Below are 115,343 nucleotides of genomic sequence, written 5' to 3' on the forward strand. Positions count from 1 at the left end.
ACGATCAAGAGGCTGAACGACAAGGCGGGCTATGCCGCCCTGGTCGCACAGGCGGACTGCAACGGCGTGGGAATCCCCTTTGCCAGCGGCGTCGGCCAGGATGCGCGCCAGTCCGACGTCTATAGCGTCGGCGTCCGCCAGTCGGGCCTGGGAATGCCCGACCGCGACTATTATCTGTCGGCGGACCCCAAGCTGGTCGAGGCGCGCACCGCCTATCAGGCGCATCTGGCGAAGATGCTAACGCTGGCGGGCGAGGCGGATGCGGAGGCGCGCGCCAAGGCGGTGCTCGATTTCGAAACACGGATCGCGCAGGTCAGCTGGACGCGGATCGACAATCGCGACCGCGACAAGACTTATAATAAAATGAGCGTCGCTGATCTGGCGCGCACGGCCCCCGGCTTCGACTTCGCCACCTATCTGAAGGCGGTCGGCACGCCGGTCGACAGCGTCGTCGTCGCACAGCCGAGCGCGGTGACGGGAATCGCGGGCCTGATCGCCGCCACGCCCTTGCCGGTGCTGAAGGACCAGCTGCTGCTGCGGTCGCTCGACGAATTCGCCGACGTGCTGCCCCAGGCCTTCGACCGGGAGCAGTTCGCCTTCTACGGCACGGTCTTGTCGGGCACGCCGCAGCAGGAGGATCGCTGGAAGCGGGCGGTGTCCTTCACCTCGGCCGCGCTGTCGGACGATGTGTCCAAGGTCTATGTCGCGCGCTATTTCCCGCCCGAGACCAAGGCGGCGGCGGACATGCTGGTCCGCAACGTGCTGGCGGCGATGGGCCAGCGGATCGACAAGCTCGACTGGATGGCCCCGGCCACCAAGAAGGCGGCCCATGCCAAGCTGGCCGCCTTCACGCCGAAGATCGGCTATCCCGAGCGTTGGCGCGACTTGTCGGGCCTGCGCATCGAAAAGGGGGATGCGTTCGGCAATTCCCTGCGGGCGGCGCAGTGGCTGCACGACTATAATATCGGTCATCTCGGCAAGCCGATCCAGCGCTGGGAATGGGGCATGACGCCGATGACGGTCAACGCCTATGCCAATTTCGGTATGGTCGAGATCGTGTTTCCGGCGGCGATCCTGCAACCGCCCTTCTTCGACCCCAAGGCGGACCCGGCGGTCAATTATGGCGGCATCGGCGCGGTGATCGGCCATGAGCTGAGCCATCATTTCGATGACCAGGGATCGAAGTTCGACGCCAAGGGCCGGCTGATCGACTGGTGGACGCCAGCCGATGTCGCCGCCTTCAAGCAGCGCACGGGCGCGCTGGTGCGCCAGTATGACGCCTATGAACCGCTGCCCGGCCTGCATGTGAAGGGGGCGCTGACGCTGGGCGAGAACGTCGCCGATCTGGCCGGCCTGTCAGTCGCGCATGATGCCTATAAGGCGTCGCTCAAGGGTCGTGCGGCACCGGTGATCGACGGCTTCACCGGCGACCAGCGCTTCTATCTGGGTTGGGCGCAGGTGTGGCGGCGCAATTATCGCGATGCCAATCTGCGCAATCGCTTGCTGACCGATCCGCACAGCCCGTCGCAGCAGCGGGCCTGGGTCGTCCGCAATCTCGATCCCTGGTATGCCGCCTATCAGCCCAAGCCGGGCGAAACGCTGTACCTGGCGCCGGAGCAGCGCGTCCGCATCTGGTGATCGGACACCGGCATCGGCGGCGCGGTGCTTGACGCCGCGCCATTGCCCGTGAACACGGATAACCCGATGCCGTCCTTCACGCCCAGCTCTTCGTCGATCCGTGCCGCCGCCCTCGCCATCGGCGCGGCGGCGCTGGCGGCGGCGCTGCTCATCCTGGTCACGATCGGCAGCATCGCGATGGCGGGCGGCTTCCTGGCGGCGGGCTTCGTCGCGGGTGGTGCGATGGCGGCATGGCGATTGTTGCGCCCGCTGGCCGAGACGGGGATGGCGCGGATCGATTGGACGATCACCCGCACCATCGCCGCGACCACCGATGCGGCCGTGGCCGTCACCGACCGCGCCGGCCGGCTGGTCTGCGCCAATGATGCCTATGAGGCGCTGTTCGAGGGACTGCCGACGCCGCCCGTGCTGCCGCTCGACACGGCGGGCGTCGCGGCCCTGGGGCAGGCGGGGCGGACGGCGTGGCGGGACGGTCGTGCCGAGGTGAAGGGCCTGATCGGCGCGGAAATGGGATTGGATGCGACGGTCATCCGCGCCGGCGAGGATGCCGATGTCCTGGTCTGGCGCTTCGTCGCCACCGGCGAGCATGACCTGGCCGCGCGGATCGAGTTAATGCTGGGCGGGACGATCGGCGACCGGCTGGGGCAGGGCGGCGTGATGGTCGCGCTGCTCACCCCGAACGGCCGGGTGCGGGCGGCGACTCCGGTTCTGTCGCAGCGGGCGAGCGGCGGCAGCGGATCGATCATCGGGCGCGACTTCGCCCATTGCCTGATCACCGACAGCCTGGGCCTGGTCCGGTTCGAGCGCGAGGGGCTGGAAGGATCGCCACTGCGGCTGATCCAGCTTCCCTTCGCGGAGGGCGACGAGATGCCGATCCTGCTCGCGATCCTGGACGACCGCCACGACGCGCCGGCGATCGGCGCTTCCGCCTCCGCCCATGTGCGCAGCCTGGTGTCGCTGATGCCGTTCGGCATGGCGCTGGTCGACCGCGATGGCCGGTTCCTCCAGATGAACAACGCCTTCGTCCGCGCCGCCGGCGTCGATGCGGCGGCCCCGCCGCTCTACCCGGGCGACCTGGTGGTGCGCGAGGACAAGTCGGCGGTGGCGGACGCGATCCGCCGCTTCGCCAGCGGCGCGACCCATTCCGCCGACATGGCGGTGCGGCTGAAGGACCATCCGGACGAGCCGGTGGCGCTGACCATCGCGGGCGCGCGGGGGCCTGGGCGATGCGGCGGTTCTGCTCAGCCTGAAGGACAATAGCGAGGAAAGCCGGCTGAAGCGCGAGGTGGCGCAGGCCACCAAGATGCAGGCGGTCGGCCAGCTGGCGGGTGGCGTCGCGCACGACTTCAACAATATCCTGACCGCGATCCTGGGGCATTGCGACCTGATGCTGATGCGCCATTCGCCGGGCGACAGCGATTATGACGACATCCAGCAGATCCGCACCAATTCGAACCGCGCCGCCAGCCTGACGCGCCAGCTGCTCGCCTTCTCGCGCCAGCAGACCTTGCGCCCGCAGGTGCTGCAGCTGCCCGATGTGGTGTCCGAAGTGTCCAACCTGCTCAAGCGACTGATGGGCGAGACGGTCCGGCTGGAGGTCACGCATGGCCGCAACCTGGGGCCCGTCCGTGCCGATCCCGGGCAGCTGGAGCAGGTGGTCGTCAACCTGGCGGTCAATGCGCGCGACGCCATCCTCAGCGCCAATTCGCAGGGCGGCGGCACGCTGACCATCCAGACCCGCGCGGTCACCGCCGCCGAGGTCCGCGCCATGGGGTCGGATATCCTGCCGCCCGCCGACTATACCGCCCTGTCGGTCAGCGACACCGGCGCTGGCATTCCGCCCGACATCATCGGCAAGATCTTCGAACCCTTCTTCACCACCAAGGAACTGGGCAAGGGTACGGGGCTCGGCCTGTCGACCGTCTATGGCATCGTCAAGCAATCGGGCGGCTGGATCTTCGCCGATTCGAAGCCCGGGCAGGGCGCGACCTTCACCATCTATCTGCCGGTGCACAGCGCCGTCGCCGATCCCCTGCGCGCGCCGCCCAAGCCCCTGCCGCGCCAGGGCGACACCTGGGGTTCGGGCGTGGTGCTGCTGGTCGAGGACGAGGATATGGTCCGCGCGGTGGCCGAGCGCGCCCTGGTGCGGCAGGGCTATACCGTGCTGACCGCCGACAATGGCGAGACGGCGCTGGAGGTGCTGCGCACCAGCGGGCAGCCCGACCTGCTGATCTCCGACGTGGTGATGCCGACGATGGACGGCCCCACCATGGTGCGGGAGGTGCGCAAGCGCTATCCGGCGCTGCCGGTGCTGTTCATGTCTGGCTATGCCGAGGAGCAGTTGCGCAAGTCGATCGACATTGACAAGGTCGCCTTCCTGCCCAAGCCGTTTTCCGTGCAGCAACTGGGTGAAGCCGCCCGCGACCTGCTGCGTCCAGCTTGATACTGATCAAATCGGATGCGGCCATCATTGCGTCGCTTGTCCGAACATGGCTAAGAGACATGCGATGACCGTTGCGAAGCAAATCCTTATCGTCGAGGACGAGCCCCTGATCGCCATGATGCTCGAGGATTTCCTCGACGTCCTCGAACAGGGGGTGGCCGGAAGCGTCGATACCGTGGCCGGAGCGCTTGAACGCGTCGGGCAGGGCGGCATCGATGCCGCGATCCTCGACGTCAACCTGCGCGGCGGCGAAAAGAGTACGCCGATCGCGGAGGCGCTGGCCGATGCGGGGGTTCCCTTCGTCTTCGCCACCGGCGGCAGCGACGAGAGCGTCGACGAGCGGTTCCGCGACCGGCCCGTGCTGCAGAAGCCGTTCACGATGGACGGCGTCCGCAAGGCACTCGACCTGCTCTGATCGCGCGAGGGCGCGCAATCTACTTGCGTTGAAGGGGGCTCTCGCGACATAGGCGTGCGCCATGAGCCAGTTCGACAAATCCCGCCTGCCGTCGCGTCACGTGTCCGTTGGTCCGGAGCGTGCACCGCACCGCTCCTATTATTACGCGATGGGCATTTCCGAAGAGGATATCGCCAAGCCGTTCGTTGCCCTGGCCTCCGCCGGCAACAACAGCGCGCCGTGCAACACCACGCTCGACGGCCAGGCCGATGCCGCCCAGGCCGGCGTGATCCAGGGCGGCGGAATGCCGCGCCGCTTCAACACCATCACCGTCACCGACGGTATCGCCATGGGCCATCAGGGCATGAAGGCCTCGCTGGTCAGCCGTGAGGTCATCGCCGACTCGGTCGAACTCTCGGTGCGCGGCCATTGCTACGACGCGCTGGTCGGCTTTGCCGGCTGCGACAAGTCGCTGCCCGGCATGATGATGGCCATGCTGCGGCTCAATATCCCGTCGATCTTCGTCTATGGCGGCTCGATCCTGCCCGGTCGCTACAATGACCGCGACGTGACGGTGGTCGATGTGTTCGAGGTTGTCGGCAAATATGCCGCCGGCGCCTGTCCGATCTCCGAAGTGCACGAGCTGGAAAAGGTCGCCTGCCCCGGTCACGGCGCGTGCGGCGGCCAGTTCACCGCCAACACCATGGCGTGCGTGGGCGAGGCGATCGGCCTGTCGCTGCCGAACAGCAACATGGTGCCCGCCCCCTATACCACGCGTGAGCAGATCGCGGTCGCGGCGGGCGCGCAGGTGATGGAGCTGGTGGCGAAGAATATCCGTCCGCGCGACATCTGCACCCGCGAAGCCTTCGTCAACGCCGCGCGGATCGTCGCGGCGACCGGCGGCTCGACCAATGCGGCGCTGCACCTGCCGGCGATGGCGAACGAGGCCGGTATCGACTTCGACCTGTTCGACGTGGCCGAAGCGTTCAAGTCCACCCCCTATATCGCCGACCTGAAGCCGGGCGGCCGCTATGTCGCCAAGGACATGTACGAGGCGGGCGGCGTCTATATGCTGATGAAGACGATGCTGGCGGGTGGCCTGCTCGACGGCAATTGCCTGACCGTCACCGGTCGCACCCTGGGCGAGAATATCGACCAGGTGACGTGGAACCCCGACCAGAAGGTCATCTACGACGTGCAGACGCCAATCAGCCCGACCGGCGGCGTCGTCGGGCTGCGGGGTTCGCTCGCCCCCGATGGTGCGATCGTCAAGGTGGCGGGGATGCAGCGCCTCCAGTTCGAGGGGCCGGCGCGCGTCTTCGATTGCGAGGAGGATGCGTTCGCCGCGGTCGAGGCGCGGTCGATCGAGGAGGGCGAGGTCGTCGTCATCCGCTACGAGGGGCCCAAGGGCGGGCCCGGGATGCGCGAGATGCTGTCCACCACCGCCGCGCTCTATGGTCTGGGCATGGGCGAGAAGGTCGCGCTGATCACCGATGGTCGCTTTTCGGGCGCGACGCGCGGCTTCTGCATCGGCCATGTCGGCCCGGAAGCGGCCGAGGGCGGCCCGATCGGGCTGGTCGAGCAGGGTGATCGCATCCGCATCGACGCCGAGGCAGGAACGATCGACCTGCTGGTCGACGACGAGGTGCTCGCCGCGCGCCGCGCCGCCTGGACCCCGCGCGTCAACGGCTATGGCTCAGGCGCCTTGTGGCGCTATGCGCAGAATGTCGGCCCGGCGCATCAAGGCGCGGTGACGCATCCCGGCGCGGCGGCCGAGCGTCACGTCTATGCGGATATCTGACCGGCGGGGCTGGATCGAACATTCGGCGGAACTGCGCTAGACCAACCGGATGATATCGATCGAAGGATGCCCCGTCGTCACCGCCGACGCCATGCGCGCGGCCGAACAGGCGCATGGCGATCTCGCCGGACTGATGGACCGTGCGGGACGCGGCGTGGGGGAGGCGGTTCGCCGTCTCGCCGGCGGGGCGGAGGTGCTGGTGCTGTGCGGGCCCGGCAATAACGGCGGCGACGGCTATGTCGCGGCCGCCTATCTGCGCGCCATGGGCCATAGGGTGCGGGTCGCGCACAGCGGTGCGCCGCGAAGCGACTTGGCGAAGGCGGCCGCGTCGCAGTGGAGCGGTCCGATCGAGGATCTGGCGGAGGCCGCGGCGGCGCCGGTGGTCGTCGACGCCCTGTTCGGGACGGGCCTGTCACGGCCGCTGGAGCCGGCGATCGCCGATCCGCTGCGCCGGCTGGTCGAGGCGGCGGCGCTGGCCGTCGCGGTCGACTTGCCCTCGGGCGTCGGCAGCGATGACGGTGCCTTGCTGGTGGAGGACGCACCCGGCTTCACGCTCACCCTGGCGCTCGGCGCCCTCAAGCCTGCGCATGTCTTGCAGCCGGCGATGCGGACGATGGGCGCGGTCCGGCTGGTGCCGATCGGATTGCCGGCCTCCGCGCTGGCCGGCCGGGTGGCGATGATCGCGCCGCCGCGTATCGCCGCGCCCGATCCCGACTCGCACAAATACACGCGCGGCATGGTCGCGATCGTCGCCGGCACGATGGCCGGGGCGGCACGCCTGTCGGCCGAGGCGGCGTTGCGATCGGGCGCCGGCTATGCCGCGATCTATGGCGATCGGTCGGGGCTTGGGCCGGCGGCGATCGTCCACCGCCCGCTCGACGACACGGCGGCGCTCGACGATCCGCGCATCGGTGCGATCGTGATCGGCCCCGGGCTGGGGCGCGACGATGCGGCGCGCGCGCAACTGGAACGGCTGGTCGCGGCGGATCGGCATCCGCTGGTCATCGATGGCGACGCGCTGTACCTGCTCGACCCCTCGACCTTGCCGGATCGCGATTGCCCGGTGATCCTCACCCCCCATCAAGGCGAGTTCGAGGCGCTGTTCGGCAAGGGCGGCGGCAGCGTGATCGACCGGGCGCGCGACGCCGCCCGCGCGACGGGGGCGGTCATCGTGTTCAAGGGCGCGACCACGGTCATCGCCAATCGCCACCGCGCCATCGTCCATCCAGGCGGCAATGCCTGGCTGTCGACCGCCGGCACCGGCGACGTGCTGACCGGCGCGATCGCCGCGATGCTGGCGGGCGGCCATGGTACGCCGATCGAGGCGGCGGCCGCCGGCGTCTGGCTGCACGCGGAGGCTGGACGGCGCTGTGGTGCAAGCTTTATCGCGGACGACCTGGCCACGGCCCTGACCCTGACACGAGCATCCCTATGACCCCGATCCTGCGCGTCGCCGCCCTTGGCGATGGCGTGACCGCCGATGGCCGCCACGCTGCCCTTGCCGCACCCGGCGACCTGCTGAACGACGATGGCAGCGTGACCCCCGGTCCGCATCACCAGACGCCGCCCTGCCGCCATTTCCCGCAATGCGGCGGATGCCAGCTCCAGCATCTGGACGATGAAAGCTATGCGGGCTTCGTCGCCGACCGGGTGGCGAGCGCCCTGGACGGGCAGGGGCTCAGCGCCCCCTTGCGCGCGCCGCTGGTATCGCCGCCCGATACGCGGCGGCGGGCGACGCTGCACGCCGACAAGGGGCTGCTGGGTTTCACCGCCGCGCAGAGCCATGCGATCGTCGACCTGCGCGAATGCCATATCCTGACGCCGGAGCTGTTCGCGCTGGTCGCACCGCTGCGGTCGCTGCTCCAGCGGCTGGGGTTGAAGCGGCGGGCGGATGTGCACCTGACCCTGTCGGACCAGGGGGCGGACATATTGGTGACCGGCTTCGCGCCCGAGGGATTGAAGGCGGCGGAGACGCTCAACGACTTCTGCGCGAAGCACGGCGTCGCACGTTTCGCGGTCGATGGCGGTGACGGCCCGGAGACGCGCTGGGAACCGCAGCCGGTGACGATCGCGCTGGGTGGCATCCCGGTCGGACTGCCGCATGCCAGCTTCCTTCAGGCGACGCGCGAGGGCGAGGCGGCGCTGGTCGCCGCCGTGGGCGAGGCGACCGAGGGCGCGAAGACGGTGGCGGACCTGTTCGCCGGCCTGGGCACCTTCGCCCTGGCGCTGCCGGCCAAGGTCTATGCCGCCGAGGGCGCGCGCGATGCCCTGATGGCGTTGAAGCTGGCGGCGAATGCGCGACAGCGGCCGGTCTTCGCTGAGCATCGCGACCTGTATCGCCGGCCGCTGACCGTGGCCGAGCTGAACCGGTTCGACGCGGTGGTGATCGATCCGCCACGCTCCGGCGCGCGCGAGCAGGCGGCGGCGCTGGCGGAATGCACGGTGAAGCGGATCGCCTATGTCTCCTGCAATCCGTCCAGCTTCGCCCGCGACGCCAAGCTGATGGTCGAGGCGGGCTGGCGGATCGACTGGGTGCAGCCGGTCGGACAATTCCGCTGGTCGACCCATGTCGAGCTGGCCGCCTGCTTCAGTAGATAGCGCCCGTGAAGAACAGTCCGTCCGGCGGGGCGTTGAGCCCCAGCCGTGCGCGATCGCGCGCCGCCAGTGCTTCGCCGACCTGATCGGGCGTCCAGCGGCCCATGCCGACCATCGCCAGGCAGCCGACCATCGAGCGGACCTGATGATGCAGGAACGACCGCGCGGCGGCGCGGATCGCGATGCGGTCGCCGGTCCGGGTGACGGTCAGCGTGTCGAGGGTGCGGACCGGACTGTCCGCCTGACAATGGGCGGAGCGGAAGGTGGTGAAGTCGTGCCGGCCGAGCAGATGCGCCGCGCCCGCCGCCATCGCATCCTCGTCCAGCGGCTGCGGCACCTGCCACGCCAGCCCCGCCTCCCAGGTCAGCGGCGCACGGCGGTTGACGATGCGATATTCGTAGGACCGGCCGAGGCAGGAGAAGCGCGCATGCCAGTCGTCGGGCACCATTTCGCAGGCCAGCACCGCGACCGGATGGGGGCGGAGCCGGGCGTTGAGTGCTTCCATCAGGCGGAACGGGGCGATCGGCTTGGCGATGTCGCAATGCGCGCGCATCGCCAGTCCATGCACGCCCGCATCGGTGCGTCCGGCGGCATGGACGGCGACCGTCTCGCCGGTAATTGCATGAGCCGCCGCCTCCAGCGCCTGCTGCACCGAGGGGCCGTGCGACTGGCGTTGCCAGCCCATGAAGGGCCGGCCGTCGAACTCGATGGTCAGCGCGAAGCGGGTCAAAGCCGGCTGCCCGCCGGGATCGGGAAGCCGCGGAGCAGGTCCGCCGCATTGGTCACGCCGCGTCCGGCGCGTTGGACCAGCGTCGGGCGGATCGCGTCGGTGCCACAGGCGATGGTCAGCCGGTCGTCCAGCACGGTGCCGGCCGGTCCGCCATCGGTCGAGATGATGTCGGCGGCGAGCAGCTTGATCCGCTCGCCCTGCCATTCGAACCAGGCACCGGGGGCGGGGTTCATCGCGCGGATGCGCCGTTCGACGGCAACGGCCGGCTCGGCAAAGTCCAGCCGCGCCTCCGCCTTGTCGATCTTGGCGGCATAGGTGATGCCGTCCTCGGGCTGCGGGACGGGCGGATGGCCCGGCAGGTCGGCGAGCACCTCCACCATCAACCGCGCGCCGAGCTGCGACAACTCGGCGGATAGATCACCCGCCGTCTTGCCGTCGATGCTCGTCCGTCCCTCCAGCCGGACGGGGCCGGTATCGAGCCCCGCTTCCATCTGCATGATGCCGACGCCCGTCTCTGCGTCACCGGCCAGGATCGCACGCTGCACCGGCGCGGCCCCGCGCCAGCGCGGCAGCAGCGAGCCATGGACGTTGAGGCAGCCATGGAGCGGCGCGTCCAGCACCGCGCGTGGCAGGATCAGGCCATAGGCCGCGACCACCGCCATGTCCGCGCCGTGCCCTGCGAAGGTCGCCTGCGCCTGTGCGTCGCGCAACGATGCCGGCACATGCACCGCGATGCCCAGCCGTTCGGCTGCCTGTTGCACCGGGGAGGCGACGAGCGCCCGCCCGCGGCGCCCGGCGGGGCGGGGGGGTTGGCTGTAGACGGCGACGACGTCGTGGCCGGCGGCGACCAGCGCCTCCAGCGTCGGCACGGCGAAGTCGGGGGTTCCCATGAAGACGATCCGCATGATGCGCCTTCAACGCGCTGGCGGGCGGCGGCGCAACCCCCTATCTGTTCCGCATGGCCTCTCCCGAAATCGAAGCGCTGACCCAGGCGCTGGCGCGCCTTCCCGGCCTGGGACCGCGTTCGGCGCGTCGCGCGGTGCTGCACCTGCTCAAGAAGCGCGAGGCGGCGCTCGGCCCGTTGCGCCATGCGCTGGAGCAGGTCGACGAACGGCTGGAGACCTGCGCCATCTGCGGCAATGTCGATACCGCCAATCCCTGCGCGATCTGTGCCGACCCGCGTCGCGATGCGCGCTCGCTCTGCGTGGTCGAGGAGGTCGCCGATCTCTGGGCATTGGAACGGTCGCGGCTGTTTCCCGGGCGGTTTCATGTCCTGGGCGGCCGGTTGTCGGCGCTGGAAGGCATACGGCCCGAGGATCTTGCGATCGATTCGCTGGTCCGCCGGATCGAGGCGGGCGGTATCGACGAGGTGGTGCTGGCGATGAACGCCACGCTGGAGGGGCAGACCACCGCCCATTATCTGGCGGACCGGATCGAGCGTTTTCCGGTCCGCGTCACCCAACTCGCCCATGGCCTGCCGGTGGGGGGCGAGCTGGATTATCTCGACGAAGGCACGCTGGCGCAGGCCCTACGCGCCCGTCGACCGATCGGCTGATCGGTCAGGCGATCGGCCGGCCCTCATCGGCAAAGGCCGCCGCCACCGCCGCCGCCGCCATCAGCGCCGGCTCGACCCGGCGGGTGCCGAGCAGGTCGCTCATCAGGAAGCGCGCCGAGTCTGGCTGGGTTTCGATCCGCGCCAGTGTCGTGAGCAGCGCCGCCTCCGCCGTGGTCATCCGGGCGCAGCAGCAGGGCGCGATGGCGATGGTGCCGGCCGCGCCACTGGCCAGTTCGATCATCAGCGTCCGCATGAGCGTCAGCGGCCGGCGAAACGCCTGGCCGAAACTGGAGAAAAACAAATGGCCTACGCGGGCATCGCCGACACCGTGCGCCCCCATCCGTCGCATCGCGAAGAGGATGATGCGGGCATTCGGGCATGTCGGCAGCGCATGGGGGATCAGCGTGGCGGTTTCGGTGGTCGTCATCGCACGGGCCTCTCTGGCGGGGTAGGAGGCCATGTTCGCTGGTTCGTTATTGCAAGTCAATAGCAACTAAGTGGGGTCTTCATCATTCAGGCGAAGTGCCTCGCCCGCGAGGTAGAGCGAGCCGGCGATCAGAACGACTCCAGGCTCGGTGACTGCCGCCATGGCGGATGGGAGGTCCGGGGCGGCCATCCCCTCGACACCAAAGTGTCCGGCAACCTCGACCAGATGCGCAGGGGCGTGATGGTCGTGCCCCGGTACCGGCACGGCGAGGATGCGGCCTATGCCGGGTGTCAAAAGCCTGAGCACGTCGCCGGCATCCTTGTTCGCCAACATGCCCATCACCAATGTAGCCGGCCTGCCCTTGGCGATGGTGCGTAGCGCCCGGGCGACCGGTGCTGCGGCGGACGGGTTGTGCGCTCCGTCCAGCCAGAGGTCGGACCCGGCCGGCAGCAGGGCGGTGAGCGGGCCATCGCCCAGGTGCTGCATCCGGGCCGGCCATTGCGCCCAGTCCGCCGCCGCGCGAAGGCTGGCCTCCGGAATGTGCAGGGCGCCCTGATGACGGAGCATGGCGATGGCGAGGGCCAGATTGCGCGACTGGTGCGGGCCGACCAGCCGGGGCCGGCGCGTCACCACCGAAAAGCCGGGATCGCTGTAGCGCATCGTCGTGCGCGCGGTTTCGCTCTGCCAGTCGCGTCGGCGTGCGAAGACGGGCGCGCCGGCGGCGGCCGCGACGCTCGCGATCCGCTCGGCGGAAGCGCGGGGATAGTCCATGGTCACCAGCGGCACGCCAGGCTTGGCGATGCCGGCCTTTTCGCCCGCGATGGTCACCGCGTCGCGTCCCAGAAAGGCCTGATGGTCGATGCCGAGCGCGGCGATGCCGGTGACGACGGGGGCGGGGATGATATTGGTCGCATCCAGGCGACCGCCCAGGCCGACCTCGACGATCGTCGCGGCCGCCGGTGTCCGGGCAAAGGCGAGAAAGGCCGCCGCCGTGGTCGCCTCGAAGAAGCTGGGACCGATATCGCCCGCCGCGTCCAGCACCTCGGCGAGTAGCGCGGCGAGCGCGTCGTCCTCGATCAGCGTGCCGGCGACGCGTATCCGCTCGTTGAAGCGGACCAGATGCGGGCTGGAATAGACATGGACGCTGTGGCCGCTCGCCTCGATCGCGGCACGCAGGAACGCGCAGGTCGATCCCTTGCCGTTGGTGCCGGCGACGTGGAAGACGGGTGGCATCGCATGATGCGGATCGCCGAGCCGCGCGAGCAGCCGGGTGATGCGATCCAGGCCCAGGATATCGGCACCCGGCGACAGCGAGGCCAGGCGATCGAGTTGCGCCTGGACAGCGGGGTGGGCGGAGACTGCGTGGTCGGCCATGATGGCCGCGTCCCTAGCGTGGTTCGGGACAGGTGGAAACCGAGCGATCCGGTGTTGGCCATCCCGGTCGGCGCGTTCTACAGCGCGACCGTGTCTTCCTTCTTCCCCCAAATGCTTGCATGACGAACCGAATCTCGGCCCTGCTGCTTGCCGGCGCGAACTGGCCCGAACGGTTGATCGCGTGCGTCGGCGCGGTGCTGGGCATCGGCCTGACCATGGTCGTGTGCGCGGGCGTGCCGATGGCCGCTGCCGACCTGCCGATCATCGTCGCGCCGCTCGGCGCATCGGCGGTGCTGGTCTTTGCCGTACCGTCGAGCCCACTGGCCCAGCCCTGGCCGGTGGTCGGCGGCAACATCCTGTCGACGCTGGTAGGCGTGACGGTGTTCAAGCTGATCCCGCATCCCACCGTCGCCGCCGGGGTGGCGGTGGGCTGTGCGATCCTGGTCATGTCGCTGCTGCGTTGCCTGCACCCGCCGGGCGGGGCGGCGGCTTTGACGGCCGTTATCGGCAGCCAGGGCATCCACGCGGCGGGCTATGATTTCGCCTTCGCGCCCGTGGGGATCAACTCGATCGCGCTGGTCGCGCTGGCGATGATGTTCCACCGCGCGACGGCGCGATCCTATCCGCACCAGCCGGCACCCACGCCGGTGCCGGGCCTCCACGCCGCCGATATCGACGCGGCGCTCGGCGAGATGCACGAGTCGTTCGACATCGCGCGCGAGGATCTGGAGGCGCTGCTGACCCGCGCGGAGGCGCATGCCACCGCGCGGGTTCGCGGACGGAGGCGTTAAGCGGCGGCCGCCGTCCGGTTGCCGCAGAGATAACCGATCACCTGCGCCAGCCGCTCGCGCAGATCCTTGCGATGCACGACCATGTCGAGCATCCCATGGTCGAGCAGATATTCGGCGCGTTGGAACCCCTCGGGCAGCTTTTCGCGGATCGTGCTTTCAATGACGCGCTGGCCGGCGAACCCGATCAACGCGCCGGGTTCGGCGATCTGCACGTCGCCGAGCATCGCATAGGAGGCGGTGACGCCGCCTGTCGTCGGATCCGTCAGCACGACGATATAGGGCAGGCCCGCGTCGTGCAGCATCTGGATGGCGACGGTGCTGCGCGGCATCTGCATCAGGCTGAGAATACCCTCCTGCATCCGTGCGCCGCCGGCGGCGGTGAAGATCAGGTACGGGCTGCGATCGGCGATCGCCGCCTCGACGCCGCGCACGAATGCCTCGCCGACCGCCAGGCCCATCGACCCGCCCATGAAGGCGAAGTCCTGCACGCCCATCACGACGCGCTGGCCCAGGATCGTGCCACGCGCGTTGATCAACGCGTCCGGTTCGGCGGTGGCGGCGCGGGCGGCGCGGATGCGATCGCCATATTTCTTCGAGTCGCGGAATTTCAGCGGATCTTCCGGCACCTTGGGCGCGGGCAGTTCGTCGCAGCTGCCGGGATCGAGGATCTGGGCGAAGCGGATATTAGGTCCGATCCGCTCATGATGCTCGCATCGCGGGCAGACATAGAGGTTCTCGGCCAGCTCCTTGGTGAAGATCATCTGCCCGCATCCCTTGCACTTGTGCCAGAGATGATCGGGCGTCTCCTTCTTCGCGACGAAGGGGAGGGCGTTGCGGACGCTGTTCAGCCAGCTCATGCGGATACCTTGCGGGCCGATGCCACGGCATCGGCGAGACTGCGGACATAGGCGGTCACGGCGGCGGGCGCATCGGCCCCGTCGCGCGCGACCAGTTCGACGATCGCCGAGCCGACGACGACGCCATCGGCGACGCGTGCGATGGCGGCCGCCTGTTCGGGGGTGCGGACGCCGAAGCCGACCGCGATGGGCAGGTCGCTATGCTGCTTGAGCCGCGCGACGGCCGTCTCGATCGAGGATTGCGCCGCCTGTTGCAGGCCGGTGATGCCCGCGACCGAGACATAATAGACGAAGCCCGACGCGCCGCCCAGCACCTGGGGCAGGCGCGCCGCATCGGTGGTCGGCGTGGCGAGGCGGACCAGATCGATCCCGGCGGCGCGGAGCTGCGGCCCGAGCGAGTCGTCCTCCTCCGGCGGAATGTCGACGCAGATCACGCCGTCGACCCCGGCTTCGGCCGCAGCGGCGGCGAACCAGTCCGCCCCGCGCCGCAGCATTGGATTGGCATAGCCCATCAGCACCAGCGGCACCTGCGGATGGCGCGCGCGGAAGTCGGCGGCGATGCGCAGGATGTCGGCGGTGGTGGTGCCGGCGGCCAGGCTGCGGATGTTCGCCGCCTGGATCGCGGGGCCATCGGCCATCGGATCGGTGAAGGGCATGCCTAGTTCGATCACGTCGGCCCCGCCCGCGACCAGCGCGTCGAGGATCGCGGGCGTCGCCGCCGGGGTCGGATCGCCGGCGGTGACGAAGGCGACCAGCGCGGGCTCGGCGGCGGCGAATGCGGTCGCGAGGCGGCTCATATCGTCACCCCCAGCGCCTCGGCGACGGTGAAGATGTCCTTGTCGCCGCGCCCGCACAGATTGGCCAGGATGACCTGGTCGCGTCGCATCGTCCGAGCCCGCCGCGCGACGGCGGCGATGGCGTGGCTGGGCTCCAGCGCGGGGATGATGCCCTCGGTCCGGCAAAGCAGCTGGAAGGCGTCGAGCGCCTCTTTGTCGGTTGCGCTGTCATATTCGACGCGGCCGATATCGCGCAGCCAGGCATGTTCGGGGCCGATGCCGGGATAGTCGAGCCCGGCCGAGATCGAATGCCCCTCGGTGATCTGCCCGTCCTCGTCCTGGAGCAGATAGGTCTTGTTGCCGTGGAGCACGCCGGGAAAGCCGCCGGCCAGGCTGGCGGCATGTTCCTTGTCCAGGCCGTGGCCGGCCGCCTCGACGCCGAGCATCGCGACCTCGGGATCGTCGAGGAAGGGATGGAACAGGCCGATCGCGTTCGACCCGCCGCCGATCGCCGCGACCAGCAGATCGGGCAGGCGGCCGGTGCGTGCCAGCATCTGCGCCCGCGCCTCGCGCCCGATCACGCTCTGGAAGTCGCGGACCAGTTCTGGATAGGGGTGCGGGCCGGCCGAGGTGCCGATGATATAGAAGGTGTCGTGGACGTTCGCGACCCAGTCGCGCAGGCCCTCGTTCATCGCATCCTTCAGCGTCTGCGCGCCCGAGGTGACGGCGCGCACTTCTGCGCCGAGCAGCTTCATGCGGAAGACGTTGGGCTGCTGCCGTTCGACATCCTTGGCGCCCATATAGATGACGCATGGCAGGCCGAAGCGTGCGCAGACGGTCGCGGTGGCGACGCCGTGCTGCCCGGCCCCGGTTTCCGCGATGATCCGCGTCTTGCCCATCCGTATCGCCAGAAGGATCTGGCCGATCGTGTTGTTGATCTTGTGCGCGCCGGTATGGTTGAGCTCGTCGCGCTTGAACCAGACCTCCGCCCCCATGCCCTCGGGCGCGCCGACGCGCAGCGTGTCGGTTAGCCGTTCGGCGTAATAGAGCGGGCTCGGCCGGCCGACATAATGTTCGAGCAGGTCGTCGAACTGGGCCTGGAACGCCGGATCGGCCTTGGCGGCGCGATATTCGCGTTCGAGATCGAGGACCAGCGGCATCAGCGTCTCGGCGACATAACGGCCGCCGAAGGCCCCGAAATGCCCGCGGTCGTCGGGCTGCGTCGTATAGGAGTTTGGCGCGTTCATCGTTGCGTCGCCTGAAGGAAGGCGGCGATCTTGTCCATATCCTTGACGCCTGATTGCCGTTCGACACCCGACGAAACGTCGACCAGTGACGCGCCGGTGCGGGTGATCGCCTCGCCGACATTGACCGGATCGAGCCCGCCGGACAGTGCCCAGGGCAGGGGATGGCGGAAGCCGTCGAGCAGGCTCCAGTCGAACCGCAGGCCCATGCCGCCGGGCAGGGCCGCACCGGGCGGGGTCTTGGCATCGTAGAGGATGCGGCCGGCCGCGCCGACATAGCCCCGCGCCTCGTCCAGGTCGGTCCGCGTGCGGACTGCGACCGCGGCCCAGCATTCCAGCCCGGTGCGCGTGGCGATGGCGGCGATGCGGGCGGGGGCGGTCTTGTGCAGTTGGAGAATGTCCAGCCGCCCCGCCGCGATTGCCCGGTCGAGCATCGCGTCATCGGGATCGACGAACACGCCGACGCGTGCCACCGAGTCGGGCAACGGCGCGGCAAGCCCGGCGGCCCGGTCGAATTCGAGATGGCGGGGGCTGGGCGGGAAGAAGACCAGGCCGATATGGCTGGCGCCGCCACGAATGGCGGCCCCGATCGTCTCAGGCGTGGTCAGCCCGCAGATTTTGGCAGTGGTGGGCATGATAGCCCTATAGCCTTCATGCGGATCGGCGAAAGGGTCAGAGCGTCGCCTCGATCGCACGGGCGGCCTGATCCGGGTCCTCGGCCTGGGTGATCGGGGCGACCGACGACCAGGATCGATGCGCCCGCGTCCACCGCCGCGCGCGGCGTCACCACGCGCTTCTGGTCGCCGACCGCCGCGTCGGCGGGCCGGACGCCCGGAACCACGAAGAAGCCGTGCGGCCACAATGTTTTGGCGGCGGCGACCTCCGCGCCGGAGCAGACGATGCCGTCGATCCCGGCCTCCTGAGCCAGCCCGGCGAGCCGCACGACATGATCATGCGCGCTGCCCTGCACGCCGGTGGCCGACAGGTCGCTGGCGTCGAGGCTGGTCAGCATCGTCACCGCCACCACCTTGGTACCGGTCGGGGCGGCGGCCTTGGCATCCTCCAGCATCGCGCGGCCGCCGCTGGCATGGACGGTCAGGATCGCGGGATGCAGCCGATGGAGCGCCTGCACCGCCTTGGCGACGGTGTTCGGGATGTCGTGGAGCTTGAGGTCGAGGAAGATAGGCAGGCCGAGCGCCGCCATCTCGCGCACGCCGGACTGGCCATGCGCGCAGAAGAATTCCAGCCCCAGCTTAATCCCGCCGACATGATGCCGGACGCGCGTGGCCAGCGCCTTGGCGCGGGCGAGATCGGGGGTGTCGATCGCGACATAGACGCGGTTGCTCACAGCGTGGCTCCCGTCGATGGCGAGAGGGGGGTGACGGCAGGCTCGGCGATCGTCGCGGGCAGGGTGACGGGTTCGATCGCGGCATGGAGCGCGCGCGCCTCCGCCAATTGCCGCTCGCAGGTGGTCAGCCGCTGCCGCAACCGCCAGCGCCGCGCCGCCTGCCAGCCTAGCGTCGGCAGCAGGCCGAGCAGGAAGGTGACTAGTAGCAGGAAGGGCAGGTTGATGTCGGCGACCAGGTCGCCGGGCAGGTGAACCGGGATCGACGTCCAGTTCGCGATCGTGAACAGCGCGGCCAGAAAGGCCAACAGGCACCAGAACAGGATCTTCAGGAACTGCAATGCGCGTCTCCACGGATGGGGAGGGAGAGGCTAGCCGGACTCGGCCGATTTGACCAGAGCAGGCGGTCGTCGGCGACCCGATCAGCCGATCTCGCGGCGGATTTGTGCGATCAGCGCGGCGGCGGTGGCGAGGCGCGGTTCCTCCTCGTCGAGGATCGCGAGGAAGGCGGCGCGCTTGATCGCGGACAGCCGTCCCGCGCGCAACCTGGCCCCCATGGGCAGGGTGGAGACGATGATGTCGATCATTCGCTCCGCCCCGTGCAGCCGGCCCCAGAGATAGTCGTTCTCGCGATAGGCGCGACTGAAGAAGGCGCCGAAGCTGTTGAACTGGATGCCCTTCAACGTCGCCTCCGCTCCGCCGGCCCGGATCGTGGCGGCGTCTTCGGGAGCGATGCGGTCGACCTTGATCGCGTCGAACTCGTCCATCCCCTCGCCGCCGAGCAGCGGCAGCGTCGCCGTGTCGTAGAAGGGGAAGCCCAGATAGGCGAGCAGCAGGGGGCGTCTTAGGGGGCGTGGCAGCGCGGCGAGCGCCGTACTCAGTCGTTGGTCGGCCTGCGCATCCAGACCGGCCAGGTCATAGGCGGTGGCGATCGAGTCGAGCAGCGGCGTCGCATCGCCGCCCATGCTGCGGGCGAGCGGCCGGAGGGTCAGCAGAGGTTCCAGCCGCTGGCAATGGAGATAGCCGGCGAGCGATTCGAAGATCGCGTCGTGCATCGGGCCCAGCGCCGCATCTTCATTGACCGCCTCCATGTCCGCCAATCGGCGGGCGAGCAGGCGCAGGCGGCGGATGCGGAAGCCGATATCATAGGCGCGGAGCAGCGGGATGCCGCCCCGGCCGGGCTGGGCGGCCAGCGCCGCCTGGATCAGCGCGCGCGCGGTGCCCCGTCGACGCGCGCTCGACTCACCGATCAACCCGGCGACGGTCGTCGCCAGTCGCTCGACCACGCCGTCGCGCTTCACCGCCTCATAGGGGGCGAAGGCATAGCCGGCCTGGTTCACCGCCGCCTGTTGCGCCCGGTGTCGCCATGCTGCCAGCCGCTTGGGCGTGGGGCGATCGAGGAACAGGGTGTGGCCGAACACCGCCTCGACCTGCTCCTCCACCGCCGGGCGCATGGCGGCGACCACGCCTGCCATGCGCTCGACCCGGCGGCTATGCTCGGCGATCGCCTCTAGATTGTCGCGGATCGGTTGTTGGCGCGGCAATTCGCTGACCGCGCCGATGATCGTCTGGAAGAAGCCGGGCTGCGCACTCCCGCTAGCCAGCCGGAATTTGGGACCGGGCGAGGGATCGATGTAGACGAAGCGCCGGTCGATCTGCCGCCGGGCCGGGCGTTCGCGCAGCGCATCGATCGCCGGGCCGAACGGCGCGTTGGCGAGGACCGAGCCGTCGATCAGTACCGCCGTATCGAGCGCGTTCGCCGCCGCCTGCCGTGGCAGGATACGGCGTAGGAAAGCGCGCCGGCTGGGCCAGGCGAGCCGCCGCTCCTTCAGCACCCCGTCCAGCTCGCCGACCATGAAGGGTGGGAAGGCACCCGGAAAACTGGACGTCGATCGCGCCGCGAAGGCGAGTTCCGGCAGGGCCGCCAGGGTGGGAAGCGACCGGCCATGGTCCGAAAAGCCGACGACCAGGCGATGCTCGGTCTCCACCACCTCGGGCGGGGAGTTGAGGGGCAGGCGTTCGGGATGGCCGGTGAAGTCGGTGACGGTGACGAACAGGTCGAGCGGTTGACCATCCGGCAGCAGGCGCGGGCCGCGCTCGGATGCGGCCATCGCGTCGAGCGCGTCGAGCAGCAGGCGGGTGAAGGTCGCGCCGCCAAAGGGCGGTTCGAACCAGCGCGAGCGGACGAAATGCGACAGCTTGGCGCGCACCTCCTCGCGTGTCCGGGCATCGGGTAGCTGGTCGACATCGGCGGCGCTGCGCCCGGCGGCCATCCAGGCCAGCGGCAGCGCCCATAATTTGGAGAAGCGGCTGGCGGGGGCGGCCTGGGGATCGATCAGCGCCTCGACATCGGCGGAGGTGAGCCAAAGGTCGGTCAGCGGGTCGAGCGACTGTCCGGTGGCGATCGCCTGGCCCAGGAAGATCCCATTGATGCCGCCGGCCGAGGCACCGGCGACGATGTCGGCCAGGACACGGAGGCGCAGGCCACTCTCCGCCTCGATCTCGGTGAGCAGCGCGTGATAGACGTGATCGGCACCCGGAGAGGGCTGCGTACCGTCGTGGCGGGCGCGGCTGGCACGGGCGACGTGCCAGATCTCCTTGGTGATGCCGTGCATGTAGACGGCTAGGCTGATCCCGCCATAGCAGATTAGCGCCAAGCGCAGTTCTTTCTCGCGCACGATCAGGCGCGCGGGGCCGTGGTCCCGCCCCCCTGTGATCCTCTCTCCATTTCTCTCTTATAGCGGCAGATCATGCCGGTGCGAGCGTCGCCCAGATCGGCAGGTGATCGGACGCTATCCGCGCCGCCGGGCTGGTGTGGACGCCGCAGTCGACCGTACGCATCTGGCGCGACACCATGATCCGGTCGAGCCGCCCGATCGGTCGGCGAGCGTGGAAGCTGGGGCCGGTCGCGGCCATGGCGAAATCGCGGCCGAAGTCGCGCAGGCAACCGGAGGCGGCGGTCCATTCGTTCAGGTCGCCCATCATCACCGTCGGCATGATATCCGGGGCGGCATCGACATGCGACAGGATCGCCGCGGCCTGCCGCCGTCGCCACAGGCCGGACAGGTCGAGATGCATGCCGACCACGCGGATCGGCTGATCGTCGATCAGGATGTCGGCCACCACGGCGCCGCGCGGCTCCAGCGCGGGAAGGTGGATCGTGCCGCAGCTGCGGATTTCAGCGCGCTTGCGAACGAGCAGGGCATTGCCGTGCCAGCCCATCGAAGTCGCCCGGCGCGCCACCGCGACCGGCTTCCAGTCGCTATGTTCCTCGATCAGGTGCGGCGACAGCACCGCCGCCCGCGTGCCGAAGCGCCGATCCGCTTCCTGCAATGCGATGATATCCGCATCGATCTCGCGGAGCACCTCCAGGATGCGTTCGGGGTTGCGCCGACGGTCGGTGCCGATGGCCTTGCGCATGTTGTAGCTGGCGACCTTGATCATTTCGGCGGTGGAACGCACCGGGTCGGGGACCGGTTGCCTCCCCGCGCGTTCACCACGCGAAGGAGTTCATCATGGTTGACAAGCGTGACATCACACCGCCCCAAACCGACGACACGCAGGAGATGCGCGGCAACCCCTTGGGTGACAAGGGCCATTATTCCGGCGAGGAATATGACAGCCATGCGGCGATGAGCCCGGGTCAGGTCGCGGTCGGCGCGGGAGAGGGTGGTACGGCGCGCACGCCGATCGACGCCACCCACCGTCCGGGAGAAGCCATCCCCGATGAGGCTGGACGCCGCGCCCATATCGATCAGCAGACCGGCGAGGTCCATGGCAGCGGCATGGGGGCCGGCAGTGGTTCCGAAGGCGAGAATTACGACGACGACTGATCATCGAGCCGTCCGGATGTCCGTTTCACCACAGAGTGATCATCCATCGGTTTGACGGACACCGATAATAGGCGCAGCGGAGCCGCAGGTGTTTCTGATGGCGGTACGACGAAGCATCGCTTCACGGGCGAGTTCAAGCGCGAGGCGGTGCTACCGTGGGAAACGAGCGGTCGATCGCACCCGCTAGAATTGGTGTGACGTCAGTGCGTGGACGCGGAGGCGTGGGAATACATCTTCCAGCGGCTTGCTGTCCGGCAGTATGTAGACATAGCCGCCCTTCTTCTGGAAAAGCGGTCGCAGTGCCGAGCCGTAAAAGGCCCGTGGCACGTTGATGCAGCCGAAGGTAATGCGGTTGTCGTCGGGCTCCGGCGAAAGCAGCCGCTCGCGACGCATCTCGCGCTTGGCGGCGTCTCCGGGAATAGGATGGATCGCGACGCTGTTGGTATAGTCGACCCATAGCACCTTCTGCCGTCCGGCGGCATAGCCGAACTTCGCCAGGAAGCGGCCCGCAGGCGTCGTCTTCTCGGCTGGCCCGATCTCACCAAGCGTCTTGCTGCCGACACCCGGGGTGGCATCATCACCCGGGGCGATGCCGATCAGCACGGGCGCCTGCGTGATCGGCTTTCCCCGTCCGTCATAGAGAAGCAAAGACGCGCTGTTCTTGTCGATCACGGCATAAGGCAGGGCATGATTGTCGCCGGACGCGGCGATCCAGGCGGCGACCCGCTCCGCATCGGGTGATGCCATTATCGTCGGTGCGGCGCGACGGGATAGCTCTGATGGCCCCGATCGGGCGTCCGTTTTCGGCGGCGGGGCGGCTTGGACACCGGTGGCGCACAAGGCCAGGCCGGCAAGTGGGACGGAGATCTTGATCATCGGCTCCTGTACCGAGGGGCGTCCCGCCTGTGGAGTGGGACGCCCCGGACTTCATCGTGCAATGACGGTGGCGCGGATGCGCGCCAGCGGGATCAGTGGCGCGGACGCTTCCCGCGACGCTCCTGTTCCTGCAGTCGCTGTTCGACGCCGTCGACGCGACCGTTGATCTGATCGACGCGCTGGCCCTGTTGCTGCGCCTGAGCCGAGGCCGCCTGCGCTTCGGTCAGGGCCTGCTTGGCGGTGCCGTCCGTCGCCTGCAATTGGGTCTCGAGCGTGTCGACGCGAGCGCTGACCGGTGCGATCTGCTCACGGACGTAGGATTTGGTCGCGCACCCGCCCAGCACCGGGCCGGCGAGCAATATCAGGGCCAGGGGAGAAAGCTTCGTCAAAGATGGCAGCATCGCTGTCTTCCTAATAGTTTAGAGGTCCGCGAAGGAGCCCTGAACGGCGTCGCGCGGCAATAGAGCAGGCGACAGTCCGGGTTTCGCGCACGGCCAGTCGAGTTGCAAGTGTAGCCTGTTCATCTTGTAGAAATACTTGGGCTTCACCAGATGAAGAGCAATGAACCCATGATGAACCCAAGACTATTTCGATCTCAATTCCGCGAATCACGATCGGGCGAGTTGGAGAAGGGATCGGTCGGGATTCGCGCCTCGGCCCTTGGTGCCGGCTGGTTCTTGCCTGGCGCCGTGCGGTAATGCGCAACGCATGTCCGCAGTTCTGCAATCGCCGCACCGCTTCCGTCGAGATCGAGTTCCTCGACCGGCACGTCACCCCGCCGAACATGGAGGAAGCGGGACGCCGCGAAACTGGCGGGGAAGCTCCGGCCGAAACTGCTGACGAACCCCCTCTTGTCCTGGCTCGCAATGCCGATCGCGAGGTGCCGGGGGAAAGCGACATTGGAAAGCCGAAAATCCAGCGTCAGTTTCTGGCGGGGGCGGATCGACCAATGCGGGTTGAGGATCGACACTCGGTTGCTGCCATCGGTATCGAGGCCCAATTGCAGCGTCGTCTGCCGCGGCGCAGGATAGGTCCTGCTCAGGAAGCAGCCTTTCTGATCGCTGCTCGCGGATAGGACCCAGTCACCGATCGAACGCGTCGGGTAGGTGGCGGCAGAGGCCGTCACGCTCGTGACCAGCGAAACGACAAGCAGGGGCAAGCGGACCATCCAGCCAATGCGACCGCCCGACTGGGCCGTGCATGGGCCTTCGGTCCGGCTGGGGAGGGGGATAAACCGGGCTGCGCGCAGTTCGAAGCTCATGTCGGATCGATAGCAAAAGGGCGACGATCTGTCGCGGGTCGCCGCCGCTCGGGTTCTGCCGTCTCGGCACGTCATGATGACCAACGTCGGGCCTGCCAGGTAATCGACTTGCGGAAGACGCGGGAAAGCTGTTCGATCGAGTAGGGCTTGTGCAGCAGTTCGAAACCATGCCGCCCATTCTGGGCCAGCACATGGCTATAGCCGCTGGTCAGGATGACCGGCAGCCGGGGATGGCGACGCCGCACTTCCTGCGCTAGATCCAGCCCGGACATGCCCGGCATCACCACGTCCGAGAAGACGATGTGGAAGCGGTCGCAATCCTTGTCCAGTTCGGCCAGGGCCTCGTCGGCATTGAGGGCCAGGATCGTGTCGTACCCCAATTCCCGTAGCGCCTGGACCGCGAATTCGCCGACGCTGCTATTATCCTCCACGACCAGTACGCACACGCCGTCCCCGGTGATCGTCAGCGGATGCGCTTCCTCGACTTCGGCGTGGCTGCCGTCCATCGCCACCCGGGGCAGATAGAGCGTAAAGGTCGTGCCGCCCTCCTCCCGGCGTTCCACCCGGATGTCGCCATCCGACTGTTTGGCGAAGCCGATCACCTGCGACAGGCCCAGACCGGTGCCATGGCCCAGTCCCTTTGTGGTGAAGAAGGGCTCGAAGATGCGGACCACATTCTCGGGCGAGATGCCACTGCCCGTGTCGCTGATCGTCACGGCCACGAAGTCGCCGGCGACGGGAGGATGCAGGCGGATCTCGGGGATGCCCGATACGGGGCCGACGACGATCGTCAGCTCGCCCTCGCCGTCCATCGCATCGCGCGCGTTGATGCTCATGTTGACGATGGCGGTGTCGAACTGGCCCTTGTCCGCAAGCACGAAACATGGATCGTCGGGCACGATCGTCTCGATGCCGATCCGCGTTCCGGTCAGCGTGCGCACCATCGACACGACGTCGGCGATGCTCCGCCCGCAATCGAACGTCTCCGGCGTCAGGGATTGGCGGCGGGCAAAGGCCAGGAGCTGTCCCGTCAGCTTCGCGGCGCGGTCGGCGGTGTCTCCGATCGCGTCGATATAGCGCGCGCGACGACCGCTGCTGAGTTCGGGACGGCGGAGTAGATCGACGGAGCCGCGGATCACCGTCAGCAAATTGTTGAAGTCGTGCGCGACACCGCCCGTCAGCTGGCCGATCGCCTCCATCTTCTGCGCCTGGCGCAACGTGTCCTCCGCCAGCGCCAGCTTGTCCGTCTGCGCCCGCTCGTCGGTGATATCCCGCGCGCTCGAATAGAGCTTGCCCTCGAACGGTACGGCGACCCAGGACAGCCACCGGATTCCGCCGGCCTTCGTCCGGTAGCGATTGTCGAAGCGCGAAACCGGATTGCCGTCGCGCACCGCATCGAAGGCGTCGGCACTGCGGCGTGAATCATCGGGTAACACGAAGTCCGAGAAGGGCGATCCCTCCATCTCCTGCGGTGTCCAGCCGAGCGTCGCCGCCCAGGCCGGATTGACGCGGTTGAAGCAGCCGGTGCGCAGATCGATGACCGACAATAGTTCCGAGGTGACGGCCCACGTCATCGCCCGTTCGCGGCCCCGCTCGACGATCTGGCTTTCCAGGTCCCGGTTGAGCGCGCGCAACTGCGCTTCGCGCTTCATCAGCTCGCGCTCATGCACGACCTTTCCGGTTGTCTCGGTCGCGATGTCGAGGAATCCCGCCACCATGCCGTCATCGTCCCGCAGCGGACTATAGGCGAAGGTCCACCATGTTTCCTCCGGATAGCCATGCCGCGTCATGGTGAGCGGCAAGTCGACATGGTCGACCGGAATGCCCGCCATCGCCGATGTGACGGACGGCTCGATATCCGTCCAGACCTCGGCCCAGACCTCGCGGAGCGGCTGGCCCAAAGCGGCTGGATGCCGCGCGCCGAGGAACGGGACATAGGCGTCGTTGTAGAGCAGCGTCAGTTCCGGCCCCCAACCGAGGCACATCGCGAATTTCGACGACAGCATCAGGTCGAGCACGGTTTCCAGGCAGCGTGGCCAGGTTGCGCGGTCGCCGATCGCGGAGGCGGACCAGTCATGGGCGTGGGTGAGGCTGCGGAGGTCGGCTTTTGCGCCATCGATATGCGATTGGTTCATGGCCGTGATGCGTCCCTGCATGGGTTCGGGACCAGGGTGGGCCTGCTGCCAGCAACAGGATTATAGGGCGAGTTCAATCGGATGGCAGCCTCGATCTGCGTGCGGGCCAGGGATCGACGGCGGGTGGCTGGTCGATGATCGCCAGCCACTCGCCCTCGATGTTCCGATCGATCCGGATCATGACCCGGTGTTCGCGTCGACGAAGCCGTCAGGGATGACGGAACGACTGCATATGGGTCGGCTTCGATGCGGGAGAGGGGCGCTCTATCGCATCAAGTTGTCGAGTGTGATCGGCAGGTTGCGGACGCGGATGCCGGTCGCGTTGTAGACGGCATTGGCGACCGCGGCCGCGACCCCGGTGATGCCGATCTCTCCGACCCCATGCGCTCCCATCGGCGTGTGCGGATCGGCGATGTCGGTCCAGATGACGTCGATCTCCGGCACGTCGAGATGCACCGGCAGGTGATATTCGGACAGGCTGGGGTTCATGATCCGGCCATTGCGTTCGTCGAACAGCGTCTCTTCCATCAGCGCCATGCCCAGCCCCATGATGATGCCGCCACGAAACTGGCTCGCCGCCGTCTTCGGATTGAGGATGCGGCCGCAGTCGAACGCGCCCAGGAAACGGCTGATGCGCGTCTCGCCGGTCACCGTATTGACCCGCACCTCGCAGAACAGCGCGCTGTGCGAATGCATCGACCAGTGCATCAATTCCAGCGGCATCGATCCCGCCTTGGTCACCGTCACGCTGTCGCGCCGCGCACGCGCGAGGATCGAGGCGTAGCTTTCGCGCCGCGATGGCTCCGCGAGGCTGGCCAGGGCCCCGGCATCGCTGCCGACCTCGTCCGCCGACAGGCCCGCCAGGGGCGAGTCGTTGCCGGCGAGCTTCAGCAAGGCGGTGACCAGCTCGGCCTGGGCGGCGATGACGGCGGCCCCGATCGCGGCGGTCTGCTGCGATCCACCGGCCATGATCGCGCCGGGAATGGCGGAATCGCCATAGCCGATCTCGATACGCTCCATCGGCAGGCCGAGCCGCTCGGCGGCGACGATCGCGGTCGTGGTGGCGGTGCCCATGCCCATCTCGGCCGCCGCGACCTCGACCTTCGCACGCACATCGTCGCCGTCGCGGGTCATCGTGATCCGCGCCTCGGCACCCGGCATCCGGTAATAGGGATAGGTGCCGGTCGCGCAGCCCATGCCGATCCGCCACTCGCCATCCTGCTGTGATCCGGGTGTCGCCGGGCGCGCGTCCCAACCGAACCGCTCCGCGCCACGCCGCCACGCCTCGACGATGTGGCGGGACGAGAAGGGGAGGCCGCTGGTCGGGTCGGCGTCGGGCTCGTTGCGGATACGCAGTTCGACCGGGTCCATGCCAAGGTCGGACGCGAGTTCGTCGATCGCCGATTCGAGCGCGAAGGTGCCGACCGCTTCGCCGGGCGCGCGCATGAAAGTGTTGGCGAGCATGTTCATCCGCGCCACCTCCACCTTCAGCAGCATGTTGGGTGCGGCATAGGCCGCGCGCGTGCCGAGGATGAAGGGCTCGGGCATCGCATTGTGCGGCGTCATCACCGTCAGGCCGGTATGGATCAGCGCCTCGAACTTGCCGTCGTCCGTGGCGCCGATCGCCACGCGCTGTTCGGTCAGCGTCCGCCCGCCGACGATCCGATAGACGCCCTCGCGCGACAGGGCGATGCGTACCGGGCGATGGGCCAGCCGCGCGGCCGCCGCGGCAATCACCTGATGGTCCCACAGGCCCTTGCTGCCGAACCCGCCGCCGACATAGGGCGAGGTCAGCCGGACCTGATCGGTCCGCAGGCCGAACACATCGGCCATGGTCTGGGCCTGCTGCGTCACCATCTGGCTGGCGTCGTGGATCACCAGATCGTCGCCGATCCAGGCCAGCGTCGCGGCATGGGGCTCGATCGGGTTATGGTTGTGGCGCGGGGTGCGATAGATGTGGTCGACCCGGTGGGGAGCCGCAGCCAGCGCCGCTTCGGCATCGCCGATCTCGTTCAACAACGGCTGGCCCATGAACAGGCCCGGCTCGATGCCGTTCGCCTTGGCGCCGGCGAGATCGGTGGTCGATGGCTCGGCTTCATAGGTGATGGCGAGAAGCGCGGCGGCGTGATCCGCCTGCTCCTGCGTTTCCGCCAGCACGCAGGCGACCGGCTGGCCGTTCCAGTGGATGCGGTCGTCCTGCAGGATCGGCAGGTCGGCCGGCCCGACCGCGGTCGGCGAGGAGCCGAAGACCGGTGGGGGCGCCATGCGCGGTGCGTTCCGATGGGTCATCACCAGCACGACCCCGGGTGCGGCCTCCGCAGCCCCCGTATCGATCGCGGCGATCCGCCCGCGGGGGATCGTCGCATAGGCGAGCGCGGCATAGACCATGTTGTCGAAACGATGCTCTGCGGCGAAGGCGGCGGCGCCGGTGACCTTCAGCGATCCGTCCAACCGCGAGACCGGTTGGCCGATCAACCCGTGCTTGCGCGCGATCAGAGGATCGGGCTTGCCGCCCGGGATCCAGCTGTCGGGGGCCAGCGGCACGAGCTTTTCAAGGGCGCCCTGCACCAGGCCCTGCGCCGCCTGCTTGGCGGTATCGACGATGCTCATGCTGCATCTCCCATGGTCAGTGAGGCGAGGACGGCGGCCAGTGTCCGCGTCGCCAGCGCCGGTTTGAAGCCATTGTCCCGCAGGGGCCGGGCGTCGGCGAATTCGGCCGCCGCCGCATCCAGGAACGCCTGGCGGGTGGCGGGACCATCGCGCAGCACAGCCTCCGCTTTCGTCGCCCGCCACGGCTTGTGCGCGATCCCGCCAAAGGCGATCCGTATGTCGGCGATGCGATCATCCGCCATCTCGACGGCCGCCGCGACCGAGACGAGCGCGAAGGCATAGCTCGCCCGGTCGCGCACCTTGCGATAGGTGGAGGTCGCGGCAAAGGCGAGCGGCGGCAGTTCCACCGCCGTGATCAGCTCGCCGGGCGCCAGGCTGGTATCGCGATCGGGCCGGTCGCCGGGCAGGCGGTGCAGGGCGTCGAAGGGCAGCGTACGGGAGCCGCTCGCGCCATCGAGATGGACGATCGCGTCCAGGGCCGCCAGGGCGACGCACATGTCGGACGGATGCGTCGCGACGCACGCGTCCGAGGCACCGAGGACGGCGTGGATGCGGTTGAACCCCTCGCGCGCGTCACAGCCCGTGTCCGGTGCCCGCTTGTTGCAGCGCGATCCGTCGGCATCGTAGAAATAGGAGCATCGCGTCCGCTGGAGCAGATTGCCGCCGACCGTCGCCATGTTGCGGATCTGCGCCGATGCACCGGCCAGGATCGCGCGCGCCAGTACCGGATAGCGCTCGCGCACCAGCCTGTGCTCGGCCAGCGCGGTGTTGCGGACCGCCGCACCGATCAGCAACCCGCCGCCCTCGGTCTCGACGATCTCGGCGGGCAGCGTGCTCACGTCGACCAGACGGGTCGGTGTTGCGATCCGCTCGCGCATCAGATCGACGATGTTGGTGCCACCGCCAAGATAGGCCGTGTCGGCGACGGCGCCCAAGCGCAGGGCCTCCGCCCGGTCGGCGGCGCGGGCATAGTCGAAGGGGGTCATGCCGCCACCGTCGCGCGGATCGCATCGATGATCCCGTTATGTGCCCCGCATCGGCACAAATTGCCGCTCATCCGTTCCTGAATCTCCGCGCGGGTCAGCGCGACGTCCGCCGACAGGTCGTCGCTCAGATAGCTCGGCACCCCGCGCTCCGCCTCCGCCGCCATGCCGATGGCCGAGCAGATCTGGCCCGGCGTGCAATAGCCGCATTGGAAACCGTCATGCTCGATAAAGGCGGTCTGGAGCGGGTGCAGCCCGTCGCCGTCCGCCAAGCCCTCGATCGTCGTCACCTGACGGCCCTCATATTGGACCGCCAGCGCCAGGCAGGACAGGATTCGCTCGCCATCGACCAGCACGGTGCAGGCCCCGCATGCGCCCTGGTTGCAGCCCTTCTTGGTGCCGGTCAGGTGCAATCCTTCACGTAGATGGTCGAGCAGCGACACACGCGCATCGACCGGTGCCGGCACGTCCACTCCATTGATGATCAGCGACATCGTCAAACTCCGACTGCCTTTGCAGATTCCCCGTAAAGAGAACGCCTTAGTTGAGCGCTTGTCTAGAATATTCGATCGTCCGGACGCGCATCGCCGCGTCGGACGGAAGGGCTGGCTGTCATCGCTGCGCCATCCTTCGTTGACGATGGGGCAGGGAGGCTAGAATCGTTGCAGGGTGGAGGTCTTGCCGACCGCGACGCGATAGGTGACCGGACCGGTGCCGGTCAGCGGTTGTTGCCATTGCTGCCCGACATAGAGCCGACGCGACGGCAGGTCGTGGCAGGTCGTCGGCGCGGCGGCATCGCATTGGTGGCCGTCATACAGTTCGACATTGGTATTGCCGTCGTTCCGAAGCACCAACGTGGAGCCGTCACGGGCACCAGCCACCTTCGCCAGCGGCACGGCCGGACGGATGATGACCAGCACGTCATAGCCTACCAGCAGCTTCAGGGCGGTGCTCGGTGCGGCAACGGCGCCGACCACCGGCTTCACGGTGACGCGGTAGATGCGGTCGGTGGCCCCGCGATCGGCGATCGCGGCGAAGCGGATCGTCTTGCGCTCACCCGGTTGCAGGATCAGCCGTTGCGGCGTCACCAGCAGCCCGCCAGCACCCGGATCGACGATCGGCCTGCGCGCTTCCGCCGGCTGCCCGGCTGCCAGGATTTCCGAAGGCTCGACCACGACATAGGCCATGTCGGCACCGTCGTTGGTGACTTCGACATTCTGCGCGATGTCCGAGGTCGGGAGGATATCCAGGACCACCTGGCTCAACACGATGCCCGCATCCGCCGGCGTCGGAAACCACGGGGCGGCCAGCACCAGGGCGAGAGCGGTGCGGATCATGGTCGGCATGGTACGTCTCCCAGGGCGACAAAAGGCGCGGTCGTATGCCGTGCGTCAAGCGTCGCGGTACAGGTGGCTCCATCGGCGGCGTGGACGGTCAGCGATGCGTTCCCCGCCGCCTGGATCTGGAAATAGCCATGGTCGTCCGTCGCGGCGACCGCGTCTCCGCTGGTAATATCCCCGTTCCGGATCGGGGCACCGGCGGCGGACACCAGCCGGCCGAACATCGCCAGCACGGGACGGGCGGACCATTCCAATGTCCGATACGAACCCGGATGCATGTCGATATGACGAGTTCGGGTGTCGAACGCCCAGAGTTGGTCGCCGATTACGCGAAGCCGCACGGCATAGCGGCGATAGGGCTGCACCGCGACGGCCAGGCGCTCGCCCGGATGGAGGATGCCGCGCACCGCCTCATCGACCAGCACCTCGAAGCGGGCGTTGCTCTTGGGGCCCCGCACGCGCACGGCGATCACGCTGTCGGTCTGTTCCCTGGCGCCGAGATGGAGCGTGCCGCCGCCCCAGCCCAAGGTGGTCTGACCCGACAGACCATATTGCCGGCTGTCCGCTCCGGGTTTCAGCCGCTGGACGATGGCGCCGGCGACGTAGCCGGCGGGTCCGCGCGCATCCGCGCCGGCCTGCACCAGGGTGGTTCCCCGCGTGAATTGGGTGAGCGCGCTGGCATTGAGCAGCCCGCCCGATCGATCGTCCCGTTGCAGCGATGCGCCCAGCTCCACCGCCTCCTCGCCTCCCGAGTAGGATGCACCGCCGCCCGACTGCCCCCGGATCGCGGCGTGGAGCTGGCTTCGTGCGCCGAGAAGCTGGAATTGCAGCCCGAACGCGACCGCGTTGCCCCGGTCGGTCGCGGCATAGGTCCCCGTACAGCCCAACCGGAAACGGTCATGCTCCACGATGGTCCAGCGCAACGCCGGACCCACGGCATAGCTCGCACGACCGTCGCGACCGCGACGATAATAGGCCGACAGGCTCCACTGCGTCCGTCGCAGATAGGCCGATACGCTGCCGGTCGCCTGGACATAATCGGGACTCTGGTCGAGAAACGGCGCCACCTCGACGCCCGCCAGCGGCGACCAGCGGCTCTCATCCTCGATCGGGATGAGCGCGCGTCCGTCGGCACTGCGCACATGGCGCAGATCGAAGCCGTAGTTCAGCCAGCCGGCACTGGTGGAATTGAGCTGGATCGCCACGCCGCGGTCGCCGGTCGAGGACGCCAGCAGGCCGACATGCCCCTGCACGGCCGGGGTGATGATGGTGGCGCCAACCTCCGCCAGGATCTTGCGGTCCGTGACGATCCCCGAGGCGTCCCAGGCGAGATGCGCGCCCCGGCGGCCGGCCAGTCCGACATTGAGGATCGGAACCGGGGTGATCGCGACCGGCATGTCTTCCCGTGCGGTGGCCAGCCAGCCAATCTCGGCGTGGAACAGGTGATAGCCGACGGGGGCGAGGGCGGCGTTTTTGGTGAAGAAGCGCCGTTCGACCCGTTGCGCACCGCCGGCGTCGTGGATGTGCAGTTCGATCATGTACGAGCCGTCGGGCAAGGTGGTCGTGTCCAGCGTCTGGTTGCCGCTCTCCAAGGATTGGGAGCCGATCAGTCGACCTTGGACATAGAGGTCGACCCGCGCCCGCCGGTCGAGGAAGAGGATCAACGGCGTGCCGGTCAGCGATGCCCGGTCGATGCGGGTGTCGAATTGCGATCCGACACCGAGACCGACGATCCGCCTGCGCCCGACCAGCTCGGTCCCGGGCGCATAGAACAGGCCGCCGATGTAGCGATGGCCGGGGCGGTCAAGTTGTGCCGCAAGATTGTCGATCTCGAGGCCCCGAAAGGACGAAATCGCCATCTCCGCGATCAGGCGGGCGTTCCCGGCGCCTACGACCAAGCGATTGCGCAAGGCATAGCTTGGTCGCTGACCACTGCCACCGGCGATGGCGAACCCCAGGGTGCCGACGGCCGTCGGTGCCGATGACGGGGGCGCGAGGAAATGCGCGTTGCCGTCGTCGCGCACGGCAAGCAGGCGCGGATTGACATAGATGGTGATCCGATACCGGGCCGGATCATAGACGATGGAAGCCACCGCCGGCCGTGGTCGATCGCAGGGATCGGCGAAGGATGCGCAAAGCGGAGCGGTATGGGGGGATAACGCGCCCGTCAGGGCGGTCGTGACGCTTGTGCGATCCAGCAGATCGGGAATGGCCGCGGCGACCGCGTCGGGATGGAAGAAGCGCAGCGAGGCGGGATCGGCTTCGACTTCGAACTGGCCGATCCGGCGATCGCCGAAATACACGTCGAGGACCGTGACCCGTTTCCGGTCCAGGTCGGCGAAGTCGGCCGGCATCGCCGCCGTCACCGCCGGGGCCCGGGGCGGGAGCGGCGGCTCGTCGTTCGCGCCATTAACCACGTTGCCGCTATTGGCAGCCAGCGACAGCAGGGCGGGAGCCAAGAGGGCGTACATGTCAGTTGGCCGACAGGATGACGGTCAGCGTGCCGGTGTAGTTTCCCGACCGGGCCGCGCTCAGGGCGATACCGCGAAGAATGACAATTAGGCTGGCATTGGTTGCTTGCAGCACCGGGCAGCTCAGCAGCATCGTTTGCCCGGGTAGCGGGCGGCCGGCGACGAGGTTGATGCCGGACACCTGCCCGGCGGAGGGGCTCCATTGCACCTCATAGGGAAGCGTCGCCGAACCGTTCGACAGGGTGAAGGCTCCGCCGGCGCCCGACCCCAAGGCCGTGACGGTGTACCGCCCACCCAGCAAGCCGCTATAGGCGCAGACGGATTGTGCCTGGACCTGATCGCTGCCGATATCGGTCACCAAGCCGAATCCCATATCGGACAGGTTGGAGATTTGCACGCCTTGGGCGGCAGCCGGCATCGTCACGCATGGGCTTGCCAGGCCAAGCGCCAACAGGATGGCCAGCCGCACCGACAGCATCGCTTTCCTCCCGGAATGCCGGCGTTACTGAGGCGTGACGAGCAAGGTCAGCGAACCCGTATAGGTGGTGGCCGACACCATGCTTTGCAGGCTGGGTGCCGAGATCGTGACGACCAGGCTCGACGTCGTCGACGGACTGGTGCTGCAGGTCGGATTGGCCGCCGTGGTCGCCAAGCCGGTGAGTGCCGTACCGGCCGTCAGCGCCGTGCCCGTGCTTTGCCCGGAGGTCTGGCTCCATTGGACGGAATAGGGGACGGTCAACGGCCCGTTCGCCAAGGTGAACGCGCCGCTCGTCCCACTGCCGGTTGCGGTAATGCTATAGCCCTTAGTCGCGGTGTTGCTCCACACGCAGTTGTTCTGCGCGGCGGAGGCGGCCGTAGCGGGATCGATATTGGTGAAGGTCACATCGGACAGGCCGGTGATCTGGGCGCGGTTCGCGACGCTGACCGATATGGTGATGCTGCCCGTCGAGGTGGTGCCAAGCGTACCCTGCGTCGATGCCATGGCCGGTGTCGCGGTCAACGCCGCCGAGATCGCGCAACCGAACAAGGTCGCAACCTGCCGGACGGTGGTTTTTCCTGTATTCCGCATAGTGACGTTCACCTTGCCCCCGAAGCAATCGCTTGGAATGTCAGGAGAAAATGACCGTTCTTCGTTAATCCCGTCTGAAATACTCAAACTGGATGCGATAAGCTTAAAGGCGGTTTTAATTTTTGCCCGGAGTGCTGCCGGGGCTTCTGCACCGCCGCAGCGATAGTTGAGCAACCGCTGCCCCGGTGACAGGTTGGCCGGGTGCGCCGCCGCGGTGATATGGTCGTTGGTGAGGCGCTCCACACCCGCCTTGGGTCGGCGGCGGGCGTTCGGCCGCGCGATTTCTGACCTGCACGCATGATGCCATGCCGTGCGCCTTGAGCGGCGTTGCGTCAGGTCATGACGGTATATGGTCCGGCATCACCGCGCCACGATTTCCCGGTGCATGGGGGCCAGTTTCGCCAGCAGGCGGTTTTGTGCGGCCATGGGCACGTGATGGCGGCGCATGGCGGCTTGCAGATTTTCGACCAGCGCCGCCATGTCGGCCTGCTGTATGCCCATGTCCTTGTGCGACTGGGCCATGGTCTGGCCGGAATAATGACATCCGCCATCCAGGATGTAGCAGAATTGTTCGAACAGCGTCCGGCGCAGACGCACCAAGTCCCGGTTCTTGAAGATATCGGTGATCCTGGGGTCGGCCGTATTCGTCGACACGAGATCGTCGACGATTGCGTGGACACCGGCCGCACCGCCAAAGGCCTGCCACATCGCATCGCCGCGAAACGGCGTCGCGCCCGCATTCGTGTCGGACTGCACATAGGGTGCGACCGGCTCCTCCCCGGCGGGCGGTACGGCGGCATTCTGCCATGCGAGGGCGATCAGGATGGCGATCATGTCAGAAGGATCCCCGTAGAGAGAGATAGGTGCCACGTTGGCGGCGGAAGGTGGCGATGTCGCCGAGGTCGACATAGGCGGCGGTGACAGACAGGTGCCGAGTCACCGCCAAAGCGGCAAAGGCATCGATCGCGCGCTGCTCGCGGGCGAAGGCCAGATTGTCGGGCTTGGTCCGTACCTCCGCACCCAGCAGCAGCGAAGGCGTGGCGAGCCACCCCACCGATCCCTCGAACTGCGCCGATCGTCCCCGGCGGCGATCCCCACCAAAGCCGAGCAGCCCGAACTGATTGGCTTTCGTCCACCGCACGGTCGCATCCACGACCAGGCTCTGGGCGAGCAGGACCTTGGTCGCGGAGGCATAGATGTCGGTGCCGCTGGAGGCCCGCCCGCCGACCAGCCGGATGACGGCCCCGCGTTCGGCGATCTTGTGCTGTACGCCGATGGCGATCTGCGGCAGCCAGCGATCCTGCTCCCACACCGCGTCGCCCGCGATCCGCAGCTTGCCCGACAGGATATGCTGGCCGAAGGTGAACCCACGACCCAGACCCAGCGCCGCCCCGGCGCGGCGCGTGTCGAAGCGCTGATAGGCATAGGACAGCTCGACCGAGTCGTTGATGCCCAGCCCGATGCCAGCCGTCTTCAGGTCGAAGTCGGGCAGGGCGACGATCGTCGCATGGGCGCTGCCACCGATGCCGTCGCGCGTCTCGCTGCCCCCGATCACCGCCCAGGCCGCCAGGCCTCCGCCGGCCGCACCCTCCACGCTGCTGACGCCATCGGTCAGGCGCAGCTTGCCGCCTGAGCGGCGCTCGGCGGCCTGGGCGGGCATGGCATGGGCCAGGAGGACCATGCCGAGGAAGAGCATAGAGGGGCGCATCGACACGCTCCTGCCGAGGAAATCTCAAAACCCGATTAACAATCGGCCGGAAGGTCTTGGCAAATTTACCCGTTTGAAACCTCGCGCGATCCATGAGCGGGCATGATCCTTCGCCATGCCCTGTTTTCGATCGCAGCGCTTTGCACGGCTGGTGTTGCGTCGGCGGCACCGGTGTCCATCCAGGTCATCGGCCCCGATGGCCGACCCTTGTCGGGCGCGGTGGTGACGCTGACCCTGCCTGGCACGCCTGCGCCCACGCCGCGCGGGACCTATCGCGTGGCGCAGCAGAATATCGCCTTCGATCCCAAGGTGCTGATCGTCCCGGTGGGCGCGCAGGTCAGCTTCCCCAATCTCGATCGGGTGCGCCACCACGTCTATTCCTTCTCGCCGGCCAAGAAGTTCGACCTCAAGCTCTATGGCCGCGACGACAGCCGCAGCGTCACCTTCGACAAGCCGGGGCCGGTCGCGCTGGGGTGCAACATCCATGACGCCATGAATGGACTGGTCTACGTCACCGCCACCCCCTTCGCCGCCGTCGCGGACGGGGACGGTCGTGTCGCCTTCACCGGGGTCGGCGCGGGGCGGGGGATGTTGACCGTCTGGCATCCGTCGATCCGCAAATCGGGCAACACGCTGTCGCAGCCGCTGGCCGTGAGTGCAGGCGGTGCCGCCTCCGTCGTCCGGCTGCGGCCGTGATGCGTCGTCCGCGCTTCCATAGCCTGCGCGCCCGTCTGACGGTGCTCTATGCCGGGCTCTTCTCAGCCGGCTTGCTGGCGCTCGCGATCCTGGCGCAGGGGATGATCGAGCGGAGTGCGCGCCAGACCGCCGCAGATGCGCTCGCGGCGAGCGGCAGCGTCTATGATCGTTTGTGGCAGGAGCGGGAACGGTCGCTGGTGGGAGCGGCCGATATCCTGGCGCGCGATTTCGGTTTCCGCTCGGCCGTGGCCAGCGGCGATGCCGCGACCATCGTCTCCGCGCTGGCCAGCCTGCGCGCGCGGGCCGACGCGCCCTATGCCGTGCTGATCGACATGAATGGGCGCGTCATCGGCGATGCGGGGCCGGTATCCGGTAGGCTTGCCGCGTTGCAGGGTGACGCGCTGGGCGATCGGCGCGATGCGGTGGTCGCTGTCGGGCGGCGGGCGAACCGCATCGTCACCGCGCCGGTCCTGGCTCCGCTGGAGATCGGCCGGATCGTCCTGATCGTCCCCCTCGATGCCCAGGAGATGCGCGGACTCGAACGCCTGTCCTCTATCCCCCTGACCGCCAGCATCCTCATCCGCCAGGGGCCGGGCTGGATGGACCGCGACCGGACGATCGGGGCGACTACGCCTGCCGATCGCGTGTTCACCCTGTCGTCGGCCGGCGAGCAGAGCTTCGCCATGTTGAAGCCACTGCATGGCATGGGCGCCAGGACGGAGGCGGCGCTGCTCCTCGCCTATCCGATGGACCGGGCGATGGCGCCGTACCGCTCGATCCAGATCGGGCTCGTCGCGGCCGGACTGGTCTGGTTGACGCTGATCGGCATCGGTTCCGCGAGGCTGGCCAGGAGCATCGCCCGGCCCGTCACCGCGCTCGATCGCGCCGCCCGCCGGCTGGCCGAGGGGCGAACGGACCGAGGTCGTGGTGGAGACGGCGGACGAGATCGGGCGATTGTCGGCGAGCTTCAACCTCATGTCGCAGGGGATCGTCGAGCGGGAGGAGCGGATCGCGCATCTCGCCTTCCACGACGTCCTGACCAACCTGCCCAACCGCGCCTTCTTCCGCCAGTCGCTCGATCAGGAAATCGCCCGCGCCGCGCGCAACGGCGAAGCGCTGGCGCTGCTCTACATGGACCTGGACGGGTTCAAGGTCGTGAACGACGCGCTCGGCCATCCGGTGGGCGATGGCCTGTTGCGCGCGGTCGGACAGCGGCTGCTCGAACTGTCCGACAACGCCTTCGTGGCGCGGCTGGGTGGCGACGAGTTCGTGATCATCATCGGCGAGGCCGCCGACCATAGTACCTCGCGCCGGCTGGCCCACAGCATCCTGGACGTTTTCGCGAACCCGGTGATGGTCGATGGGCGCGAGGTGACGGCCGGGATAAGCATCGGCATATCGCTGTTCCCGGAGGATGCCAGGACAGGCGAGGCGCTGGTGCGGAATGCCGATCTGGCGCTCTACCGCGCGAAGCAGGATGGGCGCGGCGTCTATCGCTTCTTCGAACAGGCGCTCGACCAGCAGGCCAGGCGTCGACGACAGATCGAGGCGGATTTGCGCAGCGCCATCCGGACCGGCGGGCTGGAATTGCGGTTCCAGCCGATCGTCGGAACCAGCGACACGTCGATCCGCTGCTTCGAAGCGTTGCTGCGCTGGCCGCATCCGATCGACGGCTATATCTCCCCGGTCGACTTCATCCCGGTCGCGGAGGAGACGGGCCTGATCGTGCCGCTGGGTGAATGGGTGATCCATGAGGCATGCCGGGTGGCCGCCGCCTGGCCCTCCAACATCCGCGTGGCGGTGAACGTGTCGCCCCTGCAGTTCCGGGCGCCGGGCTTTCAAGCCATCGTGCTGCAGGCGCTCGCCCGCAGCGGCCTTTCACCCTCGCGGCTCGAAATCGAGATCACCGAGTCGGTGTTCCTAGACGGCGTCGATACGGTGACCGATATCCTCCACCAGTTGCGCAGCCTGGGCGTCCGGATCGCGCTGGACGATTTCGGCACGGGCTATTCCTCGCTCAGCTATCTTCGGTCCTTCCCCTTCGACAAGCTGAAGATCGACCGGTCCTTCGTGATCAACATCGCCGATGACCCCAATGCCGGGGCGATCGTGAAGGCCATTCTCGACCTCGCCTCCGCCTTGCAGATGGAAACGACCGCAGAAGGCGTCGAAAGCCTGGAACAGCAGGCGGAACTGCAATCGCGGGGCTGCGATACGTTACAGGGCTTCCTGTTCAGCCGACCGGTCGATGCGAAGGCGGCCGGCGAACTGATCGAACAATGCTATCAGCAAGGCCGCTGTCAGGCGGCGTGATCATGACTTCGATCTCGGACGATCGTGCCTCGGCAGCAATCCCTTTCGGAGACGGCTGCCGACGCTTCGACTGTCAGGCGAGCCCACCCGTCAGCATCAGATGGCGAACATCCTCCGCAGTCTGATTGACCGCCCCCAGCCGCTCGATGAGCTGGGCCGGCCGGCTGCCCCTCAGCCCGGCAAGCGTCAGTTCCTTGTCGCGGACATAGGTGTACATGCCGCTGACCGCAAAAGCGGTGACATGGCCGATATGCCGCTTCTGCGCGTCGACCGTGCGGGAAAAATCCTCGGATGCGAAGAAGCGTCGCCGGCTGAGCGGCGTGGCGAAGGTGAGGTCCAGGACCGCCAAGTGCGCGCGTTCCGGCGGAACGGCATGGGCCACGTCCGGCGCAGGCGGCGCGGGATCGGCATTGTCATAGGCCTCGGGCAGGTGCAGCCGGACGCGCAGCAAGGCCGGGTCATCGGCGAGCATCTGCGCAAAACGCGTCATGAAGGCGGTAAACGCGTCCGGGTCTCCGGCGCCCGGTCCGAAATGGACGTGCATCCGGTCGAAATTGTCGTTGCCGTTGGGACTGGGGTCGGTGATCCGGTCGACCAATGTCCGCGAGCCGTGCGGAAGCGCATAGGCCACCGTGGCGGCGAACATGTTCTGCTCGTCCGAGAACAGGATCGAGGAAGCCTTGTTGAAGATGGCTTGATCAGCGGCATCGGCGAAGCCGATCTCCACTCCGCCATCGAGCACATAATCGGGAAAGGGTTCGATCCCGTCCTGGGCGGGCCAAAGATGCGCGTCCTGCTCGCGGTCGAGATGATATTGGACGTACCAGGCCAGTCCCGGCACTCGGGAGCAGAGCGGGCCATGGACGTCGCGCCAATAGGTTGCGAACACCTCATGTGGCACCTGTGGCCGTTTGAGGACGGTCGTATAGGTGTTGACCGCAATGGCGGCATCGCGCTCCGCATAATCGGCATTGGGACGCTGTTGCTGAGTCATCGCGGGTCTCGTTTTTGTCGGGGCAGGGGGCGGAGAACGCATCGTCTGTGGACTGGTGCCCCGAAAACCTGAACCGACGGCTCGCGGACATGTCCGTCACCGCATCGACGCGCTGGAAGGGCGAGATCGCCTCGTCCCATTCGACGGTCGGATCCTCGATCGGCTGCTTCTCGAGATCGCGGCAGAGCTGGACCTGGAACTCCCATTCGGCATCGAGCCGCGCCATTTCGACGCGCACGTCCTCGCGGATCGCATCGGGGCGGTCTGCCGCCTCGATGGTTCGGCCGGTGAGCGCGCGCTGGTCCGGCGCGATCGGCATCAGTCGATAGCTCGCGATATAGTCGCCGCAGCGATACGGCGTCACCGAATTGTACGTCTCGCCCAGCGGATCGGCGTTCGGCGTGCCGCCCAGCGTATCGACCGTCGGGCTGGACAATCCACCAGCGGCAACGACTGTTTCGGTATGGGGAGGGGGCGGGGGACATCCGGCGGGTCAGAGCGCGCTCAGTTCGATCGTCAGCAGGTCGGAATAGCTTCCCGCCGGGCGGGGGCCGACGGTGCCGAGTGTCAGGTCGAGCGGCAGTGACGCACCGGCCAGCGACGCCGGTGGCTCGAATTCCTCCGCCCATCCTCGGGCGAGGTCGACGGCGCGGCCATCGAATGCCGCCTGATAGGAGACACCGGCCTCGCTCGCCGCATGATCGGTCCGCATCAGATATCCGCCATTGGCGGACGCGATCGACAGCCTCGCCCGGCCATTTGCGCGCACCTGAAGAAAGACGCGACGCTGCGCACCCGTTTCCAGGACGCCGAAGTCCACGCGGGTGACGCTGGCGCCTTCGCCAAAGGTCCCGGCGGCGCCGACGATGTTCATCTGCGCGCGCGGCACCGTCGCCAGAACGATCCGAACCGGCAACGCCGTCCCGGTCGCGACGACGCTGCCCGGCGCGCGCAATTCCAGCGAGAGGTCGGTCGCGCTCTCGCCCGCCGGGGCGACGCCATGGGTCGTGACGGTGGCGTCCAGCGACAGCCGGGTCCGTCGTCCGGGCGGCAGCCGCACGCGCCAGACGCCGGTCGAGGCGGTCGGAACCGGAGTCGTATCGCCCGGCCCCGCCTGGATGCCGATCACCACGGCGCTGGGGTCGATCGCGATGTCGGCGCGCCCGAGATGCTGGTCATCGACCAGCGCCAGATCGACCTCGCAGGGCTGGTCCGAGCGGCTTTCGACATCGAAGCTCCACCGACCGGTCGTGCGGGCGAGGGCGAAGGGATCATAATCGAGCCGCAGCGTCGAGGCGACGGGCAGCAGCCTGGCATCGCATTGCTGCGCCGCCGCCGGCCCCGCCACGACCATCAGGACGCCAGCCAGTCCCGGCCAGATCCCGCGCCATGCGCTCCATGCCAGATCAGCGTGCCAGCCGGATCGTACCGACATCGATCAACCCCTCCGCATCCTTGGCGATCTCGAACGTCGCTATCGCCTGGCCGGGTAGCGTCAGGCGATAGCGGCCTGGCGCCAGCCGATCGGCGACGAAGCGACCGCTGCGATTGGTGAAGAAGCCGCGCGGCTTCCACGTCTTGCGCCGGGCGGCATCGACAGGCTCGATCGTGCCGGACGCGAGCGCGAGCGGCCCGGCCGGGCCGACCAATATGCCGACCGCGATGTGCGACTCGTCGCTGCCGATCATCGCGCGATAGCCGGAGCCGAAGCCGGGGAAGACGTTGATCGTGCCGGCACCCAGATCATATCCGATCGGCAGCGGATCGACCTTCACCTCGTAGCGGCCCGCGCCATAGGCCCGGCCCACCGGCACCAGCGCCGGCCCCAGCCAGCCGCTGCGCGCCACGACCCGGTCGCCTGCCAGGATGGACGCCTGCGCCCCCCGCAAGGACGGATGCAGGGCCGCGATGACGAACCCCTCATCGGCCGCGCGACCGACCCCGAACCGGCCATCGGCAAAGCCGACGAAGGTCCGGGCGTTCCAGTCGGAGGCATTGGCGGTCTGTCCGTCAGGCCCCCGCCGTTCGAGCCTATTATGGTTGAGCACCAGGTCGAACCGGTTGTTGATATAGGCCAGCCGACCGGAAATCGCCCGGGCATCGTCATCCTGCGTATAGCGGAGATTGCCGCTGATCTCGCCCAGCCGCCCATCGGGCGTGCGGCTGACCTCGACCTCGCTGCGCCCGGTTCCGCTGTCATAGCGGGCGAAGAGGTTGTCGCGTCGCCCGAAGCGGAGCGACAGGCCCAGCGCCACGCGGGTGTCGTTGCCGAAGCCGTTGCCGAAGACCAGCCGCGATCCCGTTGCGCTGAGACCCAGCCGGCCGAAGCTGCGGCCGAGCGTCATGTCGATCCGATAGGAGTTCGGACCACCGTCGCGCGCCTTGCTATAGCCGACACTGCCGCCGATGCTGATCGCATAGGGGGCCAGCCATTGCACCTGCGCGGCGACATCCAGCGCCCGGCTGTTCCGGCCATCGCGGCTGAACGCATTCTGGAATTCGGCGCTGCGATAGACGGCGGACAGGGCGAGACGAAGATCGTTCTTCGACCGGGTGGTGAACTCGCCGCGATAGTCGAGCGAGGCGGCCGTTTCGATGCCGCCCGCCGCGAAGCTTCGGCTCGCCGCCGTCTCGATGTGGAAGAAGCCGATCGGCGTGCCCAGCACCGCGACGCCGCCGATCTGCGCGCGCCTGGTGGTCGCCTGGGCATTGGCGCCCAAGGTCAGATTGTCCGACAGGCCGAAATAGCCATAGCCCGTCGCCGCCGGCGACGCACCGTAGCGCAAGGTGCCATGTTCGCGCACCCCGACCGCGCCGCCGAATTCGGACAGGCCGGGGGTCAGCAGGCTGGTCGAATTGAACACGTCGAAATCGAGGATCTCTCGCTTGCCGCCGATATCCTCGACCACGAGCTGCACCTGATTGGGGCCCGCGGCGAAGGGGAAGTCGCCGATGTCATAGCGGCCGGCGGCCAGCCGTACCGTCTGCACGCGGACCTGGTTGACGAGCACGTCGACGCTCGACTCCCGGTCGAGCGTGAATTGCTGTCGCCCGATCGGGCGCGTGTTCTGGAAGGGGCGGATCGTCTGATAGGCCCGCTCGACGCCAAGCCCCAGGATGCGCGCCGATCCCTGAAACGAGGTGGAGCTGGGCGTGAACTCGCCGGCGGTGAAGCGGATCGCGCGTTCGAATTCGTCATGCGTCGCGCGCAGCTCGCGCCGCAGCCAGCGCTCGCCATCATAGGTCGCGCCGCCGGTCAGCGTCACTCCCTCGAACCCGCCAATGCTGGCGATGCCGTTGAAGTCGGCGCGAACCCGCTCGAACCCCCGACCATAGACGTAGCGCTGGCCGGCGCCGATATTGACGCCGGCGGCGAACCGAGCCGGCTGGTCGAAGCTGGACGGCACCGGCACTTCCTGTTGCGGCGCGAAGCGGAGCGCGGTCGCGGCGGTGGCGCTGGGCGCCAGCGTGCCGATCACCTCCAAGGCTAGGCTGTCGAAGCGCAGCACGAAGGTATCGATGTTCAACTCGACGAAATCGACCCTCGGCCGCCCGGCGACCCGTGCCTCCATCGCCGCGTACAGGTCGGCGGCGACGACCGGCCGGATCAGCGCCAGGAAGCGGATCGCATCGATCTCGCCGGCACCCTTGGGATCGACCGCGACGCTGATCGTGCCGAGGAACGCGTCATTGACCCGCAACGAGACCTCCAGCGGCACCCGCACCGGCCCGACCCGTCCGAGCGGCGAGGCATGACTCTGCACTGGCGCCGCACCGGCCGCGGTTGCCGGCGCGACGGGCGACCCTGGCGTCGCGGCCGCCGCGTCATCGCCGCGCGTCAGGTCATGCCCCCGCGCGGGCACCAGCGCGACGCTCGACGCGCAGGCGCCCGCCATCGCGAGGCGCGCCATTCGCCGGCGCGCACCGACGCGTGCCATAGGTCACTGGACGGTGAGAACGGGCTTGATCGGGCCGGTCAGCCCCGTCAGGTCCTTTGCCGCGATGGTCGCCCGCCGGGTCTGGCGGGGCATGAAGGCCGAGAAATCGCCGATCTTGAAATCCTCGGGCTTCAACTCGCTACGCTTGCCGGCCGCGTCGGTCAGCCGGACATCGGACGCGGTCAGCACCGCGATCCCCGCGCCGCTATTGGTGATGCGCAACATCAGGTCGCCATTGGGCGCGCGACCGACATCCTCCACCGCCAGCACCGCCTTGGCATCCTCGGGCGAGACGATGATATGGCTGAGGAAGTTGAAGCTGACCTTAACGTCGGTGGCCGCACCCGAACTGCTGGTCGCGGTCGCCATGCCCGGCGCGCTGACCGGCAGTTGCGACACGCGCACCCCGTACATGCGCGCCTCGGTCAGGGCAGGGTCACCGATATACCGGATCTGCACCGTCTGCTCCTTGCCCGGGTCGATCGAGGTCTGGGCAGGATAGACGAGCACGTCCTTCTCCTCATCGACCCTGGTGGCGGCCCCGGCCTCGTTCACGGTGGCGCGGAACGGGGTCATCTCCAGCGAGATCGGGACCGCGCCCGAATTCTTGATGATCATGCTCACCCGCGCCTTGGGCCCCGATGGCGCGATCGTCGTCAGCATCGGCTGAACCTGATACCCCTGCGCCACGGCCGTCGCTGGCCACGCGGCGATCAGCAGCGCCCCCGCGATGAGCGTCCTTGAAATTCGCATGTCCCGTCCCCCTTTTCCGCCATCTTCCACCCCTGGAAAAAAGGGGAGCCGCTCGCGGCGTCTCCCCTTCTTCGAGCAGGTGGTTCAGACCGAGGTGGCGGTGAAACTGAACACCTCGGTATAGGTGCCGGCCGGCGCGGCATTGGCCGGATAGTTGCGCGAGGTGGGCGTGTTGTTCGGGTCCACCGCGACATTCAGGTTCATCGACAGCACCAGCGGAATGCCGTTCGCCACCGCTTGCGTATAGCCCGAGTTGGAGCGGGTGAACTGGTTGCGATCCTCGGTATTGCTGCCGGGGAAGGTGTCGTGCGCGGGGATGTTGAACGCGCTGTCGCTGGCCGAATCCACGCTCACGTCATAGTTGATCCGGTGCTCCATGCCATTGATGGTCTGGAGAAGATCGCCATTCTGGGTGCGCAGGATGAACTTGGTGCCGGACACGGCATTGCAGGACAGGCGCAGATTGGCCACCGTCTGCACGCCGGCCATGGCGACCGAGGCGGTGCCGCTCGACACGTTGGTCAGGTTGACGTTGCAGTAGGGCGCGACGACACCCTGAACGTTCAGCGTTTCCGCCGATGCCGGCACGGCGACGATCCCGGCTGCGATGGCAGCCGAAGCGATGATCAGACCCTTCATCGATTTTCTCCTGTTATGTGGTTTCACCCGCCCTTTTTCCGGCGGTTTCCCTTTGCGACCCCTCGGAAACGAACCCCTTGGCGTCGGATGAACGCTAGGTGAATTTCTCGATGGTGAAATCTCACACATTGGGTAGGTCGTCGAAAAAAGTCTTCGATGCCAAGGGCTTTATAAAAATGCTTCAAAATGGGACAGTTATTAATAACAGTGCGCCCATCTGGGGATTTTCATCCCCATATCTGGTGCATAATCCGTTCGAAATCAGGCGAATACGACTCATGGACTCGTCTAGGGAAGCGCATCACGCCGGAGCGATCCGTTATGTCTGTTTCTGCCTTAACAGGGATCGGGCTGAAACAGCATAGCAGTAGATCATATCTCCGTCCGGTCGCGAAGGTCGCAATGCCTTTACTGCCATCGCCTTGAGTCGTCTGAACAGCCGTCATTCAAGGGGGAATATCTATGGTCTGTATATCGGAGCAGGTGGCGACATCTGCGCGAGCCAGCATGTTTTCGCTGTGGGCGGAACATGACGAGCGCGCCAAGCTGATCATCAATGATCAGTTCGCTATACTCTGGGCCAATGCCGCGGCGCTGGAATTGATCGAGGAACTGGCCACCCGACCTATCAAGCAGCGGTGCATGGCCGGCGGGGGGACGCATCGATCCGATTTGCTACGCTGGATCGTACAATCCGTGCATGGCGAGGCGACGTGGATATGCCTGCCCCATGCCAGCGGCCGGCATCTGTTCTGCGCCGCGATCCAGCTTCGCAGCGAAGCGGGGGAACCGCTGATCGGACTGACGCTTCGTGCCGCGATGCCGACTCAGACGATCGAGGATGATCGGTTGCAAGGCCTGTTCCACCTCACCGGAGCCGAGCGCCGCATCGTGCAGGCGCTGTTCAGCGGTTGCACCGCCGAGGAGGCGGGGGTGGCGCTGCACATCTCGATCGGGACGGTGCGGGTGCATATCCGCCACATCTACGAAAAGCTCCAGGTCGGATCGCGCGAGGCGCTGTTCCACAAGCTGCTTCCCTATATCAGCGCCTGACCGTAAGGCTGGCCCATAATTGAGGAAACCTATGCAAGTTATTGTGCAAAGGTGATTGTTCTTCACCTCGCGAGCCGTCAAACCAGTCGCCAGCCATGACCGGTGTCGCCGATACGCGTCCTGCCGCGGCGATCATACGAACGAAGGATGCCTGGATGGACGCTCGTCGGACTGCGCTACTGTCACGTCTCAAACCGTTCGTCAGCCGGTTGCGGCCGAAGCTCGGACTGCCCAACGATCATGGCCATGGAGCGACGCGGCGGTGGCAGATCGCCCCTGGGACCCGCACCGTCAGTCCGGCGGCACTCTACCATCCCGCCGATCTCGACCGGATCACCGGGGTGGGCTCCACGATACGCGACGTCGCGTCCGAGCGTCAGCGCGTGGTGGGTGGACCGGTCGAGAATGCCCCGACGATCGCCTATGAACTGAAGGACGCCGTAATTTCGCGCGGGCAGATCTTCACTTGGCGCACCTATCTGCAGGTCGGGATGGAGCCAGCGCCTGTGATGGCATCATCGATGGCGCCGCATTACGGTCACGCGTCGATGGCCTCGTCCTGGATCGGTTGCCGCTATTTCGGACACTGGTTGATGGACGATCTGCCCCGCCAGCTTGCGGTCCAGTCCCTTGCCCCACCGCTGTCGGTACTGACCCAACCGACGGCATCGCAACGCGATTATGCCGCGCAGCTTGATCTGGTCATCCCCGTCACGGCGGAAGCGCGGGTCGACCGGCTGATCGTCATCGACGATTTCGGTCAGAATGCGGACAAGCAGGATCGCTACGAGCGATTGCGCGCGCTGGCTCGGGACCGGTATCCGACGAGCCGCGGACAGCGCGTCATGTTGCTGCGCGGGGCGACGGGCAAGCGGCGGATGCTCGTCAACGAAGCGGCGCTGGCGGAGGCCTTGGCCGCGCGGGGCTTCATCGTCCTCGATCCCGCCGAGACACCGGTGTCGCACATCCTCGCAACCTGTGTCGACGCGGACCTGGTCATCGGCGTCGAGGGCAGCCAGATGCTGAACGGCGCGCTCTGGGCACGGCGCGGCGGGGCGGTGCTGACGATACAACCACCTCATCGTTTCGAACTGATCATCAAGGATTTATGCGACGCGATCGGCCTTCGTTATGCCTTTGTGGTCGGGGAGCAACAGGGCGAAAACGACTTTGCCGTCGATATCGATCAGGTCCTGCGGATGATCGACCGGATCGATGCGGAGGCCGCCGGATAGCTATCAGGCCCTTGCAGACCGGATCGGATCAAGGATGGAACCGACTGGCTCTGGGGTACAGTTCGTCCGGGGTCGACCCGGGGATCGGTTGCGGCAAGCGCAACGATGACGGTACCGCATATCGTCAAGGGCGGCGATCATGCCGGGCCGAGGAAAGACAATATGCGGGTCCTTCTGATTGGTCTGGGCGACATCGCCCGGAAAGCCTATCTTCCGGTGCTGTCCAGGCGTGCCGATCTCGACATTCACCTGGCGACACGCGACCAAGTCGTTCTTGACGCGATTGGCTCTGCGTTCCGGATCGAGCATCGGCACAGCAGCGCGACGGATGCGCTGTCCGCCACATCCTTCGATGCCGCTTTCGTCCATGCGGCGACGCCGGCGCACGCCGACCTCGTCAGGCTGTTGATCGAGCGCGGTATCCCGACCTTCGTCGACAAACCACTCGCGGATAATCTCAGCGACGTCGAAGCGCTTGTGGCCTTGGCCAGGGCGCGTGCGGTTCCGCTCATGGTCGGTTTCAACAGGCGCTTCGCTCCCGACTATATGGCTCTGCGTGGCATTGCGGCGGACCTCATCCTCATGGAAAAACATCGCTTCCGCCAGCCGGACGCGCCGCGGCGGGTGGTCTTCGACGACTTCATCCATGTCGTCGATACGCTGTTGTTCCTCGTGCCTGGTGCGGTCCGCCGACGCACTATCGAGACCCATGTCGTGGACGGCCTGCTGCACGCCGTCACCCTCACGCTCGCTGGCGATGGGTTTACCGCCATCGGCATGATGCATCGTGACAGCGGGCTAGACGAGGAGCGGTTGGACGTGATGGGCGGCGGGGCGCGCCACACCGTGCTCAACCTCGCGGATCGCATCGAAGCGCGTGGGGTACAGCATTCGCATCGACGGGCCGACTGGACATCGGTCGGGCGGCAACGCGGTTTCGAGGCGATGTGCGACGACTTCCTGCTGGCCGCGCGCGTGCGTCGGCCGGTCGACAGCGCCGCTATTCTGGCGACGCATGAGATATGCGAGGCAATCGTCCGGCATGCGGAGACCTGAACCATCCCGTTCTGATACAGGTGAGGGCGCTTTAGTGGCTGATAGTTAACAGAAATTCATTGAGAAAATCGGTGTTTATGGCATGATTGCGATCGGCACTCGACCCCAAGCGTCAGACAATATCGATCCATCTCGATCATCACTGACCCTTGAGGACAACCAGCGGGGCCGAACAGGGAAGAATGTGATGGGGAAGATCATCCGTTACGTGATCGCCGGCGTGCTTTCGACGGCGGTCCTGCCGGTGACCCAGGCCGAGGCGGCGACGCTGGTCGTCGACGTCGCGGGCGCGCAGAGCTTCGCCCCATTCGGCGACGCGCAGAATAGCGTGCAAATCTTCAATATCGGAGCCGCATCGCGAGTCACTGGCCTGGCATACGCCGTGACGATCACGGCATTCGATCCAAGCTACCTGTCGGAGACGTCGGTGGGGTTGACCAGTTCGGATGGCGGTGCCGGCTTGACCCTGACGCCCGGTGGCAATGACCGCAATCCGGGTACGGCCAGCTACACGGGCTCGGCGGATCTCGTCGTGCTGGGCCTTGATTTCATGGTCGGTGCGGACGGCATCTTGCGGCTGGAATATTTCGAGGATTTGGACGATATTTCGGTGTCGCCGGATGCGCGCTGGACCGCCGGCACGCTGACCCTGACCTATGACGAAGCCACGGGCGCGGTTCCGGAACCCGCCACCTGGGCGATGATGCTCGTCGGATTCGGCCTGATCGGCGGCGCGGCGCGCTATCGTCGCCGGGCTATGAAAGTTGGCTGGGCCTAACTGTTTGATCTTCGGATTTGATGGTGTGTCCTACCGTTGGGATGGAAGACCGCCCTTCGGGGCGAGTCATTTAGCGATCCTAATAGGCGAACCATGGTCGGTGGTGTCGCCGTCGCGAAGGCGCGCAATCTGAGTTCTGCTGTTTTCGAGTAGCACGTTGATTTCCGTGGTTGCGTCCCCAGCCTGCGCCGCGAGTTTGTGCACTTCCTCCGCCACCACCTTGAAGCCATTGCCTGCTTCTCCAGCCCGGCCCGCCTCCACGGCGGCGTTGAAGGCGAGGAGATTGGTCATTCTGGCGATCACATCGATTTTCCCGACGATGTTGGTGACGCCATCCAGCATTTGCCGCATTGCCACAGACGTCTCCTCGACCGTGTGACGCCGTGGCGTGATATCGACACCACACATCAGGATGCGGTCGATCCGACCTTCGAGGTTGATCATCGGCGAAAAAGTAGCGTCCAGCCACATGTCGTGGCCCTTGGAATCTGGCCATGCGACTTCGCATCGCACCACCTCGTTGCGAAGTACGCGCGCGATCTGGTCGCCGGACAGGATCTTCGCCAATGGCCGCATGGCGCGATCCGCGAGAAACGGGTTCAGCGCCTGGCATATGCCATCGCCATTCCATTCCGCCATGGCGGTGGAGGCACCGATCGCCTTGAGCTTCAGGTCGAATTGCAGCGACTGCATCTTGGTTTCGGTGATGTTGGCCTGGATCGAAATGAACTTCTCGATTTGCCCCTGTGCATCGCGGATCGGATTGATCGCCAGCGAAATCCAATAGGGCTCGCCGCGCTTGTTATAGTTCAAGATCTCATCGTAAAAGGCTTCGCCATTCGCCAGCTTGCTCCTGATCCGCGCGACGGTGTCCGGGTCGGTTGCAACGCCCTGCAGAATGCGGCCAGGCGACTTGCCCATCACCGCCGCATCCGTATAGCCTGTCAGGCGGCGAAAGCCTTCATTGACATAGATGATGCGCCGGTCGCGGTCCGTGATGACGACGGAGTTGTCGGTGCCGTCAGCGACCAGCGAAAGCAGGTTGAACTTCTGTTTTTCCTCGACGCGTTTCGTGATGTCGCTGGCATATTTCACCACCTTGAACGCTATGCCGTTCGGATCGAGGATCGGTGTGTAGGACGCCTGGAGCCAGATGGAACGACCCGATCGGTTCAGCCGGCAGAACTCACCGGATAGACACTCGCCGCGATTGAGCGCTTTCCAGAAATTGGCATAGCCAACGCTGTCCCGCTCGTCGGGTAGCATGAACATCCGGTGGTGCCGGCCGACCATTTCATGTTCGGCATAGTCCACCGCATCGCAGAATATCTTGTTCGCCGACGTGATGATGCCGTTCATATCAAAGGTGATCACTGCCTGCGTCAGACCGATCGCAGCCATTTGGCCTGCGTGATCGGCGCTTTTGAGCTTGGCGTTCGTGATGTCGGTGGCAAACTTGATGATCCTGAATGGAACACCATCCGCGTCGAGCAGGGGGTTGTAGACGCCCTGAATCCAGATCCGCTTGCCGGCCTTGCTGACGCGGGGAAACTCTGCCGAAAAGAATTCGCCCGCGCGCAGCCGCCCCCAGAAATCGGCATAGGACCGGCTGGCAGCCTCATGTGGGTCGACGAACATGCGGTGATGGCGCCCCACCACTTCGTCCAGACGATACCCCATAACCGAGAGAAAATTCTCGTTTGCGTCCAGGACGATGCCGTTCAAGTCAAATTCGATGACGGCCTGTGATCGCCGGATGGCGGCTCGCTCGGCGGCTTCGATCGAGAAATCGGGTGTTGGCGGATTAGCTTCGGTCTTGCTGAACATCCCAAACATCGCCGTTCTCCAACACATTTTGCGCATTGTAGGATCGTTTTCCAGGCTTGGGACGCGGCAGAGTGTTTGGATCAGCAATCGCTTGCGCGTCATGGATAGCCGGCGTGACAATGTTCCCACCTTGAACCCCATCACAAACGCCGGACTTTTCGCTGATGGCTGATTTCGACGACTCCTCCGACCCGGCGCTGGGCGCAGCATGCAACCGCCTGGCGGCCTGGGTCGAACCACTGCCCGAGGGGCGCGTGATCGATCCGGCCTCGGGGCTGACGGAGCGCGATCTGGCGCTGATCCTGCGGCATCTCCACGCGACCCGGCATTCCGCGTCGCCGGAGGGGCCGCCCGCCGCGCCCGAGACGCCGCCCTCCAGCCGCGCGTCCGTGCCGGTCACGGCGCGGCGCTGATCGCATGTGCAACCGCGCCCGGCTGGCCAGCGATCCCGAGACGCTGTTCGAACGCTTCGGGGCCGGCTGGGCGGACGGCGTGGTGCGGCCGAACCGCGATCCGGTCGAGCTGTTCCCCAAGAGCAAGGCCTTTGTCGTCCGCCAGGCGGGCGGAGCAAGGGTGGTCGACCTGATGCTGTGGGACGTGCTGGGCGGCGCGGCGTCATGGCCGATGACGAACGTGCGCAACCTGGGCCTGCCGCAATGGCGGCGGCTCGCCGCCGAGCCGCAGCACCGCTGCCTCGTGCCGCTGACCGAGTTTTGCGAGTGGACGTCGGACAAGCACCGGGTCGGCGACGGGCCGCCGATCAAGGGCGAGATGTGGTTCGCCGTGCCCGACCAGCCGGTGTTCGCGATCGCCGGCTTCTGGCAGCCGACCGCGAAGGGCATGGGCTTCGCGATGGTGACCTGCGACCCGAACGAACTGGTCGCGCCGATCCACCCCAAGGCGATGATCACGATCCTGCCCGAGGCGGACTGGGATCGGTGGCTGACCGGCAGCTATGAGGATGTGGTCGGCCTCCAGCGGCCCTATCCGGCGGAGCGGATGACGGTGCGCGGGCCGGTGTTCCCGACGCGCAAGGGTGGCCAGGCGGCGGGGTGATCCGCCAGCGGCTGGCGACCGGATCCTGCCACCCGTCCGCGCCTGTCATCCGCGTGTTCGTTTATCGTCACAGGGGCGGTGATAGCGTGGCGGTCGGATTGATGGGGCGGTGTGCGCCGCATCAATTGGGGGACGCCTTATGCTGATCCTTGCCGCTCTTCTCGCGACATCGGTCGCCGGACCGCCCAGCCGCCTGGATTTCCAGATGATGATCACGCCCGCTTATGGCGCCTTCGCGGACAGGGTGGATCGGGCCTGTCCGGTGCGTCAACTGCGCTATCTGCACCCCAGCGATCTCGATGCGCTCGAGGAAGATTTCCTGCCTATCTTGAGCGTGCACCAGCGTCGTCGCATCGCGCGTTTCGATAAGGGAACGCAGGGATGCCCCTTGGCTGGCCTATCCTGCCCAGCGCAGCATAGCTTGGCGGCGCTATCCGAGGCCGGGCTCCTGGATGCGTTTGTGGCCTTTGCCTGTCACGCTTCCATCTGATCGCTGGGGTGGGAGGGGGCTGTTCGTCGACGTCGGCGAATTACAGCTCGCAGTGCATTAGACGCCGGCCATCCGCCTTGCGTCCGACACCTCACCTCGCATTGTTGGGGGACGACGGGGGGTACGCCACGTCCCGGGGGGGCATCTCATAGGAGGGGAAATGCCGTGCGCGGCGGATGTTATCTCCGCCGCAGTGACGTCCGCTCACGCCCAAAACACGACTCACATGCCAAAATGTGCGCCTTCCAATTGCGGACATTACGCCCATTTAATAAGCAGCGGTGGTCAGCAGGTTGGGGTGGTCGGCATGAAGCGTTGGCGTAAGCTAAGCGGGAGGCAACGTTACCATCTTTTCCTGATCTGGTGTCTCCGCGTGTTCGGTGCATTTTTCGCAGCGGCGGCACCCCTCATCGCATTAAGCAACTTTATCGTCCCGCCCGACCGTAGAACGGGTGATCTTACCTTTATTGGGGTCATGGGCATCGGCTTCTGCATCGTGGGCTGCGCGATATACACGGGCGCGACCCGTATTCTCCGCTGGTATCGGCAAGGACTTGGGGCGTCATAGTCAAGCATCGGCTGGTTACCGGCTTTGATGACCGAAAGCCGCCAGTCCGCTCCCTCCCACTTCCAGCCATTTGCGCTGAAGCTCAAGAATGAGGGGTACGGCTGGGGTATAGCCGCCCCGGTTTAACCTGGCCTATGAGGGAATGAGGTGTGCGCAGCGGAGGAAATGTCCGCCTTCCATCTCAAACAATCGGGGCGGCAGGATAAAAGACAGCATTGCATACGTATCGTTCGCGTTTATCCTCAACCTCCCCAATGGAGTGGTGATGATGATTACAATGTTGCTCCTTATGATGGCTGCGGCTCCACCAACATCGGCACGTTCAACCCCTGATAGCGACAGCCAAGTATGTCGCGAACGGAGTTCGCCAGGATCTCGCATCCCCAAGCAGACATGCCGGACTGAAGCCGAGTGGCTCGCTTTCGACAATGAGAAGCGCCAGCGGGATCGATTCTGGGACGATCTACGCAACCGCGCCTACCCTGTTTCCAAGCATTGATTAGCAATGTAGCGTCGCCTGAGGTCAACAGCGGCCTTTTTGACGCTACAGCCGCACCCGTTCGACAGCATGAACACCAGCTTTAAACTTAGCCGTTACGTGCCCAATTAGAGGCCGATTTTTACGGGGTTTAATGCTTAGATACACCATACCCGTAGAGGCGCACCGTGGCAGCCACGCGGTTTTTGCGGCGGAGGGCTTCTCCGCCTCCTCAACCAATGACATTCGGATGCGGACCATTATTACATCCACTCTGGATGAAACCTGCTAAATTCATTGCTTAGCTATTGCGAGACTGGCATCTTTGGGAGGTGTTTCAGAGGGATCTCTACATGACAGTGCGTCTCCGAGCATTAGATGCCGCAGTAGTCGCCGTAGCGATCGCTGGCCTTATTCATGCTGAACACACCTTTTCTTCTGCTGATAACCAATTATTTGTAAGCGGTTCTCAGGAGGGGGTGGAGCACTTTGCTAGTCTACAGGAACAATCCCGACCCGAACTGGTAAATTTAATTAGTAAATCGCTTGGCGGGGGGCAGTCACAAGCTCAAATGAGCCTTCCCGCTACCTACCATGGAAGCGACGTGGTCAAAATCACGCAAGAGGCACGTGCTGCCGGCCTCAGCTACAAGTTCGTTGCTCATCGAAAGTCACTTACCGTGCATCTGTAAGGGTGTCAGCGCGAGTTTGATGAGCTAGCTCAGCAGGGTACCGTTGGGGTATGAAGAGCGCACGACCTCCGTACATGGGGATGAAGTAAGGCGGGTCGCGGCGGACGGTCCGTCCGCTGCATATCTCGTTTGCCAAAGCCCAAAGTACGGCGTCGGAGACGAGCCTGCCGCTCCCTAGATGCTACCGTCCCATCATTGTTGAAACGTCACCGCAATCTTTTGGCCAGAGCTACGGCTATAGTGGTGGGGATGCCGCCAATGATACATCCTACGGCGACCCATATAACAAGCATGACGAGCGTAATGGCAAATATGCCAAGTTCCTCCCATACAGCTATCCTCCACGGCTCCATGAAAAGAGCACTTAAGCCATAGGAAAGCAGGAATGGCCCTCGAAAACCAGGGCCATCTTTGGCCGCAATAGCGGCGCCAATCATCCAGCACGCCGTGATCAAGGCCGCAAGAGGAATCGAGATAAGGAAGGAAGCGTCCATCGGACGATGGTAATGGCGGCTTTGACAATCAGCCAGCCGCGAAGCTGACACTTTGCTGTTCGCATATTTAAGACAGCAGCATTCTCGACCCACACGGGGTACGGCCGGGGTACATCGGCTCCGATTAGGTCAGGGCCATGGAGGGGGATATCGTCCGCGGCGGAGGGGATGTCCGCCGCGTACCATGTCCGCTTGCGCGCAGACCCGGACGCTGAGACAGGCCGTCGCTCTTCCCGAAAGCGGCCATTCGTTCAGCCTGACCATTCCCGTTTCCCCATCATCGAAGGCCAATTTCGGGAAAGAGCAATCGGGAACAGATTTTGGGAAAGCCGATGCTTCGGTGGCCTCTCGGCGCGATTAGCGGGGCCACCATCCCGCAGTGGTTCGTTTGTGGGAAGCGAATGTAGCGGAGCCATGCTATGAACGATCCCACCATTGCCGGAGACCGTGGATCGTGATTTCACTGATAGCATTGATGCTCCTCAGTGCGGCACCTTCGAACACCGCGATGGCACCCGGCGTGACGGCCTTCGTAAAGGACCATCACCTTACTCGGTATAGCGTCGCACTGGTTGACCTGAATGGCGACAACCGCACGGAAGCATTGATCTACGCTATGTCCACGTCCGCCGGGGGACAGCAATCTGACCTCTGCGGGAGCGGAGGTTGCGACCTCTATGTCCTTTCCCTTACGCCAACCGGTTATCGACAAATTTCGGACATTTCTGTCACCCGTCCGCCGATCCGAGTCCTGCCAACGACCACCCGAGGATGGCGCGATTTGGGTGTCACTGTCGCGGGTGGCGGGGTCGTCAAAGGGTATGAAGCGAGGTTGCGATTTGATGGGCGAAGCTACCCGCCGAACCCTACCGTTCCACCAGCCCTCCGATCGAAAATAACGACTGGAAAGGTGGTGATCGCCAACGAACCTTCCCTGCCATAATTCCTGAAATTCGATCCAGGCCGTGTGAAAAGTTGCGGCCATGAGGCCGGTCGGGCCCCTTTTGGTTAGAGGGGCAGAGCCCCCTGATATGTTCGGGTTTGTCGCTGCACCGGCGTCAGAACGGCTTCGTGGGGAGGATATCAGGCGCTGCGCTGGCCCATATAGCAGCGTGGCTCAGGCTTGTACCGCCCGGATCAGCCCTTGTACGCCGACGAGGTTGATCGCCCGCCTGAGATTATAGGCGAGCGCCGTCAGGCTGAACTCGGCGCGGACCTTGTCGAGCCCACGCATCAGGAATGCGCCCTGGTTCATCCACTGTTTGATCGAGCCGAAGGGATGTTCGACCGTTTCGCGCCGGATGTTCAGGATCTCGGGCCGCGCGGCGAGGCGTATCGCCATGCGGTCGAGCACCGCCTCGCCCTCCCACCGCGTGATGCGGCGGAAGTTTCCGCGGGCACACTGCTGCTTGAGTTCGCAACCGTCACAGGCCCGCGGGTTTGAATATTGCACGATGGTGTGGCCACCCTGAAACCAGCGGTAGCGTGTGTCGAGACGCTGGTTGCCGGGGCAGTGGTAGCAGTCCGCGGCTTCATCGTAGCGGAACCGCTCCTTGGGAAAGCGGCCATCGCCGACCGCCGTGCCGCGCTGGGGGCGGGCGACATAGGCCGTGATGCCGGCCCGCTCGCACGCAGCGATGTCCTCGCCCATGTAGTACCCCATGTCGGCGACCACATCGATCTGCTCGACAGCGAGGACGTCCTTCGCCGCGACGGCTGTTTCAGCCAGAAAACCCAGATCGCTGCCGGCGTTGGTGACGTGCTGTTCGGCGATCAGCTTGTGCTTGGCATCCACCGCGACCTGCGCATTGTAGCCGACGCCGACCTTGGGATGTGCCGCCATCGCACGCGCATCGGGATCGGTGAGCGATATCTGGTTCTCGCCGCTGGCCTTCAACTGCTCCAGCATCGCCTCGCTGACCTGGCGCTGTTCGCGTACCCTGGCGATCTTCGCCGCTAGTGCCTCGCTCCGTCTGGTCGTGCAGGCTTCCTCGCCACGGTCGGCATCATCGAGCTGCGCGAGATACTTCTCCAACCGCTCGTCGGCGGATTTGATGTACTTGTCGAGTTTGGCTCTCGTGAAGTTGCGGGTCCGGCTGTTCACCGCCTTCAGCCGCGTGCCGTCCACCGCCAGCAGCTCGCGTCCGAACAGGTCGAGCTTGCGGCACAGCACCACGAGCGCGCGGAACACCGCCTTGAACGCAGAGCGGTTGTCGCGGCGGAAGTCGGCGATGGTCTTGAAGTCCGGCCGCAGCCCGCGCAGCAACCAGATCAGCTCGAGGTTGCGCGTCGCTTCCGCCTCGAGGCGCCGGCTCGACCGTACCCTGTTCAGGTAGCCGTAAAGGTACAGCTTGAGCATGTCGGCCGGATCATAGCCGGGACGTCCCGTCGTCTTGGGCCGCGACCGCTGGAACCCGGCACCGCCCAGATCGAGGTCGTCCACAAAGACGTCGATGAACCGCACCGGATTGTCCGCCGAAACATAATCCTCAACCGATGCCGGTAGCAGCAGCGCCTGGTCGCGCGCGTGACCCTCAATGTACGCCATGCCCGCAGCATACGCAGATCTGCGACCGGGCGGAATCGCAGGACGCGAGTTTTCGCACGGTCTGGATGGAGAAATGGGAAAGCGTCGGCCAATTCAGGTCGAGCGCATAATGCGTCGCATCGCCTGGGGAGGCTGCCCGTAGCGCGCGACAAACGCCCGCCTCATCCGCTCGGGATCGTTGAAGCCGACGGCGCGCGCGATCGTCTCCACCGGCTCCGATCCATCCTGTAGACGCAGATGGGCAGCCTCAACGCGCAGCCGCTCGATCGCTTTAGCCGGCGTTTCCCCCGTCTCCCTGCGGAACGCCCGGCCGAACTGGCGTGGGCTGAGCCTAGCCGCCTCGGCCAACCGCTTGAGCGGCAGCGGCTCCGACAGGTGCTCGCGCGCGAAGGCGAGCGCGAGCCGCATACGGTCGGACTCGGGTTCCATCTGCGACAAGGCAGAGAACTGAGATTGGCCGCCCGGTCGCCGGTGATAGACGACCAGCTCGCGTGATACCTGCCGCGCCAGCGCGACGCCGTGATCGGCCTCGATCAGCGCTAGCGCGAGATCTATGCCGGCGGTGACGCCCGCTGATGTCCATAGCGGACCATCGGCGACATGGATGCGGTCCGCCTCGACCGACACGGCCGGGAAACCGGCTTGCAGTTCGTGTGCGCGTGACCAGTGCGTCGTCGCTCGCCTGCCGTCCAGCAACCCCGCCCCGGCGAGCAGGAACGCGCCCGTGCAAATGCTGGCGATCCGGGTTGCGCGCTCGGCGAGTCGTTGCACCGTTGCGACTTCCTCCGGCAAGCGCACGGCGTTGATCGCGCCGCCAACCACCAACAGCGTGTCGAATGCGGCGTCATCGGCCACCATCGTTTCGATCCGCAAGCCCGCGCCGCTCGCCACCGACCCACCCGTTCGCGATAGGACCCGCCAACCATAAAGCTGCTGCCCCGCTGCAGTATTGGCGGCGTTGAAGGCGTCCAGCGGACCAGCGAGGTCAAGAAGCTGATGACAGGGTGGGACGTAGAAGCCGATGCGGTGCGTCATGACGCTTTTTAAGGGATCACCGTCCTTTGCGTTAGATGGGATAGCGCTAAAGTCGAACGATCGTTCCGCCCGTGAAGGACAAGACCGATGCTGCCGACTAACGCCACCCTGCTCGTGATCGACGTTCAACAGGGCTTCCTCGATCCGTCCTGGGGGCCGCGTAACAACCGGCAAGCGGAAGCCAACATCGCCCGGCTGATCGCCGCCTGGCGGCGCGAGCGCCGGCCCGTGCGCCACGTCTACCATTCGTCCCTCTCCGCTGCCGGCACCTTCTTCCAAGGCACACCGGGCTATGCCCCCAAGCCCGAAGCTGCGCCCGCTCCTGGCGAGCCGGTGCACGTGAAAGGGGTCAATAGCGCCTTCATCGGCACTAGCCTCGAACAGGAGTTGCGCCACACTGGCGTGGACACGCTGGTCGTAGTCGGCCTGACCACGAACCATTGCGTCTCCACCACGGTCCGCATGGCGGGCAATCTCGGATTCACTGTGTATCTAGTCGAAGACGCGACCGCGACGTTCGATCGGCTGGGCCTGGACGGGAAGATGCGGCCTGCGGCGGAGGTCCACGCGGCCGCACTTAGTGACTTGTCGGAGGAGTTTGCCACGATCGTCAACACCGATGAGGTGCTGCGGGAGTTGCCCGCCCCAGAGCCGCTGGTCACAACCTAGCGGCTTTCTTCCCGCAAACGAACCCGTGGTGGGAACGCGGACCTACCGACCGCGCTGACAGGCGTCCGAATCATACGTTTTCCCAAAATCTGTTCCCAATTGCTCTTTCCCGAAAAGGCGAGTTGGAGACGGAGAAACGGGAAAGATCGCGCTGAACGAATGGCCGTTTTCGGGAGCCGGGATCGCCAGCCTGCTCGACTGAGATTGGGCGTGGAACGGACGCGGCACGTGTCGGACACATCCTCCGCCGCGCTGCCTTTCCTCTCGTACAACAAGATTAATTGAAGCGAATATGCCCCACCGATACCCCAGCTAAGCCAGCGGCTTCCCGATGTCTGGTATTGGGAGATGACGGGCCCTCAAGCCCCGGTTAGCCGCATCTACCAAAGCATGTGGTCGGTAATCACGCCGAACCTGACGAGGAGACCCAACGTTGCGCTGATCAAGAGAAGGGTCAGGTAGACGGCGACGGCCCGCATCCGGCTCCGACGGTCTGTCTGGTAGCTCATAGTTGGTAACCTCGCAGCTGATGCTTCCGCCAAGATGGACGGTCCAGCCATTGTCCGCAATCAGGCGATTAATACGTATGGGATGCGCCGGACAAACCCTCCGCCCCGTCTGCTAATCACCCTCCTATGCCAAAGCGGAAGAGCGCAAATCTACCACTGTGATATCCCAGCGGGGGTTACGCCACGAGGTGGTCACCAGAGCGGCCACTTTCGGCTTCCACTTTATTCCCGCCCGAACAGGTTGCTGTCGCCTGTCATTCGACAGGCCGCTCGCGAAGCCACCCACGAGCTTTCCCCATTAAAAGGTTCAGCACCAGGGCGATGTCCACTGCGATCGCGAGCGCAGCGGTGAACATCATCCATTTCGACGCGCCGTCGTAGGGGCAATGAGCATTCGCTCCAATGCAACTGATGCCACTGGTAAAATCTGCCCGAAGTATGATGATCGCTATCGGAACGGCTATGACCCCAGACAGGACATATCCGAGGATAGCGGGTGGGGCTTTTGGCGGCATTGCTTTCTCCTGTGAGGCGATGCCGAAGCCTTCAACCTGAAAAAGCTGAAAACTGGTATGAGCCGTGAGTGTGACCGGACCAGCCGATCTGAGACCGTCAGCCAGCGTTCGAGTAGAGGAGAAGGGGAGGCACCCTCCGCCGCGTCTGCTACTCCCCCTCCCACACCAAGGAAGGAAAACGCAAATCTACCCCCTGTAATACCCCGTCTGGACTAGCGCCACGAGCTGGTCACTAGGTTGACCAAATTCGTTCTCTATTTAATTTCCGACCTAGCAAATTACTGTCGCCCGTGGATCGACAGGCTGATCGATAAGCCATCCGTGACCTTTTCCCATTACAAAATTGAGCACTAAGACAATACTTATTTCAAGCGCGAGCACAGCAGTGGGCATCATAAATTTATATCGTTATTATAATAACAATTTTTACACATCTATTGAATGGTATTTGTAGATAGCCTCTTAATAACTACATCAATGCAAAAAAGCGGTTACAGTTAACGCCTCTTTTTGAAATCATCAACTAGGGATGGAAAATTTGTCCGTGTTATCGGTTTGATTTCGCCAGTGTTGTAATCAAAATTTTGCAAAAAATTTTGGAAAAATATTGCTGCGTGCGAGTCTAATTCTACTACTGGCGGCCATGCCCGATTACGCTCCGTAGGCGGATGTAGCCTTATTTGTGCAGGCCACCCAGTATCTTCTTCTTTTGGGGGGCAAGTCCGTATCATTAGTGCGTGAATTAACATCGGTCCAAATCGATATGTAAAATTAACCCCGGATGGGGCTTCCCAAGCAAATCCTTTTGGACCTCTAATAATCATTGTCTGTCGACGATAGTAGTCAACCCCTGGCCGGGGTCCCCTTAGCCTAAAAAGGTCGATAAAAAGGCTGGATGGTATTTTTTTGTAATCGTAAAATGCTCTGCATTCATCCGGATGAAACACAGCATCTTCAATGATAGACTGGTCAGCTACCATGATTTTCATGGTTATATAGTTTGCTAAAGCCGCTCGATCGGCAACGGTTAGACTTTTATTCTTACCTTGCAAAATGGGCTCGATAATAGGCCTAATATGCTCCTCTTCCTGGCTCATCCAGCCGTTGTTGCATCCCTCGCAAACGGCGGGAATCGTGATTACACCGATGCCGCCTTGGTTGGTCCTGTCGCGTACAAGAATTTCGTCGTCAGAGTTTATTTCTCCCCTCAACAGCATGCGATTGTGTTCGGTATCTTGGGGAAGGTATTGACTTGCCCATTGGGGCCAAAAATGCTCGTGGCTTAACGGTCTGCCGCCGCAGAAAATGCAGGCATCTGGCACTTTTTTCATTTTTGCCATCAGTCGTGCTCCATCAATGCTCAGCAACTGAATGGTGCGATATTACGCTGTCGTGACACGAGTCTAGTTTGATGTGATAATAAAGAATGGGGGCGGACATCCCCTCCGCCGCGCGGAGCATCTCCCTTCGCCGAGATGGCGCTGATGACGGTCAATCTACCCCAGCCGTACCCCAGTCACGGGCGCTTGATCGGGCCGGCAGCGAAGTGGCCAAGGGCGGCCACGATCATTATGCGTCTCGCATGATGAACGACCAACCGATGATTTCGCAATTTCTCCGAGACTGGGAGCATCATCGGTCGGGCTGTCTGCCCCTCGGCTGGGCGCTTCGTGAGCGCGGCGACACGCCGTGGGTGCGATTCCATGCATTGCCGGGATCCAAGCGATATGCAGAGAACCCCGTCGAGCGTCGGACGATCCTGACCCGAGCGAACGGCTTAGGTGACCGGCTGCTCGGTCCAGGTCAGCTCTGCTGGATCATCGAAGCGCACGCGGATGACAAGCCGGGTTCAGGCGAACTCGCTCCGATTGAAGCAGAGCCTGACGATCCCGGCGAGCCCGTGTGGCGTTTCTATGTCCGTCGTGACCGATGGCAGGCCGGCGCCTTTGATGACAAGTTGCTTTCGATCGCCGCTGATGAGGCCGGCCGCGCTGTCTGGATGAGGTGCGATAATGGAGCGATATTCGCCCCCTACGATGGCGGCTTCGACCTTTTCCCGCCGACGATTCGCATCGTGAACGAACTGAAGGCTGAGCACTCAGAATGGCTTTCGGAGCACCCAACCGGGCTTTGACCAAAGGCTCGTCGATCACCTTTGCACAGCATCGGTGCAAAAAGAACACGGCGGACGGACCGTCCGCCGCGCTAGACAAGCCTCCTCGTAACGAGCGCCAGTTTCGTCTCGATATACCCCGATGGTACCCCTCAATCGAACCGGCTTAAAGTGACACACTAGCGAATGTCAGATAGCCATATCCTTCGCCGATTCTTCCATAAAAATGCGGGATAGAGAGCGGTGGCTATAATCCAACCCCACCACCACTCGGTTCGGAACTGGTCTACACAGCGCTGCCCAGGACAGTGCGTTGTAGCTACACCTACAAAATATATTACCATCAGGAAAACGACGAAATAGCAAATCGTCGCGGCCGCCCAATTCCTTTTACTGAAGCGATGATGGGCCATGTGAGAAAACTACCATAGTTTGATTGTCTGTGAAGCGGTAGTTGCATGGCGTGTGCGGCGGAGAAGCCCTCCGCCGTGCCCAAGCTACACCCCCTTAAAGCGTTAGCCGTTTATGGATGGCGTAACCCCGCTCATACCCCGACTTGGACAACCAGGTGGTAGCGTTCGCGGTGGATGGGAAGGAAGCGTTCGTTAGCGCTGCGCATTAGGTGCGTTAACGCCTGGGCGAGGTACCCAGATCGTACATGACAATCCGCCACTTGCCGCTTGGCCATCAGGCATTTTGACGCGCTTGAAGCAACCACCGAGAGGAAACTCGCGGCCAAGCCATCTACCTTGAGGCGTATCCTGCTCGTAGGAAGAAAGTCTCTCGGTCTCGAGAAAATCCCAAAGCTGCTTGGCCGCATCACCAGCGCAGATGTACTTGTGGCTCTCATCTGTGTCTGTCACATCACCTGCCGCAATCGCGGATGTCAGACATTCCTCTATCATTCCCGGCACCTTCTCCGGAAAGGCAGGCTTGTCGGCGCTAGCGAGGAGAAGGGCAACGGAGAGGATCAACATGGCCCATAGAGCTTATCCGAACCCAACCTTGTGCGGCAATATGCAACATGGGCACGCTCCCGACCGATTGTAGATCGTTCGCGCTTGAGTAACCGGTGACATGGCGCGGGGCGGACATTTCCTCCGCTGCGCACACCCTATTCCCTCATAGGCTAGGCTTAAACCGGGGCGGCTATACCCCAGCCGTACCCCTCATTCTTGAGCTTCAGCGCAAATGGCTGGAAATGGGAGGGAAGCGGACGGTCTGCATTCGAGCAGGAAATGGCGAGGGCTGCCGTTCAGCCCAGCATCGCAAGCGCCTCGATCGTCTCATCCTGCGTCGGTGCTCTGCTGTTATCTTCGACGAAATAAACAGCGTCTCGCACGGCACCGTCCGCGAAATAGAAATTGTCGCTCATGATAAGGCAGTCCGCGACGTAGTTTGCGAGATCGAACGGCAACCGCCCCTCAACTATGGCGGCGAGGAGCCGTCGCGCACCCTCTCTGGTCACCTCGATAGCTGGGCCATCCGTAATGATGATGTAGCCACTCTCACCCGCTCGAAAGGCCACATTGCAAGCGTTCACTTCAGTCGTAATCTGATCGATCAACGCCTCCGGCGAAAGAGCACCAGCCAGAAAATCAGCGAGGTGTGCATGCTCCATTGGGATAGGATGCATCGCTGAACGAGGGTCCGCAATCAGGAACGGCTTTTGGCTGCGGGAATGACTAAGTCTGGGCGTGAGCGGACCGCAGGTATGCCCGCTCCTGCTCAGCGTACATCGGCCTGAGAAAAGATTGGAAATGCCTCACTGCGGCAGAGTGTATCTCCGCCGCCTCTCACTCATATTTGCCTCGTTTGGAGCGGATTTTCGAAGAATTTGCCATTTCCATCGCCGCAGCGTCTGCTTCAGCCTTGGTAGCGAATAGGATCGCAAGCCACTGCTTTTCGCTAGCGGAGTAAAGCCCCCAGGAGTCGGGTCGTGAGGGATCGGCATATCGGTGTGCTTCATATCCGTGACTATGAGGCATAAAATCGCTCCAACAGCGCTCAGCTATATAGCCTCACAGGTACGTCCCTCGGAGCAGGGCGGATGCAGAGAACTGGCGAATGCCAGCATTCGTGCTTTCGGGCATAGACGGACGTGGGGTATCGCCGACGCTATTCGGGGTACATCGGTCGGGGGGACAGCACAGAATTGCGATGCTGCGGCGGAGGGTATCTCAGCCGCGGTAATAGCGTCAAAGTTATCGGGCGTTTACAGCGGTAGCCACGGTCGTATGGGACATGCGTGCCCGACGACGCTCAAGTTCTTGCCACTTGGAAACCGGTCCGCGGTTCTTGGCGACTGCAATCTGTTCCTGCGTGCGCTTCTTTTCCAAGACGCCTAAGCCGACGGAGCCACCCAACGCGATCGCTGCGCAGCCTATCGTCATGACTCCCATGATGCGGCGCTCTTTGCTGGTTCCGCTCATCACCATCTCCTTGCCGCTGAAACGCGAGCCTGCAGGTTACTGCGCATCGTTCGGGAACAGTCGATCCCGCGCGACACTCACAATCGGCTTCATTGTTGGTGACGCAACCCACGTAGGACGCTTTGGTTCAGCCGCGTCGCTGCATGTGTACATTCGTGCTTTCGGGCGGAAAACGTCGTGGGATCACCCACCGCGCCCGGTGCCATTTCGTGCTTTCGAGTAGGAATTCGTCGGTGGGCGGCGCCACCCACCGACGATGAAAGGGGCCGGTAAGGCGGCCCTATAACCGCCGGCCTGGGGCCTCGCGAGCGGACCAGAACGTGTCTCGGCTCCAGCGCTCCGCTGGGTATGCCGCCAGCCTAGCGCGCCACGATCGGTGCGCCAATCCCATGAGGTATCGATGCTGACCATCGCGGCCGTGAAGGCAGCGCGGACGAAGCCGCGCGCCTACAAGATCTATGACGAGCGCGGACTGTTCCTGTTCGTCAGCCCGACCGGTCTCAAATCCTATCGACTGCGCTTCCGCTTCGGCGGCAAGGAACAGCTCCTCGTCATCGGCAGCCATCCCGAGGTGACGCTGGACCAGGCGCGCGATCGGCGCGATGCGGCGCAGGAGCTGATCGCGCGTGGCGAGGACCCGCGCGCGGCCGATCGCACGTCGGCTGGCGCCCGGACCTTCGAGCAGGCGGCGCGCGCCTGGCACGCGCTGCGCGTGCCGGACTGGACGCCGATCCATGCCGGCGACGTGATGGTGAGCCTGGAGCGCGACGCCTTCCCGGCGATCGGCGCGCTGCCGCTCGGCGAGGTGACGCGGCCGCAGGTGCTGGCGCTGCTTCGCGCGATCGAGGCGCGCGGCGCGAAGGAAACCGCCCGCCGCATCCAGCAGCGGATCTCCTGTGTCTTCAAGCTGGCGATGTCCGAGGGCTGGTGCGACATCAACCCGGCCGGTGAGGTGACGGAGGGCCTCGCCAAGGCGCGCGCGGGCGGCCGCCACCCGGCGATCGTCGACGCGGCCGAGCTGCGCGACCTGCTGGCGGCCGTCGACGCGCTACGCGCCGCGCCCGTCGTCGTGCTGGCGTCGCGGTTCCTGGCGCTGACCGCCGTCCGCCTCGGATCGCTGCGCGGCGCGCGCTGGGACGAGATCGAGGATCTCGACGGCGCCGAGCGGGTCTGGCGCGTGCCGGCGGCGCGGATGAAGCTCTCGGCCGAGAAGAAGCTCGACCCGGCGAACGATCATGTCGTCCCGCTGTCGCCGGCGGCCGTCGCAGTGCTGCGGCGCGTTCGTGCTATCGCGGACGCTTCGCCGCTGATCTTTCCGGCCGGCGGCGGCACCGCGACGATCGCCGAGCGCGCGATCGGCGACCTGTACCACCGCGCCGGCTATGCCGGCCGGCACGTACCGCATGGCTGGCGGGCGAGCTTCTCGACGATCCTGAACGAGGCGATGCCGGACCAGCGCGGCACGATCGACCGGGCGCTGGGCCATGCCGGCGGCGGCAAGGAGGCGGCCGAGCTGAAGATCAATGTCGCGGTCGAGGGCGCGTACAATCGCTCGGTGCATCTCGCGCCCCGGCGCGCGCTGTTCGACGCCTGGGCCGCGATCCTGATCGACGGGCCCGCCGGCGGAACGTCGAAATAAGACGACGGATTTCTCCGCCAATCCCCCCTAGGCAGCCCGGGGTGGCGCAAGCCGCCACGCACCGACAGCCGGGTCTTGGCGGTCGGGTGAGGGGGGTGCGCCATTTCGGCGTGGGGGGATTTCAAACTGTCCGAGCGAAGCTCGCTTCCTTATCTCCTTAAACCTTGGAACCCATCGGGCTTCGACAAAATGTCACCCCGGTGGGGCTTTCGAGGCGAGGCGGGTGGCGAAGGCGATGGCTGCCGCTTCGCGGGTCGCATAATCCTCCGGCGGCTTGACCTGGGCGGCCGCGATGGCGGCCATGCAGCGCGCCCATCCGACCGGATTGAGCAGGGCAGGGATGCGACATTTGGGCCTGGCGCGCTTGACCAGCGGTGTGCGACTGGGCGGCTTGCCTCGGCTCTCCTCACGCGTTTCGCGGGCGTAGCGTTCGCGCTTCAGCCGGCCGAGCGTCTGATCATAGATCTCACGGAGCCACGGCGCCCGCCGTGCCAGATCGTCCGGCGAGAAATAGTAGAGGTCACTGATCTGGATATCCTGGTCGACGCCCGGCGCCGTCGCCAACCCGGTCTTCATCGATCGGTGGACATAGGTGATGATGCCCAGCTCGGCGAACCGCTTCTTAAGGCGCTGCCAATGGCGCGGGTTGCAGCCCACCCGTTCAGCGATCTGGCTGTTGGCCAAGTCGTTCGTGCCCGAGAAATGGTCGAAGCCGTGCTTCGGGTCGAACAGCACCTTCAGCGCCGCAACACCAGCGCGGCCGAACAGACCCTGGCTGTACTGGACCGCGTTCGCGGTCGCAACTTGCACCTCGTCGATCATCAACAACAACGCCTTGATCGCCAGACGCGCACTTTCCAGCGTCCCGTCGCCACCAAGCGGCGCGTGGATCGCACCTTCGCGGCTGTCGATGTCGTAGGTGTGCCGGCGAACGCGGCTCAGGCCGCGTGGGCGAGGGGAGCGCGCGGTCATGCCGCTGCTCCCCCACCGCTCAGATGCGACGCGGCCCGGTCAACAGTTCCGCTGGGTCGACCAGGCCTTGGGTGAGCAGGTCCGCCCACTCCTGCGCCAATTGGCGACGCCGAGGCATGTAAGCCGCCCGGTTGTACGCTGCCTCGACGCCCTCCGGTATGTGCGCCAGCATCAGGTCGATGATGGCGCGGTCGCCGACCCGATCCGCCACTGCGGCACGCTCGTTCATCACGGTCGAGAAGGTCGAACGCCAGCCATGAGGAACGTGCACGCCCGCAAAGCCCGCATCGCGATAGGCTTTGCTGATCGTGCTGTCGCTGATCGGCCGGCGTGGATGCCGTACGCTGCGGAAGATCAGCGGTGCTTTGCCCGAGAACGCCATCGCGACCTTCACCGTCGCGACGGCTTGCAGGGAAAGGGGAACGACAAAGGCGAAGTCTTGATCGCGCTTTCGCTCGACTGCGAGCTTCATCTTGCCGGCCGGGATGCGCCAGATCGGGTTGGCGCCGTCCAGATCCTCGAACTCTTCCGCCGCCGCCAGCCTCAGAACCGCAGAGCGAACTGCGGTAAGCGCCAACAGACGCGAGCCGAGCTTCGTCAGCGGGTGCGCCGGTTGGGCCTCGACTTTCAGCAAAACGTCGCGCGCGGCTTCGATACTGCGCACCGCCGGGAACTTGCCCTTCGCAACCTTGCCCAGCGCCCGGCCGGCGACCGCCGCCGGATCGATGGTCGCAATGCCGCTGCCGATCGCGCGCGCGAAAATTTCCGAGAGGCGTTGTCGCGTCCGATGTGCCGTCTCGATCGCACCTCGCCCCTCGATCGGTCGTAGGACTTCCAACACCATCGGCGTCGTGATCGAATCGATCGGGAGCGGGCCGAGGTGAGGGAAAACGTCCTTTTCCAAGCTGCTCTTCACCAAGGCAGCGTGACGTTGCGACCAGACGGGTGCCTGACTTTCCATCCATTCGACCGCGACCATCCGGAAGGATGCGCCCGCCAGCGCTGTCGCCGCAGCCTTGCGTTGCCGCTTTTCCAAGGCTGGATCTTGCCCGTTGTGCAGGACACGAGCCGCGATCGCGCGCTTCTCGCGCGCCTCCGCGACGCTGACTCCCGGATACAGGCCAAACGTCAGCCTCTTTTCCTTTCCGCCGATTCGGTATTTCCAGCGCCAGGATTTCGATCCGCTCGGCAGTACCTCCAGATAGAGGCCATGACCGTCGCGTAGCTTGTACGGCTTCTCCTCCGCCTTCGCGCGGCGGCACGCCAAATCGGTCAGCATCTGGAATCCTCCAGACCACCGATGCCCCCAACCCCCATTTACGATGCCCCCAAAATGCCCCCAGATCGTGCGCGCTGCACCGGGATATGGTGGGACAATGTGGGTTAATCAGCAACCCGGAAAACGGCAGATTTAAGCCGTTTTCGAGCCGTCTTGAGAGATTTTGAAATGACGCCTTGGCGGAAGAGGTGGGATTCGAACCCACGGAACGGTTGCCCGTTCGCCGGTTTTCAAGACCGGTGCCTTAAACCGCTCGGCCACTCTTCCGCGCCACGGCTGCTGACGCCTCGATAGCGTGCGCGGCCGTCCGTGCAACCCCGGCGATGACCGGAGCTTGCCCCTTTGCCCCCTTTGCGGCGACAAGCGCCGGCATGTGGGGGAAGATTTTCACGCTCGCCATGCTGGGTCTCGGCCTTGCCGTCGATCCGGCCAGTGCCCAGGATGCAGCCGGCAACGATGCGTTCCAGGCCTATCTGGCGCAGGTTCGCACCCGCGCGATCGCGGAGGGCGTGCGGCCCGACACCGCGACGCGCGAACTGGCGGGGCTGACCGTCAATCCACGCGTCATCGAACTGGATCGGGGGCAGCCGGGCAATCCGGGCAATACCAGCATCTCACCTTTCGCGCCCTACCGGATCGAGCATGTGGATGCGCAGCGCATCGGTCGCGGCCGCAGCGTCTATCAGGCGCAGCGCGCGCGGCTCCAGGCGATCGAACGCGACACCGGCGTGCCGGAGGCGATCATGGTCGCCATCTGGGGGCATGAGACGAATTACGGCAGCTATACCGGCAATTTCGACCTGATCCGCTCGCTCGCCTCACTCGCCTATGAGGGCCGTCGGCGCAGCCTGTTCGAGCCGGAACTGATCGCGGCGCTGAAGATGATCGACAAGGGGGTGACGCGGGCACAGCTCAAGGGAAGCTGGGCGGGGGCGACCGGCAACCCCCAGTTCCTGCCGTCCATCTATCTGCGTCTGGCGCGGGACGGCGACGGCGATGGCCGTGCGGATATCTGGAACAGCCAAGCGGACACGCTCGCCTCCATCGCCAATTATTTCGCCAATGCCGGATGGCGAGCGGGCCAGCCCTGGGGCGTGGCGGTGGGCGTGCCGGCCGGCTTCGACCGCAGCACGATCGCCAACCGGCTGGTGTCGCCGCGCTGCCCCCGCGTCTTCCAGCGGCATAGCGCCTGGCACAGCATGGCGGAGTGGCGCGCGCTGGGCCTGACGCCGATGGGGCGCGCCTGGCCCGCCGACGATGTGCAGGCGACGCTGATCGAGCCGGATGGACCGGGTAACACCGCCTATCTGCTGACCGGCAACTATCGCGTCATCCTCGATTACAACTGCTCCAACTTCTACGCCCTGTCGGTGGGATTGCTGGCCGATGCGGTGGCGGGCTGACGCGGCGGCGCTCGCCGCGCTCCTGGCGCTGTTGGGCTGCGGCGGTCGGTATGCGAAGACGGGACTGGCGAGCTGGTATGGCGAGGAGCTGGCGGGCCGCCCCACCGCCAGTGGCGAGCGGTTCGACCCGGCCGGCTTCACCGCCGCGCACCGTCGACTGCCGCTCGGCAGCCTGGCGCAGGTCACCGACCTGTCGACCGGCCGATCGATCCTGGTCCGGATCAACGATCGCGGGCCGTATCGTCACGGCCGGCTGATCGATCTGTCGCGCGGCTCGGCGCAATTGCTCGGCACCGACCGTCGCGCCGTGGCGAAGGTACGGGTGCGCGCGGTTTCCCGGGGGAAACCGGGCACGGTCCTCTTCCAGGGTCGTGGCGGAACCCCCGCCACCGCGCCGGTGGTCGCGCCGGGCCCGACCACAGGCCATTATCTGGTCCAGGTCGCCACCTTCGCCAGCCACGAACGGGCCATGGCGCTTGCCGCGCAGATCGCCGGGGTGGTGGTGCCGGCCGGCGCGCTGTGGCGCGTGCAGCAGGGACCGTTCGATTTCGCGGACGCGCAGCAAGCGCGTGACGCCGCCGCCGCGCGCGGCTATGCCGATGCCCATCTTCTCGCCACCGACTGAATGACGGACCCAAAATTCATGAAGACCCTGTTCGGACCGCTCGCCGCCCCGCTCGCCATCGTCGCGCTGGCGGTGCCCTCGACCGCCGCGGCGCCGCAGTTCGATACGCCGGCCCCGATCGCCTTCCTGCAGGACCTGTCGACCGGCGCGGTGCTGTTCGCGCGCGATGCGGACCGGCGGATGCCGCCCGCCTCGATGGCAAAGATGATGACCGTCTATGTCGCCTTCGACCTGATCAAGCGCGGCGATCTGAAGCTGAACGACATGGTCACCGTGCAGCCGGAGACGTGGAAGAAGTGGCACGGTCCTACCGCCGGATCGACCATGTTCCTGTCGCCGGGCGAGCAGGTAAGCGTCGCCAACCTGCTCTACGGCATCGTCACGCTGTCGGGTAACGACGCCTGCGTCGTGCTCGCCGAGCATATCGCCGGGACGGAACCCTCCTTCACCGAGCGGATGAACCGCGACGCGCAGAAAATTGGCCTGAAGAACAGTCACTTCGGCACATCGAACGGCTGGCCGGACGGCGGCGTCACCTATGTCACCGCGCGTGACCTGGCGACGCTGGCCGAGGCGACGATCACCAATTTTCCGCAGCTCTACAAGCAGTTCTACAGCCGCCGCGACTTCACCTGGGGCAAGACCATGGGCGGCAGCGAAATCACTCAGGCGAATCGCGATCCCTTGCTGGGCCGCGTCGCCGGGGCGGACGGGTTGAAGACCGGCCATACCGAGGAGGCGGGCTATGGCTTCACCGGTTCGGCCGAGCAGAATGGCCGCCGGCTGGTCATGGTCATGGCGGGCCTCGGCAGTGCCGGTCAGCGGGTCGAGGAATCGGTCAAGTTCATGAACTGGGGCTTCCGCGCCTGGCAGGCCAAACCGATCGCCGCCAAGGGCAAGCAGGTCGGCTCCGCGCAGGTGCAGCTGGGCGATGCGACCACGGTGGGGCTGGTCGCGGGCGATACGCTGAAGGTGACGTTGCCCGGCGGGATGGCGCCCGAGTTGGCGGCGAAGATCGTCTATCAGGGACCGGTCAAGGCGCCGATCAAGGCGGGGCAGCATATCGCCGACCTGGTCATCACCGCGCCCGACATGCCGGAACAGCATCTGCCGCTGGTCGCCGCCAGCGACGTGGGCGAGGCGGGTTTCTTCCGCCGCGCGTGGAACGGGCTGATGTCCTTCTTCGCGTGATCGCGAGCGCATGACGATCCGGGGGCATGACGCGGCCAGGACGGCGTTCCTGGCGGCCCTGGACAGCGGCATCCTCCATCATGCCTGGCTGCTCGCCGGGCCCGAGGGGGTCGGCAAGGCCGGCTTCGCGCGCGAGGCGGCCTGGCGGATGCTGGCGCTCGGCGCGGGCGAGCAGTTGCCGCCCGGACTGGCGGTGGGCGAGGGGAGCCGGACGCGGGCCCTGGCGGAGGCGGGGGCGCATCCCGATTTCCGCATCCTGCGCCGCCTGCCCAAGGATGCGGACAAGCCGGACTCGGACCTGGCCCGATCGATCACCATCGCCCAGGTCCGCACGCTCCAGCCGATGTTCGCGACGATGCCGGCGCTGTCGCCGCGTCGCGTGGTCATCATCGATTCGATCGACGATCTGGAGCGGAGCGCGGCCAATGCGCTGCTCAAGAACCTCGAGGAGCCACCCGCCGGCACCATCTTCCTGCTGGTCAGCCATGCGCCGGGCAAGCTGCTGCCGACGATTCGGTCGCGCTGTCGCCTGTTGCGGTTCGAACGACTGGACGATGGCCTGACCGGGACGGTGCTGCGCGACCTGCTGCCCGAAGCGGACGAAGGTGAGATTGCGGTCCTGGTCGCGGCGGCGGATGGCGCGCCGGGGCGGGGGCTGCGCTTCGCCGGGCTCGACCTGGCCAAGGTCGATGCGGCGATCGCGGCGATCGCGGCGGATGGCGATCCCGACAATATGCGCCGCGCGGCACTGGCCAAGCAGCTTGCGGGCAAGGCCGCGCAGGAACGCTATGAGGCGTTCCTCGACCGCGCGCCGAGTTTCATCGCGCACCAGGCCCGCACGCGGCAGGGCGCGGCGCTGAAGACCGCGCTCGACGCCCATGCCGCCGCGCGCGACCTGGCCGGGGCGGCGCGGGGCCTGTCGCTCGACGCGTCGGGCACGATCTTCGAAATGGCCGGACTTGTCGCGCGGCTCCACGCCGCGTAACCGGCGCGCATGGCCGAACCCTATTACATCACCACCGCCATCCATTATCCCAATGGGCGTCCGCATATCGGACATGCCTATGAAATGGTCGCGGCCGACGTCATCGCGCGTTTCCAGCGTCAGGCGGGGCGCGACGTGCTGTTCCAGACCGGCACCGACGAACATGGGCTGAAGATGGCGCAGGCAGCCCGCGCGCGCGGGCTGGAGACGCGCGCCTTCGCCGACGAGATGTCGTCGCATTTCAGCGTGATGGCGGATCGCTTCCAGATTTCCTACGACCGGTTCATCCGGACCGTCGACACCGACCATTATGCCGCCAGCCAAGCGATCTGGCAGGCGATGGTCGAGGCGGGCGACCTGTATCTCGACCGGTATGAGGGCTGGTACTCGGTTCGCGACGAGGCCTTTTACGACGAGAAGGAGCTGGTCGAAGGGGAGGGGGGCGCCAAGCTCTCGCCCCAGGGTACGCCGGTCGAATGGACGGCGGAGGAGACCTGGTTCTTCCGCCTGTCCAAGTACCAGCAGCCTCTGCTCGATCTCTACGCCGCCAATCCCGACTTCATCCGGCCCGAGAGCCGGCGCAACGAGGTGATGCGCTTCGTGGAGGGCGGACTGTCCGACCTGTCGGTGTCGCGCACCAGCTTCGACTGGGGCGTGCCGGTGCCGGGCAGCCCGGGCCATGTCATGTATGTCTGGGTCGATGCCCTGACCAACTACCTGACCGGCACCGGCTATCCGAACCCGGATGCGGACAAGGCCCGTTTCTGGCCGGCGGACCTGCACCTGATCGGCAAGGACATCGTGCGGTTCCACGCGGTCTACTGGCCCGCCTTTCTGATGTCGGCGAAGATCCCGTTGCCCAAGAGCGTGTTCGGCCACGGCTTCCTGCTCAGCCGGGGCGAGAAGATGTCCAAGTCGCTGGGCAATGTCGTCGACCCGATGGAATTGGCCGATCTGTTCGGCATCGATGCCCTGCGCTATTTCTTCCTGCGCGAGGTCAGCTTCGGGCAGGATGGCAGCTACTCGGCCGAGGCGATCGTGACTCGCGTCAATGCCGAGCTGGCCAATGCGTTCGGCAATCTGGCGCAGCGGACCCTGTCGTTCATCGCCAAGAATCTGGGCGGCGCGCTGCCCGAGGCGGGGCGGAGCGATCCGGCCGACGCGATGCTGATCGAGGAGGTCGTCGTCGCCTGCGCCGGGTTGAAGTTGGGCTTTTCCGACCTGATGCTCAGCCAGGGGATTGAAAGCTGGATTCGCGGCGTCTATGCCTGCAATCAGTATATCGACGTGCAGGCGCCTTGGACGCTACGCAAGACCGATCCCGAACGGATGCATGCGGTGCTCGGCACGCTGGTCCGGGCGATCCGCATGCTCGCCATCGCCATTCTTCCCGTCGTGCCGGACGGCGCGGGCAGGGTGCTCGACCTGCTGGGCGTGGAGCAGCGTGACCATGCGGCGATCGACAATGATCTCTGGTATGCGCGCCAAAGGGAGTCCGGCTTCCGCCTGGACACGCCGATGCCCGCTTTTCCCCGCCTGGAAGCCCCTGTAGAGTCCGCCTGATGCTTGCCGACAGCCACTGCCACCTAAACTATCCAGGACTGGTCGAGCATCAGCAGGCGGTGCTGGAGCGCGCGCGGGCGAGGGGGGTCACCGCGATGCTCAACATCGCCACGCGGGAGAGCGAGTGGGATGCGGTGCTCGCCACCGCCGAGCGCGAGGCCGATGTCTGGGCGACGGTCGGTATCCACCCCAATGAGGCGGATGCCCACCCGCATATCGATACCGCCAAGCTGGTCGCCCGCGCCGCGCATCCGCGCGTCGTGGGCATCGGCGAGTCCGGCCTGGACTATCACTACGATCATAGCGGCCCCGAGCAGCAACAGGCCAGTTTCCGCGCCCATATCGCCGCCTGCCGCGAGACCGGCCTTCCCCTGATCGTCCATACCCGCGATGCGGAGGCGGACACGATCGCGATCCTGCGCGACGAAATGGCCAAGGGCGCCTATCCCGGCGTCATCCACTGTTTCACGGCGAGTCGCGATTTTGCCGACAAGGCACTGGAACTCGGCCTTTATATCTCCATTTCCGGGATCGTGACGTTCAAGAACGCCAAGGAGATCCAGGATACGGCGCGCATCATCCCCGCCGACCGTCTGCTGATCGAAACCGACGCGCCCTTTCTCGCGCCGGTGCCGCATCGGGGCAAGCCCGGCGAACCCGGCTTCGTCGTGGACACGCTGGCCTTTCTGGCGCAATTGCGCGGCGAGGCCCCGGAGGCGCTGGCGGAGCGCACCGCCACCAATTTCCACACCCTGTTCGGCAAGACGCGCGGATGAGGGCACGCATCCTCGGCGCGGGCACTTCGTCGGGGGTGCCGCGGATCGGCAATGACTGGGGCGCATGCGATCCGGCCGAGCCGCGCAATCGCCGCACGCGTGCCTCGCTGCTCGTCGAACATGGCGATACGCGCATCCTGATCGACAGCGGCCCCGACATGCGCGAGCAATTGCTCGCGGCCGAAGTCGGGACGTTCGACGCGGTGATCTGGACCCATGATCATGCCGATCACTGCCATGGCATCGACGACCTGCGCCAGGTGTTCCACGCGCTGGGCCGGCCGGTGCGCGGATTCGCCCGCCCGGCGACGCTCGACGCCCTCCGGACGCGCTTCGCCTATGCCTTTAATGGGCGTCCGGGCTATCCTCCGACGATCGCGGCCGATATCCTGCCGGACCGGATCACCATCGGCGACATCACCGTCACCGTCACGGATCAGCCGCACGGCAATATAACCAGCGCCGGGCTGCGCTTCGAGGCAGGGGGGTATAGCATCGGCTACGCCACGGATTTTAACGTGATGACCGATGCGATGCGGGCGCTGTATCAGGATCTGGACGTGTGGATCGTCGATGCGCTTCGCCACAGGCCGCATCCGTCGCACCCGACCGTCGAGCAGGTGCTCGGCTGGATCGAAGCGTTCAAGCCGGGCCGGACCGCACTGATCCATATGGACCAGAGCCTCGACTATCGGACATTGGCGGCGGCGCTGCCAGCCGGTGTCGAGCCGGGCTATGACGGGCTGACATTGGGGCAATGAGCGATCGCGGCGTGGACATGCTATTCTATGCGCTGCTGCTGATCCTGCCGCTCGCGGGCCTGATCGCCCGTCGGCCGCCCTTGGGGCAGACGTTGAAGATGGCATTGGCCTGGGTCGGCATCTTCGCGGTCGGTCTGCTGGCGGTCAGCCAACGTGACCGATTGCCCAATCTGTTCTCCGACCAGCGGGTCAGCGGCGGCGAGACGCGGATACGGCAGGACGCCGACGGGCATTTCTACGCCGACGCCGAGATCGATGGCGTGAAGCGCCGGATGCTGATCGACAGCGGCGCCACGACCACGGCCTTGTCGGTCGGGACCGCCAAGGCGCTGAGGCTGGACCTGAACGGAAGCCCGTTCGCGGCGCTGATCCAGACGGCCAATGGTCGCGTCGCTGCCGATACGGCGCGGGTGAAGGAACTCAGCGTCGGTTCGATCCGGATGCACGACCTGGGCGTCGTGGTGTCGCCGGCGTTCGGCGATACGGACGTGCTGGGCATGAACTTCCTGTCGCGGCTGGTGTCCTGGCATGTCGATGGTCAGACGCTGGTGATGACGGCCACTAACAGCGGCGGCAAAACCTCAACCAAATAGGCCGAGATTTTACATAATGTTTATTATCGAGCAAGCTTCAGCATGAGGATCGCGCTGTGATCGAACGTCTGGTCACTATTATGGCACGGCTGCGCGATCCGGTGTCGGGTTGCGAATGGGATCGCGCGCAGACCTCCGCCTCGATCGCGCCTTATGCGATCGAGGAAGCGCATGAGGTCGTCGACGCCATCGCGCGCGACGATACCGCCGACTTGCGCGACGAACTGGGTGACCTGTTGCTGCAGGTCGTCTTCCACGCCCGGATCAATGAAGAGGCCGGCCGCTTCGCCTTGCCGGACGTGGTCGCTTCGATCGCGGACAAGATGGAGCGGCGTCATCCGCATATCTTTGGTGACGCCGCCGCGTCCCCCGGTTGGGAGGCGATCAAGGCCGGCGAGAGAAGCGCCAAGGACGACGACAGCGCGCTGGCCGGCGTGGCGCTGGCCCTGCCGGCGCTGATGCGGGCCGAGAAGTTGCAGAAGCGCGCCGCCAGGGTCGGTTTCGACTGGCCCGATACCGATGGCCCGCGCGCCAAGATCGACGAGGAGATCGCCGAGGTCGAGATCGCCGCACCCGAGGACCGCGCCGAGGAAATCGGCGACCTGCTGTTCGCGGTGGTCAATTGGGCGCGGCACCTCCGGATCGATCCGGAGGTCGCGTTGCGCGCCGCCAATGCCAAGTTCGAACGTCGGTTCCGCAGCATGGAGGCGATGGCTGGCCCGCTCGACGGCCGGTCGCTCGAAGCGATGGAGGAACTCTGGGACGCCGCCAAGGCGCAAGAGTCGAAGCCGGTGGCGTGAGCCGGTTCGAACGGTTCGCGGCGATCGACTGGTCCGGGGCGCGGGGAACGCGACATCGTGGGATCGCGCTCGGTCTGTGCGAGGCGGGGAATGGGGCCCCTTCCCTCGTTCATACGCCCGATGACCGGCCCTGGTCGCGCACCGCCATCGCCGATTGGATCGTCGCGCATCGGGACGCGCCGATGCTGATAGGAATGGATTTCAGCTTCTCCGCCCCCTTTATCGAGCGGGGGGCGCATCTGCCCGGAGAGAGCCGCACCGCCGACGCCCGTGCGCTTTGGGCGCTGGTCGAGGCGGAAAGCCAAGACCCGGACCTGGGCGCGGCCGACTTCATCCAGCAACGGCGCGGCCGACATTTCTACCTGGGTGCGGCCGATGGGGTGAAACGCGACTTCCTGCACTGGCGACAATGCGAGATGACGCCGCTGGGCGAGCGCAAACCCTCGACCGTCTATGACGCGATCGGCGCGGCCCAAGTCAGCAAGGCGAGCTTCGCCGGTATGCGCTTGCTCCATCGCCTGTCGGGCAAGGTAGCGATCTGGCCGTTCGATCCCCTGCCCGAGACTGGCCTAGTGCTGGTCGAAATCTATACCGCCATCGCCGCACGCGCGGCCGGGATGCGCAAGGGGCGCAGCAAGATCCGCGACGCGGCCGGGCTCGACATGGCATTGGCACAGCTGGGCAGTGCGGCGCATTACCCCCTGCCCGCCTATGACGATCACGCCACCGACGCGATCCTGACCGCCGCCTGGCTCCGTCGTCACGCGGATGATCGCGCGCTCTGGACCCCGGCACGATTGACGCCGCAGATCGCGGCGACCGAGGGGTGGACGTTCGGCGTGCCCTAAGACCGTTGGGCCGTGTCGGGTTACGATCCCGGTCATTTCTCGCTATGTCCCCGGGCATGGAACAACAGGCCTTGGTTATCGCGCTGATCGGTGCGCTCGGCATCGGTGCGCAATGGATCGCCTGGCGGACCGGCTGGCCGGCGATCGCGCTGATGCTGGTCGCGGGGGTGGTCGCGGGCCCCGTCACCGGGTTGATCGATCCCCATCATATCTTCGGCGACCTGCTCGAACCGCTAGTGTCGCTGGCCGTCGCCCTGATCCTGTTCGAGGGCGGGCTGAGCCTCAATGTCCGCGAGCTACGACGCACCGACGGCGCGGTCGCGCGACTGTTGCTGCTCGGCGTGCCGCTCGGCTGGCTGTTCGGAGCGCTCGCCTGCTATTATATCGGCGGCCTGGTCTGGCCGGTCGCGATCCTGTTCTCGGGCATCTTGGTGGTGACCGGCCCCACGGTCGTGCTGCCGCTGCTTCGCCAGAGCAACATCGCCACCCGCCCCCGGGCGATCCTAAAATGGGAAGCGATCGTCAACGATCCGATCGGCGCGCTTTGCGGGGTCATCACCTATGAATATCTGCGTCGCGCCGGCGAGGGCGTCACCCTGCCCTCGCTGCTCGGCTCGCTGGTCGCGGCCAGCGTCGTCGCGGGGCTGATTGGCTGGGGAAGCGCACGGGCGATCGGCTGGGCCTTTCCGCGCGGGCATGTGCCCGAATATCTGAAAGCGCCCGTACTGCTGGTGGCCGTGCTCGGCGCGTTCGTACTGTCCAATCTTGTGCAGCAGGAAACCGGGCTGCTGGCCGTCACGGTGATGGGCGTGGCGCTGGCCAATATGCGGCTGGATTCGCTCCGCGACATTCACCCCTTCAAGGAAAACGTCACTGTCCTGCTGATCTCCGGCGTGTTCGTGCTGCTGTCGGCGACGCTCAACCTGACGGTGCTGGAGCGGTTCGAGTGGCGGTTCCTGGCCTTCCTGGTTGCGCTGCTTTTCCTGGTGCGGCCGGCGACGGTGCTGCTCAGCCTGGCCTTCACCCGCGTGCCCTGGAATGAGCGATTGCTGATCGCCTGGATCGCGCCGCGTGGTATCGTCGCCGTCGCCATTTCCGGCCTGTTCGCGCTGCGGCTTGACCAGCTCGGCTATGCGGATGGCTCGATCCTGGTCACCCTGTCCTTCGCGGTGGTGGTCGCGACGATCGTCGCGCACGGCTTCTCGATCGGCCCGGTCGCGAAGCTGCTCAAGGTCACCGGACCGACCGAGCGGGGCCTGCTGCTGGTCGGCTGCACGCCCTGGAGCCTGGAGCTGGCACGGATGCTGCGCCAACTGGATGTGCTGGTCACGATCGCCGACACCAGCTGGCAGCGGCTGGCCCCGGCCCGTCACGCCGGCATCCCCACCTATCATGGCGAGATCCTGGCCGAAGCGACTGAGGACCGGCTCGACCTGTCGCAGTTCGAGGTGCTGGTCGCCACCAGCGACAACGAAGCCTATAATGCCCTGGTATGCAGCGAATTCGCGCATGAGATCGGCCGTGACAAGGTCTATCAGCTGGGTGGCGACGGCAGTGGCGGCGAAGAGGACGACCGAGCCCTGCCTGCATCGCTGCGCGGCCGTGCGCTGTTCAGCAGCGGCCACGGCGTCGAGGCGGTGATGGAACGCCAGCAACAGGGTTGGACCTTCCGCAAGACGCGGATCACCGAGAAGTTCGACTTCGATACGGCGCGCGCGGGCATGGCGGACGAGGCGGATATGCTGCTGCTGTGGCGCAAGGGCGCGCCGCTCCGCTTCTTCTCGCATGCCAGCCGGCCGACGCCGCAGAGCGGCGATACGATCATCAGCTATGGACCGCCGGCACCGATGACCGCGCGGCGCATGACGGAGGGAGTGGCATCATGATACGTACGCTGGGAGCGATCGGCCCGATCGCACTGATCCTGGCCGCCTGCACGCCGGCGGCCGATACGACCGGCAACGGCGCGGCGGTGCAACCGGCGGACAACGCGGCTGCCGAAAATGCGCCCGGCAACGATGTCGCCGGCACCACGACTGGCAACGAAGCGGCACCGGTCCGGTCGATCCTGCGTCCGGAGATCGTCGCACCCGAACCCGAGCCGCCGGCGCTCGAACCGCTGGACCGGGTCATTCCCTTCCCGCAACCCGGCCATCAGCTCGATGACGAGGGGCGCAAGCTGCTGGATAGCCTGCTGACCGACCCGATCATGAAAGCAGGCGGCGCGATCACGCTCAGCGGCCATTCGGACAGCAAGGGCGAGGATCGCGCCAATCTGCGCGTCTCGCGTCAGCGGGCCGAGGCGGTCCGCGACTATCTGGTCGAGAAGGGCGTCGCCCCGACACGGATCACCGTCGTCGCGCTCGGCGAGACGCGTCCCCTGGTGCCGAACGCCCATCCGGATGGCTCGGACGATCCTGCCGCCCGTGCGCGTAACCGGCGCGTCGAAATTGCGATCGCCCTGCCCGAGGCGCCCGCGCCCGATTCGTCTGGTGCCTCTGGAAGCAACGCCCAGGCGGCTGCACAATAGGAGGAGTAACGGGTCGGCGGGGAATCGGCGGACACGCGGTTCCACCCCTCCCCGATCGTTGAAGCAGTGTTCGCCGTCGACCGACGCTTGCCCCCCGCATCGCCGTTCCCTACCTGTTCAAAGGTGACTGATATCCAGCTTGCCGATCCGCCCTATCTGCGCGGCCTCAATCCGCCTCAGCGAGAGGCGGTCCTGACCACCGACGGCCCGGTGCTGATGCTCGCGGGCGCGGGCACCGGCAAGACGGCGGCCCTGACTGCGCGGCTCGCGCACCTGCTCTATACGCGCAAGGCCTGGCCGAGCGAGATCCTGGCCGTGACCTTCACAAACCGCGCCGCACGTGAGATGCGCGAGCGCGTCGGTCGACTGGTCGGCGAGGCGGTGGAGGGGATGCCGTGGCTCGGCACCTTCCACGCGATCGGGGCAAAGATGCTGCGTCGCCATGCCGAACTGGTCGGGCTGCAATCGAACTTCACCATCCTCGACACCGACGACCAGTTGCGCCTGCTCAAGCAGTTGATCGTCGCGGCGGATATCGACGAGAAGCGCTTCCCCGCGCGTAGTCTGGCCGGCCTGATCGACGAGTGGAAGAACAAGGGGCTGGTGCCCGCCGATATCGATGCCGGCGAGTCGGAGCGCTTCGCCAACGGCCGAGGCGGCGAACTCTATCAGCAGTACCAGGACCGGTTGAAGGCGGTGAACGCCTGCGATTTCGGCGACCTGCTGCTCCACATGCTGGTCATCCTGAAGACGCACCGCGACGTGCTGGAGAGCTATCAGGAACGCTTCCGCTACATCATGGTGGACGAGTATCAGGACACCAACAGCGTCCAATATCTGTGGCTGCGGCTGTTGGCCCAGGCGCGCAAGAACATCGCCTGCGTCGGCGACGACGACCAGTCGATCTACTCCTGGCGCGGTGCGCAGGTGGAGAATATCCTGCGCTTCGAAAAGGACTTTCCCGGCGCGGTGGTGATCCGGCTGGAGCAGAATTACCGATCCACGCCGCACATCCTGGGGGCGGCCGGGGGCGTCATCGCGCATAATAGCGGCCGGCTCGGCAAGCAGCTCTGGACCGAGCTCGACGCGGGCGAGAAGGTGCGCGTGCTCGGCGTCTGGGACGGGCCGGAGGAAGCGCGACGGGTCGGCGACGAGATCGAGAACTGCCGGCGCGCGGGCAAGAGCCTGGACGAGGTCGCCATCCTCGTCCGCGCCTCGCACCAGACGCGCGAGTTCGAGGACCGGTTCATCGCGATCGGTCTGCCCTACCGCATCGTCGGCGGCTTCCGCTTCTACGAGCGTGCGGAAATCCGCGATGCGCTGGCCTATCTGCGGGTCGTCAACCAGCCGGCCGACGATCTGGCGTTCGAGCGGATCGTCAACGTCCCGAAGCGCGGCCTGGGCGACAAGGCGCTGGCGAAGATCCACCAGCTGGCGCGCGGCGAAGGCGTGCCGCTGACCACGGCCGCGGCCCGCATCCTCGACACCGATGAGCTGACCGCGCAGGCGCGTCGCAGCCTAGGCAATCTGATCGGCGACATCCACCGCTGGCGCGACATGGCACGCGACCTGCCCCATGCCGAGCTGGCGCGGCAGCTGCTGGACGAAAGCGGCTATACCGCCATGTACCAAGCGGAGAAATCGGCCGACGCGGCGGGGCGGCTGGAGAATCTGTCGGAACTGGTCCGCGCGATGGAGGAATATGAGTCGCTCGGCGCGTTCCTGGAGCATGTCTCGCTGGTGATGGACAATGACGGCGGGCGGCAGGACCCGCAGGTCACGATCATGACCATCCATGCCGCCAAGGGGCTGGAGTTCGACACCGTCTTCCTCGCCGGCTGGGAGGAAGGCCTGTTCCCCTCGCAACGCGCGATCGATGAGGGCGGGACCAAGAGCCTGGAGGAGGAACGGCGGCTGGCCTATGTCGCGATCACCCGCGCCCGGCGGCTGGCGATCATCCTGCATGCGGCCAACCGGCGTATCTATGGCCAGTGGACGTCGAGCATCCCGAGCCGCTTCGTTGGGGAATTGCCGGCCGAGCATATCGACAGCGAGACAACGATGAGCGGCGGCGAAAGCCTGTGGCGCGCCAACTGGTCCGAACATGCCGATCCCTTCGCCAATATCGGGCGGGGCACCGGACGGGGGCCGGGCTGGCAGCGGGCGGCGGGTCAGATGGGCCAGTCCAGCTTCACCACGACGCCCAAGCGGGTGGTCGAGAGCCGGGCCAGTGCCGTCAGTCTGGGCAATAAGGGCCGAACGGACCTGTCGGTCGGTCAGCGCGTGTTCCACCAGAAGTTCGGCTATGGCGCGATCGCGGAGATCGAGGGCAACAAGCTGGAGATCGACTTCGAACAATCCGGGCGCAAGCGGGTCATGGACAGCTTCGTCACCATCCCCTGACGCCAGAAAACAGGGGGCGGCGATCGGATCCGCCGCCCCCTTGTCATCGTATCAGCGGCACTTGACCTTGCCGCGATCAAGCGAGCGACCGAGCAGCGCGCCGCCACCTGCGCCCGCCAGCGTGCCGAGCGTACCGCCGCCGATCAGATTGGCGAGCAGGCCGCCGCCGACGCCGCCGATCACAAGGCCGGTCGTGCCATCCGAACGCTTGCAATAGGCGCGGCCGTCCTGCCCGCGATAGATGCGGTCCTCGCGGCTCAAGCGGCGCTCCCGCGCGCGGGAGTCGCGACGATAGCTGCGCGAGGCATCCCAGTCGCGGTCCTGGTCGCCCTGCCAGCGGTAATCGCCACGGTCACGTCCCTGGGCGAGCACCGGCGCGGTGGCGACGGGCGCGGTCAAGGCCGCGACCAGGGCGGCGGCGATCAGCTTGGATTTCATGACGTTACTCCTGTAGGTCGGGCGATAACGCGGCAGAGTCGATCCGGTTCAGGACGTACCGGCGCAGGCTTGTTCAGGAACCAGTCGGGCGACGGATCGTATCCGGGCTCCAAGCCCGATACGCGGGTCGGAGGATGTCGATCATGCTTGCCCGTTTCCTGACCGCCGGCCTTGCCGTCGCAACGCTGGCCACTGCAATGCCCGCCGCCGCGCAGAGCAGCGCGGACGAGGCACGATTCCGGGCGGCGCAGGACCGTTTCGACCGGGAATATCAGGTCTTCCGGCAGGAGGTCGATCGCTATCAGGCGGCGCGCGACCGTGGCTATGCGCCGCCGCCCCCCACCTATGACAATGGCTACCGCCGTGCGCCCGATGTCTATACGCGCGACGATGCGCCGGTCTACGATCCCGCCCGCGATTATCGCGATGGCACCCAATATCGCGAACGCGTCGTGTCGCCGGACGAGCGGGTCTATGCCGGCTATGATGGCCGTTACTATTGCAAGCGGTCGGACGGCACCACCGGTCTGATCATCGGCGGTGCGGCCGGGGGAATTCTGGGCAATGTGATCGATGGCGGCCGCAGCCGCATCCTCGGCACGCTGCTGGGCGGCGCGGCGGGTGCATTGGCGGGTCGGTCGATCGACCAGAACAGCCAGGTACGCTGCCGCTGACACCGGGCCGTTCCCGCCCCTCGACGGCGGGAACGGTCAGGCCACCGGCTCGAACAGAGCCCGGAGGTCGCGCTTGACGATCTTGCCATTGGCGTTGCGGGGCAAAGGCTCGGCCAGAAAGCGGATCGCCACCGGCACCTTGAACGCCGCCAGCCGCGTGCGGAGAAAGGCCTGCAACTCCGCCTCGCTGGCCGCCATATCGGGTGCGAGATGGACGACGGCGACCGGTTCCTCGCCGAGCACGCGATGGGGTCGCCCGAGCAAAGCCGCCTCCGCCACGGCCGGATGATCGTAGAGCGCGTTCTCGACCTCGATCGAATAGATATTCTCGCCGCCCCGGATCACCATGTCCTTGGCGCGATCGACGATGTAGAGAAAGCCCTCCTCATCGAGCCGCGCCAGATCGCCGGTGCGGACCCAGCCATCGAGGAAGGTTTCGGCCGTCGCCTCCGGCTTGTTCCAATAGCCGCGCGCGTTCATCGGCCCGCGCGACCAGAGTTCGCCCACCGTCCCGCATGGGCATTCGGCCAAGCCATCGGCATCCATGATCTTCAGATCGGCGACCGCGACCGGTGGTCCCGCGCTGGTCGGGCGGTTCAGATAATCCTCGCCACCATGATGGGTGACGGTCGCGGTCGTCTCGGTCATGCCCCAGCCACAGGCGGGCAATGCGCCGAAGGTCTGCTGGATACGCTCTGCCAGATCGGGCGCGGCCGGCGCGCCGCCATAGGCGATCGCCTCCAGCGAGGACAGGTCGTAGCGTTCGCGGTCGGGATGATCGAGCAACTGGCAGGCGATGGTCGGAACCCCGCCGGTCACCGTCACCCGCTCGCGCTCGATGATCTCCATCGCCCGTACCGTGTCCCAGCGCCGCATGAAGATGGTGGTCGAACCACCCGCCACCGCGCCCATCAGATGCGCCGAACAGGCGGTGACATGGAACATCGGAATGACCGTTAGTGCAACACGTGGCTTGGGGGCGGGTGGCGCCTCACCTCGCCGCACGGCGATCCGGGCGGCGGAATAGGCCGAGGACAGGATATTGGTCAGCAGGCTGCGGTGCGTGCCGACCGCCCCCTTGGGCGAGCCGGTCGTGCCGCTGGTGTAGAAGATGGTCGCGTCGTCATCCGGCGCGATCGTCGAATCGGGCAGCGCCGCATCGGGCAGGTCAATCCAGTCCGCCGGCGTCCCAATCACCGTCTCCAGCCGCTCCGTCTCCGCCACGGGAGTCGTCGCCCGGGCGACCAGTACTGCCTCCAGCGCCGGCAGCGTGGCCCGGTGCGGCGCGATCCGCTCATGGCGTTCGCCATCGGCGATCAACAATCGCGCGCCTGAGTCCGCCAGGCCATATGCCAGCTCGCCGCCGGTCCACCAGGCATTGAGCGGCACACAGATCGCCCCCAGCACCGTGATCGCGAAGAACGCCATCGGCCATTCGGGCAGGTTGCGCATCGCCAGGGCCACCCGGTCGCCCCGAGCGATCCCCATCGCTTGCAGATGAGTGGCCAGCGCCACGACGGCGCGATGATTGGCCTCGTAGCTGATCCGCTCCTCCTCATGAATGGTGAAGGGGCGGTCGCCATAGGCCCGCGCCGCCGTCAGCAGGTGCGAAAGCGTCGGCGGTATGTTCTTCCACACCCGCAGGGTCGTGCCCCGGATCGTTTCGACCGCCATCTCGAACGGCATTCCCGGCGCGGTGAGTCGCGCCTCCACCTCGGCAAGCGACAGGGCCGGCCAATGCATATGGGTCAGGTCGGGAGCAAGGCCAGCCATCGCGGCATCCCTTTCGATTGAAGGTCGGGTTTGTCGAACAAGGCTTGTAGCCAACGCTTACCGCTTGATCAACGGTGTGACGTAAGCCATAGCTGGCCACGTATTCGAAGCAAGGGTATGGCGCTCATCGTGACACGTCCATGACGACCGCATATGGGTTCGCCACCCCCCTGCCCCATCCGATCCGAACAGGAGTCCGCCCATGACATCCCCGATCCGCATCGAGCATCACGACGACATCCTCGTCATCATCTCCGACAATCCGCCGGTGAACGCGCTGGGCGCCGCCGTGCGCCAGGGGTTGGAGGCCGCGATCAAGCAGGGCGTGGCTGATACGGCCGTGAGCGCGATGGTGATCCGCTGCGACGGCCGCACCTTCTTTGCGGGAGCCGACATCACCGAGTTCGGCAAACCGCCGGTCGAGCCGATGCTGCCGGTTCTGGTCGACATGATCGAGGCGTCGAGCAAGCCGGTGGTGGCGGCGATCCACGGCACCGCGCTGGGTGGCGGATGCGAGGTCGCCCTTGGCTGCCATTACCGGGTGGCGACGCCCTCCGCGAAGCTCGGCACGCCTGAGGTGAAGCTGGGGCTGCTGCCGGGGGCCGGCGGCACGCAGCGGCTGCCACGTATCGCGGGCGTCCGCCTCGCCCTGGAGATGACGGCGAAGGGCGATCCCATCTCCGCGAAACAGGCACAGGAAGCGGGGCTGATCGACCGGATCGTCGGCGAAGATACGCTTGTCGCCGATGCCATCGCCTTCGCCAAGGAGGTGGCCGCCCGGCGGCCGATCCCCCGCGCCTCTGAGCGTGAGGTCCAGCCGGACGCCGCCGCCGTCGAGGCGTTCCGGAAGGAGAATGGCCGCCGCTTCCGCGGATTCGATGCGCCGGCCGCCAATATCGCCTGTGTCGAGAAGGCCGCGTCGGGTGCCAGCTTCGCCGATGGCATCGCCTTCGAACGCCAGGAGTTCATGCGATTGATGGGCGGCACGCAATCGGCGGCGCAGCGGCACATCTTCTTCGCCGAGCGTCAGGCCGCCAAGATCGACGACCTGCCTGCCGACGTGCAGCTTCGCCCGATCGCTCGGGTCGGCGTGATCGGCGCGGGGACGATGGGCGGCGGCATCGCCATGAACTTCCTGTCGGCGGGCATCCCAGTCCGTATCGTCGAGATGCAGCAGGAGGCGCTCGATCGTGGCACCGGCGTGATGCGTCGCAACTATGAGGCGAGCGCGGCCAAGGGGCGGATGACGGCCGATCAGGTCGAACGCGCCATGGGGCTGCTGACGCCGACCCTGGCCTTTGACGATCTGGCCGATTGCGACCTGATCATCGAGGCGGTGTACGAGAATATGGACGTGAAGAAGGATATCTTCACCCGGCTCGACCGGCTCGCCAAGCCGGGTGCGATCCTCGCGTCCAACACCTCCTATCTCGACATCGACGAGATCGCCGCCGTGACGCAGCGGCCGGGCGACGTGGTGGGAATGCACTTCTTCTCGCCCGCCAATGTCATGAAGCTGCTGGAGGTGGTGCGCGGCGCGAAGACCGCACCCGACGTGCTGGCGACGGTGATGGCGCTCGCCAAGACGATCCGCAAGGTCGCAGTGGTGGCGGGCGTCACCTATGGCTTTATCGGCAACCGGATGCTGATGCCCCGCCAGGTCGAGGCGACCAAGCTGCTGCTGGAGGGCGCCACGCCCGAGCAGATCGACCGCGTCCATGTCGAGTTCGGGATGCCGATGGGGCCGTTCCAGATGGCCGATCTGGCCGGCGTCGATATCGGCTGGCACCGCGATCCCAGCCGGATCGAGAGCATCCGTGACGCGCTGGCCGCCGAGAATCGCTGGGGCCAGAAGACCAAGGCCGGCTTCTACGATTATGACGACCAGCGTCGCCCGTCGAACAGTCCGCGCGTCGCGGCGATCATCGACGACTTCCGCCGCCAGTCGGGCGTCACGCCCCGGACGATCAGCGACGAGGAGATCGTCGCGCGTACCCTCTACACCATGGTGAACGAGGGCGCGCTGATCCTGGCGGAGGGCAAGGCGCAACGCGCGTCCGACATCGATGTGGTGTGGATCTACGGCTATGGCTGGCCGGTCTATCGCGGCGGCCCGATGTTCTGGGCGCAGAGCGAGGGGCTGGACACGGTCGTGGATGGCCTGGAGCGCCACGGCTTCACCGTCGCGCCGACGCTGAAGCACGCGGCCGAGACCGGCGGACGCTTCCAGTAACCCGACCGCCAGCACCCGATAAGAGGAGAGAGAGGATGGCCGATCAGGCACTAGCGGACTTCCGGCAGGAAACCCGCGCATGGCTGGAGGAGAATTGTCCGGCGGCGATGCGTCGGCCGATCCGGTCGGAATCGGATGTCTGCTGGGGCGGGCGGCGCTACGTCCCCTCCTGCCCCGAGCAGAAGCTGTGGCTCGACCGGATGGCGGAGCGGGGCTGGACGGTGCCCGACTGGCCGACCGACTATGGCGGCGGTGGCCTGTCGCCCGCCGAAACCAAGATCCTGCGCGAGGAGATGAAGGCGATCGGCGCACGGTCGCCGCTCAACAGCTTCGGCATCTCGATGCTCGGCCCGGCGCTCCTCAAATATGGCAGCGAGGCGCAGAAGCTGGAGCATCTCCCTCGCATCGCCCGCGGCGAGATCCGCTGGTGCCAGGGCTATTCGGAACCCAATGCAGGCTCCGACCTCGCCAGCCTAGCAACTTGGGCGGAGGATGGCGGCGATCATTATGTCGTCAGCGGGCAGAAGGTCTGGACCAGCTATGCCGACCAGGCCGACTGGATTTTCTGCCTGGTCCGTACCTCGAAACAGTCAAAGCAGGGCGGGATCAGCTTCGTCTTGTTCGACATGGCGTCGGAGGGGGTTTCGACCCGGCCGATCCTGTTGATTTCCGGCTATAGCCCGTTCTGCGAAACCTTCTTCGACCAGGTGAAGGTGCCCAAGGCCAATCGGGTGCATGACGAGAACAAGGGCTGGGACGTCGCCAAATATCTGCTCGGCCATGAGCGCGAGATGATCTCCGGCATGGGCCTTGGCGAGGGCGGCCGCGACACGCTGGTCGCCGATTCGCTGGCGACGATCGGGACGGATGCGACCGGCCGCCTCGCCGATCCGCTGCTGCGCAGCGACATGGCCCGGTTTCAAATACGCGCTCGCGCCTTCGCCGCCATGTCGGAACGCTTCCTAGACGAACTGAAGGCGGGACGCGCGCACCCCGCCCAGCCATCGATGATGAAATATTACGGCACCGAGCTCAACAAGGACCGCCATGAACTGCACATGGCCGCCGGCGGTTCGGACGCGCTGGAATGGGAGAGCGAGGCGTCGCGCGGCGGCGCATCCGCTCGCGCCTGGTTGCGGACCAAGGCCAACTCGATCGAGGGCGGCACGTCCGAAATCCAGCTCAACATCATCGCCAAGCGCATTCTCGACCTGCCCGGCGCCTGACCCCTTTCTTCAGCGAGTATCGCCATGCCGCTCTTCCTCGACGACGAACAGACCATGTTGCGCGACACGGCGCGCGACTTCATCGCCGACACCGCGCCCGTGGCGCATATGCGAGCCCTTCGGGACGCCGATGACCCGACCGGCTTTTCCCGCGACCTGTGGAAACGGTTCGCAGAGATGGGCTTCACCGGCATCCTGATCGGCGAGGACCAGGGCGGCTTAGGCCTCGGTCATGTCGAGGCGGGGATCGTGCTGGAGGAGATCGGCCGCAACCTGACCCCCTCCCCGTTTCTGACCACGGCGGTGGCGGCGGTCGAGGCGCTGCGCGGCACGGCACAGGCCGATCGCTGGTTTCCCGGCATCCTGTCCGGCGAAACGGTCGCCGCGCTGGCGATCGATGAGACGGCCAAGCATCGCGACGCCATCGGCCTGCGCGCCGAACGGGCCGGTAACGGCTTTCGCCTGTCCGGCACCAAGCGCTTCGTGGCGCACGGCCATGTCGCCGACCTGCTGATCGTGGCGGCTCGCACCGCCGGCGCATCGGACGATCGGGAGGGTGTCACGCTCTTCGCCGTACCCCGCGACATGAGCGGAATGACGGTCAAGCCCGAACGGCTGGCGGATGCCAGCGTCGCCGCGACCGTGACCTTCGCGGATGCGACGGTGGACGGGGATGCGGTGCTGGGGGAGGTGGATGGCGGACGGGCGATCCTCGACCGGCTGCTGCGCGCCGGGCGGACCGGGGTCGCGGCGGAATCGCTAGGGGTCGGCACTGGCGCCATGGCGATGACGATCGGCTATCTGAAGGATCGCAAGCAGTTCGGCGCGCCGATCGGGAGCTTCCAGGCGCTCCAGCACCGGGCCGCGCATCTCTATGCCGAAATGGAAGTGGCGCGCGCCGCCGTACTGAAGGCGCAGCAACTGCTCGATGTCGACGCCTATGGGGCGGATGCGGCGGTGTCGGTAGCCAAGGCGATGACCGCGATGGCGACCACGCTGGCGGTCAACGAGGGCGTGCAGATGCACGGCGGCATCGGCATGACCGACGCTTATGACATCGGCTTCTACATGAAGCGGGCGCGGGTGCTGGCGGAGCTGTGGGGCGATGCCGGTTTCCATGCCGACCGGCTGGCGGTCGCCGCCGGCTATTGATCGATCCGGTCAGGCGGGGTCGAAGAACCGGGCGACCTCGCCGTCCGTGTTACGCAACAGGCCGCGCAGTCGCAGCAGCGCGTCCTCCGGCCGGTCCCCCGGCTCCCCCGCCATCGCCCAGTCGCCGAACTGGCGTTCCGCCGCCGGCTCGTCTTCCAGGATGGTGATCTCGGCATGGCGCGGATCGCCGGCGATCCGGTCGAACGTGCCCGCGACGCTGTCCGGCGGCCCTTCGAGCAGTTGCAGATACCGGTCGCCCTGTATCCACAAGATGCCGGAAACGCCGTCCAGGCCGTTGTTGCGGCGTGACGCGGCCAGGATCGACTGGTGATCGTCGCGCAGGTTGCTACCCGTCGCGCGACTGGAATAGATGATGCGGCGGACCCGCTCGGCCTGACTCATGATCCTGATGTAGGGAAAGTGTGCGACGGTTGGAAGACATTGGCGGCCATGACGTGTGCATCCTCCAAGTGGAACCCGATCGAGGGCCTGTGCGTCGTTCCCCCTGCGCAATAATCCTAGATTAACAAGGCGAAGGGAACCCCTTGCAGAAGCCGGACAGTCCCGCCAACCCAGCGCCCATGGCAAATGATGGTGCTGCTCAAGGTCCGGATACACATGTCGATCGTGATCCGACCGGTCTGGCGGCTGGCCGGCCGGCGGATGGCACGATGGACACGGGCGACAGCGAGCCCATCGAGCGGCCGGGCCTGCACCATTGGCGCGAGAGCACGATCACCGATGCCGATCTGAACGATCGCGGCGGCGTATTCTTCGCCGCGATCGAGATGACGCGGATGCCGATGATCCTGACCGATCCGAACCAGGACGACAATCCGATCGTCTTCGCCAACAAGGCGTTCCTCGACCTGACCGGCTATGAGGAAACGGAGGTGCTGGGACGCAATTGCCGTTTTCTCCAGGGTGCGCAGACCGATCGCAACGCGGTGGCGGAACTGCGCGATGCCGTCGATGCGCGGTCGGCGATCGCCCTGGAACTGCTCAATTATCGCCGCGACGGGTCGCCATTCTGGAATGCGGTGTTCATCGGTCCGGTATATGACAAGGCCGGCGACCTGCGCTATTTCTTCGCCAGCCAGCTCGACGTCACCCGCCGCCGCAATTCCGAGCAGAGCTATCGCCAGGCACAGAAGATGGAGTCGATCGGCCAGCTCACCGCTGGCCTGGCGCATGATTTCAACAACCTGTTGCAGGTGGTGAACGGCAATCTCGAGCTCGTTTCGGCGGTCGCCGACAATCCCGAGCGGGTGAAGCGCTACGCCGCCGCAGCCCAGTCGGCCGCCGAGCGCGGGGCGAAGCTGACTCGCCAGCTGCTGGCCTTCGCGCGCAAGACCCGGCTGGAGCCGCGCCCGCTCGATCTCGCGAAGCTGGTGGGCGAATTTTCCGACCTGATCGAGACATCGGTCAATGGCCAGGTCGATATCCATCTTCATTTGAGCGCCGATCTGCCCAATGTGGTCGTCGATCCGGACCAGCTCGAAATGGCCTTGCTCAACATCGTCAACAATGCGCGCGACGCGATGCCCGATGGCGGTCCGGTGACGATCACCACGGAGCGGCGCACGTTGGAGGAGGAGACTGCGGGCGACCTGACCCCAGGCGATTATGTCGTGTTAAGCATCGCCGACCAGGGGCACGGCATGTCGGCCGCGACGCTGGAACGCTCGACCGAGCCCTTCTTCACCACCAAGGGCGTCGGCAAGGGCACCGGGCTCGGCTTGGCGATGGCGAGCGGTTTCGCGCGCCAGTCGGGCGGCCGTCTGGAGATCCAGAGCACGATCGGCGATGGCACGACGATCCGGTTGCTGTTCCCGGCCATGCCGGCGCATCATCGCTCGGCTGATACGCCGCGCCACGTGCCGGCGGTCGCCCTGCCGGCGGATGACGGCACCCCGCCCCATGTCCTGGTCGTCGAGGACAATGAAGAGGTGCTCGCGGTCGCGCAGGAGATATTGGAGGGAGCCGGCTATGTCGTGTCGACGGCGCTGAGCGGTGACGAGGCGCTTCGCTTCTTCGAGGAGACGCATGACACGAAGAGGATCGACCTGCTGTTCACCGACTTGGTCATGCCGGGTGGCATGAACGGTCTTTCCTTGGGTGACGCCGTTTCCAAGCGGGATGCCAGCGTGTCGGTGCTGATGACGACCGGTTATAACGAGGAACTGGTCGCGGACGGGGCGCGGGCCCGCGCGAATGACGTGCTGAGCAAACCCTATCGTCGTTCGGAACTGCTCGATCGCGTGCGTCAGGCGCTAAATCGCGGTGGTGAAGGGCGCGCGCGTCGGCGGCAGTCGGATTTCGGCTCGGTCCAGGCCTGATCGCGCGAAAAAGTAACGCGGGTAAACAAGCGCTTGGACCTTTGTACCTGGTTAATACGTTACGAAGCGGCAACAAAAGGGAGCCGCCTTGTATATCCTGCATCTCGCGCTTGGCGGCTGCCTGAAGGCCCCTCCCGTCCAGTTCGGAGTAACAGCGGATACGGGTGGGCATATCGCCTATGTACTGGATGCGGCGTCATACCAGGCGTGCCGTCCAGACGTTCAGCGGGTGGAGATCGTCACCCGCTGGTTCGACGACGAGCGTTTCGACCCGGTGCATGCGGAGCCGCGTGAAGAAGTCGCGCCGGGACTGACCATCGTCCGCATAGGTACGGGGCGAACCCATTATCTGGAGAAGGAAGCCCTGGCGGCCGACCTTCCGGACTTCATTCACGCCTTTTGTGAGCATCTGGCATCGCAGGACGAACGCCCGGATGTGATCCATGCGCATTTCGCTGATGCAGCGGCGGTCGCGATGGCCGTGCAGCGTCGCTTCGGCATCCCCTTCGTCTATACGCCGCATGCGCTCGGCATCGACAAGCGCGCGCATCACATCCAGTGCGACGGGCTGGAGGCCCGGATCGAGGCGGAACGATGCGCGATCAAGGCCGCAGCGGCCATCATCGTCTCCACCCGCGAAGAAGCCAGCCGCCAGGTCGGTGGCTATCGTGTGCCGGTCGGCGACCGCGTCCGGTGCGTGCCGCCCGGCGTGACCACCCATCACCAGGCCGCGCGATCGGAAACGATGGCCGACCGGCTGGGGGACTGGTTCGACCGACCCGAGAAGCCGCTGATCTTCGCGGTGGCCCGGCCGGTCGCGAAGAAGAACCTTGCAGCGTTGGTCCGCGCCTTTGCGAACGATCCCGGTCTGCACCAGAGCGCCAATCTGCTGATCCTGGCCGGTCAACACGACCGCGCCGGACCGGAGGAGCAAGGCGTCCTGAATGAACTCCATGCGCTGGCGGCGGACAGCCGGCTCCAGGGCCGCGTGGCGCTGCCCCCGGCGCATGACGGAACGGACGTCGCCGTGCTGTACGAGCGGGCAGCCGCAGGTGGCGTGTTCGTCAATCCCGCCCTTCACGAACCCTTCGGCCTCACCCTGATCGAGGCCGCTGCCGCCGGTGTGCCGGTGGTCGCCACCTGCAACGGCGGCCCGGCGGAGATCGTTTCGACGATCGGTCACGGCGTGCTGATCGATCCGCGCGATCCTGCCGGGATCGCACAGGCCATCAGGGGGATCATCGACGATCCTGCCCGTCATGCCGCGCTGTCGGCCGCGGGGCGACAGGGCGTGGCCGCCTATGACTGGAGGCGCTATGCCCTGGACTCGACAGCGATCTATCGATCGATCGCGCAGCCCCGACTGCTGGTGTGCGATATCGACAACACGCTGACCGGCTGTCCGATCGGTGCACGGGCGTTCGCCGACTGGCGTTCGGGTTCGCCCCTGCCCTTCGTGGTCGCGACCGGACGGGACTTTGCAGCGGCGCAGGCGATTCTGGACGATTGGGGGCTGCCCCAGCCCGACGCCTATATCACCGATGTGGGCACGCGGATGATGCTGGCGGACACCAGCGGCAAGTGGCGCGAATGCCGGGTCTATGCCCGATCGCTCGACCAGGACTGGGACGAGGGGGCGGTCGCAGAGGTGCTTGCTGGCCTGGACCTGACGCCGCAGCCGGCGGGGACCGCTGGTCCCCACAAGATCAGCTTCTTCGGCAAGGCGGAGGACGCCGCGCGCATCGATCGCGCCTTGACCGAAGCCGGCCTCCCGGCGCGGGTGATCTTCTCGCATGGGCGTCTGATCGACGTGATCGCGCCCCATGGCGGCAAGGCGGAGGCAGTCGCCGCCTATGCCGGCCGCTATGGCTGGTCGCTGGCGCATTGCGTCGCGGCCGGGGACAGCGGCAACGATAGCGACATGCTGGCGGCGTGCGGCCACGCCATACTGGTGGGGAACGCCAGTGAGGAACTGGCCCATCTGCCATCCAGGCCCGGCCTGCATCGGAGTGCCGCCCATCATGCCGGCGGGGTGCTGGAAGGCTTGACCCGATTGGGACTGGCCAGGGCCATGACGGCCGACGCGGCGGTGGCGGCATGACGCGCTCCTTCGGCTATTTCGTCCATCACCAGGGACGCGGCCATGCCGAGCGCTGCGCGGCGATCGCGCGGGCCCTACCGTCGTCGCGGCCCATGACGGTGTTCAGCGCGCGGGACGATATCTTCGGCCCCCTGCCGCCCCAGGTCGAGGTCGTCCGCATCCCGTCCCTGTTTGAGCCCTCTGGCGGGGAGAGCGACTCGATGGACTGGGTGCCGACGCCCCGAACCCTACATTGCGCGCCGCTCGGTTGGCCCGGCATCCGCCAGGCGATGGCGACGATCAGTGGCTGGTTCGCCAGCGCCGATCCCGCTCTGATGATCTGCGACGTCTCCGCGGAGATCGCGCAGCTTGCCCGGATTTGCTCGGTGCCGCACGTCAAGGTGCTGCAACATGGCGACCGGGGCGATCCCGGCCATGTTGCCGCCTATGACGGCGCGGCCGGCCTGCTCGCCCCCTTCCATGCCGATCTCGCCCAGCCGGAATGGGATGCGACGATGCGGGCCAAGACCTGTTTCGCTGGCGGCCTGGGGGTCGACACCCGCGTCGTCGAGCGCGAAGTGGCCCGCCAGCGCATCGGGATCGATGCCGACACGGAAATGGTGCTGGTCGTCTCGGGCGGTGGGGGCCAGGGGTTTGCCCAGGCCCCGTTGGGGGTGGGCGCCCGGTCGCGGCCCGATGCGCGCTGGATTACGATCGGGACGGTTCAGCGCGACTGGCATGCGACCGAGCCTGCCAATATCGAGCATCGCGGCTGGGTGGACAATGCCGCCGACCATATCGCCGCCGCCGACATCGTCATCGCCTCCACGGGCAACACAACCTGCCAGCAGATCCTGGCCGCCGGTCGGCCTTGGCTGGCCGTTCCGGAATGGCGCTATTTCGACGAGCAGCACCGCAAGGCCGAAGCCCTGGCGCGCGCCGGCGTGGCGACGGTTCGACCGCATCTGCCCTCCTCGGCGCAGGGCTGGACCGCCGCTTTCGCCGAGACGCTGGCCGACCATCACCCCATCGCCCAGCGCGCGATGATCGACGATCACCCCGCCGATCGTGTCGCCTTGTGGCTCGAAACCCTTTCCGCGCGTTTGTGGACCCCGAGGACGCTCAGCGCCCCCCTATCGACCATGGAGCCGCCCATCCTATGACCCATGTTTCCGTCATCACCCTGGCGAAGGGTCGCCCCGACCATCTGGTCAATGTCGTCCGTGGCCTGGCCAAGCAGACGCAGCGCCCGGTGGAACTGATCGTCGCGGTGATGCAGCACCAGCCCTATGACCTGCCGGATGCGCCCTTTCCGGTGCGCCAGATGCAGATGTCGACGGAGGCGCTTCCCCTGGCGGCGGCCCGTAATGCGGCAGCGATGGCCGCGTCGGGCCAGGTGCTGGTCTTCCTCGACATGGACTGTATCCCGACGCCCGAGCTAGTCGCCGATTACGCCAAGTTCGCCGATGCCTTCAACGGATTGCTGATGGGGGAGGTCATGTACCTGCCCGGCGGCGCGACGCGGGGCGACTGGCGCTATGAGGATTTCGCCAAGGTAGCGGAGAAGCATTCGGATCGGCGCGGGCCGCCCGCCCATGGCCTGGAGCTGTGCGAGGATTATCGCTGCTTCTGGTCGCTCAACTTCGCCATGCGGCGCGAGACGTTCCTGTCCTCCGGCGGGTTCGACGAACGCTATGTCGGCTATGGCGGCGAGGACACGGATTTCGGCAAGACGCTCGACCAGGCCGATATCCCCATCGCCTGGATCAAGGGCGGGTTGGCCTATCACCAATATCACCCCCACCACATGCCGCCGGTCCATCATCTCGACAGTGTCGTCCGCAACGCGCAGCTGTTCGAGGAGAAATGGGGCTATCGCACCATGGGCCACTGGCTGCACGCCTTCCGGCTGATGGGACTGATCGACGACGCGCCGGGCCGCCCGATCCGCATCCTCCGCCGGCCCGAGGCCGCCGACCTGGCGCTGACCGGCCAGCAGAGCCACCAGCCCTATGCCAATACCGCGCGCGTGCTGCGACAGTTGGAAGAGGCCGCGAGCCGTTCGTCCAAGCCGGTGTCGCCCCGGCTGGAGGTCGCGGCGGCGGCATGAGGATCGCCATATTGGGACATGTCCGGCAGCGGATCGCCCAGCCGTTTGCCGGGGGCATGGAGTCGCATTGCTGGCACCTCGCCGCCGGGCTCCAGGATCGCGGGCATGATGTCGTGCTGTTCGCCTCGGGCGACAGCGATCCGCGGTTCCCGATCGATCCGGTGGTCGAGCAGCATTATGAACGGACCTTCCCCTGGGCGGAGCATCGCGGCTCCGCCCCGCTGATCGCGCATCTGGACACGGGCTATGCCGCCGCCTGCGATCGGATCGCGGCCGGCGGGTTCGATGTGGTCCATAACAACAGTCTGCACCGCTTCGCGCTGGAACCGGCGCGGACGATGGTGACGCCGACCGTCACCTCCTTGCACGTGCCCCCCTATGACGCGCTCCATTGGTTCGTGCGGAGCAGCCGATCGCCGCATCATCGCCTGACCGTGACCTCGGCGCGGCAGCGCGATGCGTGGTGGCCGGAGGGCGCGCCGGCCGAGGCGTCGATCCTGCATAACGGCATTGATCCCGCCCGATGGCCCTACCGTGGCGAGGGGGACGGCACCGCCGCCTGGTGCGGACGGATTACTCCGAACAAGGGCCCGCATTTCGCGGTGCAGGCGGCCCGCCGCGCCGGCATCGGCCTGACGCTGTACGGCCCGATCGAAGACCCCGAATATTTCGAAGCGGAGGTCGCGCCGCTGCTCGGTGGTGACATCCGCTATGCCGGTCATCTGGAGGGCGATGTGCTTGCCCAGGCCATAGGGCAGGCCTCCGTCTTTCTCTTCACCCCCTGCTGGGACGAGCCGTTCGGGCTGGTCGCCGTAGAGGCGATGAGCTGCGGCCTGCCGGTCGCCGCCTTCGCGATGGGCGCGGCGCGCGAGATCGTGGGCGAGGCCGGTGCCTATGCGGAATGCGCCGATGTCGCTGGGCTGGCCGATGCGATCAGCGCCGCCCTTGCTATCCCGCGCGACGTGCCCCGCCAACGCGTATTGTCGCACTTCACGCACGACCTCTGGCTGGACCGCTGCGAGGCACTATACGCGGAGGCTCGGCGCGGCGACGACCGGTTGGCCGCCTAGGCCGCGCCGATCGCGCTGGCGGCCAACCCGCGCACATCGACCCGCGCCTTCAGCCGGGCCGCCAGCAAGGCGGTGCCGCTGACCTTGCGCTGCACGAACAGCGTCTCGACATGCGGGACGTGCCAGGTGGCGCGATCGGCGATCAGTGCCTTGGCCTCCTCGCGAACCACCGGCACGAAGGCGCGGTCGCCGAAGTCGAACGAGCCGGGCCGATTGAGCGCATCGTCGATCGCCGCGATGATCCGGTCGATCGCCGGGCGGTAGGTATCGGCCGCCACCGCGCCCAGAAAGCCCGTCTCCACCGCCACGTCGCGGATCGCATCGCGGTTACGCGCCAGGCCGGCGACGATCAGTCGGCGATAGCTGTCGGCCGTCTCCGCCGGCACCGCCCGCGTCGCGCCGAAGTCGAGCAGGACCAGCGCGCCTGATTCCGGCTGCCAGCGGTAATTGGCGAAGTTCGGGTCGGTTTGCATCGTCGCGAAGTCGAACAATTCGCGCAGCACCAGCGACACGAGCGCGGTCATCGCAGTGTCGCGCACTCCCTGCTCGGCGTCGGCCAGCGTCTCGATCGGGCGTCCCTCGACGAACGACATGGCCAGGACGCGACCGGTGGTCAGCCCCTCCTCCAGCGTCGGCACGACATAGCGGGGATCGCCCGCCAACCGCTCGCCATAGCGCCGCATCTGCTCGCCCTCGCGGACATAGTCGGCTTCTTCGGCGAGCTGGCGCTTCGCCTCGGCGAGGAGCGGCTTGAGATCGAGCGTCGACGGCAGGAGGTTCGAGACGCGGAGCAGCGTCGCGACATTGTCGACATCGGCGTCGATGCTGTCGGCGACACCGGGATATTGCACCTTGATCGCCAGCACCCGCCCGTCCGACAGGGTTGCGCGGTGCACCTGCCCGATCGAGGCCGCCGCGATCGGCGCGGCCTCGAAATGGCGGAAACGCCGCCGCCAGCCCGTGCCCCATTCGCGGGTCAGCACTTGGTCGAGCTGCGTCGGTGGCATCCGATAGGCCTGGTTGCGCAGCCGCGCGAGGATCGTCGAAAGCTCGGCGGGCAGCATGTCGCCCGCGTCCATCGAGATCATCTGGCCCAGCTTCATCGCCGCACCGCGCAGATGCGACAGGCGATCGGCGACGCGGGTCGCATTGGCGGGGGTCAGGACCAGGTCGCTCATCCGGGGACGCTCACCGGCCGCCAGCCGCCGCGCGCCCTCGGCGATCATCCCGCCCGCGACACCGCCCGCCAGTCGCCCGAACACGCCGAGCCGCGCGGCGCGACCGCTGGGGATGGCGCGGTGGCGCGCGTTCGGGGCATCATCGTCCTGCTGCATCCCGGCACAGCGCGGCGCGGCACCGGGAGTTCCTCAGAAAGACGTCACCGCGTAGGGTTCGCCGCCTGCCCCCGGCCGGTCGCGGTCCAATAGAGCCCGCCGAGCAGATGCTGGAGATAGCGTTCGTCCCGGTACATGTCCGCCTGATGGCCGAGCAACGTGACGAAGACGCGCCCCTGCTCGTAGCGATGATGCCAGGCCTCGGGATGGTCCGGCCCCATGCGGTGTCCCACCTGTCCCGGCCAGATCAGCGTCGGATCGTAGCTGCTCTCGTCGACGCGAAGCACCGGGTCGATGGCGATCCGATAGGGATTGGTGGTGACGTAGAATTCATCGCTCCAGATCCAGCGCGACGGCAGGCCGAAGGCGGCGGGGAAGCCCGGATCGGCGACGGTGACGACGCCGGTCTGTATTTTGGGATGGTTGACGAAGCTGCGGCCGACCAGCTTCTCGAACCAGGGCCATTCGTCCTTGGGCACGATCGCGGCGCGGTGGACGACCATCGCATTGCCGCCGGCGCGCATATAGGCCTCGAACCGCGTGCGCTGGCTCGCACTCAATCGCTCGGGCGGGGTATTGAGGAACAGGATGGCGGCAAACCCCGACAAGTCGCCATCGAACCGCGCCGGATCGCTCGTCCATTCCAGCGCGAAGCTGTGCAGCCGCGCCACCCGCTCCAGATTGTCCCGCGCGACCGGGATATATTCATAGTGATAGGTGCTGGGCGTGGCGATCACCAGCACGCGGAACTGATCCTCGGCGGCCGCCATCGCCGGGAGTGCGGCCACTGCCACGGCCATGACGCCCCCAATTCCGCGTTTCATCCGATCGGCCCTTCCTGAACAAGCGCGGCATCGTCGTCCGCCGGGCGGATGTACACCATCGGGACCTTGGTCGCGGTGGTGCAAAGCGATCGAATGACGTTCCCAAGCGCGGCGGTGCCGGACCGACGATCGACAACGGCGCTGGCGGGCGCGGTGGTACGGGTCTAAGTGCCGGCGCTCGCGGCAGGAAAGCCAAGGCAATGATAATGTGGACGAAATTGGCATCCGTCTTGATCGCGACCCTCCCCGGCGCCGCGTTGGCGATCGCGGCGGGGGCATCAGGCCTGACCCCGGCCACCATCGCCGAGCATCAGGCACGGTGTGCCGGCAGGGACGGCTGGAGCGATCCCGCGCCGCCGATCCGGATCTTCGCCAATGTCTATGACATCGGCACCTGCGGCATCACCGTGCTGCTGATCGTCGGGGATCGGGGCTCGATCGTCATCGATGGTGCGACCACCCAGGCACCGCCGTCGATCCTCGCCAACCTTCGGCGCCTGGGGCTTCGGCCCGCCGATGTGAAGCTGCTGCTCTCCTCGCACGAGCATCAGGATCATGCAGGGGGTCTTGGCGCGCTGCGCAGGGCAACGGGTGCCAGGATGGCGGCCCGCGCCGCCGCCCGCCCGGTATTGGAGAGCGGCGTGACCGCACCGGGCGATCCGCAGCGCGAGGGTGACCGACCAGCCTATCCCGGCGTGCCCGTCGACCGGATCGTCCGCGACGGCGAGGCCGTGGTGCTCGGGTCGCTTCGCCTGACCGCCCTCGCCACGCCCGGCCATTCGCCCGGCGGCACCTCCTGGACGTGGCGGTCCTGCGCGGGCACGACTTGTCGGACGATCGTCTATGCGGACAGCATCAGCGCCGTCTCGACCGACGGCTATCGCTTCCGCGATCACCCGGCCTATGTCGCGACCCTGCGACACAGCATCGACCGGATCGCGCGCCTGCCCTGCGACCTGCTGATAACGCCGCATCCCCAGGCCAGCGATCTCTACCCGCGCCTGGTGGGCAAGAGACCACTCGCCGACCGTCGTGGCTGCATGCGCTACGCGGCCGATGGCCGAACCGCGCTCGAGCGCCGGCTGGCGCGGGAAGACCAAGGAGAACAGCGATGACCGATCCTGTCGCACAGGCGAAGCGTGTCGCGGAGATGGATGCCTCCGACCCCGCGCGCGTCACGACCGATATCCTGGCCGGGGATCGTCCCATGGTGCTGCGGGGCCTGGCCGGTGCGTGGCCCTCGGTAGCGGTCGGACGCCAGGGGCCGGACGCCACCGCCGCCTATCTCCGTCGGTTCGACAGCGGTCGGCCGATGGGCATCTTCGCCGGCCCGCCTTCAATCGGGGGGCGCTTCTTCTACCGCGACGACATGCAGGGATTCAATTTCGACCGGGGGCAGGTGCTGCTGGGCCCGTTGCTCGACGCGCTGCTGGCCGAGGCGGACAGTCCGACGCCGCCCGCGCTCTATGCCGGGGCCAATGCCGCACCGGACCATTTCCCCGGCTGGATGCAGGACAATCCGTTGCCCCTGGCGATCCCCGCCGCAACCCCCCGGCTGTGGCTGGGGAATGCGACGCGGGTGTCGACGCATTACGACATGTCCGCCAACATCGCCGTGGTGGTGGCCGGACGGCGGCGTTTCGCGATCTTCCCGCCCGATCAGGTCGGCAACCTCTATGTCGGGCCGTTGGAGACGACGATGGCGGGCCAGCCGAGCAGCATGGTCGATCTGGAACACCCTGATCTCGACCGATACCCCCAGTTCGCGGCCGCACTGGCGACGATGCAGGTCGCCGAACTGGAGCCCGGCGACGCGCTGTTCATGCCCCCGCTCTGGTGGCACGATGTCCGCGCCAGCGGGCCGCTCAACGTGCTGGTGAACTATTGGTGGGGCGAACGGGAGGGCGGATCGGCCTTTCCCGCGCTGATCCACGCCCTGCTGACGGTGCGCGACCTGCCGCCGGCGGAGCGACAGGCGGTGAAGGCATGGTTCGACCATTATGTCTTCGGCGACGATCCGGCGGCGGCGGGTGCGCATCTACCGCCCCATGCCCGCGGCATATTGGGACCGCCCACGCTGGAGCGGACCGGCATGATCCAGGGCTTTCTGAAACGCACCTTCGGCGGCTGACCCGACCGAATAGCATGAACTATTTGTCATGCTGAATTGAACCGTTTCGGCCCTGAACTGTTTAAGGCCGATGCGGGGGGAAAAGTTCGTCATCATTTCCGGCTTGGGCTGGCTGGTCGCCGGCTGCAATCGTCATCAATCGACCCTTGCCCCCTTTGGCGAGGATGCGATGGCGATCCGCCATTTGCTCATCGTCATGCTGGTCGGCGCGGTGGTGATCGCCGGAGGCGTGGCCTGGCTCATGCATCGTGCCGTCCGGGCCCCGGTCGGCGAGATGACGCACCGCAAGGGGATGCGGTTGGTGCTGTGGTTGGGCGGCATCGTGCCTACGATCGTCCTGCTCGGCCTCCTGGCCTATTCGCTCCCCTATATGCGCCCGCGTCCGGTGGCGCCGGCCGATCTCCAGATCGCCGTCGATGGCGAGCAATTCTGGTGGAGGGTCGCCTATCGCCCGTCCGGAGGCCCCCCGGTCGAGAGCGCCAACGAAATCCGTATCCCGACAGGCCGCACCGTCGCCTTCCGCCTGACGGCCGACGACGTGGTGCACAGCTTCTGGATTCCCGGCCTTGCCGGCAAGATGGACATGATCCCCGGCCGCACCAACACGCTGGTGGTCCGCGCCGAGCGCGCCGGTCGCTATCGCGGGCAATGCGCCGAATTCTGCGGGCTGAGCCACGCGCTGATGGCGCTGGACGTCGTGGCGATGGAGCCGGCAGCGTTCGACGCCTGGCTGGACGGTCAACGTGGCGCCAGCCGTTCTGCGGTTGCCGACCCGATCGGGGCCCGCCTGTTCGCCGAGCAGGGCTGTGGCGGCTGCCACGCCATTCGCGGCACCGATGCCGTCAGCCGGATCGGCCCCGACCTGTCCCGCTTCGGACAGCGGACGACATTGGCCGCCGGCATCCTGCCGATGACGACCGCCCATGTCGCCGGCTTCATCCGCCACCCGCAAGCCACCAAGCCCGGCGTGCGGATGCCGGCTTTCCCCCAATTGTCGGAAGACGAGGCCGTCGCCATCGCCCGCTATCTGCAAGGCCTGAAATGAGCCTCCACGCCCAGGACGATCCCCAGCTCCGCGCCGCGCAGGAGGAGCGCCTGCGCGAGGTATGGAAGCCGCCATCGGGCTGGTTCTTCCGCTGGACCGACGTCAACAACAACCGCATCGGCGTGTGGTACACGCTGACCGCGTTCGGCTTCATGCTGTTCGCGGGCGTGCTGGCGCTGATCATGCGCACGCAGCTCGCGGTGCCGAACAACGACCTGGTGTCGGCGAACACGTTCAACCAGCTGTTCACGCTGCACGGCTCGATGATGATGTTCCTGTTCGCCGTGCCGATGTTCGAGGCGGTGTCGATCATCCTGCTGCCCCAGTTGCTCGGTGCACGCGACCTGCCGTTCCCGCGCCTGTCGGCCTTCGGCTATTGGAGCTTCCTGATCGGCGGGGTCTTCGTCTCGGGATCGATCTTCTTCAATGCCGCGCCGGACGGCGGCTGGTTCATGTATCCGCCGCTGACGACCCGCACCGACCTGTCGGGGCTGGGGGCGGACATCTGGATGCTTGGCCTCTCCTTCATCGAGGTGTCCTCGGTCGCCGCCGCCGTCGAACTCATCGTCGGCGTGTTGAAATGCCGGCCGCCGGGGATGCGGCTCAACCTCATGCCGCTCTATGCCTGGTATATCCTGGTCGTGGCGGTGATGATCCTGTTCGCCTTCCCGCCGCTGATCGCCGGCGACCTGCTGTTCGAGATGGAACGACTGCTCGAATGGCCGTTCTTCGACGCGGCGCGCGGCGGCGATCCGCTTCTGTGGCAGCACCTGTTCTGGATCTTCGGCCATCCGGAAGTCTATATCGTCTTCCTGCCGTCGATCGCGCTGTTCGCCATGCTGATCCCGACCTTCGCGCAGCGGCACCTGCTCGGCTATCCCTGGATCGTGCTCGCGGCGGTCGGCACCGCCTTCCTGTCGTTCGGCCTGTGGGTCCACCACATGTTCGCGACCGGCCTGCCCAAGATCAGCCTCGCCTTCTTCTCCGCCGCGTCCGAGGCCGTCGCCATCCCGACCGGCGTGCAGATCTTCGCCTTCATCGCCACGCTGTGGGCGGGCAAGGTGAAATGGTCGACGCCGCTGCTCTATGCGAGCGGCAGCCTCGCCATCTTCGTGATCGGTGGCCTGACCGGCGTGATGGTCGCGATCGCGCCGTTCGACTGGCAGGCGCACGACACCTATTTCATCGTCGCGCACCTCCATTATGTGCTGATCGGCGGCACGCTGCTGCCGCTGTTCGGCGGGCTCTATTATTACTGGCCGCTGATCACCGGCAAGAAGCTGTCCGACCGGATGGGGCGCATCGCCTTTTGGATCATGTTCGTCGGCGTCAACCTGACCTTCTTCCCGATGCACCTGTCGGGGTTGGAGGGGATGCCGCGCCGGGTCTTCACCTATCCGGCGGAGCTGGGCATCGGATGGCTCAATCTCGCCTCGACCGCTGGCTCCTATCTGTTTGCGGCGGGCGTATTGGTGCTGGTCTTCGACCTCGCGCTGTCGCCCACACGGCCCAAGGCGGCGCGCAATCCCTGGAACGCCGGCACGCTCGAATGGCTGGCGCATCCGGACGACGAGGATTGGGGCATCCGCTCGGTCCCGCTGATCGAGAGCCGCTATCCGATCTGGGACCAGAAGGATTTCGTCGCCAAGGTCGATGAGGGCCGCTTCTTCCTGCCGGACGCGGAAGAAGGCCGGCGCGAGACGATCATCACCTCGGTGCTCGACGCCCGACCGGTATCGGTGATCCGGCTGGGCACGCCGAGCGTCAAGCCGATGATCACCGCCGTGGCGCTGGGCGCGGTGTTCATCCTGACCACCTACCACCTCTATCTGCTCGCCGCCGTCAGTGGCGTGGTGACGCTGGCCTGTGTGCTGTGGTGGCTGTGGGATACGGCGGAGATCCCGGAAAAGCCGGAAAAGCCGATCGGCCATGGGATGCACATGCCGCTCTACCTATCCGGACCGGCGGCCCCCGGCTGGTGGGCGATGTTCATCACGATGATGGCGGACGCGACCGCCTTTTCGGGGCTGGTGTTCGGCTATTATTTCTACTGGACGATCCATCCCGATTTCGGCGCGGGCTTTAACGGACCCGGGGTCGCCGCCCCGCTGCTGGCCCTCGCCCTGTCACTCGCCGGATGGGCGGCAACGCTCGTTGCGCGAGAGGTCCATGCGCGCGGGCGGGTGACGATCGCCCGGGGGCTGTTGGTTGCCGGTGCCGGCCTGACGATCGCCAGCCTGTTCGCCGGGCTCCGCTGCCTGGACGGGCTCGATCCCAAGGCCAATGTCTATCCGGCGATCGTCTGGGTGCTGACGATCTGGACGGTCGTCCATGCCGCGATCGGCGCGATCATGCAGCTCTATACGCTGGCGCGCAGCCTGGCCGGACGGATGACGCCAACCCATGATGCCGATCTGCGCAACATCACCGTCTATCAGCATTTCCTCACGCTCACCGCGCTGGTCACCTATCTAACGATCGGCCTCTTTCCGGAGGCGGGGCTGTGAGGCGCTGGCTGAAGCGGGTGCATAGTCTGCGCGTCACGCTGTGGACGCTGATCGTGCCGCCATCGGTCTGGGCGGTGCATTTCCTGTTCTCCTATCTCTGGGCGGCGGTGTCCTGCGCGAAGATCGGCCACTGGGCGCGCTTCCCGACGGTCTTCGCGATCGGGACGATCGTCGCGCTGGTGGTGATCCTCCTTGCCGGAGTGATCGCCTGGCAACAGTCGCGCACGCCGGGCGATCCGCCGCCGCACAGCGAGGGCACGGATATCGACCGGCTGCGCTTCCTCGCCTTCTCGACCCTGCTGCTTTCGGCACTGAGCTTCGTCGCGGTGTTGTTCACCGCGCTGCCCGTCCTGATGCTGGGGGATTGTCGATGAAGCGGCCGGCGCTTCTCGCCGGGCTGGCCCTGCTACCCCTTGGCTGGTCGGTCAGCGGCTGGGGCATGACCGGCCATATGGCCGCCCATATGATCGCCGTCGCCGTCGCCGCGCCGCTGCTGGCGATCGGCGTCCGCGACAGTCGCTTCGATCCGGCAACGCGCTGGCCCCGGCTCGCATCGCCCCTGCCCGCCGCATTGGCGGAAGCGGTCATCGTCTGGGGCTGGCATGTTCCCGCCCTGCGCCGGCTGGCCGATCATCACCCGCTCTGGCTGGTGGTCGAGCAGGCGAGTTTCCTGGCCGCGGGCCTGCTGCTCTGGTCCGCCGTGCTCGCCCCGCGCCACCGCGCGGCGGGGATCGCGGCGCTGCTGGTCACCTCCATGCACATGACTTTGCTCGGCGCGCTGATCGGCCTCGCCCCCCGCCCGCTCTACAGCCATCAAGGAGTGGACGCCCTGACCGACCAGCAGGTTTCCGGCGTGGTCATGCTGCTGGTGGGTGGCGTCGCCTATCTGCTTGGCGGACTGGCGATGCTCGGCCGACTGCTCCAGACGCGAAGCGAGGTGCCCGCATGACGATCCGCATCACCTGGGCGCGCGCGATCGCCGCCCTGCTGGGCGTGGTGGTCGCCGGCCTGCTCTTCGCCTGGTCGGGGGTGATGAACATCGCGGCGTCCAGCGGGCATTGGCCGATCACCGACTGGTTCCTGCACTGGACGATGCGCAACTCGGTACGCACCCATGCCGCCTTTTCGTCGCCGAGCGATCCGGCGGACGCCACCGGGCTGGTCAGCGCCGCCGGTCACTTCGCCAATGCCTGCGCCGTCTGCCACGGCGCGCCCGGGGTGAAACCAGCGCCCGTCATGCAGGCCGCCACCCCGCCTGCCCCTGATCTAGCGGTCAATGCCCGGGAGTGGACCGACAAGCAGCTGTTCTGGATCCTCCAGCACGGCGTCAAATATACCGGCATGCCCGCCTGGGCGGTGCAGGACCGGCAGGACGAGGTTCGGCGAATGGTCGCCTTCGTCCGTCGCCTGCCCGGCATGACGCCCGCGCAATATCGCGTGCTGGTCAATGAGACGGAGCCCGCGACCGATCTGGGCGCCTGCACCGGCTGTCACGGCGCGGACGGGCGTCGGCGCGGCGCGCCGGACATCCCGATGCTGGGCGGCCAGGACCCCGCCTATCTCCTCGCCGCGCTGCAAGGCTATGCCAGCGGCCGGCGCTCCAGTGCAGTGATGCAGCAGGTCGCGATGCGGATGGAGCCGGCGGAGATGGTCGCCGCCGCCCGCCGCTTCGCCGCGATGCCCGGTTTAGGCGCGCCACCCGCCGGCGGCAATGCTGCCGCCGCACGGATCGTGACGCAGGGGATGCCTGAACGCCAGCTGCCGGCTTGCGCCAGCTGTCATGCGCCGGGCAAACCCTATCCAGTCATCGCCGGCCAGCGGGCCGCCTATATCGCCCAGCGCCTGCGCCACTGGCACGGCGATGAGACGGTGGTGGATGCCCGCAAGAGCCAGGCGACCATGCCGGTCATCGCCCGCCGCATTCCCGAGGAGATGATCGATCCCCTCGCCCGTTACCTCGCCGGTTCGACGCGCTGATGCCGCGCCTGGAAGAGCCGGCCGCCTTCGGTCCATAGCACCACGCCCAGCACCGCGACGCCGATCGCCAGATAGCCGAGCGCCAGCGGCGTGGTGGTGCCGTTATAGGACTGGCCAATCAGCGAGCCGACGATCACCGCGCCGACGCTGCCAATGAACCCCTGGATCGAGGAGGCGGTGCCGGCGATATGGCCGACCGGCTCCATCGCCATCGCGCCGAAATTGGAGCCGCACAGGCCGATGCAGGTCATGCTGAGCGCCTGGAAGACCATATAGGTCCAGAGGTTTTCCCGGCCCACGCCGATCACCATCAGGTGCAGCACCGACAGGGTGATCAGCGCCAGCACCGCCGACTGCGAGATCAGCCGCGTCCCCAGCCGCTCGACCAGCCGGCTGTTGGCGAAGGAGGCGCAGCCCATCGAAAAGGCGCAAGCCGCGAACAGCAGGGTGAACCGCTCGCCCGCGCCGAACTCGTCGACGAAGATCTGCTGCGCCGAAGAGACGAAGGCGATGATGCCGCCGAAGGTGATCGCCGCCGCCACCGCATAGCCGAGCGAGAACCGGTCGGTCAGGGTCAGGCGATAGGCCGCGCCGATATTGGCGAACGACAGCGCCGAGCGGCGCTCGACCGGCAAGGATTCCGGCAGGCGCGCCGCCGACCAGGCGAGGACGAAGGCCGCAAATCCGGCCAGGGCATAGAAGATGAAGCGCCAGGGTCCGAACGCCAGTAAGCCCTGTCCCAGCGTCGGTGCCAGGATCGGCACCAAAAAAAAGATCATCTGCGCGACCGACAGAGTCCGCGCCATCTGGCGTCCGGTGAACTGGTCGCGCACGATCGCGACCGCCAGCACGCGGGTCGACGCGGACATCAGACCCTGCAACATCCGCGCGCCGAGCAGCGCCGCGAAGGTCTGCGAACTCGCCGCGAAAATGCTGGCGCAGACGAACCCGGCGAGCGTGACCAGCAGGATCGGTCGTCGCCCGTAGCGATCCGCCAACGGGCCATAGACGAGCTGGCCCGTGCCGAACCCGAGCATATAGACGGTGATGATCCACTGCCGGTGATTGGCGGTGGCGACGCCGAGCTGGTGTCCGATATCGGCGAGCGCGGGCAGCATCAGGTCGACGCCCAGCGCATTTACCGCCATCAGCGCCGCGACGAAGGCGACGAATTCATGGCGGTGCATCGGGGACTTGGTGGTGGAAGACGGCATGGCCGCCACTTAGGGCCATGACGCTGACGTTTCTACCTCTCCCGTCACATGCGGCGGAAGCGGGGTCCCGCCTTTACGGTCGCGTTCCGTTCGCGGGTCCTATTTCTCCAGGCCGTAGCGCACCGCTCGCTTGCCGATGTGCGGGTCGATGGCCAGCGCCGCCTTGCGGTCGGCGGCGGCCTGTTCGGTCCGCCCGGCCCGCTCCGCGGCGATGGACCGGGAGTAGAGCATCCAGGCGTCATGCGGGCTCGCCTTCACCGCCGCGTCGTAATCCTCCAGCGCCGCGTCCAGCCGATTGAGCTTCAGGTTCACCAATCCCCGGCTATCGAGATAGTTGGCCATGGCCGGCCGCAGCCTTATCGCGGTGTTGCAATCGGACAGCGCCTTTTCCAGATCGCGGCCGAGCATCGCCCGCGCCCAGCATCGCCCATTATAGGCGATTGCGCGATCGGCATCCTCGCCATGCAGCTTGAGCCATGCGTCGTAGTTCACGATCGCGGCTTCGGGCTTGTCGAGGCTGTTGTAGAAGCCCGCCAGGCGAAGCCGCCGATCCGATCCCGGCGCCAGCAGCTTGTCCGCCGCCGCCACCTCTTCGGCGGCCCCTTGCGGATCGCGATTGGCGAGGCGGAGCGACGCACGGCTCAAGCGGATGTCCGGGTCGTTCGGCATCAGCATCGCCGCCTTGTCGAGGTCAGCCGCCGCCAGCAGCAATTGCCGGTTCGCCAGCCGCGCCTGTGCGCGCAGCACCAGGAAGCGGCCCTCGCTCGGCGCCATCGCCACCGCCTTGTCGAAATCGGCCAGCCCCTCCTGCATCCGGTGCGCGGACATATGGACCGCGCCCCGCCGGGCGAACCCCTCGGCATCGGTCGGCTCGGCTGCCTTATCGGTCAGGTCCAGCGCCTCGCCCGTGGTGGTGCGCGCGCCGGACGGACGGAGGCCGAACACGGCCCCGCCCTCATAGGTCATGTAGAGCCTGTGCTGCACGTTCGAGACGAACACGCGGTGGGTCAGGAAGAAGTCGAAGCCGATCAGCATGTCGACATCCATGTGGATGTCGGAGATGCGCAACTTGGGGCGCGGTACGATCTCGCCGCCCAGATCGATCTGGTCGAAGGGCGCGAGCCAGGTCGAAACCTCCTTCGACCCCAGGCCGCTGCTGCGCCCGACCGCCACGACGCCGGGACTTTGCGGCGTGATGCCGGCGCGCTTGGCGGCCGACAGCGTCATGACGCTCGTCTGCGCACCGGTGTCGAAGGCGGCGCGCAGCTTCACCCCATTGACCAGCACGGTCGCGATCGTGTGCGGCTTCCACGGACCGGTATCGCCGGTTTCCAGCTTCAGCGTCGAGAAGGGCTTGCCATTGGCCCAATAGGCCAGCGCCATGTCGTTGCAGCCCTGGACCTTCATCAGTCGGACCATGCCGTGCGGCAGGTCATATTCCACGTCCGCCAGGCCGAGGATGTTCTGACCGATCAGTCCGGCGCTGCCGGTATCGGTGCCGGCGACGATGAAGTCGACCTTGGGCAAGGCGATGCCCGCCAGCGAGAAATTGCGCGCCACCGCCGCGCTGGCGGTCGCGTCTCCATTCACCCCCTTGATACGGAACCAGGGCGGCAGGGCCTCGTCCTCCAGCTTGAACTCGGCCGCCGTCGCGCGGGAAATCGTGCTGTAGAAGGCGCCGCTGTCGAGGATGAACTGCGTCGGGCGTTCGCCGAACTTGGCCTGCACCATCGCGCGTTGCCCGATCAGCGTCACCGGCAATTCCGCGATCTTTCCGACCTTGCACGCCGCCAGCGACGGACTGGCGAAGGTCAAGGCCAGCGCCGCGATTCCCGTTCCGACCGTCCACCGCCGCCGACCAAGCATCGCCATCCCCCACCTCTATACATGCCACCATAGCGCGCTCGGCGTGACGAAGGGGAGACGTCGACCCGACAATTTCGTCACCAAAACGGTCGTAAACGCAGAGTGGATCAATGTTGAGCAAAATTCATTGTCGCATTGAGGATTATCGCGGGCTCTTTGGTCGCGCACGCGCGTTCAAGACGCTAACACCGCTTTGCCGTTCCACCATCTTTACCGGGTCAGAGCCGGTCGCAAAGGAAGATCGATCCATGTCAGACAGGTCTGATCCGGCCGTCTCGCGTCGCGGCGTGCTGACCGGTGGCGCGGCGACCGCCGCCGTCGTCGTCGCCGCTCCGGTTGGCGCCGCGCCGCTCCCTCCCCGTCCCGTAAAGGCCAAGCCGATGATGCCGGTCCGCTTCACGGTGAATGGCGAAAGCCAATCGCTGACCCTCGACCCCCGCACCACCCTGCTCGACGCATTGCGCGAGCATCTGCACCTGACCGGTACGAAGAAGGGGTGCGACCATGGCCAGTGCGGCGCCTGCACCGTGCTGGTCGACGGCGTTCGCATCAATTCCTGCCTGTCGCTGGCGGTGATGCACGAAGGCGACGCCATCACCACGATCGAGGGGCTCGGCACGACCGAGGCGCTGCACCCGATGCAGGCCGCCTTCATCAAGCATGACGGCTATCAGTGCGGCTATTGCACGCCGGGGCAGATCTGCTCGGCGGTGGCGGTGCTGGACGAGATCAAGCGCGGCGTGCCCAGCCATGTCCAGGCCGACGTCGCCGCCCGTCCGCAGGTCAGCAACATCGAGATGCGCGAGCGGATGAGCGGCAATATCTGTCGCTGCGGCGCCTATTCCAACATCGCCGAGGCCATGGCCGAGGTCGCCGGCGGTGCCGCCAAGGAGGATCGGGCATGAAGGCCTTCACCTATGAGCGTGCGACCGATGCGGTCGCCGCGGCCCGCGCGGTCGCCGGTCAGCCCGGGGCCAAGTTCATCGCTGGCGGCACCAACCTGCTCGACCTGATGAAGATCGAGGTGGAGACGCCCACCCATCTGGTCGATGTCCAGGATCTCGGCTTCGACAAGATCGAGAAGACGAAGGAAGGCGGCCTGCGCATCGGCGCACTGGTCACCAATACCGATCTGGCGGCGGACGAGCGCGTGCGCCGCGACTATGCGGTTCTGACGCGCGCGATCGTCGCGGGCGCGAGCGGCCAGTTGCGCAACAAGGCCTCGACCGCCGGCAACCTGCTGCAACGGACCCGCTGCCCCTATTTCTACGACACCAACATGGCGTGCAACAAGCGCAAGCCCGGATCGGGCTGCGCGGCGATCGGCGGCTATTCGCGCCAGTTGGGCGTGATCGGGGTCAGCAACGCCTGCATCGCGACCTTCCCCGGCGACATGGCGGTGGCGATGCGCGTGCTGGACGCTGTGATCGAGACGGTGGATGGCAGCGGACAGCGCCGCTCCATTCCGATCGCCGATTTCCACCGCTTGTGGGGCGATCATCCCGAACAGGACACGGTGCTGAAGCCGGGCGAACTGATCACGGCGGTGACCCTGCCCAAGCCGATCGGCGGCAAGCATTTCTACGAGAAGGTGCGGGACCGTGCCTCCTATGCCTATGCGCTGGTGTCGGTCGCGGCGGTGATCCAGCCCGACGGCACGGGTCGCGTCGCTTTTGGCGGCGTCGCACCCAAGCCGTGGCGGGTGGAGGCGGCGGAAGCGCTGCTGCCGCAAGGCGCCGCCGCCGTCACCGGACGCGCCTTCCAGGGTGCGACGCCGACCAAGGACAATGCGTTCAAGCTGCCGCTCGCTACCCGCGCGCTGGCTGCCGTGATCGCCGAGAGCAAGGGCTGATCGCCATGAAGTTCGACACACCCGCCGGCCCCAACCCGATCGACCGCATGACCGTGGTCGGCCGCGCCCATGATCGGATCGATGGTCCGCTCAAGACCACCGGCCACGCGCCCTATGCCTATGAGCATCACCGCGAGGCGCCGAACGCCGCCTATGGCCAGGTCGTCGGCGCGGCCGTCGCAAAGGGCATGATCCGCTCGATCGACCTCGACGAGGCACGCGCCGCGCCGGGCGTGCTGGCGATCGTCACCGCCACCGACCTGGCGAAGCTGGGCTTCGGCAAGTTCGGCAAGGGCAAGTTCAACACCGTCAAGCTGCTCGGCGGCCCGGCGGTCGATCATTATCATCAGGCCCTGGCGATCGTCGTCGCCGAAACCTTCGAACAGGCACGCGCCGCCGCGAACCTGGTGCGGATCGACTATGCCCGCAGCCAGGGCCGGTTCGACCTGGACGAGGCGCTGAAGACCGCGCCGCTGACCGGCGGCTCCAGCGACGAGGGCAGCGCCGCGCCCGGCATGGACCGGGTCGGCGACTTCGAAACCGCCTTCGCCGCCGCGCCGGTTACGCTCGACGCCCGCTACACTACGCCCGACCACAGCCATGCGATGATGGAGCCCTTCGCCTCGATCGCATCCTGGACGGGCGACGAGCTGACGCTCTGGACCTCGAACCAGATGATCGCCTGGGGGCATGGCGATCTGGCGCGGACCCTGGGTATCCCCAAGGAGAAGATCAGCTTCCAGTCCGCCTATGTCGGCGGCGGCTTCGGCGGCAAGCTGTTCCTGCGCACCGATGCGGTCATGGCCGCCCTGGGCGCGAAGGCGGCGGGCCGGCCGGTCAAGGTCGCCCTGTCCCGCCCGATGATCGCCAACAATACCACCCACCGTCCGGCCACGCGCCAGCACATCCGGATCGGTGCGGCGAAGGATGGCACGATCACCGCCATCGCGCATGAGAGCGGATCGGGCGACCAGCCGAATGGCTCGCCGGAGACGGCGGTCAACCAGACCAAGCTGCTCTATGCCGGCGCGAACCGGCTGACGGCGATGCGGCTGGCGGTGCTCGACCTGCCCGAGGGCAATGCGATGCGCGCGCCGGGCGAAGCGCCGGGCATGATGGCGCTGGAAATCGCCATGGACGAAATGGCCGAGAAGCTCGGCATGGACCCGATCGCCTTTCGCGTGAAGAACGACACGCAGGTCGATCCGGAAAAGCCGACGCGCCGCTTCTCGCAGCGCCAGTTGGTCCGCTGTCTAACCGAGGGCGCGGAACAGTTCGGCTGGTCGCGCCGCCAGGCCAAGCCCGCCTCGGTCCGTGACGGGCGCTGGCTGGTCGGGATGGGCGTCGCCTCCGCCTTCCGCAACCATATGAACATGACATCGGGCGCACGCGTGCGGCTGGATGGCAAGGGCGTCGTGACGGTCGAGACCGACATGACCGATATCGGCACCGGCAGCTACACGATCATCGCCCAGACCGCCGCCGAGATGATGGGCGTGCCCCTGGAGGCAGTGGTCGTGCGTCTCGGCAACTCCGCCTATCCCGTCTCGGCGGGGTCGGGCGGCCAGTTCGGCGCGGCGAACGCCACGGCGGGTGTTTATGCCGCCTGCGTCAAGCTGCGGGAGCAGGTGGCGCAGCGGCTCGGATATAATTCGGCCGATGTCGCCTTTGCGGGCGGCAAGGTGACCAGCGGCAACCGGTCCGCCGATCTCGCACAGGCAGCCTCGGCCGGCGAACTGGTCGCGCAGGACAAGATCGAGTTCGGCGATCTGGAGAAGCAATGGCAGCTCTCCACCTTCGGCGCACATTTCGTCGAGGTCGGAGTCGATGCCTATACGGGCGCGACGCGGCTGCGGCGGATGCTGGCGGTGTGCGCCGCCGGCCGGATCATCAACCCGAAGTCGGCGCGTAGTCAGGTGATCGGCGCGATGACGATGGGCGTCGGCTCCGCCTTGATGGAGGAACTGGCGGTCGATCCCCGGTTCGGCTTGTT

General features: G+C 66.4%; 99 protein-coding genes, 1 tRNA gene and 3 pseudogenes (2 of these 103 only partly in view). 55 read left to right on the forward strand and 48 right to left on the reverse strand.

Annotation, left to right across the window (positions count from 1 at the left end):
• From QE452_RS05915 to QE452_RS05940, 6 genes and pseudogenes are all read left to right on the forward strand, one after another.
• Window positions 1–1,638, forward strand: partial view of a M13 family metallopeptidase gene (locus QE452_RS05915; RefSeq protein ID WP_309660225.1) — the 3' portion only. It extends 387 nt beyond the left edge of the window; only the last 1,638 of its 2,025 coding nucleotides appear in the window; the start codon falls outside the window, past its left edge; it ends in the stop codon at window positions 1,636–1,638.
• A gap of 66 nt (window positions 1,639–1,704) precedes the next feature.
• Window positions 1,705–4,081: pseudogene (locus QE452_RS05920) on the forward strand (response regulator).
• Between the two features lie 64 nt (window positions 4,082–4,145).
• Window positions 4,146–4,496 carry a response regulator gene (locus tag QE452_RS05925; protein ID WP_125993755.1) on the forward strand — a complete coding sequence of 117 codons (351 nt, stop codon included), beginning with the start codon at window positions 4,146–4,148 and terminating at the stop codon, window positions 4,494–4,496.
• A 61-nt stretch (window positions 4,497–4,557) separates the two neighbouring features.
• Window positions 4,558–6,276 (forward strand): dihydroxy-acid dehydratase, encoded by a 1,719-nt coding sequence (gene ilvD, locus QE452_RS05930; protein ID WP_309660227.1) that lies wholly within the window; start codon window positions 4,558–4,560, stop codon window positions 6,274–6,276.
• Between the two features lie 49 nt (window positions 6,277–6,325).
• Window positions 6,326–7,711 carry an NAD(P)H-hydrate dehydratase gene (locus QE452_RS05935; protein WP_309660228.1) on the forward strand — a complete coding sequence of 462 codons (1,386 nt, stop codon included), beginning with the start codon at window positions 6,326–6,328 and terminating at the stop codon, window positions 7,709–7,711.
• Complete coding sequence (locus QE452_RS05940) at window positions 7,708–8,874, forward strand: class I SAM-dependent RNA methyltransferase (protein ID WP_309660229.1); 1,167 nt, start codon at window positions 7,708–7,710, stop codon at window positions 8,872–8,874. The genes QE452_RS05935 and QE452_RS05940 overlap by 4 nt, the downstream gene beginning before the upstream one ends.
• On the opposite strand, the gene truA is transcribed toward QE452_RS05940, so the two are convergent.
• The gene (gene truA / locus QE452_RS05945; protein WP_309660230.1) at window positions 8,864–9,601 is read right to left on the reverse strand and encodes a tRNA pseudouridine(38-40) synthase TruA; all 738 of its coding nucleotides are present in this window, start codon (window positions 9,599–9,601) and stop codon (window positions 8,864–8,866) included. The genes QE452_RS05940 and truA overlap by 11 nt on opposite strands.
• Entirely contained in the window at window positions 9,598–10,506 is a 909-nt protein-coding gene (gene fmt / locus QE452_RS05950) for a methionyl-tRNA formyltransferase (RefSeq protein WP_309660231.1), read from the reverse strand. Before fmt ends, truA begins: the two co-directional genes overlap by 4 nt.
• A 53-nt stretch (window positions 10,507–10,559) precedes the next feature.
• On the opposite strand from fmt, the gene recR reads away from it, so the two are divergent.
• Entirely contained in the window at window positions 10,560–11,156 is a 597-nt protein-coding gene (recR, locus tag QE452_RS05955; RefSeq protein WP_309660232.1) for a recombination mediator RecR, read from the forward strand.
• Window positions 11,157–11,160: 4 nt separating this feature from the next.
• On the opposite strand, the gene QE452_RS05960 is transcribed toward recR, so the two are convergent.
• A complete protein-coding gene (locus QE452_RS05960) occupies window positions 11,161–11,583 on the reverse strand; it encodes a DUF6628 family protein (RefSeq protein ID WP_309660233.1) in 423 nt (140 codons plus the stop codon).
• A gap of 66 nt (window positions 11,584–11,649) precedes the next feature.
• Window positions 11,650–12,957: a glutamate ligase domain-containing protein gene (locus QE452_RS05965; RefSeq protein ID WP_309660234.1), complete on the reverse strand. Its 1,308-nt coding sequence runs from the start codon at window positions 12,955–12,957 to the stop codon at window positions 11,650–11,652.
• A 119-nt stretch (window positions 12,958–13,076) separates the two neighbouring features.
• On the opposite strand from QE452_RS05965, the gene QE452_RS05970 reads away from it, so the two are divergent.
• A complete protein-coding gene (locus QE452_RS05970) occupies window positions 13,077–13,748 on the forward strand; it encodes an HPP family protein (protein ID WP_309660235.1) in 672 nt (223 codons plus the stop codon).
• On the opposite strand, the gene accD is transcribed toward QE452_RS05970, so the two are convergent.
• The 8 genes and pseudogenes from accD to QE452_RS06010 all read right to left on the reverse strand — a co-directional run bounded on the left by accD (window position 13,745) and on the right by QE452_RS06010 (window position 21,414).
• Window positions 13,745–14,605: an acetyl-CoA carboxylase, carboxyltransferase subunit beta gene (accD, locus tag QE452_RS05975; RefSeq protein WP_309660236.1), complete on the reverse strand. Its 861-nt coding sequence runs from the start codon at window positions 14,603–14,605 to the stop codon at window positions 13,745–13,747. The genes QE452_RS05970 and accD overlap by 4 nt on opposite strands.
• Entirely contained in the window at window positions 14,602–15,402 is an 801-nt protein-coding gene (trpA, locus tag QE452_RS05980; RefSeq protein WP_309660237.1) for a tryptophan synthase subunit alpha, read from the reverse strand. Before trpA ends, accD begins: the two co-directional genes overlap by 4 nt.
• A complete protein-coding gene (trpB, locus tag QE452_RS05985) occupies window positions 15,399–16,628 on the reverse strand; it encodes a tryptophan synthase subunit beta (protein ID WP_309660238.1) in 1,230 nt (409 codons plus the stop codon). The genes trpA and trpB overlap by 4 nt, the downstream gene beginning before the upstream one ends.
• Window positions 16,625–17,260: a phosphoribosylanthranilate isomerase gene (locus tag QE452_RS05990; RefSeq protein WP_309660239.1), complete on the reverse strand. Its 636-nt coding sequence runs from the start codon at window positions 17,258–17,260 to the stop codon at window positions 16,625–16,627. Before QE452_RS05990 ends, trpB begins: the two co-directional genes overlap by 4 nt.
• Window positions 17,261–17,297: 37 nt before the next feature.
• A pseudogene (gene pyrF / locus QE452_RS05995) lies at window positions 17,298–17,973 on the reverse strand (orotidine-5'-phosphate decarboxylase).
• The gene (locus QE452_RS06000) at window positions 17,970–18,311 is read right to left on the reverse strand and encodes a hypothetical protein (RefSeq protein ID WP_309660241.1); all 342 of its coding nucleotides are present in this window, start codon (window positions 18,309–18,311) and stop codon (window positions 17,970–17,972) included. Before QE452_RS06000 ends, pyrF begins: the two are co-directional and overlap by 4 nt.
• An 81-nt stretch (window positions 18,312–18,392) precedes the next feature.
• Window positions 18,393–20,648 (reverse strand): patatin-like protein, encoded by a 2,256-nt coding sequence (locus tag QE452_RS06005; RefSeq protein WP_309660242.1) that lies wholly within the window; start codon window positions 20,646–20,648, stop codon window positions 18,393–18,395.
• 70 nt (window positions 20,649–20,718) lie between these two features.
• Window positions 20,719–21,414 carry an endonuclease/exonuclease/phosphatase family protein gene (locus tag QE452_RS06010; protein WP_309660281.1) on the reverse strand — a complete coding sequence of 232 codons (696 nt, stop codon included), beginning with the start codon at window positions 21,412–21,414 and terminating at the stop codon, window positions 20,719–20,721.
• 71 nt (window positions 21,415–21,485) lie between these two features.
• Between QE452_RS06010 and QE452_RS06015 the strand changes: the two genes are divergently transcribed.
• Complete coding sequence (locus QE452_RS06015) at window positions 21,486–21,803, forward strand: hypothetical protein (protein WP_309660243.1); 318 nt, start codon at window positions 21,486–21,488, stop codon at window positions 21,801–21,803.
• 183 nt (window positions 21,804–21,986) lie between these two features.
• On the opposite strand, the gene QE452_RS06020 is transcribed toward QE452_RS06015, so the two are convergent.
• The 13 genes from QE452_RS06020 to QE452_RS06080 form a co-directional block, all read right to left on the reverse strand.
• On the reverse strand, window positions 21,987–22,679 hold the full coding sequence (locus QE452_RS06020; protein WP_309729724.1) for a hypothetical protein: 693 nt from the start codon (window positions 22,677–22,679) through the stop codon (window positions 21,987–21,989).
• 92 nt (window positions 22,680–22,771) lie between these two features.
• Entirely contained in the window at window positions 22,772–23,080 is a 309-nt protein-coding gene (locus QE452_RS06025; protein ID WP_125993735.1) for a hypothetical protein, read from the reverse strand.
• Between the two features lie 194 nt (window positions 23,081–23,274).
• Complete coding sequence (locus QE452_RS06030; RefSeq protein WP_309660245.1) at window positions 23,275–23,940, reverse strand: hypothetical protein; 666 nt, start codon at window positions 23,938–23,940, stop codon at window positions 23,275–23,277.
• A 71-nt stretch (window positions 23,941–24,011) separates the two neighbouring features.
• Window positions 24,012–26,075 carry an ATP-binding protein gene (locus QE452_RS06035; protein ID WP_309660246.1) on the reverse strand — a complete coding sequence of 688 codons (2,064 nt, stop codon included), beginning with the start codon at window positions 26,073–26,075 and terminating at the stop codon, window positions 24,012–24,014.
• Window positions 26,076–26,339: 264 nt separating this feature from the next.
• Window positions 26,340–28,685: a xanthine dehydrogenase family protein molybdopterin-binding subunit gene (locus QE452_RS06040; protein ID WP_309660247.1), complete on the reverse strand. Its 2,346-nt coding sequence runs from the start codon at window positions 28,683–28,685 to the stop codon at window positions 26,340–26,342.
• Window positions 28,682–29,671 (reverse strand): xanthine dehydrogenase family protein subunit M, encoded by a 990-nt coding sequence (locus tag QE452_RS06045; RefSeq protein WP_309660248.1) that lies wholly within the window; start codon window positions 29,669–29,671, stop codon window positions 28,682–28,684. Before QE452_RS06045 ends, QE452_RS06040 begins: the two co-directional genes overlap by 4 nt.
• Entirely contained in the window at window positions 29,668–30,162 is a 495-nt protein-coding gene (locus QE452_RS06050; RefSeq protein ID WP_309660249.1) for a 2Fe-2S iron-sulfur cluster-binding protein, read from the reverse strand. Before QE452_RS06050 ends, QE452_RS06045 begins: the two co-directional genes overlap by 4 nt.
• 159 nt (window positions 30,163–30,321) lie before the next feature.
• Entirely contained in the window at window positions 30,322–31,014 is a 693-nt protein-coding gene (locus QE452_RS06055; protein WP_309660250.1) for a hypothetical protein, read from the reverse strand.
• On the reverse strand, window positions 31,002–33,479 hold the full coding sequence (locus QE452_RS06060) for a TcfC E-set like domain-containing protein (protein ID WP_309660251.1): 2,478 nt from the start codon (window positions 33,477–33,479) through the stop codon (window positions 31,002–31,004). The genes QE452_RS06055 and QE452_RS06060 overlap by 13 nt, the downstream gene beginning before the upstream one ends.
• A 1-nt stretch (window position 33,480) precedes the next feature.
• Window positions 33,481–33,957, reverse strand: coding sequence for a hypothetical protein (locus QE452_RS06065; RefSeq protein WP_309660252.1), 477 nt, complete (start codon window positions 33,955–33,957; stop codon window positions 33,481–33,483).
• A 24-nt stretch (window positions 33,958–33,981) separates the two neighbouring features.
• Entirely contained in the window at window positions 33,982–34,791 is an 810-nt protein-coding gene (locus QE452_RS06070) for a hypothetical protein (protein ID WP_309660253.1), read from the reverse strand.
• Window positions 34,792–34,908: 117 nt separating this feature from the next.
• Entirely contained in the window at window positions 34,909–35,382 is a 474-nt protein-coding gene (locus tag QE452_RS06075; RefSeq protein ID WP_309660254.1) for a group 1 truncated hemoglobin, read from the reverse strand.
• A gap of 1 nt (window position 35,383) precedes the next feature.
• Window positions 35,384–36,256 (reverse strand): DUF3034 family protein, encoded by an 873-nt coding sequence (locus QE452_RS06080; protein ID WP_309729726.1) that lies wholly within the window; start codon window positions 36,254–36,256, stop codon window positions 35,384–35,386.
• A 171-nt stretch (window positions 36,257–36,427) separates the two neighbouring features.
• Here QE452_RS06080 and QE452_RS06085 point away from each other — a divergent pair, with 171 nt between their 5' ends.
• The 3 genes and pseudogenes from QE452_RS06085 to QE452_RS06095 all read left to right on the forward strand — a co-directional run bounded on the left by QE452_RS06085 (window position 36,428) and on the right by QE452_RS06095 (window position 39,265).
• Window positions 36,428–36,952 (forward strand): methylamine utilization protein, encoded by a 525-nt coding sequence (locus QE452_RS06085; protein WP_309660256.1) that lies wholly within the window; start codon window positions 36,428–36,430, stop codon window positions 36,950–36,952.
• A 101-nt stretch (window positions 36,953–37,053) separates the two neighbouring features.
• A pseudogene (locus tag QE452_RS06090) lies at window positions 37,054–37,536 on the forward strand (cache domain-containing protein); the annotation flags it as partial.
• A gap of 340 nt (window positions 37,537–37,876) precedes the next feature.
• The gene (locus QE452_RS06095; RefSeq protein WP_309729730.1) at window positions 37,877–39,265 is read left to right on the forward strand and encodes an EAL domain-containing protein; all 1,389 of its coding nucleotides are present in this window, start codon (window positions 37,877–37,879) and stop codon (window positions 39,263–39,265) included.
• Window positions 39,266–39,338: 73 nt separating this feature from the next.
• On the opposite strand, the gene QE452_RS06100 is transcribed toward QE452_RS06095, so the two are convergent.
• From QE452_RS06100 to QE452_RS06125, 6 genes are all read right to left on the reverse strand, one after another.
• The gene (locus QE452_RS06100) at window positions 39,339–40,259 is read right to left on the reverse strand and encodes a hypothetical protein (protein WP_309660258.1); all 921 of its coding nucleotides are present in this window, start codon (window positions 40,257–40,259) and stop codon (window positions 39,339–39,341) included.
• The gene (locus QE452_RS06105) at window positions 40,156–40,695 is read right to left on the reverse strand and encodes a hypothetical protein (protein WP_309660259.1); all 540 of its coding nucleotides are present in this window, start codon (window positions 40,693–40,695) and stop codon (window positions 40,156–40,158) included. The genes QE452_RS06100 and QE452_RS06105 overlap by 104 nt, the downstream gene beginning before the upstream one ends.
• Before the next feature lie 57 nt (window positions 40,696–40,752).
• The gene (locus tag QE452_RS06110) at window positions 40,753–41,694 is read right to left on the reverse strand and encodes a hypothetical protein (RefSeq protein WP_309660260.1); all 942 of its coding nucleotides are present in this window, start codon (window positions 41,692–41,694) and stop codon (window positions 40,753–40,755) included.
• On the reverse strand, window positions 41,666–44,170 hold the full coding sequence (locus QE452_RS06115; protein WP_309660261.1) for a hypothetical protein: 2,505 nt from the start codon (window positions 44,168–44,170) through the stop codon (window positions 41,666–41,668). Before QE452_RS06115 ends, QE452_RS06110 begins: the two co-directional genes overlap by 29 nt.
• A gap of 30 nt (window positions 44,171–44,200) precedes the next feature.
• Entirely contained in the window at window positions 44,201–44,950 is a 750-nt protein-coding gene (locus QE452_RS06120; protein ID WP_125993719.1) for a fimbria/pilus periplasmic chaperone, read from the reverse strand.
• Between the two features lie 84 nt (window positions 44,951–45,034).
• Window positions 45,035–45,589 (reverse strand): hypothetical protein, encoded by a 555-nt coding sequence (locus QE452_RS06125; RefSeq protein WP_309660262.1) that lies wholly within the window; start codon window positions 45,587–45,589, stop codon window positions 45,035–45,037.
• 507 nt (window positions 45,590–46,096) lie between these two features.
• Between QE452_RS06125 and QE452_RS06130 the strand changes: the two genes are divergently transcribed.
• The 4 genes from QE452_RS06130 to QE452_RS06145 all read left to right on the forward strand — a co-directional run bounded on the left by QE452_RS06130 (window position 46,097) and on the right by QE452_RS06145 (window position 49,711).
• A complete protein-coding gene (locus QE452_RS06130) occupies window positions 46,097–46,642 on the forward strand; it encodes a LuxR C-terminal-related transcriptional regulator (RefSeq protein WP_309660263.1) in 546 nt (181 codons plus the stop codon).
• Between the two features lie 155 nt (window positions 46,643–46,797).
• Complete coding sequence (locus QE452_RS06135; protein WP_309660264.1) at window positions 46,798–47,877, forward strand: glycosyltransferase 61 family protein; 1,080 nt, start codon at window positions 46,798–46,800, stop codon at window positions 47,875–47,877.
• 105 nt (window positions 47,878–47,982) lie between these two features.
• Complete coding sequence (locus QE452_RS06140; protein WP_309660265.1) at window positions 47,983–48,933, forward strand: Gfo/Idh/MocA family oxidoreductase; 951 nt, start codon at window positions 47,983–47,985, stop codon at window positions 48,931–48,933.
• Window positions 48,934–49,120: 187 nt separating this feature from the next.
• A complete protein-coding gene (locus QE452_RS06145) occupies window positions 49,121–49,711 on the forward strand; it encodes a PEPxxWA-CTERM sorting domain-containing protein (protein WP_309660266.1) in 591 nt (196 codons plus the stop codon).
• Window positions 49,712–49,777: 66 nt separating this feature from the next.
• On the opposite strand, the gene QE452_RS06150 is transcribed toward QE452_RS06145, so the two are convergent.
• Complete coding sequence (locus QE452_RS06150; protein WP_309660267.1) at window positions 49,778–51,538, reverse strand: PAS domain S-box protein; 1,761 nt, start codon at window positions 51,536–51,538, stop codon at window positions 49,778–49,780.
• A gap of 164 nt (window positions 51,539–51,702) precedes the next feature.
• Between QE452_RS06150 and QE452_RS06155 the strand changes: the two genes are divergently transcribed.
• The 4 genes from QE452_RS06155 to QE452_RS06170 all read left to right on the forward strand — a co-directional run bounded on the left by QE452_RS06155 (window position 51,703) and on the right by QE452_RS06170 (window position 54,822).
• Window positions 51,703–51,951, forward strand: coding sequence for a hypothetical protein (locus QE452_RS06155; RefSeq protein WP_309660268.1), 249 nt, complete (start codon window positions 51,703–51,705; stop codon window positions 51,949–51,951).
• A 4-nt stretch (window positions 51,952–51,955) separates the two neighbouring features.
• Entirely contained in the window at window positions 51,956–52,594 is a 639-nt protein-coding gene (locus QE452_RS06160) for an SOS response-associated peptidase family protein (protein ID WP_309660269.1), read from the forward strand.
• A 139-nt stretch (window positions 52,595–52,733) separates the two neighbouring features.
• Window positions 52,734–53,084: a hypothetical protein gene (locus QE452_RS06165; RefSeq protein ID WP_309660270.1), complete on the forward strand. Its 351-nt coding sequence runs from the start codon at window positions 52,734–52,736 to the stop codon at window positions 53,082–53,084.
• Window positions 53,085–54,483: 1,399 nt separating this feature from the next.
• Window positions 54,484–54,822, forward strand: a complete 339-nt coding sequence (locus tag QE452_RS06170) for a hypothetical protein (protein ID WP_309660271.1) — start codon at window positions 54,484–54,486, stop codon at window positions 54,820–54,822.
• Window positions 54,823–56,433: 1,611 nt separating this feature from the next.
• On the opposite strand, the gene QE452_RS06175 is transcribed toward QE452_RS06170, so the two are convergent.
• Together QE452_RS06175 and QE452_RS06180 are read right to left on the reverse strand one after the other, a co-directional pair.
• Window positions 56,434–57,864 (reverse strand): IS1182 family transposase, encoded by a 1,431-nt coding sequence (locus QE452_RS06175; RefSeq protein WP_309660548.1) that lies wholly within the window; start codon window positions 57,862–57,864, stop codon window positions 56,434–56,436.
• A 93-nt stretch (window positions 57,865–57,957) separates the two neighbouring features.
• Window positions 57,958–58,899 (reverse strand): GlxA family transcriptional regulator, encoded by a 942-nt coding sequence (locus QE452_RS06180; RefSeq protein WP_309660538.1) that lies wholly within the window; start codon window positions 58,897–58,899, stop codon window positions 57,958–57,960.
• Between the two features lie 87 nt (window positions 58,900–58,986).
• Here QE452_RS06180 and QE452_RS06185 point away from each other — a divergent pair, with 87 nt between their 5' ends.
• Window positions 58,987–59,568 (forward strand): cysteine hydrolase family protein, encoded by a 582-nt coding sequence (locus tag QE452_RS06185; RefSeq protein ID WP_309660537.1) that lies wholly within the window; start codon window positions 58,987–58,989, stop codon window positions 59,566–59,568.
• 1,521 nt (window positions 59,569–61,089) lie between these two features.
• On the opposite strand, the gene QE452_RS06190 is transcribed toward QE452_RS06185, so the two are convergent.
• Window positions 61,090–61,932 carry a hypothetical protein gene (locus QE452_RS06190; RefSeq protein WP_309660536.1) on the reverse strand — a complete coding sequence of 281 codons (843 nt, stop codon included), beginning with the start codon at window positions 61,930–61,932 and terminating at the stop codon, window positions 61,090–61,092.
• Between the two features lie 242 nt (window positions 61,933–62,174).
• Here QE452_RS06190 and QE452_RS06195 point away from each other — a divergent pair, with 242 nt between their 5' ends.
• A complete protein-coding gene (locus QE452_RS06195; protein ID WP_309660535.1) occupies window positions 62,175–62,726 on the forward strand; it encodes a hypothetical protein in 552 nt (183 codons plus the stop codon).
• A gap of 584 nt (window positions 62,727–63,310) precedes the next feature.
• Here QE452_RS06195 and QE452_RS06200 read toward each other — a convergent pair.
• The 3 genes from QE452_RS06200 to QE452_RS06210 form a co-directional block, all read right to left on the reverse strand.
• Window positions 63,311–63,682, reverse strand: coding sequence for a hypothetical protein (locus QE452_RS06200; protein ID WP_309660534.1), 372 nt, complete (start codon window positions 63,680–63,682; stop codon window positions 63,311–63,313).
• A gap of 278 nt (window positions 63,683–63,960) precedes the next feature.
• Window positions 63,961–64,326: a hypothetical protein gene (locus QE452_RS06205; protein ID WP_309729583.1), complete on the reverse strand. Its 366-nt coding sequence runs from the start codon at window positions 64,324–64,326 to the stop codon at window positions 63,961–63,963.
• A gap of 583 nt (window positions 64,327–64,909) precedes the next feature.
• Window positions 64,910–65,137: a hypothetical protein gene (locus QE452_RS06210; protein ID WP_309659081.1), complete on the reverse strand. Its 228-nt coding sequence runs from the start codon at window positions 65,135–65,137 to the stop codon at window positions 64,910–64,912.
• A gap of 400 nt (window positions 65,138–65,537) precedes the next feature.
• Between QE452_RS06210 and QE452_RS06215 the strand changes: the two genes are divergently transcribed.
• A complete protein-coding gene (locus QE452_RS06215; protein WP_309659080.1) occupies window positions 65,538–66,776 on the forward strand; it encodes a phage integrase central domain-containing protein in 1,239 nt (412 codons plus the stop codon).
• Window positions 66,777–66,968: 192 nt separating this feature from the next.
• Here QE452_RS06215 and QE452_RS06220 read toward each other — a convergent pair whose 3' ends face one another.
• The 3 genes from QE452_RS06220 to QE452_RS06230 form a co-directional block, all read right to left on the reverse strand.
• Complete coding sequence (locus QE452_RS06220; protein WP_125994994.1) at window positions 66,969–67,748, reverse strand: hypothetical protein; 780 nt, start codon at window positions 67,746–67,748, stop codon at window positions 66,969–66,971.
• A 19-nt stretch (window positions 67,749–67,767) separates the two neighbouring features.
• Window positions 67,768–69,027: a phage integrase central domain-containing protein gene (locus QE452_RS06225; RefSeq protein WP_309659079.1), complete on the reverse strand. Its 1,260-nt coding sequence runs from the start codon at window positions 69,025–69,027 to the stop codon at window positions 67,768–67,770.
• 177 nt (window positions 69,028–69,204) lie between these two features.
• A tRNA-Ser gene (locus tag QE452_RS06230) sits at window positions 69,205–69,294 on the reverse strand.
• 104 nt (window positions 69,295–69,398) lie between these two features.
• On the opposite strand from QE452_RS06230, the gene QE452_RS06235 reads away from it, so the two are divergent.
• From QE452_RS06235 to QE452_RS06295, 13 genes are all read left to right on the forward strand, one after another.
• Entirely contained in the window at window positions 69,399–70,430 is a 1,032-nt protein-coding gene (locus tag QE452_RS06235; RefSeq protein ID WP_309729734.1) for a lytic murein transglycosylase, read from the forward strand.
• On the forward strand, window positions 70,414–71,055 hold the full coding sequence (locus tag QE452_RS06240) for a septal ring lytic transglycosylase RlpA family protein (protein WP_309729737.1): 642 nt from the start codon (window positions 70,414–70,416) through the stop codon (window positions 71,053–71,055). The genes QE452_RS06235 and QE452_RS06240 overlap by 17 nt, the downstream gene beginning before the upstream one ends.
• 18 nt (window positions 71,056–71,073) lie before the next feature.
• Window positions 71,074–72,246: a D-alanyl-D-alanine carboxypeptidase family protein gene (locus QE452_RS06245; RefSeq protein ID WP_309659076.1), complete on the forward strand. Its 1,173-nt coding sequence runs from the start codon at window positions 71,074–71,076 to the stop codon at window positions 72,244–72,246.
• A 10-nt stretch (window positions 72,247–72,256) separates the two neighbouring features.
• Window positions 72,257–73,231: an AAA family ATPase gene (locus QE452_RS06250; protein ID WP_309659075.1), complete on the forward strand. Its 975-nt coding sequence runs from the start codon at window positions 72,257–72,259 to the stop codon at window positions 73,229–73,231.
• Between the two features lie 9 nt (window positions 73,232–73,240).
• The gene (gene metG, locus QE452_RS06255; protein ID WP_309659074.1) at window positions 73,241–74,794 is read left to right on the forward strand and encodes a methionine--tRNA ligase; all 1,554 of its coding nucleotides are present in this window, start codon (window positions 73,241–73,243) and stop codon (window positions 74,792–74,794) included.
• Window positions 74,794–75,570: a TatD family hydrolase gene (locus QE452_RS06260; RefSeq protein ID WP_309659073.1), complete on the forward strand. Its 777-nt coding sequence runs from the start codon at window positions 74,794–74,796 to the stop codon at window positions 75,568–75,570. Before metG ends, QE452_RS06260 begins: the two co-directional genes overlap by 1 nt.
• On the forward strand, window positions 75,567–76,331 hold the full coding sequence (locus QE452_RS06265; RefSeq protein WP_309659072.1) for an MBL fold metallo-hydrolase: 765 nt from the start codon (window positions 75,567–75,569) through the stop codon (window positions 76,329–76,331). Before QE452_RS06260 ends, QE452_RS06265 begins: the two co-directional genes overlap by 4 nt.
• A gap of 17 nt (window positions 76,332–76,348) precedes the next feature.
• Window positions 76,349–76,924, forward strand: coding sequence for a retropepsin-like aspartic protease (locus tag QE452_RS06270; RefSeq protein WP_309659099.1), 576 nt, complete (start codon window positions 76,349–76,351; stop codon window positions 76,922–76,924).
• A 56-nt stretch (window positions 76,925–76,980) separates the two neighbouring features.
• Entirely contained in the window at window positions 76,981–77,724 is a 744-nt protein-coding gene (gene mazG / locus QE452_RS06275; RefSeq protein WP_309659071.1) for a nucleoside triphosphate pyrophosphohydrolase, read from the forward strand.
• Window positions 77,721–78,572: a hypothetical protein gene (locus QE452_RS06280; protein WP_309659070.1), complete on the forward strand. Its 852-nt coding sequence runs from the start codon at window positions 77,721–77,723 to the stop codon at window positions 78,570–78,572. Before mazG ends, QE452_RS06280 begins: the two co-directional genes overlap by 4 nt.
• Before the next feature lie 56 nt (window positions 78,573–78,628).
• Complete coding sequence (locus QE452_RS06285) at window positions 78,629–80,458, forward strand: sodium:proton antiporter (RefSeq protein WP_309659069.1); 1,830 nt, start codon at window positions 78,629–78,631, stop codon at window positions 80,456–80,458.
• On the forward strand, window positions 80,455–81,102 hold the full coding sequence (locus tag QE452_RS06290) for an OmpA family protein (protein ID WP_309659068.1): 648 nt from the start codon (window positions 80,455–80,457) through the stop codon (window positions 81,100–81,102). The genes QE452_RS06285 and QE452_RS06290 overlap by 4 nt, the downstream gene beginning before the upstream one ends.
• Window positions 81,103–81,225: 123 nt before the next feature.
• Window positions 81,226–83,505 carry a UvrD-helicase domain-containing protein gene (locus tag QE452_RS06295; RefSeq protein ID WP_309659067.1) on the forward strand — a complete coding sequence of 760 codons (2,280 nt, stop codon included), beginning with the start codon at window positions 81,226–81,228 and terminating at the stop codon, window positions 83,503–83,505.
• A gap of 51 nt (window positions 83,506–83,556) precedes the next feature.
• Here QE452_RS06295 and QE452_RS06300 read toward each other — a convergent pair whose 3' ends face one another.
• The gene (locus QE452_RS06300; protein ID WP_125995008.1) at window positions 83,557–83,943 is read right to left on the reverse strand and encodes a glycine zipper 2TM domain-containing protein; all 387 of its coding nucleotides are present in this window, start codon (window positions 83,941–83,943) and stop codon (window positions 83,557–83,559) included.
• 143 nt (window positions 83,944–84,086) lie between these two features.
• Between QE452_RS06300 and QE452_RS06305 the strand changes: the two genes are divergently transcribed.
• Entirely contained in the window at window positions 84,087–84,617 is a 531-nt protein-coding gene (locus QE452_RS06305; protein ID WP_309659066.1) for a glycine zipper 2TM domain-containing protein, read from the forward strand.
• Window positions 84,618–84,653: 36 nt separating this feature from the next.
• On the opposite strand, the gene QE452_RS06310 is transcribed toward QE452_RS06305, so the two are convergent.
• Window positions 84,654–86,390, reverse strand: coding sequence for a class I adenylate-forming enzyme family protein (locus tag QE452_RS06310; protein ID WP_309659065.1), 1,737 nt, complete (start codon window positions 86,388–86,390; stop codon window positions 84,654–84,656).
• Window positions 86,391–86,592: 202 nt separating this feature from the next.
• Between QE452_RS06310 and QE452_RS06315 the strand changes: the two genes are divergently transcribed.
• The 3 genes from QE452_RS06315 to QE452_RS06325 are packed head-to-tail and all read left to right on the forward strand — an operon-like array spanning window position 86,593 to window position 91,001.
• Complete coding sequence (locus tag QE452_RS06315; RefSeq protein ID WP_309659064.1) at window positions 86,593–88,623, forward strand: 3-hydroxyacyl-CoA dehydrogenase NAD-binding domain-containing protein; 2,031 nt, start codon at window positions 86,593–86,595, stop codon at window positions 88,621–88,623.
• A 35-nt stretch (window positions 88,624–88,658) separates the two neighbouring features.
• Window positions 88,659–89,849 carry an acyl-CoA dehydrogenase family protein gene (locus QE452_RS06320; protein WP_309659063.1) on the forward strand — a complete coding sequence of 397 codons (1,191 nt, stop codon included), beginning with the start codon at window positions 88,659–88,661 and terminating at the stop codon, window positions 89,847–89,849.
• A gap of 24 nt (window positions 89,850–89,873) precedes the next feature.
• Window positions 89,874–91,001 carry an acyl-CoA dehydrogenase family protein gene (locus QE452_RS06325; RefSeq protein ID WP_309659062.1) on the forward strand — a complete coding sequence of 376 codons (1,128 nt, stop codon included), beginning with the start codon at window positions 89,874–89,876 and terminating at the stop codon, window positions 90,999–91,001.
• A gap of 9 nt (window positions 91,002–91,010) precedes the next feature.
• Here the strand turns inward: QE452_RS06325 and QE452_RS06330 are convergent, their stop codons facing one another.
• Window positions 91,011–91,403: a BLUF domain-containing protein gene (locus QE452_RS06330; protein WP_309659061.1), complete on the reverse strand. Its 393-nt coding sequence runs from the start codon at window positions 91,401–91,403 to the stop codon at window positions 91,011–91,013.
• Window positions 91,404–91,672: 269 nt separating this feature from the next.
• On the opposite strand from QE452_RS06330, the gene QE452_RS06335 reads away from it, so the two are divergent.
• From QE452_RS06335 to QE452_RS06355, 5 genes are all read left to right on the forward strand, one after another.
• Window positions 91,673–93,340 (forward strand): histidine kinase famiy protein, encoded by a 1,668-nt coding sequence (locus tag QE452_RS06335; RefSeq protein ID WP_309659060.1) that lies wholly within the window; start codon window positions 91,673–91,675, stop codon window positions 93,338–93,340.
• A gap of 88 nt (window positions 93,341–93,428) precedes the next feature.
• Entirely contained in the window at window positions 93,429–95,441 is a 2,013-nt protein-coding gene (locus QE452_RS06340; RefSeq protein ID WP_309659059.1) for an HAD-IIB family hydrolase, read from the forward strand.
• Window positions 95,438–96,583 (forward strand): glycosyltransferase, encoded by a 1,146-nt coding sequence (locus tag QE452_RS06345; RefSeq protein WP_309729740.1) that lies wholly within the window; start codon window positions 95,438–95,440, stop codon window positions 96,581–96,583. The genes QE452_RS06340 and QE452_RS06345 overlap by 4 nt, the downstream gene beginning before the upstream one ends.
• Window positions 96,580–97,530, forward strand: a complete 951-nt coding sequence (locus tag QE452_RS06350) for a glycosyltransferase (RefSeq protein ID WP_309659057.1) — start codon at window positions 96,580–96,582, stop codon at window positions 97,528–97,530. The genes QE452_RS06345 and QE452_RS06350 overlap by 4 nt, the downstream gene beginning before the upstream one ends.
• Window positions 97,527–98,600, forward strand: coding sequence for a glycosyltransferase (locus tag QE452_RS06355; RefSeq protein WP_309659056.1), 1,074 nt, complete (start codon window positions 97,527–97,529; stop codon window positions 98,598–98,600). Before QE452_RS06350 ends, QE452_RS06355 begins: the two co-directional genes overlap by 4 nt.
• On the opposite strand, the gene QE452_RS06360 is transcribed toward QE452_RS06355, so the two are convergent.
• Window positions 98,597–99,934 carry an AarF/ABC1/UbiB kinase family protein gene (locus QE452_RS06360; RefSeq protein ID WP_309659055.1) on the reverse strand — a complete coding sequence of 446 codons (1,338 nt, stop codon included), beginning with the start codon at window positions 99,932–99,934 and terminating at the stop codon, window positions 98,597–98,599. The genes QE452_RS06355 and QE452_RS06360 overlap by 4 nt on opposite strands.
• A 44-nt stretch (window positions 99,935–99,978) precedes the next feature.
• Window positions 99,979–100,722, reverse strand: a complete 744-nt coding sequence (locus QE452_RS06365) for a ThuA domain-containing protein (RefSeq protein ID WP_309729743.1) — start codon at window positions 100,720–100,722, stop codon at window positions 99,979–99,981.
• 266 nt (window positions 100,723–100,988) lie between these two features.
• On the opposite strand from QE452_RS06365, the gene bla reads away from it, so the two are divergent.
• From bla to QE452_RS06400, 7 genes are all read left to right on the forward strand, one after another.
• The gene (bla, locus tag QE452_RS06370) at window positions 100,989–101,873 is read left to right on the forward strand and encodes a subclass B3 metallo-beta-lactamase (RefSeq protein WP_309659053.1); all 885 of its coding nucleotides are present in this window, start codon (window positions 100,989–100,991) and stop codon (window positions 101,871–101,873) included.
• The gene (locus QE452_RS06375; RefSeq protein WP_309729746.1) at window positions 101,870–102,889 is read left to right on the forward strand and encodes a cupin-like domain-containing protein; all 1,020 of its coding nucleotides are present in this window, start codon (window positions 101,870–101,872) and stop codon (window positions 102,887–102,889) included. The genes bla and QE452_RS06375 overlap by 4 nt, the downstream gene beginning before the upstream one ends.
• 70 nt (window positions 102,890–102,959) lie before the next feature.
• Window positions 102,960–103,934 carry a cytochrome c oxidase subunit II gene (gene coxB, locus QE452_RS06380; protein ID WP_309659051.1) on the forward strand — a complete coding sequence of 325 codons (975 nt, stop codon included), beginning with the start codon at window positions 102,960–102,962 and terminating at the stop codon, window positions 103,932–103,934.
• A complete protein-coding gene (gene ctaD / locus QE452_RS06385; protein WP_309659050.1) occupies window positions 103,931–106,441 on the forward strand; it encodes a cytochrome c oxidase subunit I in 2,511 nt (836 codons plus the stop codon). The genes coxB and ctaD overlap by 4 nt, the downstream gene beginning before the upstream one ends.
• Window positions 106,438–106,815, forward strand: a complete 378-nt coding sequence (locus QE452_RS06390) for a hypothetical protein (protein ID WP_309659049.1) — start codon at window positions 106,438–106,440, stop codon at window positions 106,813–106,815. Before ctaD ends, QE452_RS06390 begins: the two co-directional genes overlap by 4 nt.
• Complete coding sequence (locus tag QE452_RS06395) at window positions 106,812–107,390, forward strand: cytochrome c oxidase assembly protein (protein ID WP_309659048.1); 579 nt, start codon at window positions 106,812–106,814, stop codon at window positions 107,388–107,390. Before QE452_RS06390 ends, QE452_RS06395 begins: the two co-directional genes overlap by 4 nt.
• On the forward strand, window positions 107,387–108,418 hold the full coding sequence (locus QE452_RS06400) for a c-type cytochrome (protein ID WP_309659047.1): 1,032 nt from the start codon (window positions 107,387–107,389) through the stop codon (window positions 108,416–108,418). The genes QE452_RS06395 and QE452_RS06400 overlap by 4 nt, the downstream gene beginning before the upstream one ends.
• Here the strand turns inward: QE452_RS06400 and QE452_RS06405 are convergent.
• Both QE452_RS06405 and QE452_RS06410 read right to left on the reverse strand, forming a co-directional pair.
• Window positions 108,394–109,632, reverse strand: coding sequence for a multidrug effflux MFS transporter (locus QE452_RS06405; RefSeq protein WP_309659046.1), 1,239 nt, complete (start codon window positions 109,630–109,632; stop codon window positions 108,394–108,396). The two genes, QE452_RS06400 and QE452_RS06405, sit on opposite strands and share 25 nt — an antisense overlap.
• Window positions 109,633–109,731: 99 nt before the next feature.
• On the reverse strand, window positions 109,732–111,504 hold the full coding sequence (locus QE452_RS06410) for an aspartyl protease family protein (RefSeq protein ID WP_309659045.1): 1,773 nt from the start codon (window positions 111,502–111,504) through the stop codon (window positions 109,732–109,734).
• A gap of 242 nt (window positions 111,505–111,746) precedes the next feature.
• On the opposite strand from QE452_RS06410, the gene paoA reads away from it, so the two are divergent.
• The 3 genes in view from paoA to paoC are tightly spaced (at most 5 nt apart) and all read left to right on the forward strand, a layout consistent with a single transcriptional unit that may run on beyond the window.
• Entirely contained in the window at window positions 111,747–112,403 is a 657-nt protein-coding gene (gene paoA, locus QE452_RS06415; RefSeq protein WP_309729750.1) for an aldehyde dehydrogenase iron-sulfur subunit PaoA, read from the forward strand.
• Window positions 112,400–113,350: a xanthine dehydrogenase family protein subunit M gene (locus QE452_RS06420; protein WP_309659043.1), complete on the forward strand. Its 951-nt coding sequence runs from the start codon at window positions 112,400–112,402 to the stop codon at window positions 113,348–113,350. The genes paoA and QE452_RS06420 overlap by 4 nt, the downstream gene beginning before the upstream one ends.
• A gap of 5 nt (window positions 113,351–113,355) precedes the next feature.
• A protein-coding gene (paoC, locus tag QE452_RS06425; RefSeq protein ID WP_309729753.1) for an aldehyde oxidoreductase molybdenum-binding subunit PaoC crosses the window boundary here: on the forward strand, window positions 113,356–115,343 show its 5' portion. The gene runs 247 nt beyond the window's last position; 1,988 of the gene's 2,235 nt are visible here — the first part of the coding sequence; the start codon lies at window positions 113,356–113,358; its stop codon lies off the right edge, out of view.

The sequence above is a fragment of the Sphingomonas sp. SORGH_AS_0438 genome (assembly GCF_031453475.1).
Classification (GTDB): Bacteria; Pseudomonadota; Alphaproteobacteria; order Sphingomonadales; family Sphingomonadaceae; genus Sphingomonas.

Coding starts and splice junctions, on each gene's coding strand:
- QE452_RS06270 (WP_309659099.1), top strand. CDS start 76,349: ATGCTATTCTATGCGCTGCTGCTGATCCTGCCGCTCGCGGGCCTGATC.
- QE452_RS06130 (WP_309660263.1), top strand. CDS start 46,097: ATGTTTTCGCTGTGGGCGGAACATGACGAGCGCGCCAAGCTGATCATC.
- QE452_RS06335 (WP_309659060.1), top strand. CDS start 91,673: ATGGACACGGGCGACAGCGAGCCCATCGAGCGGCCGGGCCTGCACCAT.
- QE452_RS05960 (WP_309660233.1), bottom strand. CDS start 11,583: ATGACGACCACCGAAACCGCCACGCTGATCCCCCATGCGCTGCCGACA.
- QE452_RS06305 (WP_309659066.1), top strand. CDS start 84,087: ATGCTTGCCCGTTTCCTGACCGCCGGCCTTGCCGTCGCAACGCTGGCC.
- QE452_RS06055 (WP_309660250.1), bottom strand. CDS start 31,014: ATGCCGACCATGATCCGCACCGCTCTCGCCCTGGTGCTGGCCGCCCCG.
- QE452_RS06410 (WP_309659045.1), bottom strand. CDS start 111,504: ATGGCGATGCTTGGTCGGCGGCGGTGGACGGTCGGAACGGGAATCGCG.
- paoA (WP_309729750.1), top strand. CDS start 111,747: ATGTCAGACAGGTCTGATCCGGCCGTCTCGCGTCGCGGCGTGCTGACC.
- QE452_RS06120 (WP_125993719.1), bottom strand. CDS start 44,950: ATGCGAATTTCAAGGACGCTCATCGCGGGGGCGCTGCTGATCGCCGCG.
- QE452_RS06160 (WP_309660269.1), top strand. CDS start 51,956: ATGTGCAACCGCGCCCGGCTGGCCAGCGATCCCGAGACGCTGTTCGAA.
- QE452_RS06125 (WP_309660262.1), bottom strand. CDS start 45,589: ATGAAGGGTCTGATCATCGCTTCGGCTGCCATCGCAGCCGGGATCGTC.
- QE452_RS06145 (WP_309660266.1), top strand. CDS start 49,121: ATGGGGAAGATCATCCGTTACGTGATCGCCGGCGTGCTTTCGACGGCG.
- QE452_RS05965 (WP_309660234.1), bottom strand. CDS start 12,957: ATGGCCGACCACGCAGTCTCCGCCCACCCCGCTGTCCAGGCGCAACTC.
- QE452_RS06355 (WP_309659056.1), top strand. CDS start 97,527: ATGAGGATCGCCATATTGGGACATGTCCGGCAGCGGATCGCCCAGCCG.
- QE452_RS06165 (WP_309660270.1), top strand. CDS start 52,734: ATGCTGATCCTTGCCGCTCTTCTCGCGACATCGGTCGCCGGACCGCCC.
- QE452_RS06045 (WP_309660248.1), bottom strand. CDS start 29,671: ATGACCCCCTTCGACTATGCCCGCGCCGCCGACCGGGCGGAGGCCCTG.
- QE452_RS06405 (WP_309659046.1), bottom strand. CDS start 109,632: ATGCCGTCTTCCACCACCAAGTCCCCGATGCACCGCCATGAATTCGTC.
- QE452_RS06100 (WP_309660258.1), bottom strand. CDS start 40,259: ATGACTCAGCAACAGCGTCCCAATGCCGATTATGCGGAGCGCGATGCC.
- fmt (WP_309660231.1), bottom strand. CDS start 10,506: ATGCGGATCGTCTTCATGGGAACCCCCGACTTCGCCGTGCCGACGCTG.
- QE452_RS06185 (WP_309660537.1), top strand. CDS start 58,987: ATGCTGCCGACTAACGCCACCCTGCTCGTGATCGACGTTCAACAGGGC.
- QE452_RS06360 (WP_309659055.1), bottom strand. CDS start 99,934: ATGCAGCAGGACGATGATGCCCCGAACGCGCGCCACCGCGCCATCCCC.
- QE452_RS06375 (WP_309729746.1), top strand. CDS start 101,870: ATGACCGATCCTGTCGCACAGGCGAAGCGTGTCGCGGAGATGGATGCC.
- QE452_RS05935 (WP_309660228.1), top strand. CDS start 6,326: ATGATATCGATCGAAGGATGCCCCGTCGTCACCGCCGACGCCATGCGC.
- QE452_RS06205 (WP_309729583.1), bottom strand. CDS start 64,326: ATGGAGCATGCACACCTCGCTGATTTTCTGGCTGGTGCTCTTTCGCCG.
- QE452_RS06315 (WP_309659064.1), top strand. CDS start 86,593: ATGACATCCCCGATCCGCATCGAGCATCACGACGACATCCTCGTCATC.
- QE452_RS06075 (WP_309660254.1), bottom strand. CDS start 35,382: ATGATCGCCATCCTGATCGCCCTCGCATGGCAGAATGCCGCCGTACCG.
- QE452_RS06155 (WP_309660268.1), top strand. CDS start 51,703: ATGGCTGATTTCGACGACTCCTCCGACCCGGCGCTGGGCGCAGCATGC.
- QE452_RS06035 (WP_309660246.1), bottom strand. CDS start 26,075: ATGAACCAATCGCATATCGATGGCGCAAAAGCCGACCTCCGCAGCCTC.
- QE452_RS06250 (WP_309659075.1), top strand. CDS start 72,257: ATGACGATCCGGGGGCATGACGCGGCCAGGACGGCGTTCCTGGCGGCC.
- QE452_RS06020 (WP_309729724.1), bottom strand. CDS start 22,679: ATGATCAAGATCTCCGTCCCACTTGCCGGCCTGGCCTTGTGCGCCACC.
- QE452_RS05970 (WP_309660235.1), top strand. CDS start 13,077: ATGACGAACCGAATCTCGGCCCTGCTGCTTGCCGGCGCGAACTGGCCC.
- QE452_RS06115 (WP_309660261.1), bottom strand. CDS start 44,170: ATGGCGCGCCTCGCGATGGCGGGCGCCTGCGCGTCGAGCGTCGCGCTG.
- QE452_RS06040 (WP_309660247.1), bottom strand. CDS start 28,685: ATGAGCATCGTCGATACCGCCAAGCAGGCGGCGCAGGGCCTGGTGCAG.
- QE452_RS06135 (WP_309660264.1), top strand. CDS start 46,798: ATGGACGCTCGTCGGACTGCGCTACTGTCACGTCTCAAACCGTTCGTC.
- ilvD (WP_309660227.1), top strand. CDS start 4,558: ATGAGCCAGTTCGACAAATCCCGCCTGCCGTCGCGTCACGTGTCCGTT.
- QE452_RS06220 (WP_125994994.1), bottom strand. CDS start 67,748: ATGACCGCGCGCTCCCCTCGCCCACGCGGCCTGAGCCGCGTTCGCCGG.
- QE452_RS06325 (WP_309659062.1), top strand. CDS start 89,874: ATGCCGCTCTTCCTCGACGACGAACAGACCATGTTGCGCGACACGGCG.
- QE452_RS06395 (WP_309659048.1), top strand. CDS start 106,812: ATGAAGCGGCCGGCGCTTCTCGCCGGGCTGGCCCTGCTACCCCTTGGC.
- QE452_RS06285 (WP_309659069.1), top strand. CDS start 78,629: ATGGAACAACAGGCCTTGGTTATCGCGCTGATCGGTGCGCTCGGCATC.
- QE452_RS06190 (WP_309660536.1), bottom strand. CDS start 61,932: ATGGCAAAAATGAAAAAAGTGCCAGATGCCTGCATTTTCTGCGGCGGC.
- QE452_RS06345 (WP_309729740.1), top strand. CDS start 95,438: ATGACGCGCTCCTTCGGCTATTTCGTCCATCACCAGGGACGCGGCCAT.
- QE452_RS06300 (WP_125995008.1), bottom strand. CDS start 83,943: ATGAAATCCAAGCTGATCGCCGCCGCCCTGGTCGCGGCCTTGACCGCG.
- accD (WP_309660236.1), bottom strand. CDS start 14,605: ATGAGCTGGCTGAACAGCGTCCGCAACGCCCTCCCCTTCGTCGCGAAG.
- trpA (WP_309660237.1), bottom strand. CDS start 15,402: ATGAGCCGCCTCGCGACCGCATTCGCCGCCGCCGAGCCCGCGCTGGTC.
- QE452_RS06210 (WP_309659081.1), bottom strand. CDS start 65,137: ATGAGCGGAACCAGCAAAGAGCGCCGCATCATGGGAGTCATGACGATA.
- recR (WP_309660232.1), top strand. CDS start 10,560: ATGGCCTCTCCCGAAATCGAAGCGCTGACCCAGGCGCTGGCGCGCCTT.
- QE452_RS06320 (WP_309659063.1), top strand. CDS start 88,659: ATGGCCGATCAGGCACTAGCGGACTTCCGGCAGGAAACCCGCGCATGG.
- QE452_RS06260 (WP_309659073.1), top strand. CDS start 74,794: ATGCTTGCCGACAGCCACTGCCACCTAAACTATCCAGGACTGGTCGAG.
- QE452_RS06065 (WP_309660252.1), bottom strand. CDS start 33,957: ATGCTGTCGGTGCGGCTGGCCATCCTGTTGGCGCTTGGCCTGGCAAGC.
- QE452_RS06170 (WP_309660271.1), top strand. CDS start 54,484: ATGACAGTGCGTCTCCGAGCATTAGATGCCGCAGTAGTCGCCGTAGCG.
- QE452_RS06215 (WP_309659080.1), top strand. CDS start 65,538: ATGCTGACCATCGCGGCCGTGAAGGCAGCGCGGACGAAGCCGCGCGCC.
- QE452_RS06330 (WP_309659061.1), bottom strand. CDS start 91,403: ATGAGTCAGGCCGAGCGGGTCCGCCGCATCATCTATTCCAGTCGCGCG.
- QE452_RS06025 (WP_125993735.1), bottom strand. CDS start 23,080: ATGCTGCCATCTTTGACGAAGCTTTCTCCCCTGGCCCTGATATTGCTC.
- QE452_RS06010 (WP_309660281.1), bottom strand. CDS start 21,414: ATGATCAAGGTCGCCAGCTACAACATGCGCAAGGCCATCGGCACCGAC.
- QE452_RS06225 (WP_309659079.1), bottom strand. CDS start 69,027: ATGCTGACCGATTTGGCGTGCCGCCGCGCGAAGGCGGAGGAGAAGCCG.
- QE452_RS06235 (WP_309729734.1), top strand. CDS start 69,399: ATGTGGGGGAAGATTTTCACGCTCGCCATGCTGGGTCTCGGCCTTGCC.
- QE452_RS06245 (WP_309659076.1), top strand. CDS start 71,074: ATGAAGACCCTGTTCGGACCGCTCGCCGCCCCGCTCGCCATCGTCGCG.
- QE452_RS06080 (WP_309729726.1), bottom strand. CDS start 36,256: ATGCGCCCCTCTATGCTCTTCCTCGGCATGGTCCTCCTGGCCCATGCC.
- QE452_RS06350 (WP_309659057.1), top strand. CDS start 96,580: ATGACCCATGTTTCCGTCATCACCCTGGCGAAGGGTCGCCCCGACCAT.
- QE452_RS06050 (WP_309660249.1), bottom strand. CDS start 30,162: ATGTCGCTGATCATCAATGGAGTGGACGTGCCGGCACCGGTCGATGCG.
- QE452_RS05990 (WP_309660239.1), bottom strand. CDS start 17,260: ATGCCCACCACTGCCAAAATCTGCGGGCTGACCACGCCTGAGACGATC.
- trpB (WP_309660238.1), bottom strand. CDS start 16,628: ATGAACGCGCCAAACTCCTATACGACGCAGCCCGACGACCGCGGGCAT.
- QE452_RS06060 (WP_309660251.1), bottom strand. CDS start 33,479: ATGTACGCCCTCTTGGCTCCCGCCCTGCTGTCGCTGGCTGCCAATAGC.
- QE452_RS06195 (WP_309660535.1), top strand. CDS start 62,175: ATGATGAACGACCAACCGATGATTTCGCAATTTCTCCGAGACTGGGAG.
- QE452_RS06030 (WP_309660245.1), bottom strand. CDS start 23,940: ATGAGCTTCGAACTGCGCGCAGCCCGGTTTATCCCCCTCCCCAGCCGG.
- QE452_RS05925 (WP_125993755.1), top strand. CDS start 4,146: ATGACCGTTGCGAAGCAAATCCTTATCGTCGAGGACGAGCCCCTGATC.
- QE452_RS06110 (WP_309660260.1), bottom strand. CDS start 41,694: ATGTCGGTACGATCCGGCTGGCACGCTGATCTGGCATGGAGCGCATGG.
- coxB (WP_309659051.1), top strand. CDS start 102,960: ATGCGGGGGGAAAAGTTCGTCATCATTTCCGGCTTGGGCTGGCTGGTC.
- metG (WP_309659074.1), top strand. CDS start 73,241: ATGGCCGAACCCTATTACATCACCACCGCCATCCATTATCCCAATGGG.
- QE452_RS06180 (WP_309660538.1), bottom strand. CDS start 58,899: ATGACGCACCGCATCGGCTTCTACGTCCCACCCTGTCATCAGCTTCTT.
- QE452_RS06310 (WP_309659065.1), bottom strand. CDS start 86,390: ATGGCTGGCCTTGCTCCCGACCTGACCCATATGCATTGGCCGGCCCTG.
- QE452_RS06400 (WP_309659047.1), top strand. CDS start 107,387: ATGACGATCCGCATCACCTGGGCGCGCGCGATCGCCGCCCTGCTGGGC.
- QE452_RS06140 (WP_309660265.1), top strand. CDS start 47,983: ATGACGGTACCGCATATCGTCAAGGGCGGCGATCATGCCGGGCCGAGG.
- QE452_RS06420 (WP_309659043.1), top strand. CDS start 112,400: ATGAAGGCCTTCACCTATGAGCGTGCGACCGATGCGGTCGCCGCGGCC.
- QE452_RS06240 (WP_309729737.1), top strand. CDS start 70,414: ATGCGGTGGCGGGCTGACGCGGCGGCGCTCGCCGCGCTCCTGGCGCTG.
- QE452_RS06175 (WP_309660548.1), bottom strand. CDS start 57,864: ATGGCGTACATTGAGGGTCACGCGCGCGACCAGGCGCTGCTGCTACCG.
- QE452_RS06150 (WP_309660267.1), bottom strand. CDS start 51,538: ATGTTCAGCAAGACCGAAGCTAATCCGCCAACACCCGATTTCTCGATC.
- QE452_RS06290 (WP_309659068.1), top strand. CDS start 80,455: ATGATACGTACGCTGGGAGCGATCGGCCCGATCGCACTGATCCTGGCC.
- QE452_RS06200 (WP_309660534.1), bottom strand. CDS start 63,682: ATGTTGATCCTCTCCGTTGCCCTTCTCCTCGCTAGCGCCGACAAGCCT.
- QE452_RS06265 (WP_309659072.1), top strand. CDS start 75,567: ATGAGGGCACGCATCCTCGGCGCGGGCACTTCGTCGGGGGTGCCGCGG.
- QE452_RS05940 (WP_309660229.1), top strand. CDS start 7,708: ATGACCCCGATCCTGCGCGTCGCCGCCCTTGGCGATGGCGTGACCGCC.
- ctaD (WP_309659050.1), top strand. CDS start 103,931: ATGAGCCTCCACGCCCAGGACGATCCCCAGCTCCGCGCCGCGCAGGAG.
- QE452_RS06015 (WP_309660243.1), top strand. CDS start 21,486: ATGGTTGACAAGCGTGACATCACACCGCCCCAAACCGACGACACGCAG.